Here is a 115343-nt window from a genome sequence, read left to right on the forward strand (position 1 = left end):
GAATTTTATACTTGCCAGAAAATGCGCTTTATACTTTAATTACACTCTATGTTACAACGAGAATCATTGATATGATTCATACAAGTCATGTAAAACTTACGGTAATGATAATTACGGAAAAAGCAGAAATACTGCAGAAAGCTATTCATGATAAATTTGTGCGTGGGATTACAATTCTTCCGGCCAAAGGTGCTTATACAAAAACAGAAAAAAACATGCTGTACCTTGTGCTTACGAGATATGAATTATATGATTTGGAAAAAATAATTACAGAAACTGATCCGAAAGCGTTCACGAATGTCGTGCAAACAAATAATGTATTTGGGTCATTTAGAAGGGATTAATTAGATTGCGATTTAAAATATTTTTGTTAGTTTTATTCACGTTCTTACTCGTTGCTTGTGGAGATACAAACGAAGTAGATGTACAAGATGAAGTTGAAAGTACGGTATCTTTCCGTAGCATGGATATTCAAGTGGAAGACAATACTTTCACTCTCGTTGGTGAAGTGAATACAGATGAAGATGAATTCTATTACGAAATAAAGCAAGGGGAAGAAGTAATCACTGAAGAAACAGCTGTAGAAGTTGTGAAAGAAGAGAGTCGCTGGGTAAGTTTTGAGATCAGCGAAGAAATTCCAGAAGATGCATTCGATGGGGAAGATGCCCCGATTATTACCTTATATGGAAAGAATGAATCTGGAGAAGTTGTAAATCCTAACTATATTCCAGTCGACATTGGGATTAGATAGGCGGAAGCTAGCGAAAAACTTTTTAATTTTTATCATATCTGATAAGATTAAAGATAGTATGAACAGAGGGAGTGTGTGTAAATGGCAATTCGTATGGAGGGTACTCCAAATCCAAATGCTAGAAAATTTACTACAGACAAATTAATTTTTGAAGGTACAGAAAGTCATTCACTAATGCCAGGAAATACAAGTGAACACGAAATTCTAAATGAGTTAATGAAGATTGAAGGCGTGGACAACGTTTTTGGTTATCAAAACTTTGTTACTGTTAATAAATTCTTTGACGTAGACTGGGACGTTCTAGCTCCTAAAGTCATCGAACTACTTGAGAAACAAGGATATTAATATACATATAAGCGTGGCACCTGATTTGTAGGATGCCACGCTTATTTTTTTGGGTTTGATGAGTGTTGTTTGCTTATCGGTCGATTAAACAGGGCAATCGATATTTGTCGACCGATAGATTGGATTTATCGGCTATCAAAATGCAGGAAGCGTAATTTGTCGACCGATAGATTGGGTTTATCGGCTATCAAAATGCAGGAAGCGTAATTTGTCGACCGATAGATTAGGTTTATCGGCCATCAAAATGCAGGAAGCGTAATTTGTCGACCGATAGATTGGGTTTATCGGCCATCAAAATGCGGGAAGTGCGATTTGTCGACCGATAAATTGGGTTTATCGGCTATCAAAATGCAGGAAGCGTAATTTGTCGACCGATAGATTGAGTTTATCGGCCATCAAAATACAGAAAGCAAAATTTGTTGACCGATAGACAGAGTTTATCGGTCAACAAAATGTAGAAAGTAAAATTTGTCGGCCAATAGAATGGGTTTATCGGTCATCAAACTGAAGAAAACTTAGCTTATTGACCGATTGAAACATTCTTCCTCCCAAACCCAGACCGACAACACACAATCATCAAAATTCAACCAACCAAAAACCTAAAACCCACCCAAACTATCCTTCTCTGCTTCTTCTTTTTTCCTTGCTTTATCAGTAAATGCTTTTCGCTTTTCTTGTAGTGGTGAGGCGTATGTCTCGTTTAATGCTTCTTTGACGGTCGGTTTTCTTGAAGTATTAGATTCCTTCAATTCTCACACCTCCTTAAAAATAAAAAAGAGTATACATCATAATGACGTATACCCTTAGTATGAGTTGTTATTTAATTTTTATCCGAATGATCTAGCGTTAAGCTTTAGGTAATCTTTTAAGAATAGGCCGATTCCATCCTCTTCGTTCGTGCCAGTTGTATACTTGGCAATCGACTTCAATTCATCGATTCCATTATCCATAGCAACACCAACACCAGCATAATCAATCATTTCAAGGTCGTTATCTTCATCACCAAATGCGATAACGCGATCTACAGGAATATCGAAATAATAAGCAATTTTATCGACCCCTACAGCCTTGTTCATCCCTTTTTTAATGATTTCAATGACATTCCATGGTGCTCCCCATTTACGATGCTCGATTACTTCAGCATGATAATCATCCAGATGGTCTCTTAATTGACCGACTTGATTTTCATCAGGATAAACCAGAATTGAAGTTGGATCTGTGTCTAATTTTTGTTTTAAATTACCGATTGTGTATACAGGTTCATCTTCCATTTGACCAAGAAAATTGATAATTTTCTCGTTATAAGAGTCAAGGTACAGATCATCCATCACTTCAGCTAAAATATTATTGACACTTAAATCATAACAAGCGTCGATAATTTTATGTGCTGTACGGATTGGCATTGGATTATGTAATGCATCCCAATTGCGATTTGTCGGGTGATGAATCAATGCTCCATTAAAGTTAACCATTGGAGTATCTAATCCTAGTTCATGATAATAATTAATACTTGCTCTGTGTGGACGCCCAGTAGAAATAATTAATATATGGCCTTCCTCTTTTGCTTGCATGAGAATATCCATCGTATAAGGGCTGATTTTCTTTTCATCTGTTAAAAGTGTACCATCTAAATCTAATGCTATTAAATGTCTTTCTTTTGTCATAATTTCACCTCATTACAGCTTAGTGTATAAGTAAAAGTGAGGAAAGTAAAGTATTTCACATGTAATTTAACGTATACTTAATATCTATGGAAAAGGGAAAAATGCATCTCAAATAAAAGTGTTCGTTGTGGAAAGATTTTCAAAAAATAGGTAGGATAACGATAGAGGTGATTGTGATGATAGGAGTTACAAAAGAAAAAGTCGGTAATATTCCGAGTCTTGTTGTCGTTGATGCAGAAAAGAAACAAGATGGGCTTCCAGTGGTTATCTTTTTCCACGGATTCACAAGTGCAAAAGAACATAACCTTCCCATTGCATTTTTGCTTGCTGAAAAAGGCTACCGCGTCGTTCTTCCAGATAGTGAACTACATGGTGAAAGGGAAAAGGACATATCTGAACTTAAAAAACAAATTTCATTCTGGGACATCGTTCTTAGAAATGTGAAAGAACTTGAAGAAATAAAAAATGACTTAGAAAAAAATGGACTTATTTTAAATAATCGTATAGGTGTTGCAGGTACAAGTATGGGCGGGATTACAACGACCGCTGCACTAACACAATATGAATGGATTAAATCTGCAGTAGTGTTGATGGGGTCACCGAAAATTACTACCTTCGCAAAAACACTTGTTGCTAGCTTTAAAAAAGAAGGAGATTTACCTGTAACAGATGAGCAAATTGAAGCGCTATACGATGAACTGAAGCGAAGTGACTTATCTTTACAACCGGAAAAACTGAATGAGCGTCCACTCTTATTTTGGCATGGACAAAAAGATTCTGTTGTTCCCTTCGATCATTCATTTACATTTTATGATGAAGTGAAAGAAAAATATAAGAACCAAGAAGATATCCAATTTATTAGTGAAAAAAATACCGACCACAAAGTAAGTAGACCGGCAATATTAGCGCTTGTGAACTGGTTTGAAAAGTATTTATAAATTGTGAGCGCGCAAGAGTTGTTAACATTTTGTTACTATATTTATGTATTGCAGAGAATATAAAGTTTGTCAGTTGAAATTACTTAATTTTTTCATGAATCTGTGGTTTAATGAAAGTAAGGATTAATAAGGAGGTAATAGTAATGGATGCAGCTACAAAGGATTATCTATTAGGGGCTTTAGAAAACGTAATTGACCCTGAATTAGGCATAGATATTGTAAACTTAGGTTTAATATATGATGTTGATCTTGATGATGAGGGTGTATGTGAAGTAACGATGACGCTTACTTCGATGGGGTGCCCACTTGCGGGTCACATTGAGCAAGATATTCGCTACGCACTTTCCGATATTCCAGAAGTAAAAGAAACGAAAACAACAATTGTTTGGGATCCACCATGGGGCAAAGATAAAATGTCTCGCTACGCAAAAATTGCATTAGGTATTCCAGATTGATATAGAACAAAGGCGTAAGCGCCCGTTCAGCGACGAACAAACTGGAGCACTTCGCAATGAGATAAAGGAAACACGGCGACGTAAGGAGCCGATGTTGACTTATCGATTGAAGGAGTGTGAAGTTTGAAAGTCGGTGGGCGCTGGAGCCGGACGTGGCTATCCCACGAATAATATTTACACGATAGAAATTTTATAATTTCCTTTTATAAAAAACAGGCAGCTCCTAATAAAGGTAGCTGCCTGTTTTCTATAAGAAGAAAATAACTAATAATCCAACTGTGAAACAATAGTATGCGAAATACTTTAAATTTCCTTTGGCCATGATATTCATAAACCATTTTAATGCAAAGTAAGTGGCAACGAATGCTGTAATGAATGCAATTAGATTTGGTATTAGAAATGCTTGGAAGTCCGGACTTGCTACTAAATCAGGAACTTCTAGTATCGTTGTGCCTAAACTTACAGGTATATACAATAGAAAAGCAAAGCGTAAAGCAGTATCCTGTCTCATTCCTACAGCCATCGATGCAATAAGCGTTGCCCCCGAACGACTAATTCCAGGTGTAACAGCAATTGCTTGTGCTAACCCAACAATAATAGCATCCTTGGTTGTTAGATTCCCTTCTAATTTACGCCCTCGAAGATTTCGAATCATCCAGATAGCAGCTCCTGTAATAAGTAAGGTAACTCCAACAACATATGTTTTGCTAAGTTTATCACCAAGATAATCACCAAATAAAACACCTACAACACCAACAGGAATTGTAGCAATGATTAAATAAATCACAAACATAAAGTCTTTTTTAGCTGTTTGATCTCTTTTGAAAAGAAAGAGATATGTGTTTTTAATTAAACGAATAATATCATCTTTATAAATAAGGAAAACTGCAAGTAAAGATGCAAAATTAACAAATATTTCAAAAGAAAGCCCATGTGCTTTAATTCCGAATAGATGTCTAAATATGATCAAATGCCCGCTTGATGAAATCGGTATTGGCTCGGTAATCCCTTGAACTAGTCCAAGTATAAAGTATTGAATAATAATTTTTAACTCTAAAAATAATTCCATGTTCTTTTCTCCTTCATCATCAATCAAGCTTTTTCCTAATTTACATAGACAAGTAACCATAAAAAGGTGTGTGAATAGTCTAGTAGGTGAGGAGGATGATTAAATGAATATGTATAACGATACTAATAAAATGTATGAACAATGTAAACAACATATGCACGCTTATGTACAGGCTGATTTAAATGATGGAACAAGTGTTGATGGGATTATTACTGGGCTAGATGATGAACATGTATATCTAGCTGTCCCAAATGTTGATGCTGGTTATGAGTCACACCAGATGGGTGATGATTCTCGTCAGTTCGGATACGGGTATGGCTATCCTGGTTATGGTTATGGTGGATATGGCTATGGAAGGCCGCGCCCGTTTAGACGCTTAATTTTGCCATTAGCAGCCTTAACCGCGATATCTTTGTTGCCATGGTATTAATTCATTAATAATTGCATAAAAGATGTAGAAACCCTTGCCATATTAGAGAGGCAAGGGTTTTTCATAGCTTTCTACTGTTTTTGTTCTTTTAGAAGTCCTTCTCCTAAAATGAATACGAATACCGCAATAATTGCCGCTAGAATTCCAGCTTCAGCAAGAACAAACGGATCACCAGCCATGCTCGCTAGTACATACGAAAGAGCAGCACCGAGAAGTAGTGACCATACTATTGTAATTATGTATCTCATATTTGGCACCCCACGTTTCTTTTAATAAATAAGTGGTTAAAATTTATAAGAATTTATCCTTATCTAGTTTAACAAAGAATTAGCTAAAATAAAAGTATTTCTGCGGAATATAATTTAATATCTATATTTTCTTAGGAGATGATTTTTTGGAAGTGCTCGTTATTAATTATACAGACTGGATTGGTTATCATATAGTAGATGATTTGTTGGAGAGAGGGTATAAGGTTTATGGGGTAGAAGATCAAAAAGGAAATCCAAATTTAAAAGACTTCTTTACAAGAAACAGCAATTTTAAGCATTTTGATTTAGAGAAAACAATTACCTGTGATTATGTCATTTGTATTGGGAACATAAATTCTATGCCGAATGTAACAGCGAACCATTATTTTCTTATAAACGGAAAAAATCATGCGGAATTAGAAAATATAATTTTGATAAGAAATACTTACCTTTTCGGAGAGTTTATGCCGATGGATGAAATAGGTTGGTATGTAGATGATAAACGAATCGACTTTGCCTCTGATTTATTAAAAAAAGAAGGTGTTTATATCGGAAGTTTTACCGCAAAACTCATCGATTTACTTGAACAATCTTCTAGAATTGTAAATTTAGTGTCAAAAAATGAAGAAAATCAGCAGAATGAAGTGCTATTACTTGATAAAAGTTTCTTTGTCGATGAAAATGTTCCTATAGGTAAAGAGATAGATAAGGTACGGAAGCATTATGAAAAGTTTAAAGCTTTATACCTAGATTATTCAAAATGAATCTCATGATGGATTAATTTAGAAACGAATGGAGGGCAGTATATGAGAAAATATCTATTTTTATTTCTTTTGTTAATGATAACGATACTGCCTGGCTGTAGTTATTTTGAAGCAGGAAATTTACAAAACGTCGGAATGTTATTAGACTCGACGATTGAAGAGGATATATGGACGGAAAAAGGTTATGACAGTCTCATGAAGATTGAAGAGGAATTTGATATCGATGTTTTTTATGAAGAGAATGTCACAACCGAAAGAGATGTACAACAAGCGGTTGCTGCTTTTGTAGAAGAAGGTGTTAATTTAATCATTGGCCATAGCAATATTTATGGAAGTTATTTTATTGATCTTTCTACTGCTTATCCTGATATTCATTTCATTTATACAAACGGGGCTATTTATAATGATTCAGTGACAAGTCTCAATTTTAATTCCCATGCGATGGGTTTCTTTGGTGGTATGGTTGCAGGGGAAATGACCAGATCAAATGAAATTGGTGTAATTGCGGTTTATTCTTGGCAACCAGAACTCGAAGGTTTTTATGAAGGTGTGAAATATCAAAATCCAGAGGCTCGATTACAAATCGACTTTGTAAACAATTGGTCGGATGTAACAATTGCAATGAACTTATATGAGAAGTTTAAAAATGAAGGTATTGATATTATTTATCCTGTGGGAAATTCTTTTACAGAGCCAATTATTGAGGCAGCTGCCGAAGATAGCATCTATTCGATTGGCTATATCGCTGACCAGCAAGATGTTGCTCCAGAGTATGTTTTGACAAGTACCATTCAAGATATTGATAAATTGTATGTTGAGGGTGTTGCAGCTTTTGAATCTGGAAAACTAGATGGCGGCGTTCAAACATTTGATTTTGATGATGGTTTTATTTCTCTTGGAACATTTAATGAGAAGGTTCCTAAAAACTTGGTAGAAGAAATTGAAGAAGCGATTGAAACCTACACGGAGACAGGACTTTTACCAAATGAATAAAGGTGACTCTAAATGATGCTCTTGTCAAAAGTCCTTTTTTACTTTAAAATTAGTACCAAGTCATAATGATTGATATTAAGAAGAGCATATATATGAATGTAATTGAAAATAAAGGAGATGTAAGAATGAGTGTAGGCATACTAGGAGTTGGAAGATATTTGCCGACAAAAGTTGTTACGAATAAAGAAATCGAGAAATTTGTGGATACGAACGATGAATGGATTAGAACAAGAACTGGAATAGAGGAAAGAAGATTTGCTGAAGATGATATTGATACGTCTGACATGTCTTATGTTGCAGCAGAACAAGCTTTGAAAAATGCACATGTAAGTGCAGAGGATATCGATTTAATTTTAGTTGCAACTGTAACACCAGATACACCATTTCCTTCAGTAGCTTGTAAGATTCAGGATAAACTAGGAGCGACAAATGCTGCTGCAATGGATTTAGGTGCTGCATGTGCGGGATTCATGTATGGGGTTATTACTGCAAAACAATTTGTCGAGACAGGTGCATATAAGAATGTTCTCGTTGTCGGAGCAGACAAACTTTCAAAAATTTTAGATTGGGAAGACCGTTCTACAGCTGTTCTTTTAGGAGATGGAGCAGGTGCTGTAGTTGTAGGTGAAGTAAGTGAAGGAAAAGGTATTCTTTCCTTTGAGTTGGGTGCAAAAGGCTCAGGTGGTAAAGATCTCTTCCAAAACAAAGAAGGTTATATGGAAATGAATGGGCGCGAAGTATTTAAATTTGCTGTTCGTCAAATGCCTGAATCGACTGTAAATGTTGTAGAGAAAATTGGCCTAGATAAAAGTGACGTTGATTATCTTGTCCCACATCAAGCAAATATTCGTATCATGGATGCAGCAAGGGAACGTTTAGGAATTTCAGAAGACAAAATGGCTACTACTATAAAAAAATATGGAAATAATTCTTCAGCTTCTATCCCAATGGCATTATTCGAGTCCGTTGAAAATGGCGAAATAAAAGACAATGATTTAATTGTCATGGTTGGATTTGGTGGCGGATTAGCATGGGGTGCTGTGGCTATTCGTTGGGGAAGGTAAGTACAGAATTGTGGAAGGAGTTTTACTATGAATGAAAGAAGAGTTGTAATAACAGGATTAGGTGCAGTTACTCCTGTAGGAAATGATGTTTCATCTATGTGGGAGAGTTTAATTACAGGGAAATCAGGAATCGATGTCACAACTCGTGTAAATACAGATGACTACCCAGCAAAGGTTGCTGCTGAGGTAAAAGATTTTGATCCCTTGAAATATATTGATAAAAAAGAACTTCGTCGGATGGACCCATTTACACAGTATGCTGTAGCAGCTTCTAAGATGGCTGTTGAAGATTCAGGTTTAGTAATTGATGATTCTAACAGAGAACGTGTAGGTGTATGGATAGGTTCAGGGATCGGTGGCATGCAAACTTGGGAAGAACAACATCGCAAACTACTTGAAAAAGGACCAAGAAGAGTAAGTCCATTCTTCGTACCGATGATGATTCCAGATATGGCAGCAGGCCAGGTTTCGATTCAGCTAGGTGCTAAGGGAATAAACTCATGTACAGTAACTGCATGTGCTTCAGGTGCTAACTCTATAGGAGATGCGTTTAAAGCAGTGCAGCGGGGTGATGTGGATTATATTATTGCGGGTGGTACAGAGGCTCCAATCACAGATATGGCATTTGCAGGCTTTTCATCTGCGAAAGCTTTATCAACAAATCCAGATCCTGCAACAGCATGTCGTCCGTTTGATAAAAATCGTGATGGCTTTGTTATGGGTGAGGGTTCTGGTATCTTAATTATGGAAACACTAGAAGCTGCACTTGAACGTGGCGCACATATTTACGGAGAAATCGTAGGCTATGGTTCAACAGGTGATGCGTATCATATTACTGCACCTGCTGAAAATGGAGAAGGAGCTGCACGTGCGATGCAACAAGCTCTAAATGATGCAGGACTTTCGCCAGAAGATATTGATTATATCAATGCTCACGGGACAAGCACGGAACTTAATGATAAATATGAAACAACAGCAATCAAAACTGTTTTCGGTGAACATGTAAGTAAATTAGCAATTTCTTCAACGAAGTCGATGACTGGTCACTTATTAGGCGCAGCAGGTGGAGTCGAAGCAGTAATTGCATTGAAAACGATAAAAGAAGGAATTATCCCTCCAACAATTAACTATGAAACACCAGACGAAGCACTTGATTTGGATTATGTACCAAACGAAGCTCGTAAAAAAGAAGTTAATGCCGTTGTAAGTAATTCACTTGGTTTTGGTGGTCATAACGTAGCACTTGTTTTCAAAAAATATGAAGCATAAGTAAATCATAAATTTAAAAGAGACAACTTTCATTTAATATGAAAACTGTCTCTTTTTATTTTGGCATGAATGGATAGGGACAAGCATATTGTAGGGTGAGGAGCCTCTCCTAAAAATAAGAAAATGGTGGTTTTATGTTCTTTATATTCTTTTTCCTAATCGGATTTGGCCTTAGTGTTATAGGTGGCGTAACAATTATTGGTTATATGAATTTTCTTCCAGCAGGTGTCTCTTACTTTGAATTATTTAGCTATATGTTAACACGAATTGAATGCTACTTTTTTCCAATCGGAATAATAATCATGATGATTGTTTTATATTTATATCCAAATAAATAGTTTCTTAATATTTATCTGAAGGTGTTTCAGATGAAATGGAATATTTTTACGCTGGATTGGTCATAATGAATTTTAGATTAATTTTCCAAGAGGTGAGGATGTATATGCAATATTTACATGATGTTTGGGTAAATTGGTTTGAAAGTGAAGAAAACGGCTATCAAGTCGCCCGTTATCATGAATGGCGCAAAGAAGATAAAATTGAGTTGCTGGATCAAACTCCCTTGCTATACATAAAGCATGACCTTTACGAGTATATTGAAAATGATTTGCAGGAGATCCCACAAGAGCTACTCGATACGATATACAAACGCTCCTATGTAAAGAAAGGACAGAAACGCACCGTTGTAGACTACTCCTGTGTGTTGACGAATGGCATCGAGATATTAGTGATAGACACAATCGGTTATACGGTACCAATTCGCAAAAGCAGACTAATTCCAAGGCAGGAGCAGCTCGTTTATGATTTGATAAAAACAATGAAACCTTCAAACTTTGGTTTCAGAGCAAGAAGATACAAACGCGAATATGAACTGCTTTCTCTTCGTCCTGAAGAAGTGCATGGATTAACAAGAAGAGAGCGGGAGATGAAACAAATTCTCATGATTGCGCTTGATCAATTGCGAAGTACAGCACATATTGATGAACTCAGGTACTGGCTAACAGAATGGGATCCGAAGCAATATGCCGAAATACGCTCCTTTGATTTAGACGAAGTTTGGCAAAAGTTATACGAAGGTGTAAAAGTAGGTTACAGTAAAAATCACGAAGAATTTTGTGAAAAAATTGTCAGAGGTCAACCATTCTTAGAAAAGTTAATTGAGAAAGAACGGATAGAAGATTGGGATGCAACAAAATTATAAATTGAAAAACCAATTTATATTTAATTATCGGGTTTACTAGTGACAAGATAATTCTTACTGTCTCCATAACTGTATGAACACTTAAAAGGCTTAGAGGGATACTTCACTAAGCCTTATTTGTTTTACAACGAACTTGCTTTTACACAGTTTAGCTTAGTAACACTACCTTATCTTGTAACTGCTAAAATCAACTCATCAATCGTTCCAATACATTTCTCAACTTGAGGTAAATGGTAGAAAGTACTCGTTGTTTCGAAGTTATTTAATTCATCATTTTGGGAATAAAGATAAATTCTTTTCTCTTGTGCAAGCGCAATACCAAATTCAATATGACTTCCTTTTCCTGCTGGCAATAAAACAATTATAAAATCTGCTTCCATCACAGCAGTCCTTTCTTGCTTTCCAATCTCTTTTAACTCTTCGACCGTTGAAGCTCTTGCATTTTTTGTCCAATCATATGTAAGAATATAACCCCGATTTATTAACTCATTACTAACATCGCGAACTGTTTCTATATTTTAAAACTAGATGAAATATAAAACTTTTTCATATTTATATATCTCCTTTTAAACTAATCCTACACTATAAATTCGCCAGAAAAGGTGCATCTCCTTCTTTAAGGATTACACCCGTTTAGCCTAATATGAAAGTGAGTAAATTCTGTCTGTATCAGTGTCAATAGCATACTCTACTTCAATATCATCGTTAAAAGGTAATTGCTCAAATTTGTGTAATTTCATAAATACATTAGACAAGTCCTTTATATCATTGGCTAATTTTTTTGCCTGTAAATATTTTTGTGTTAGTTGTTGTATGGAGCATTTTTTACCTGTTAGTAAGACTTGATGATAATATCCGTCAATTTCAATAATCATAAAATCACGACTGGTCGCTAATCAGTCTTATAGCTTTAATTTTTATAAAAGTACGCTTCATTCTTCTAGTGGAGAAATTATGCTATTATCATACTATCCAAATCTAATATATGTGTCAAAATCATATTGCTATTTTTGAATAGTCTATGAACAATTCTTTACTTGATGCTAAAAGTAAGAATTTGATGATAAGATATAAATTACCTGAGAAAATGGAGAGGTGTTTAAATGCAAAGTAAGAATTCACCATTTAAATTAATCGTGATCGCAACATTGGTTATTGTTGCAATCCTTGTCGCTGTAGTAGTTATCAGCAGTAATAATTCTGATTCAAATGAAGAAACGACATTTGAAAGACAGCCACCAATTGAAGGGCAACCTACACTAGGGGTTGGAAATGCGCCTGTAACTGTTGTCGAATTCGGAGATTTCAAGTGTCCAGGGTGTAAAGCTTGGGGAGATAGTATTTTTCTTCAATTAGTAAATGATTATGTTCATACTGACAAGGTGAAGTTTTCATATATTAATGTTTTATTCCATGGAGAAGAATCTGAATTGGCATCCCTAGCAGCCGAAACTGTATATAAACAAAACCCTGATGCCTACTGGAAGTTTCATATAACTTTATTCGATGAACAACCAAGTGATGATCATCATAGCGAATGGGTCACAATGGATAAAATAACCGAAATAGCGGATGGAATTCCTGAGATAGATACGGAAGAATTAATAGTAGAGATCGAGAACAAATCAGAAATGAATGAAGTAGATAAAGATGCTGAATTAGTGAACGAATTTGGTGTGCAATTAACACCTACTATTATGGTCAATGAAACAATGATAGAAGATCCTTTTGATTATGAAGAAATTAAAGAAGCAATAGAAAATGCACTAGAGGAAAATTAAAATGAGAAAAACAGACATTTCACAGTTTACTCTTTATGCAGCTTGGTTGGTGTCCATTGTAGCTACACTAGGAAGTCTCTATTTTAGTGAGATTCGAGGGTTTATTCCTTGTGAACTTTGTTGGTATCAACGTATCTTGATGTATCCATTAACATTGATTCTCGGGATAGCAACATTTCAAAATGATCGTTCTGTTAAAAAATATGTATTACCACTTGCTGCCTTTGGTTGGTTCATTTCGCTGTTTCATTATTTACAGCAAAAGGTTCCAGGGTTTGCAGCTATTAAACCATGCGCCAGTGGTGTACCCTGTAGTGCTGAATATATTAATTGGTTTGGTTTCGTTACCATCCCATTCCTAGCATTAATTGCTTTTACTTTAATTGTAGTATTCATGCTAATGACACGAAAAAGAATGTGATTGGAATATGAAATAATAAAAATATCGTAGTGAATTCTTTAATGAATATCACTGCGATATTTTTTCTAAATAGCTAGTTTGCATGTCTAAACTAAACGCGCCAGCTTTTTATATAAATTATTTTCTTACACGTCCAAGTCCCATCGCTTTTTTAGCTTTTGCAATTGTTTTGTTAGAGACAAGTCTTGCTTGTTCAGCACCTTCATCAAGGATTTGATCAAGTTCTTCAGAATCAATTAATTCCGCATATTTTTCCTGGATAGGCTGGAGGACTTTGACAACAGTATCAGCAACATCCTGTTTAAATTCTCCATAACCCTTGCCTTCGTATTTTTTTTCAAGATCTGCAATGGTTTCACCAGTACAGCTTGAATAGATAGTTAATAAATTCGAAATACCAGGTTTATTTTCTTTATCAAATTTTACAATTCCTTCAGAATCAGTTACTGCACTTTTGATTTTCTTCTCAATTGTTTTAGGGTTATCAAGCATAGAAACAAAACTACGAATATTTTCATCAGACTTACTCATTTTCTTTGTCGGTTCCTGTAAAGACATGATGCGCGCACCAACCTTAGGAATTCGAACTTCAGGTATCGTGAAAATATCGTTGAAACGATTATTAAAGCGTTGTGCTAAGTCTCTTGTTAACTCCATATGCTGTTTTTGGTCATCACCAACCGGTACGATATCAGCTTGGTAAAGTAGAATATCAGCTGCCATTAATGGTGGATAAGTTAGTAGTGCAGAAGATACTGCATCTTTTCCACTTGATTTATCTTTGTACTGTGTCATTCTTTCGAGTTCCCCAACATAACTAATGGTCTGTAACATCCAACCAAGCTGTGTATGCGCTGGAACCTCGGATTGGATGAATAGTGTTGCTTTCTTCGGATCAAGTCCAGAAGCTAGGTAAAGCGCCGCAAGTGAGCGGATATTTTTTCTTAGCTCCAGCCTGTCTTGAGGAACTGTAATAGCATGCTCATCAACTATACAGAAGTAACATTGATATTCATCTTGAAGCTCTACAAATTGTTTTATTGCGCCTAGATAATTCCCTAATGTCAACGTACCACTAGGTTGAATCCCAGAAAAAATGGTCTGCATTCAAATCACTCCTTTAATTTTTTCCATAAAAAAAGCCATTCATTCCCTATACAAAGGGACGAATGAACCGCGGTGCCACCCTAATTATTCTGCAGTTGATGCAGAATCACTTCGTTAAATAAGCTCGAAAGTCCAATTCCAGTTTACCTTGATGCTTGTTTTCACCAACCACAAGCTCTCTACAATCAGCGGGTAAAGCGTACTACGCCTTTTTCATAGCTTTTATTATTTGATATTGCTGTTATTATATAATGGTTTGGGATTGGAAATCAAGTTTCTTTGAAGATTTGGCTAGATTTGTGGGGTATAGCCACGTCCGGCTCCGTACGTCGCTGAACGGGCACTTACGCCTCCGTTTATAATAACGACAATATTGTTAACTCGGTTCTATTCATTTTACTTCGGAAACCTTCATCATATATAATTATGTGAAAGAATTCACTATATTATTCTTTAACTTGGAGGTCATTCAATGGCAGGACTTATGGCAATGGCGAAGCAGCAGAAAATGAAGTTACTAATGATTGCTATTTCTGCTGTGCTATCTGGATTAGCGATTATTGCACAGGGTTATTTGTTTGTCCTAATCGTTGACCAGATTTTTTTGAAAGGAAGTTCAGTTTCTGATATTCTCCCATATTTACTTTGGTTAATTGTTGCACTATTTGCTAGAACTTTATTTAATTACCTAAGTGGAAGAACCGGGATAATGATGGCGACGAAGGTAAAAAGTGACCTACGTAATGCCCTTTTAAATAAATTTTCGAGGAATCCAATGCAAGCATCACTGCAAGGACAATCCGGTCGAAAAGTAAGTGTTATTATGGACGCAGTGGATGAGGTCGATTCGTATTTCAGTGATTATATTCCACAAATGATTCAATCGTTGATTATTCCGATCATGCTTCTCATTGTAATTTTTATGGAGCATGCGGCAACAGGTTTTATTTTCATTTTTACTGCACCATTTATTCCGATATTTATGATGATTATTGGATTTAATACAAAAGACAAAGCTGAAGAACAATTAGAAAAGATGGCGGCTTTTTCTGGGAAATTCCTTGATACGTTACAAGGGCTAACGACATTAAAACTTTTCGGTCGTTCAGTAGATCAAAAAGAAGAAATAGGAAAAAGTAGTATTCAATTTCGCGAAGCAACAATGGTTGTATTAAAAACAGCTTTCTCAAACTCTTTAGCACTCGAATTTATTTCCATGTTAAGTATCGGACTTATCGCTTTAGAGGTTGCAATTAGACTTATTATTTTCCAGGACATTACATTCTTTACTGGATTCTTAATGCTCGTCCTAGCTCCAGAGTTATTAAATAAATTAAAGGAACTAGGAAATGCATTTCATACTGGGCGTGGGAGCATGGGTGCAGCGAAGAAACTCGAACAAGAACTTGAAGATACTAAAGCACAAATAGAATTTGGTGAGGAAAACTTAAGCAAAGAAGAACCCCCGCTAATTGAATTGGAGGCTGTAAGTTTTAACTATGGTGAAAATGCTTTCGCGTTAAAAAATATAACTGCTAAGATTCTTCCAAACCAAGAGATTGCTATCGTGGGTAAAACGGGAGCTGGAAAAACAACACTACTACATTTAATTGCTGGTCTCGTTCCACTTTCAGAAGGAAAAGTTATAGTTAATAAGAAAGAAAGGTCTTCTTATAGTGAAAGAAGTTGGTTTGACCAACTTATTTATATTTCCCAAGACCCATATTTATTTTCAGGAACATTTGCAGAAAACATCGCGATTGGTAAATCTACAGATACAACTCGTGAAGAAATTGAACAAGCTGCTGATAAGGCAGGACTTAGGGAGCTGGTTGATTCACTTGATCAAGGCTTTGATACCCTAATTGGTGAAGGAGGACGTGGATTATCTGGTGGAGAAAAACAGCGTGTTGCGCTTGCGCGTGCTTTTCTAAAACGCCCGTCCATCATTCTATTTGATGAACCGACGACAGGTCTTGACTTAGTAACAGAACGAATCCTACAAACCTCTATGATGGAGCTATCCAAAAATTCAACAGTCATAACTGTGGCTCACCGTCTTCATACGATACAAAATGCTGATCAGATACTTTTCCTTGATAAGGGAGAACTTATATCAATTGGTAAGCATGAAGAATTACTAAATTCTGTTGGAGCCTATCGAGAGATGATTACTGTACAGCAGGGAGGTGCAGCACAATGAAAGACTTGCGAATAGTAATTAGAATCTTACTAGTAGAGAAGAAAGACATTTATCTGTCGATTATATGTGGATTTATAGCGGGAATTACAGCTGTAGCTCTGTTTTCAGCAAGTGGTTACTTAATTTCACAGGCTGCCCTAGCTCCTCCTATTTACACATTAATGGTTATCGTTGCATCGGTAAAAATGCTAGGTATTATTTCTGCATTAAGTAGGTATGGGGAAAGATACTTTTCTCACCGTGGTACATTTACAATGCTAAGTAATTTACGTGTTTCTTTCTATGAAAAACTTGAACCACTAGCACCAGGGATTTTTGGAAGGTTCCGTAGTGGAGACCTGCTTGCTCGAATTGTTGGTGATGTAGAGACATTGCAAAATTTCTTTTTACGTGTATTTTATCCACCAATTGTTTTATTGCTGATTTTCTTTTTCACAATTTCATTTACAACATTCTTTTCAATTGAGATAGCGCTCATATTATTCCTTGGTCTCTTATTGACAATCGTGCTTGTCCCGTCATATTTTGCATTAAGACAGCGCAAGTTTGATCGAATTGTTAGAGACAGTCGAGCGGAATTATCAACGGAGGTTACTGAATTTTTATATGGATTTCGTGATTTGAAAATTTATCAACAATTAGAAGGAAAAGAGGAGCAACTGAAAAAGGCATCGGCAACTTATTTACAGGAGCAGAAACAGGAAAGTGTTCAAAATTTATTCAGCCAAGCTTCGAATACATTTTTATCCTTACTAGTTTCAGTCAGTGTATTAGCTGTAGGTTCTTATTTAGTTGTAAACCAAGAATTAGATGGTATTTATTTAGCGATGCTAGTGATGATTTCGCTTACCGTCTTTGAAAATACAACATCAATGGCAATCTTCCCGAGTCATTTGCAGGATAGTAAACAAGCATCCTCCCGACTTCATGCTGTTGTACGTAATGACTCAATCGAGAAGGATGGAGTGGAGTTGCAAGAATTCCGAGCAACCACCGCACCAACGATAGCGTTTCGTAACGTCCAATTTAACTATCCTAATGATTCACGACAAGTGATAAATGATGTTTCATTAAAACTTGAAAAAGGGTCCAAAACAGCAATTGTCGGCCCAAGTGGTTCAGGAAAATCAACCTTATTGCAGTTGTTACTCCACCTTTATCCTGTTAATGAAGGAGAAATTTTATTAAATGATATTCCTATTCATACGTTGACAGATGAGAGCATTTGGAAAAACACAAACGTTGTACTGCAAGCAAATCATTTCTTCTATGGAACGATCCGAGATAATTTACAACTTGCAAAAGATGGTTTCCATGATGATACATTACAGGAAGTATTAGAAAAAGTTGATTTAGAGCATATTTCGCTAGATGAGCCAGTTTTAGAGAAGGGTGAGAACCTATCTGGTGGAGAGAAACAACGTCTCGCAATTGCCAGAGCAATGCTGAAAAACGAATCTTTATGGTTATTGGATGAACCAACCTCTTCGATAGACGCATTGACTGAAGCGAAGATTTTTGGACATATATTCAACCAAGCAAAGGATGACACACTTGTACTTGTAAGTCATCGCTTAACTGGATTAGAAAAGATGGACCAAATTATCGTAATGGAAAATGGCAAAATTATCGAGAGTGGAAGTTTCGAATCGTTAATGGAAAGCAAAGGTTACTTTTATGAGATGAAAAAAATTGAACAGAGTGTATTTTTAGGAGAATAGAAAAATGGCAAGCGCCTTGATACGCTTGCCGTTTTTTAATAGGCTTAGAAGCGGTGCATTCATTTGCTTCTTTGACCAATTTATTTATCTGTATCATCTATTACCGCATCATCATTTTTTGCTACCCAAAATGAAAGAATAAAGGCAGCGATGATGACCAGGAAAGGTGCAACAAATATTAGAAAGTCATTAAACAATCAGCTCACTCCTTTTTCTTATTTTGTCCTTTGACATAATCCTTGTCGAAAAGAAATAGTCGTACCAATAAGTAAATCGAAGGAACTAGCAAAATGAAACCTAGAATGAACACGACGATGAGAGAAATTGCCATTGCTTCATTCGTAAACCCGTCCTGTATCGTTAAATGAGGATACAAGAGGTATGGGTAATGTGAGATTCCATATGCATAAAATGCAAGTGCAAACTGTCCGACCAAGAGCCAAACAGCCATTCCATAATTTTTTTGTTTCCATAGTAACCAGACGGTTGCCGCCCATAGTATTGCTGAAAGTGCGAACATCCACCATAAATCTAAAATGCGTTCGAAATGTGCTGGGTTATGAGAGCTTAATTCGAATATAATTCCACCTGCAGCGACTATCAATGGAATAGCCCATACAAGCGCATATTTTCGCATTAACTTCGTTGCGCCAATGTCACCAGCTTTATGTGCATACCAGGTGAGGAAAACTGCAGATATATATAATACAGCCGCAATCGCTAGGACAACAATCGACCATGATAAAGGACTTGTAAATAATGCCCAATAATCAAGAACAGGTTGACCGTCAACGATCGATACAAATCCTCCTTCTGTAATTGCAAGTACTACAGATAATGAGGCAGGTACGAGCAAGCCTGCGATTCCATACATAAAGGCGTAACCTTTATGTCCCCTCGTTCCATACGTTTCAAAGGCATAATAGGAGCCTCGAATTGCCATCAAGATAATCGCAAGACTACCTGGAACGAGGAGAATCGTACCAAAATAGAAAGCTGTCTTTGGAAAGAACCCAACGATTCCGACAAAGAAGAAAACGAAGAATACGTTCGTGACTTCCCATACTGGCGACAAGTAGCGTTGAATAATTTTCGATACAATATGTTGTTTGCCTGAAATAATACTGTAAGCATTAAAGAAACCAGCTCCGAAATCAATCGATCCGAGTATTACGTAACCAAACAGAAACGTCCATAAAACGGAAACACCTATAATTTCTAAACTCATTTCTCTTCACCCCCTAGTTTTGCTTCATAGCGTTCAAGCTCCAAATCTACAGGGTTATTTTTAAAGATTCTACGAAGAACTACTACCGTTCCAACTCCTAATATTAGATACAAGGTTGCAAATAAGATAAACATTAATCCTACATGATCACTTGAGGTCGCAGCTTCATCTACCGTCATTATTCCACGGAGAATCCATGGCTGTCTTCCAACCTCAGTCATCCACCAACCAGCTTGTATTGCAAGGAAGGATAGTGGTCCACCAAGAACGATGAGCCAGCGGAACCAATTTGTTTTTACAAAAGTCCATGAAAGTCTCGTTCCTAGCCAATATATAAGAGCTAGTAAGATCATAAACATACCAATTGTCACCATGGCATCAAAGAAATAATGGATAATAAGTGGTGGCGTTTCTTCTTCTGGAAACTGGTCTAACCCAATTACTTCTGCAGTAGGGTTTCCATGCGCCAAAATACTTAATGCAAACGGAACTTTAATTGCATATTTAACTTCTTTATCTTCATCTAAAAGTCCATATAATACGAGTGGCGCGCTTCCTTCTGTTTCAAAATGCCACTCAGCAGCAGCTAATTTTTCCGGTTGGTATTCTGCTAAATATTTACCAGAAAAGTCACCAATCACTGCTGTAGCAATAGCAAAGACAAGTCCAACCTTCATTGTCATATGCAATGCTTTTTTATGGTAAACGTGGTTTGAACCTTTAATTAATTTATACGCTGCAATTGCTGCAAGCATAAATGCTGCTGTCATGTATGCTGTTGCTAAAACGTGTGAAACTTTTGTAGGCATAGCCGCAGTAAACATAGCTAGTAACGGGTTAGCATTCACTAATTGACCGTTGATTAGGTCAAAGCCTTGTGGAGCATTCATGAACGCATTTACAATCGTAATAAATACTGCCGAAAATCCTGCACCGATGACCACTGGAATCAGTAACAAGAAATGCTTCCGTGGCGCAAATCGACCCCAAGTATACGAATAAATTCCTAAGAAGATTGCTTCAAAGAAGAATGCAAAAACTTCCATAAATAGTGGGAGTGCAATAATATTACCTGCAAGCTCCATAAAGTTAGGCCATAATAATGAAAGCTGCAATCCAATGATTGTACCAGTAACTACTCCAACAGCTACTGTAACAAGAAATCCTCGTGCCCAGCGTTTCGCCATTAAAATATAATGATAATCATTTTTCTTAATTCCCATCCAATGCGCAATCATAATAAATATCGGCACACCAACACCAATTGTTGCGTAAATGATGTGGAAAGAAAGAGTAAGTAATGTTAGTAATCTACTTGCGAATACTGGATCATCAAATAACAAGTTGCATCCGCCTCCTCAGTTTGTGGTTTATTTATGCTATAGGTATTACAATTAGGTTCTATTATATTGTGAATAGATACACATACATCTTTCTATTTTACCTTATAAGATAATCGAATACGTAATTAGATATGACAAAATTGCAAACACGTAGTGACTTATTTGTGAAGATGATTACAAAACTGTTATTGACTCGGAGGAATCATCCTTCTTTCTTGATGCATACGTTATGTATTAAGTTTTACCAATTATTCTATTTTTATTGATCATCCTAGCGGCTATTAATAACGATAACTAATGATTCATTCCCCTTTATGTAATAAAACTAACTATTGTTTTCATAAATTGTTTTTTTATTTGTGATGGAGGAGTTCTATCGGTCATCAATTTTGCTCCAGTCGATTTTGTTAGCCGATAGACTGGTTTTATCGGCCATCAATTTCGCCCCAGCCGATTTTGTTGACCGATAGATTGATTTTATCAGCCATCAATTTTGCTCAAGCCAATTTTGTTGGCCGATAGACTGGTTCCATCGGCCACCAATTTCTCTCCAGTCGATCTTGTTGACCGATAGATTGGTTTCATCGGTCATCAATTTCACTGCAGCCGATTTTGTTAGCCGATAGACTGGTTTCATCGGCCATCAATTTTACTCCAGTCGATTTTGTTGACCGATAAACTGGTTTTATCGGTCATCAATTTCACTGCAGCCGATTTTGTTAGCCGATAGACTGGTTTCATCGGCCATCAATTTTTATCCAGTCGATTTTGTTGACCGATAAACTGGTTTTACCGGCCACCAATTTCGCTCCAGCCAATTTTGTTGACCGATAGGCTGGTTTCATCGGCTATCAATTTCGCTCCAGTCGATTTTGTTGACCGATAGGCTGGTTTCATCGGCCATCAATTTCGCTCAAGCCAATTTTGTTGACCGATAGACTGGTTCTATCGGTCACTAATTTCGCTCAAGCTATTATTGTCGACCGATAGAATAATTTCACCAGATTCCATAACATAAAAAACTAAATAATCACGTGCTCATTCAAAGTACGTCATTCTATTATTGTCTTTTTTCAAGAAATTCCTTAAAAGAATCTCTCGGATTCTTCTTTCTCTAAGAACTGCACACCATTCATAAATATTCCTCGTGGTCACTTTACTTTCAGGAAAGAGTACCTTAAACTCCTCTACACAACGAAGTACTGCCGCATCTACAGGCTCACTAAAACTACATTCTTTACAAACGTAGTACATTCTCCCGACTACTCCTGAAAATGAATCACACTCCAAACACGGTATCCCCTTCCGTAATTCCTCAAAACTATACTCAGGAACTCGTGTATAAATCGACTCACTCACATGCAATCCAACCAAGCGATCGGCAATCCTTTTATGATGCTGCATAATTTTCCCGGGTGCTGAATTCAAATTTTCTATAAACCGATCAAGTTGATTACGAAAGATGATTGGTTTTTCAATTGGTGCTTGATATAAAACGAAACTGGGATTTATAAATACAACGTAGGAATTAATTTGTAGTTTAATGCCTTGAGTTCGGAGTAGTTGTTGGAGTAGAGATTCTGTGCGATTTAACTGATGCAGTGGATTAATCACTTCGAATCTAGGTCTACGGAAAAGTTTGTCTGTGCTCGATTCATAAATATAATCTCCTTCAAAGTTTTTAACTTCAAAAATATGGAGTTTATCCTGGGTAATAATTAGGGTATCAATTTGAAAGGTAGTGGAATTTACTTCAAATAATAAATCATTCAAAACGAGGTGTTCATGTGAGAGTTTTTCCAAGAAAGTATCAAAGACAGTTTCACCTGCATAGCCCTTAGTCAGGCTGGAATATTGCTTTGATAAAGTTGAGTCTAAAGTCATACGTTTTCTCAAATAATTTAGAGGTATCCATTCAGTGGGTTTCGTTCGAGGTTTGTAAATCATAAGCCACATCCTTACTAAAAGTTTACTAGTATTATAGCACGGCACCAAACTACAGTAAATTTTTTCCAAATCCACGAACAATTAAAAAATCAACATCAAAAACAGTCATAATTTCCAATTCCCAGGCGAATAAATCTACATAAAATGACAAAACATTACTTTTTAATCAAAATATGATTTTACCATTCATTTAAGTGGCGTTTTCCTTTATACTAGAGAAGGATTAAATTGAGTATAGGAGATTGATAGTTATGGAGAAGTTACAGCTAAGGATAACAACAGTTATTGGAATTCTCCTGTTGGGTATATCTTTACCATGGATAGTACAAGCAGAAGAAACAATCACAGTGAGTGATCACGCAGAAAGACAGACAAGTATCGAATTATTCGATTTAAATAAATCGATGAAGAGGTTTACATATGATTCAGGTTTTCACTTTGAATATCCAGATGCTGTAAGAGGGATTTATGTAACTGGAAATTCAGCTGGTGGAGCAAGATTTGAGAGCTTATTAAATTTAATCAACACAACAGACTTAAATTCAATGGTTATCGATATTAAAGAAGACCATGGATACTTAACCTATATTCCAGAAGAAGGTTCACCATTTGCAGACATTGCACAGAACTTTATTTCTGATCCAGAAGATCTGATGGGGACATTAGAAGAAAATGAGATTTATCCAATTGCTAGAATCGTAGTATTTAAAGATTCGGTTCTTGCAAAAGAAAGACCTGATTTATCCTTTACTGAAAATGGAGAGGTTTGGGTAAATAATCGCGGAGAAGCTTTCGTAAATCCATTTGAAAAAGAAGTATGGGAGTATAACGTAGAAATTGCAAAAGAAGCTGCGAAAATGGGCTTCAAGGAAATCCAATTTGACTATGTACGTTTCCCAGAAGGCTTTGAAAATAAAGATGAATCACTTGGTTATACACTTGGTGATTATGAAGATTTAGATATGAATAATATTAAAAAACGTGTCGAAGCAGTTACTGATTTTGTTGCATATGCACGTGAAGAGCTTTCACAGTATGATGTAGAAGTTTCTGTAGATATCTTTGGTTATGCTGCAACGCTTGAAGAGACACCAGGAATCGGACAAAACTTCTCACGTATTTCTGAAAACGTGGATGTCATTTCATCGATGATTTATCCAAGTCATTGGACAAGTTACTTTGGTATTGAAAAACCTGATACCGAGCCATATCGCTTGGTCGATGAATATGCAAAAGTAGAAAACGAAGTCCTTGGAAAATTGGACGATCCACCTGTTTCAAGACCATGGTTACAAGACTTTGAGGCACCTTGGTTATATAGTGGCCCGACATTCCAATATGGAAAAGCAGAAGTAGAGGCGCAGATTCGAGCACTCTATGAAAATGGAATTAATGAATTTTTACTTTGGAACGCTGGAAATGTCTATACAGAGAATGTTGATTACCTGATAGGTAAAGAATAAAAATAATCTCAATTAATTTAGTTTTACGGGTTTATTTGAGAAAAGACAGGGAAGTATAGAAGATAGATAACAACATGTTGATAAATGTTGAAGTTATGCTAATAAATGTTGAAAACACCTACTTTTTTATTGACATTTGTAGTATACTGTAATAAGAGTTTATTTAAACTTATTTTAATTTAATAGTTAAAGTAGGTTTGAAAAAATGCTACGTATCGGAAGAAAAATTATTGAGGAGTGAAGTACATGGTAACACTTTATACCTCACCAAGTTGTACATCCTGCAGAAAAGCCAAAGCATGGCTGGAAGAGCACGACATTCCGTTTCAAGAGCGTAATATTTTCTCAGAATCACTAACGATTGATGAGATTAAAGAGATTTTACGCATGACTGAGGATGGAACTGATGAGATTATCTCCACAAGATCGAAAGTTTTTCAGAAGCTAGATGTTAACATCGAGCAATTACCAATGCAGGATTTATTTGATCTTATACAAAAGAATCCTGGTTTATTAAGAAGACCAATCATCCTAGATGAGAAGCGACTACAGGTTGGTTATAATGAAGACGAAATTCGTCGTTTTCTACCGAGAACGGTTCGTACGTTCCAATTAAGAGAAGCTCAAAAGATGGTTAACTAGAAGATTTAATTGAATAAAACAATAAAGCACAGGACAATATGTCTTGTGCTTTCATTATTTTTAAAGTGTATAATAACCAAAACTTTCCCAACTTACTAAGAAAAGTAATCAATCATTTCTCGCCGAAACGTTGCAAATGAAATAAAATTATATTTATAGGCATAATCATTTCCAAATGACCATAATTTATCATACAATGGCTATAAGCAAGTAGTAGATGTTTCATAATCCAAATATGTGATAAAGGTATAGTAGATAAATATATAATCAACCTTCGTGATAAAATATATTTTAAGCACAAACATCTTTCTATTTGAAAGGAGAGGTAAAAAGATGGAAATCGAAAGAATTAATGAAAATACAATTAAATTCTATATTTCGTATATTGACATTGAAAATCTGGGATATGAACGTGAAGAAATCTGGTACAACCGAGAGCGCAGTGAACAGTTATTCTGGCATATGATGGACGAGGTAAATAATAAAGAGGATTTCACTCCTGATGGACCATTGTGGATTCAAGTGCAGGCAATGGAAAAGGGACTGGAAGTTATTGTTACCAAAGCCAAAGTTTCAAAACAAGGCGACCACTATGATTTAGATGAAGAGGACGAGAATGATCTGGAACTTTCAGGTGATGAAAAGATTGAGGATATCTTAGAAAACACTTTTGGTAAGAGTGTAGAAGAAGAATCTGAGCCTGAAGAAGATACTGGATTCCATGAAGAAAAACTATGGATGATGTTTAACTTTGATGATTTTGAACATCTCATTCAACTTAGCCACTACATGAAGAGTGATTACGAGATTCAAGAAGAGACATTGTATAATTACAGAGATAAATATTATCTATATGTCCAATTCAGTGCGGATGCACTAGATGATGATGACCTCTTAGATAATATAACAAGTAAAATACTAGAGTTTGCTAACAACTCGAATATTTCATTACATGTACTTGAAGAGTACGGCAAAAAGATTATTGAAGACAACACATTCTCTACTATAAGTAAACATTTCCCAATTCAAAAATAGACATCGTAAATTGATGTCTATTTTTTTACTTTTATTTGCAGGATTTTCACACATCCTGTCGAATAATAAGTTACATGGAGGTGTTTATAGTGTTACAAGCCATAACGATGGATGGTGAACGCATTACCCCTGCAAGGATGCCAAAAGAAATGCTGCGGCAATTAAAAAAAGAGAACGATCAATTCTATTGTCCAAGCTGCAAAGAAAAAGTGATTTTGCGAGCTGGCAACAAAGTCATTGCACATTTTGCTCATATGGCAAATACGAATTGCATTGCTTCAGGTGGCGAGGGACCTTATCATGAAAAAGGAAAACTTTTACTCTATGAATGGTTCTTAAGACAAAACTTATCAGTTGAGCTTGAAAAATATCTTCCAGAATTAAAACAACGACCAGATTTTTATATTCATCTAAATAACCGTAAGATTGTAATAGAATACCAATGTGCGAGAATTTCCTTACCTGAAATTATAAACAGAACGAATGGCTACAAAAAGCATGGTATTGATGTCATTTGGATTCTAGGTGCAAAGCTTTTCAAGCGACTAGGTAATCAAATCTTTAAATTAGATTCCTTTAGCCAATCAATGCTTCATCAATTTTCTCCCGAGTACCCACTAAGTATCTTCTACTTCTGTCCAGAAACAAACAAGTTAATTAAACTTCAAAACTTATCTTTTCTTAATAACACACATGTACTTGGTAAATTAACGATTCACTCATTAAATAATATTAACTTTATAGAGCTATTTACCCCACACTTTTTAACGGAAAGAGAACTCATATATGGCTGGGAGCGAGAGAAAAAACGATTTCGCTTTAGACGGCGAGGCAGGCTATACGGTGAAGAGCTACAATGGCATCAATGGCTTTATTTAAAAAAGCTCTATATCGAGCAATTACCTCCCATTATCCACTTACCAGTACCTTCAAGTTACCTTATAAAAGTTCCAACTTGGAATTGGCAAAGTAGATTGATCTATGACATTCTTCAACCTCTACACATTTACGGAAATTTATCTCTTACTTCATGCAGACATCTTTTAAGAAAATATCTCCTTCCAATCGAGAATTTTCCCTTGATAAATAATGAACAAGACCCAATTCTAGAATATCTCCGCCTACTCACTAAACTTGGCTATCTGGAAGAAATCTCTCTAACACATTTCAGAAAGCAAAAGGATTTAGATGATGACTCTCAATCAAAACTACCTCAACAAAGCGATGCAGCAATACTCAAAGAAATATTTCAAAAAAATGAGCCAAAATCCGAGCATAGTCGGGTGATATTTCGGTATACTAAATAATATCCCAATTCTTTATTAAAAATTATTAGATTACTTAAAGAATTGGAAGTTAAAAATTAATTATTTTAGAGGGATATTAAGATAAATCTAGAATAATGTTAGTAGGAGAATAGAGGAGGAATTTTAATATGTCAAAAGCTACAAAAGAATTAAAAGCAAGAAAAGATGTTCCAGAGGATTTAACATGGAGATTGGAAGATATCTTCGCTTCGGATGAGGCTTGGGAAGAAGAGTTAAAGCAACTTCAAGAAGATATTCCACAAGTAGCAGAATTCCAAGGGAAATTAGCGGAGTCAGCAGATACGTTATTTGCTTTACTAAAGAAGCAAGATGAAATTTCAGGTCGCTTAGGAAAACTATATACATACGCTCGTATGCGTTATGACCAGGATACAACAAATGGTTTCTATCAAGGATTAAATGCACAGGCTGACACAGTATTAACGAAAGCATCAAGTGCAATGAGTTATATCGTTCCCGAAATTCTAGCAATGGAAGAAGGGAAAGTAGAAGCATTTTTAAATGAAAATGAAGAATTACAGCTATATAAAAAGGTATTAACAGATATTACGAATAAACGCCCTCATATTTTAAGTGAAAAAGAAGAGGTTCTTCTAGCTGAAGCATCAGAAGCTTTATCTACTGGATCACAAGCATTCGGTATGTTGAATAATGCTGACCTTACTTTCCCTTCGATAAAAAATGAAGATGGGGAAGAGGTAGATGTTACTCATGGTCGTTATTCAACATTCTTAGAATCCAAAGATCGTCGTGTTCGAGAAGATGCGTTTAAGGCCGTTTATGAAACGTATGGTAAGTTCAAAAATACGTTCTCTGCTACATTAGGTGGAAATGTGAAGAAAGATAATTTCGTTGCTAAAGTACGTAAATATGATTCTGCACGCCAAGCAGCGCTTAGCAATAACCATATTCCAGAAGATGTTTATGACAATCTAGTTGAGGCAGTAAATGAAAGATTGCCATTACTTCACCGTTATACGGAATTACGTAAGAAAGTACTTGGAGTCGATGAGCTTCATATGTATGATTTATATACACCACTAGTTACAGATGTAGATATGAAGGTACCTTATGAAAAGGCGCAAGAATACCTTTTAGAGGGGCTTAAACCACTAGGTGATGATTACCAATCGATTCTAAAAGAAGGCTTTGCTAACCGTTGGGTCGATGTAGAGGAAAACAAAGGGAAACGCAGTGGAGCATACTCTTCTGGTACTTATGGAACAAACCCATATATCTTAATGAACTGGCAAGATAATATCAACAACACATTTACTTTAGCACATGAATTCGGTCATTCTGTGCATAGTTATTACACAAGAAAAAATCAGCCATATCGTTATGGTAACTACTCCATCTTTGTAGCTGAAGTTGCGTCAACAACAAACGAAGCATTATTGAATGATTATTTACTAGAAAACTTAGAGGATGAAAGAGAAAAGTTATATATTCTTAATCATTTCCTAGAAGGATTCCGTGGTACTGTTTTCCGTCAAACAATGTTTGCTGAATTTGAGCATGACATTCATGTGCGAGCTCAAAACGGTGAAGCTCTTACTGCTGAAAAACTCACAGAAATTTATTACGAACTAAATAAAAAATATTATGGTGATGCTGTAGTTAGTGATGAAGAGATTGGTCTCGAGTGGGCTAGAATTCCTCATTTCTATTACAACTACTATGTATATCAATACGCTACTGGTTATTCTGCTGCAACAGCGCTTGCGAAGCAGATCCTTGAAGAAGGGGAGCCAGCTGTTGAAAGGTATCTTGATTTCTTGAAAGCAGGTAGTAGTGATTACCCAATCGAAGTGCTTAAAAAAGCTGGAGTAGACATGAATTCTAAACAGCCAATTCTTGACGCACTTGATGTATTCGAAGAGAAATTAAATGAGATGGAAAAATTGTTATTAAAATAAGAAAAAAGGGAGTTGCATTTGATGCAGCTCCCTTATCGCATTCTATGGTAATATCTTTTTCGACCTCGCATGGAATGGAGCAATAAATAAATGGAAATGAATAATATTGGCAGCGTAATAAACAATGGGATAAGTTGCATTAAGCCAATGATATTTATAAAGATGGCAGCTAGTAACAATAAAAGCAATAAAAGAAACTGCACACATACTCACTCCTTCGCATAAATGGGATTAGTATAAGATATGCTTGTAATTTTAAATTATACGATATATGAACAATTTGTGAATTAACACACAAAGTTATTGCCTAATTTAGGAACACTTGCTAAGATAGAATCATAAGTTGAAACAAACAAAACCCCTTTTGTTTGATCATGAAACTTTCTCCCATCCCCTTTGTATTTATACAAAGTTGGACTTTAAGATATACACTGCCCTGTATATCTTATTTTTTTTGATTTTTTAATGTAGTCTTTTAACTGAAATGATATTTTCATTAAAAAAATAGAGGCAAGTTTAGTTCGTGAACATTTTGTGAAATATAGCACATAACTATTGTAATTCAGATTATCACTTGGTAAGATAGAATCATAAGTTGAAACAAACAAAACCCCTTTTGTTTGATCATGAAACTTTCTCCCATCCCCCTTTGTATTTATACAAAGTTGGACTTAAGATATACACTGCCCTGTATATCTTATTTTTTTTGAACTTTTTTAGAACCTCGCCAAATCTCTTAAGTTTATCAGTCGATAAAAGTTTGAAGAGAGAAAATGATAAGGGATATGAATTAGAATAAATAAAGATGACTATTTTGTGAACTAATGCACGAATGATTGAAATTTACTATTTCCACTGTTACTATAGTGTTATAAGTTAAACAAACAAAACCCCTTTGTTTGATTAGAAACTTTCTCCCATCCCCCTTTGTATTTATTACAAAGATCGGTAAGGATACACGCTGCCCCGTGTATCCTTATTTTTGTGTTTAAAACTCCATTAAAAAAAGACTGGAACAATAATCCAGTCTTTTTTACACTTTTGGCTTCCAATAGACTCCATAGTCACTTGAGATCATCTCTACCTTTTGTTTAAATTGTAACTTCTTCATTTCTCTTTTAATTCTTTCAATCGGCCAGTCATATATAATTGCTAATTCTTTTGAACTTACAATCGAATATTGGTTAACAAATACCTCAAGTGGAAGTTTTGTCGATGGAATTGGTTGGTATTGTAAAGCATCACTTAATACCTGTTCATAAATTTCATAAGGATATAGACCAGAAACTTTAATTCCATGTTCTTCTACCATTTGATTGAAAAAGACAATCGTTGGAAAATAATCGACATTCATTTCATTTGTTAAACGCATATCACATTCATATGCTCTTTTTGCAGAAGTAGAGAAAATATCCTTTTCAAATTCTTGCATATCTATATTTGCTTCAGATGCACATTCTAATAATGTGTCTAAGTTGCTTATATTTTTCTTTTCGAGAAATAGGCTTTCTTGAATTCGATTCAAAAAGTTTTTCCCTGCCCTTTTTCCTTGTAGTTCAGCCGCTTTAATCGCTAGCGAAGTTAACCAAGGCTCATCAATATCATAAGTTGCACTATTTTCAGCGATTGCTTCTAATGCCGACTTATTATTCAATTTTTCATTTTCTAAAACAGTCAATGGATTACTAACAATTGTTCTAAATGTAAAGAAACGACCATATTCCATCGTTAATTTCTTTAAGAAAGTTTGTAATGACCAACATACCTCTGAAAAAGGATCAATGAACACGTAAATTTCAACAGGTTTTTTTACATAATTCATATAGCTGTTGTAATTCTTTGGTGTGTTTGCGCGATTTAAACTTGATAGGTCGTGCTGCTGCCAAGTCACATCGAATTCTCCCTTCTCTTATTCTGGCGTATTCATCATATGATTTGCAGTTAATGTTAATCTTTCAAACATTGCACTTCGATAAGGTTCTTCTATACCAGCTTCTTCTATTGCTTCATCCATACAGCTTAACCAAGCATCTCTACGGCTAGGTGTGATGGGAAAGGGTAAATGCCTTCTCCTCATCATTGGATGCCCTCGTTCTTCTTCATAAAGGCGTGGGCCACCAAAGAATTGCGTTAAAAAAAGCGTTTGCTTTCTAGCTGTCTCTGTTAGGTCTTCTGGAAATATAGGAATCAATAATGGATGCTTTGCGACTTTACTATAAAAGTTATCGACAAGTTTCTCAATTGCTTCGTAACCGCCAATCGCATCGTATATTGATCGATGTTGTATATCCTTCATCATGTAACTCCTTATTTATTATATAGGAAACTATAAAATTTGACTTTTGTGGCTAACTCTATACTTGAGTGATAGCCACGTCCGGCTCCAGCGCCCAACGACTATCAAACTTCACACTTCTTCAATCGATAAGTCAACATCGACTCACTACGTTCGCCGTGTTTCCTTTATCTCAAAGAGAAGGGGAAGTTCAACTAAGAACGCCACATCACGTGGCAACGTTGAACCACCCCACGTCCTGTGGGGCGCAGTTTGTACGTCGCTGAACGGGCGCTTACGCCTTTGTTCTATTATTGTAGCAACAGATTTTTTTATCGGCAAGAAATCTGATTATATGAGACTACTTACTTGAACGATTGAAAAAACCTTGCAATTTTATTTGGCGTGTCTCTAACGGGAATTTGATATTCGCTTAAAAGCGCTTCAAATACGCGTTTACCAGTCGTAAAGTCATCTGCTTCCAACTCTAACTCATAATCATCTTGTTGATTATATTTGCTATAGTCTAGCACGAGTAACACATTTTGGAATTTGATTTCACGTCTTTCTGTTTCGAGACTACCAAAATATTTGAAATCCTCTACGGGAATTTGTAATTTTTCTAGTTGTTTACTAGTATGTGGTTTAACTACAGGAGTTCCTTCGATCCACTGTGTCGCTTCTTGTTTTGTCAAAGCATCATGTGTTTCGAGTAATCCTGTTTCATATGGTTCTTTTAAGGTTAGTGTATATTTGTTATTTTTCTCCCGGATTCTTAAGGCACTATGTTTTTCTTTTAAACGAAAGTCTTCTGTCTCAAAATAGAAGTTCGTTTGTTTATCAGCAGTCTTAGGAAAATTAAGCTCCGTAAGTAAGTGATTAAACTCTGAAACTGTTAATAAGTTTTTAAATTCAATTTCAATTTCTTGTGCCATAATTTCTCCTCCGTTGTAGTGATTATATATCAATATTTAATTTTCTCAAGAAATATGCAATAAATAGCCTTTTTCATATCATATGGTAAAATAAGATAGAAATAATTTTAAAATAAAAATGGAGTGATGTCTATGAATTGGGAATTATTTCTTGCTCCCTATGCTCAAGTAGTAGAGGAGTTAAAAGTTAAATTAAAAGGGATGCGGTCTCAATTCTCTCACGAGTCGATGCATTCACCAATTGAATTTATTACTGCTAGAGTAAAACCAATACCTAGCATTTTGGAGAAGGCCGAGCGAAGACAAATACCATTAGATAAAATAGAAGAAGAAATTCAAGATATTGCTGGAATCCGTGTGGTCTGCCAATTTGTAGACGATATTTACACGGTCGTAGAAATGTTACAGTCGAGAAGTGATTTTAAAATTATATCTGAAAAAGACTATATTGCAGAGAAAAAGAAAAGTGGCTATCGTTCCTATCATATGACGATACAATATCCTGTTGAAACGATTCATGGTAGAAAATTAGTTTTAGCTGAGTTACAAATTCGTACACTCGCAATGAACTTCTGGGCAACAAATGAACACTCGTTAAATTATAAATATGCTGACCAAATACCAGAAGAAATCGAAGAAAGATTAAAGCTAGCTGCAGAAGCTGCTTTTAACCTAGATGAAGAAATGTCAAAAATGAAAAAAGAAATTCAAGAAGCGAATAGAATTTTTCATCGTTTATAGAAAAAGGATTATATAGGTAGAGTAGAAGGGGAGGAGAACTATTTGAAGTTTGTTGTCGTATCAAGAGATGATGACCGATCTCGAACAATTAAATCAACGATCATCAATTACTTAACAGATTTTTCACTAGAATACGATGTAGACACACCTGATTTAGCTATATCAGTCGGGGGAGATGGAACATTCCTTGAGGCTTTTCATCGTTATCAGCATCGTTTAAAAGATACTTCTTTTATCGGGATCCATACAGGTCACCTTGGATTCTATGCAGATTACACGCCAGATGAAATTGAAAAATTAGTAATTGAAATTGCAAAAACCCCATACCAAAAAGTAGAATATCCATTATTAGAAGTAATTATTCGAACAAAATCTGGTGAAAAAGAAGAGCGTTTAATCGCATTAAATGAGGCAATGATTAAAACAGCTGACGGGTCTTCGGTAGTTTTAGATGTAGAGATTAAAGGAGAGCACTTCGAGACATTCCGAGGGGATGGTATTTGTTTATCAACTCCATCGGGAAGTACTGCTTATAATAAAGCATTGGGAGGCGCAATCCTTCATCCATCATTTGAAGCAATCCAGCTTACAGAAATGGCTTCCATCAATAATCGTGTGTTCCGAACGATTGGCTCGCCGTTAATTTTACCAAAACATCATACATGTATGCTTAGACCTGTGCGCGATAGTAACTATATGATTTCATTGGATCATACAACAATAAATTATTCAGATGTAAAATCCATTCAATGCCGTGTTGCGGATGAGAAGATTCAGTTTGCTCGCTTCCGTCAATTTCCTTTTTGGAACCGAGTGCGTGACTCCTTTGTATCAGATGGCAGAAGTTGATTTATTCTTAGAGAGGGTTGCTGGAAGATGAAGTGGATGATTGAAGCTGAACACGACGGGATGATCGTGCGTGATTATTTACAGAAAGTACGTGGATTGTCGCGACGAATTTTAATCGCTGCTAAGTCTGATAGAGGAAAAATTATCCTCAACGGAAACCCAGTAACTGTTCGTGCGTCTCTACATTCTGGAGATAAACTGGAAGTCACTCTTCCTGTAGAAAAGATTAGTGATTATTTATTTCCTGTAAACATGAATCTAGAAATCGTATATGAAGATGCTGCAGTGCTCGTCCTAAATAAACAAGCAGGAATAGCGACTTTACCATCACCCCTACATAAGTCTAGCACAGTAGCGAATGGGATTCTTTGGCATTATCAACAAATAGATAATCCAAACACTGTTCATGTTGTAACGAGGCTAGACCGAGACACATCAGGATTAATTTTGATTGCAAAAGAACGTTTAAGTCATAGTCTACTTTCAAGAAGTCAAAAGGAATTTGGGATTGAACGGAAATATCAAGCGATAGTAGAAGGTAGGCTTGAAAACAAAATCGGGACAATTAATGCACCAATTGGTAGAAAAGCGAATTCAATTGTGGAAAGAGAAGTTACAGAAACAGGGAAAGAAGCAATTACACATTATGAAGTACTTCAAGAATGGGAAAATTACGCGTTACTTTCAATTGAACTTGAAACGGGAAGAACACACCAAATTCGCGTTCATTTTTCTCATGTAGGCTGCTCGTTAGCTGGCGATGATTTATATGGGGGAACGAAAGCAGTAATTGATCGCCAAGCACTGCATTGTTCTGAAATTAAGTTTCGTCATCCATATACAAATGAATTATTGGAATTTAAAATTGAATTACCAAAAGATATAAAAATAGCGATAGAAAAAGTAAATTCAGGAAGCTACGATTAATCAAACTTCCTGAATTTTTCTATTTGGAACGGTTGCTTGGAAGGTACGGAAACGACTGTTTTTTCTGGTAAACGAAAAGCTGTTAAGGTATTACCAAAAACACAGCCAGTATCAATATTAATCGTGTTATTTACAATCCGAGCTTCTTTAACTGGAGTGTGCCCATAAACAACCCAGCGCTTTCCATGATAATGCTTTGCCCAGTCTCGTCGAATTGGTTTTCCATCTTCATCAAACTTTCCCGTGATATCACCATAGAAAACGAAAGTACGTACTTTAGCATCGGTTCGATTGAAAAACTCTTCTTTTATTCCTGCATGTGCAATAACTGCATTTACTTCGGGTACATGTAAATATAGTGGAGCTTGTTCATAGAGTTCGATAAATTGCTTGCGTACTATCTGTTTTTCTTTTTGATTTAACCCGTGATATTCTGCTACAGTAGTTTCCAGACCATGACGCTGTTGCACATTATTTCCTTGAAAGAATCGATAGAGCTTATTGCAATGATTCCCTGGAACATATTTCGCCGTATTCTCTTTAACCACCATTTGATGGACCAAACGGATGACTTCCAATGAATTAGGCCCGCGATCTGTTATATCACCTACAAAGACAGGAATTCTCCCATCTGGATGAAGGTAACTATTATTGGTTAAAGTGTAATCTAATTTTTGAAAAAGTGCATGGAGCTCATCAATGCAACCATGTACGTCACCAATCACATCAATTTTCACGATACCACCCCTTCTTGCTATTATTGTACACAAAAATGTATATAATATCACTTGATGAGGGTAGTGCTTGATTTTAATCGGTCGACAAAAATGGTTTCGTTAATTTTGTTAGCCGATAAAGTGATTCTATCGGTCGACAAAAATGGATGCGTTAATTTTGTTAGCCGATAAACCCGTTCTATCGGTCGACAAAAACGGTTGTGTTAATTTTGGTGGCTGATAAACCGATTCTATCGGTCGACAAAAATGGATTCGTTAATTTTGATAGCCGATAAACCCGTTCTATCGGTCGACAAAAATGGATTCATTAATTTTGATAGCCGATAAACCGAGTCTATCGGTCGATAAAAGTGGTTTCGTTAATTTTGTTAGCCGATACACCCACTCTATCGGTCGGTAAACTGTGCAGATAGAATTTAGTGACCGATAAGAACATTTTGTTGGTCGCTAAACATAGGTGATTGAATATAGTGACCGATAAAAGCATTTTGTCGGTCGCTAAAACCAGGTGAATGAATATAGTGACCGATAAAAGCATTTTGTTGGTCGCTAAAACCAGGTGATTGAATTTAGTGACCAATAAAAGCATTTAATCGGTCGCTAAATCAAATGAGCCAAAATAGTGACCGATAAAAAGAATTACCGCAAGCACTCCCCCAATAACCCTCAGATAAAGGTGGAGGTTTAGTCCGTTTTGTTTTATTATTTGATGAAGAGGTAAGTAAATGTAATGAGATGTCGTTGGCGAAGAGAGGATGACCTTAAATGACAAACACCGAAGAAAGATACGAAGAAAAATATAAAGAAAATATAAAAGCTGATTGGAATAAGTTAAAACAATCATTAATTGATGATGAACTAAGGGCATTTAGAAAATATTTCTTCACCATGCATACTTATGAACAAGCAAGCTTTTTTCTGGAGCAGGATAAAGACTTAAGAATGAGGATGTATGCCTTTTTATCTCCAGACGAATTTGCTGAAATTCTTGAAAGTATGGATATGGAAGGTACGATAGATTATATTACAGAAATGGATCCCCGCTATGCTGCAACAATTCTATCAGAGCTTCCAGCGGATGATGCGGCAGATATCTTAAATCTACTTGAAAAAGAAGAACTCGTCAGTTTCCTAACAATGATGGATCAAGAAACTGCAGATGAAATTAAAGGTTTAATGCATTACGAAGAAAAAACTGCCGGAAGTATCATGACAACGGAGTTTATTGTTCTTCATGAAAAACAAACCGTTGAAGAGACGATGCAATTTTTGAAAGAAAAAGCACCTGATGCCGAGACGATTTACTATTTATATGTCGTTAATGAAGCAAAGCATTTAGCCGGAGTGCTTTCGATTCGTGATTTGATTATCTCCGATCACGATGTAAGGATAGAAGAAATTATGAGTGAAAAAGTTATTGCTGTATCCGTTGCGAAAGACCAGGAAGAAATCGCTCAACTTTTCAGAGATTACGACTTCCTAGCTGTACCAGTTGTTGATTTTCAAAATCATTTATTAGGGATTATTACGGTCGATGATATTCTCGATGTTATGCAAGAAGAAGCATCTGAGGACTATTCTTTACTTGCTGGGGTATCAGAGGATGAGAAACATACAGACACAGCGTTTCAATCCGCAAAGAAACGTTTGCCATGGTTGATTATTTTATTATTCCTTGGAATATTTACCGCAAGCCTTATTTCTACATTTGAAGACACACTCAACCAAGTCGCAGTCCTAGCCATTTTCATTCCTTTAATTGCTGGGATGGCCGGAAACTCTGGTACACAGTCATTGGCTGTTGCAGTCCGTGGAATTGCTACAGGAGATTACCAAAAGCAAGGAAAAGGTAAAATGATTCTACGTGAAGCAGGTACAGGCCTCATCACAGGTTCTGTTTCAGGTGTAATTATTATGGGTGTTATCTACTTTTGGCAAAGTAATATATATTTAGGGATACTAGTAGGATTTTCAATCATGGCCTCACTTGTCGTTGCTACATTAGCTGGTTCGTTGATTCCGCTACTCATGGACCGATTAAATATTGATCCTGCCGTAGCTTCAGGACCATTTATTACGACAATCAATGATATTATTTCAATTCTTATTTACTTTGGAATGGCAACGACCTTTATGAGCTATCTTGTTTAATAGAAGTAAATAATTCATAACGCTTACTAAAGATTCGCATATACTGATTGGGAATCATTCTAACCTAAAAGGAGTGGGGATTTTGCCTAATGACAAGTATGCGAAAGCGCCAAAACTGTATATACACCAAAATAACTTAAAAGAAGTTAAGGCTAATATGCAGCACAACTATAGATCATCAAAAAGTAAGGAAGCTTCTGAAGAGAATGTGGGTAGTGAAGAGAGAAGTGAGCGGAGAATAATTACCAGACGACGCACACGTGCAGATTATGATGATGAACCTACGAATGACCAAACGGATGAGATTATAAAAGATAACATAGAAAAAGTGGAAGAACCACAAGAAGAAAAGGAAAGAAAATCATTTTCAGAAATGACCATTCAAGAAAAACTAATTCGCTTAACAAATAAATCCGAGTTTGCGCCTAAATTAAATTGTATGATTAAAACAGAAGACAAAACGTACCGCGGAATTATTTTAAGTTATGAGAATGAAGAAGTGATAATTCAAAGTGGAAGAAGAGGCATAAAGCTTCATGAAAATGATATAAAAACAATTCAAATCTTGAGCCTTTAAGAAATGGACAAGAAAAAGTGCAAGCGTCACAAAGTATGTAACTAATGGAGTCTACATACTTTAATAGTGACACTTGCATTTTTAATTCTTCAAGCAACATGATTAGTTGTTGAACACTCTAATAGCAGGCAAGCATGTAACATGACAGAAGCAATTTAAATCTACAGTGATACAGATTCCAGTAGCGGCTAAGTGTTTTGTTTTTTGGTCTGTTGGATCTTTTAACTCTCCATAACCGCAAAGCTGATCAGGAGCTAGTAATAATTCTAATACTGCACAACCTTCATCATCTATGCGTTTCACACGGAAGATAAAGCTTGCTTCGATTTTTCCGATTTTATCATCATTTTTACGATCTGCCCCAAATCCTTTAAACGGTTTGCAACCATCTTTACAGTATAAAATTACAGGTACTGTGTCTTTATTACTTCCATTATCCGTCTCGCCTAATAAATCATTGATTGACTGTTCACAACTTGTGCTACAACATATTTCTTGCACATCTCGTTGTGCAGCAACAATGTCCTTTAAGACATCAATTACGCAATTCCCGGTATTATGACCACTTCCACAACCACAGCTCATAAACAATATCTCCTTTCGAAATATAATGACTTTCTTTAATAACATATGTACAAATAAGTGGTTGGTGTGGGCAAATTTTGTTGATTATACGTGGTGAATTGTAAGTTCTAGCCATTTTAAAATTTAAATAAAATATAACGTAAATAAATGTTTAGAAATCTTTACAATCGGGTAAAGAGTAATATATAACCGACATACTTAGTAATAAAGAAACGAAATATTTCGTGAAGGGGGAGTTCATAATGGGCTATATTTTACCAGTGGAGCGATATCAATATAATGATTATCACATCAGAGATCTGAAGGGACCTACAGATATAGAAGCTGTTGAAAGACCTTTTAAAACATTCTTAGAAAAGCAACATGGTGAGATTGTACATGAATATAATCGCCTTAATCCAAGTGCTTATAAAATGACACCTTTACATCCCCAGGTTACGTCAGTGAATCCGATGATTTATGCTGAACTCACTGGAAAAGGACAAGAAATTAATGAAACAATATAAAGAAATGGGATAGATAATCTTCTAAAAGCAGAAGACTAACTATCCCATTTTTGATGATTTCGGTTTAGATAAGGGAAGACCAATATATCCCTATCTTTCTGGTATTCCACATGAAAAACTTCGGACACATCATTATAATCTTGCTTCTTCAATTCCTCAATTAACCATTCTTCCGTCAGATTTTTCTCTTTCAAATTATCGTATATAATCTCACCATCATTAACTAATGTTATTGGTAAATAATTTGTTTTAGCTGCTAGTTTCATGTCTTTTCTAGTTGGTGTTTGGAAATCAGATTTTTTCATTACAGAAATCGTCCCATTGGTTTCTAGAAAAGCAAACTCAACTTCTTCCAGAGAAAAGACATCCTTTGCTCGCAGCATATGTTGTAATTGATTAACATCCAATTTATTCTTTTTCATTTCATCCCTAATTAACTTACCATTATATATGACAATTGCTGGGTTTCCCTCAAGAAAATATCGAGTACGTTTAAATTTTTGAGTAATTAATTCTGTGAAATACATTAAACTACCCCAAACTACAACAACAAACCCAATCTGAGGGAGGCCGATATTTTCATCGAAAAGTGCATTTCCTATTAGCTCACCAAGAATTAATGCTGAAATAAAATCGAAGGCTGTAATTTGGGATATTTGGGTTTTCCCTAATATTTTTGTTAAAGCAAATAAACAAAGAAAACCAAAAATTAAATCTGTAAACATTCCAAGATATGAATTCAATCTATCCCCTCCAATCCAGCATATTTTAACCAGTTCTCGGAGGATTATGTAATAAAAAAGACTGAAACCCATTGATTGAGTTTCAGCCTTTTATATAAATATTCGTTTTATAATTGTTTAACCATTGTAACATGAGGAATCCCAGCATCCATAAATTCTTCTGAAACGGTTTCATATCCAAGCTTTTTATAAAATTCTTGGGCATGTGTTTGCGCATTTAACTTAGCTTTTTTATATCCGTTCTCACGAATTTTTGCTTCCATGTGCTGAATGATCTCTTTTCCAATGTTTTTACCACGGTATTCTTTAAGAACACAAATCCGTTCAAGCTTGCCGTATTCATCGACAAAACGGAGTCTACTAGCTGCAACAGCTTCGTCTTCATGATAAGAAATAAAATGAATTGCAGTTTCATCATGTGCATCAAGTTCTTCTTCAGGTGGAACTTTTTGTTCTTCCACAAATACAATCATTCGAACGCGGAAAGCATCTTCGCGTTCTTTATCTGTCATAACTTGTCTTACAGTCATAGGCGTCTAGTCTCTCTTAAAGACGAAAGTTTCATGTACCGTCCATGAACCATTCTCTAATTGATATAATAATTGGAAGCGATCCATCGTATCTTCATAATTATGACTTTCCATATTGAACCTACCAAGGATATCTGTAAATTCATTATGAGATAATTCCTGTGCTAAAGTAACATGTGGAACAAATGGATGCTTTCTTGTGTTTTCAAATACACCAGATTGAAGTTTTTCTTCTAGCTCAATAATTTCATCTGAAGGCTCGACTTTAAAATAAATTGCATTTGTCGTCGGTTCAAAAGAACTAACCTTGTTGATGTTGATTTTAAACGGTTCTGTATTTTGAGCTATATCTTTTAGTGCAGCAATTACTTCATTCATTTTACCTTCTGGGATTTTAAATTTATCCTTTAGTGTAATGTGTGGTGGAATCATTGCATAACGCGGGTCATATCTTTTTCTATAGGAATTTGCTACGTCTTGAATCTCTTTTGATGGAAAATAAGCGATACCGAAATTCATTTTAAAACCCTCCAGTATAGTTTTTTTAAACATTTACTATAATTGTAATTTTTATTATAGCAAATATCCTTGAATAAGCTAGGATAGTATCTAGAAATTATTGTTAAATTAAAGTATTCTTAATCAATCATCGTTGTCAAAGAGCGAACCATATCTTGTTGCCAGTACTTCCACGTGTGTTCGCCATCTTCAAGTTCATGATAAATATAATTAGGGCCTTTTTCTTCTAAAACTTTTTTTAACTCCCGATTTGGTGTTAATAAATCAGCAGTTTTGCCATCTGTAAGCGCAGCTTTATCTTCTTTTTCCCCAATTACATGATAAATATCAAGCGCTGTAATATCTTTTTTGTTTTTGACACGTTCAATAACTGTGTCATCAATGAATGGTGAATGTAAAATCACTTTGCCAAATGTATTTGGAAAGCGAGCTGCTGTGAGTAATGAAAATGTTCCAGCGAGTGAATCACCCATTAAGATTCTTGATTTGCCCATATGGTAGGTTGGGATAATATCATCTAACAATGGTACAACTTCATTAAAGATAAACTTTGTAAACGCTTCATATTGTTCGCCATTAGGATGATATTTTGCCCTACGATCCTCAGCATCTTTATAATGAATACCAGCAAAAATAGTGTTCGCTATTTCATAATCATCATGCAACTGGTCACTATATGTTGCGACTCTTCCCATTTGAAAATAATCATCTCCATCAAGCATAATGCAAATATTATACTTATATAGGTCGGAAAAAGTTTCTGGATAATAAATTTTGATGACTTTTGTTTCGTCTAGATATTTACTGTGAATCTCCTTATCAACCATTTTCCCTTTTCTCGCCACGTACTTACACCTCGATTGTAGTCTAGATTTTGAATAAACAAAAAGGAGATATTTCTTCTCCTTTTGTTTTTCTTAGTTATCGCTATTTTATCACTAATTGGTAAAAGATACTAATATGTTTAGTTAGCCTCTTCTAGAAGCTGCCCTTCATACAAATCATGATAGGCCCCACGTAGTTGAAGTAGTTCATCATGATTTCCTTTTTCAAGTATTTTTCCATTCTCTAGCATAATAATTGTATCTGCCTCTTGAACCGTATTTAAGCGGTGGGCGATTACAAAGCTCGTTCTTCCTTGCATCAAGCGCTGCAGTGCATCTTGAATTTTTAACTCCGTGATTGTATCAATATTACTTGTAGCTTCATCAAGAATTAAAATCGATGGGTTTGCAATTAGTGCGCGTGAAATCGTAAGCAATTGCTTTTGTCCTTGACTGATTCCACTACCCGTCTGGTCTAATTCTGTATCATAACCTTTAGGAAGCTTCATGATAAAGTCATGTGCATTTGCATTTTTCGCTGCATCCACGACTTCTTCATCTGTTGCATCAAGTTTACCATATCGAATATTTTCCCGAATCGTCCCTTGGAAAAGAAACGCATCCTGTAAAACGAAGGCCATATGCTTTCTAAGGCTCGAACGTTTTATGTCCTTGATATCTACACCATCTAAAGTGATACTTCCTTCATCATAATTATAGAACCGGGAAATGAGATTAATAATTGTTGTTTTTCCAGCACCCGTATGACCAACAAAAGCAACAGTCCTACCAGGTTTCGCTTCAAAACTAACATGATCAATAATGACATCATCCTCATAAGAGAAGACTACATCATCAAAAACAATATGACCATTCGTCTCTGTAATCTCTAATGCATCTTCCTCATCTCGTTCTTCCTGTTCTTCATCCATTACATTAAATACGCGCTCAGCACCAGCAATCGCTGATAGTAGCATGTTAAACTGGTTGGATAACTCATTTAATGGACGTGTAAACTGACGAGCATATTCAGTGAAAATCACGATGATCCCGACAGTAACAAGTTCTTGGTTCGTATAGATAGCAATTAAACCACCAACTAATGCAATCAAACCAAAACTAAGGAAGTTAAGTGTATTCATGATTTTTGGGATAAAACCTGCAATGGTCAGTGCCCAAAATCCTGTTTTCTTTAATTCATTGTTTCTTTCTTCAAAACCTGCAATTACTGTTTTTTCTTGAGAATAGGTTTTAACTACATGCTGACCAGAAACAATCTCTTCTACATAGCCATTCACTTCACCTAAATGTTTTTGCTGTAATTTATATAATGGACCAGTTCGCTTAGTAATCCATTTCATTGCAAAATACATAGCTGGAATGATGATTACTGTCACAGCTGTTAAAATCGGACTTAAGATCAACATAACAACTAGTGTCCCGACAAGTGTTAATACACTTGAAAAGATTTGAATAACAGATGAGTTAAGGACGTTATTCACGTTATCGATATCATTCGTTAATCGACTCATCAATTCGCCATGCTGTCTTTTGTCAAAGTAAGAGATAGGTAAACGGTGGAATTGTTTAAATAAATCCTTACGCAGATCAAATACCGTGTTTTGAGCAATCCCTATCATAAAGAAACTTTGTAAGAAAACCGCTAATGAAAAGAAAAGATAGACAAGGAGTAAACCAATCAAGAGTCTACCCAAACCAGCACTTTCCTGTGTAACGATGAAATTATCAATAGCCATCCCAATCATATAAGGACCAAGTAAGCCCAAGGCTGAACTGATGAGTACCATAAAGATAACGAGGAATAGCATTTTCTTTTGCCTTGCTAAATAATCCCAGACTCTTTTAATCGTTCCACGCATGTTCTTAGCACGTTTGTCTTTATCAACCTCAACCGTGTCTAATGGGATTTTTTCATATTGAAAGGGAGCTTTCCACTCATTATTGGACATATGCATACTCCTTTCCAAATTGTGATTCAACAATCTGCTGATATAAATCTGATTCCTTCAATAGCTCGTGATGTGTGCCAACTGAAAGGATCTCACCCTCATCCATTAAAAGAATGCGGTCAGCAGTTTTCGCCGTTGAAATCTTTTGTGTAATAATTAGCATTGTACAGTTATATTTTTCAATTGCTTTTAGTAATTTACCTTCTGTTGTTAAATCTAAAGCACTCGTACTATCATCCAACATAAGAAACTTAGGTTTACGGATTAATGCACGTGCAATGGAAACCCTTTGTTTTTGTCCACCAGAAAGGTTTACACCTTTTTGACCAACTCTTGTTTCATATTGATTTGGCAGACTCATAATTGTATCGTGAATTTGTGCATCTTTTGCTGCTTGAACAATTTCTTCATCTGTCGCATCATTTTTACCCCAAGCAATATTATCCCGGATGGTACCAGTAAATAATAGGGGAGTCTGTGGTACATAACCGATATTATTTCTGAGCTCAATAAATGAATAGTCAGATGCAAGTCGATCATCGATCCAGATTTCACCTTGTGTTGGTTCGTAAAGACGAGGCATCAATTGGAAGAGAGAAGTCTTTCCAGCTCCAGTCGCTCCAATTATCGCTAGTGTTTCACTTGGATTTAATTGGAATGAAATATCTTTTAGCGTCATTTCATCAGCCGTCGGATATTTGAAAGAAACATTGCGATATTCTACCTTTCCATGCTCAACCCTTAAATCACTATCTCCACTATATTCTTCAGAATCGCTTTCTTCTTCAAGAGCTAATACTTCACTTACACGTTCTGTAGAAGCTTTTGTTCGAGATAGGACCATAATAATGAAGGCAAACATAGAGATTGCCATTGCGACACGAAGTGCATAGTTTATAATTGCAACTACTTCACCAACTGCAGCTTCACCAGCAATTGACTGTGTATTACCAAACCAAATAATAAAGATAAGACTCGCGTTCATAATAAATAGAAGAACTGGCATCGATGCTTCTATAAAACGGAAAGTCTTTCTTGTTGAGGAAGCCAATGCATCGTTTGCATCCATGAAGCGATCTTCTTCATAGCTTCTTCTCGTAAATGCTTTGATTAATCGCATACCAGCAAGGTTCTCCTGCATTACTCGGTTAACAAAGTCGACGTTCCCCTGTACTTTAGCAAACATTTTACTCGCATACTTCATCACGAAGAATAAGAATAAAATAAGTAGTGGTACAGTAATAAGGAAAATCATAGCTAAGCGGGCGTTAACCACAAAGGCCATTGTTACACCACCAATAACGAGCAGTGGAGCTTTTGCCATAATTCGTAGTGCCATGAATATCATGTTTTGAATTTGGCGGATATCATTTGTAAAGCGAGTGACTAATCCAGAAGTGGGATAATGACTTAAGCTTTTAAATGAAAAGTATTGAATCTTAGAGAATAACTTTTGTCGTAAATCGTAGCCAAACGCGAAGCTAACATGTGAGGAATAAAAGGAATTAAATATCCCAACCACAAGTGCAAGTATCGACATACCAACCATGATACTGCCCCACATCACTATATTACCAACATCCTGACCAATTACTCCTTGATCAATCATAAGTCCCAAGAACAAGGGGAGTAGTAGTTCAATTACGAGCTCGAGCAACATCATGACATATGCCAACACGATGGATAATTTATACGGTTTTAAAAATGAAAATACGTTCTTCAATGATGTCCCTCCAAAAAAATAAGAATATTAATTTTACCAACTATCTCACTATTATAATCGGTTCAAATCTAATTTACCACTATTTACTTCGAGAAGCGAAGGAATTTTGTATACTTTCATATACATACGTAAAAGTAAGGAAAATATGTTATTATAGATGAAGAATAAAATTACCTACATACATATGAGGGGGGAAATCATGGATATTGCAGCATTATCAACCATCATGAGTCAAGTACAAGTGAAGCAACAAGCAAACCTGTCTGTCATGAAAATGACAATGGATACTGGAAACAACCAAGCAGTTGACATGCTCCAAATGTTAAACGCAAGCGCACCACAAGCAGACCAAGCAGTAGATCCAAACTTGGGAAGAACGATTGATATTAAATTATAATTTGGATGATTGCTTGTAAGTAGTAAAAGAATGATACTTGCAGGCTTTGGGTTTCTATTATATACTATTCTTGCTGTCAAAATTTAATAACGATTCCGTAGCTCAGCTGGGAGAGCGCATGCTTGACAGGCATGAGGTCGTTGGTTCGAGCCCAATCGGAATCACTAATTGTAACGCTTATCCTATAAATGGGTGAGCGTTATTTTTTGTTTGAAATTGTTAAAAAGTAAATCTAAGCTTGGTGATAAAGTTTTGGAAAATCTAACATGCTTACAGGTTGGCAAACCTTACAAATTTGTATTTAAATAAACACCACTCCATGCTATTATATAAAGCTAAGGGGGAGAAGTATTATGAGATTTATTAAGTATCTTACTATAATAATTATTGTTCTGATTTGTATCGGTTATGGCGTATATTATTTCGGAACAAATATTGCCTCTGCAAAGATAATTGAAGTAGTATCAACTGAGCTTGAAGAAAGCGGTGAAATGGAAAACATTATAAAAGTAATTGAAAGTGATCCACAGTTGAAGGCTTTTATAGATGACGCAAAAACAGTCGAGGAAGATGAATTACCCTTTACCACTAAAGAAGAAGCCACAAGAGTTGTGATTAAAAAGTTAGGGATTTCTGGAATCCAAGATATACAATCCAAAGTACAGCAAGGTGAAATGACGAAGGAGCAGCTTATGCTAGAGGTTGAAAAGAATTTTACCGAAGAGGAAATAGCAGCGCTAAAAGTCATTGCTTATAAAGAGATTTATAACAAGTAATATTCATATATAGGTACAAACGTAAAACTTACTCAAGAAAATACTTTCATAATTAATTTAACTTCATTCAAAAAAGATGACTTCATTATTGAGAGTCATCTTTTCTTTTATCAATATACAACGTTCCATCCTTCTGCACTTCCGCAAAAAAGACATCATCAATGGATAGAATATTAGCAGACTTTAACTGTCCGCTTAGCCATTCCTCACTTAAATGCAATTTTTTCAAATTATCTTTCTTAACCTTCCCATCAGAAATAATTGTTGTAGGAATCGGAATAATACTTTCTGCAACTGGAATATTCATATCATTTTTAGTCACCGGTTGCGCGATGACTTTTTTCATAACGGAAAGTGTTCCATCGGTTTCAAATATGGCATAGTCAACGTCTGTGAAGCTGAACACACTATTCTTACGTAACAGTTGGCTTAAAGCATCTATATCTAAACGTACCTTTCGAAGTTCACTCTCCATCACCTTACCATTTTTAATTAAAATTCGTGGTTGCCCTTCTACAGCCAATCTGGCTAAGGGTGATTTAATATCGAGAATCCCAACGATAACTGTAAACGCACTCCAGACAATGAGAGCTATTAAACCATTTAGAATACTTATGGAAGAATCAATTGCAAGTGAAGCCCCGATCGTCCCAAATGACAAAGCGGACACGAAATTAAAGAAGGTCATTTGAGATATTTCCTTTCTCCCCATGATCCTTGCTAACACGATGAGAGTGATGAACGTGATGGTTAGTCGAAGCAATAATTCTAAGATAGTCATGTTGAGACTCCTTTTTTAGCAATATTTCTATTTGTCACTAAAAAAATGATCTGTATAAAGTTCATTATATATTTTAGTATGGCTATATTATTTGGAACGATACATAGGTGCCGGCTAGAATACCTTCAAAATAATGAAGCGTTTAAAACTCATAAATGATGTCGTTTAATCTACGTATTCTATGGGTAACTACACAACGATGAGGATATAATATGTTTTAGCTTTACCAATAATATTTAGAAAAGAGGTTGAATAATGGGAAGATTAGATGGAAAAGTAGCAATCATTACAGGAGCTGCACAAGGTTTGGGCGAAGCTCTTGTTAAGCGTTTTACTGAAGAGGGCGCAAAAGTTGTCGGTGTGGATTTAAACGAAGAAAAGTTGAAAGAAACGATTGCTAAATATGGAGATGAACATCTTGCATTAAAATTAGATGTTACAGATGGAGCAGGTTGGGAGAGTGTCGTTAATACGACAGTTGAGAAATTTGGGAAACTTGATGTATTAGTTAATAACGCTGCAATGATGTCAAACAAAGGTGTACTTGAATTAAACCCTGAGGAGTATATGAAAGTCATGCAGGTGAATTCATTAGGAACAATGTTAGGCATTCAAAAAAGTATTCCTAAAATGCAAGAAAACGGTGGAGGATCTATTGTTAATATTGCATCGATTGGCGGTATGAAGTCTGGTACTGCTGATGGTGGAGACGCTGCCTATTCTGCTTCGAAAGGAAGTGTTCGTGCGCTGACTAAGCACGTTGCACATTACTTTGCGAAAGATAATATCCGTTGTAGTGCTGTGTATCCGGGTGGAATTATGACAGATATGTTGAAGAAAGTTTTCAATGATAATCCTGATTTGTGGGAACATGTAAAAGTTTCAAGTCCACTTCCAAATCATATTGCTGAACCAGAAGATATTGCGAATGGTGCTATTTACTTGGCAAGTGATGATGCAAAAGCTGTAACGGGTACGGAACTTGTTATCGATAATGGTACAATGACACATTAAAATGAAAAAAGAGACCAAAGCAAAAATGCTAAGGTCTCTTTTTTCTATTTAGCTTTAATCTTAAAGTAAGCAATCTTTTCTTCAAGATTCTCTGAAAGTGCTGCAAGTGCATGGGTTACTTCTACAATTTCATTAAACGAGTTATTTTGATCATTGATAGCGCTAGAAACGGTGTTGGTATTTTCAGTTGTATTACTTAGTAAAGCTACAACTTCCTTCATTTTAGCAACAATCTCTTCCAATTCTGTCGAAACTTCATTAACAGACTCAGAGGAAGCTATGAAGTCATTGTTTGCAGTTTTAACTTTATCAGAAATTAAGTGGAATATGGCTCCTGCTTCTTGCGTTTTTGCTAAACCAAGTTGTGTTTCTTCATTACCTTCTTTACTTTCGGTTAGAGCTTCTTCAATTTCACTTTGAATTTCATTTAGTAAGGAACGAATATTTTCTGTTGATTCGCCAGACATTTCTGCCAGATTACGTACTTCGTCGGCAACAACCGCAAATCCTTTACCCGATTCTCCAGCTCTTGCTGCTTCAATTGCTGCGTTTAGAGACAAGATATTTGTTTGGTTGGCGATATCATTAATAATATGAATAATATTATCAATTTGCTCTGACTTATGTTGCAGTGAAACCATCGTATCTGTTAAACTACCAATTTTATTCCCGATACTTTCCATTTGTAGATTAGTATCATTCATCGTGTTAATTCCTGAAATCGATTCTGCAACAGTTTCTTTTGAGATATTGGCAAAATCATTCAGTTGCTTAGAAATCGAATGAATATGATTAGATAAATTAACGATAATTTCATTTATTTGATCCGTATGAACCAGCTGCTCCGATGACATATTATTGATATTTTCTATATCTGAAGTATTTCTATTCGAAATATCTGATATGTATTGTGAGCTAGCTGACAACTCTTCAGAAGTAGCTGCTAGTGTTTTTGTATTCATTGCAACATCAGATAAAATATCTCTGAACTTATCAATTAACATATTTAGGTTTTCTGATAGAACTCCAATTTCATCATTTGATTTGTGGTCAAAGACAACTGTTAAATCACCATTACTTACTTCTTTAACGTTCTCTGTAACTTCTTCAATTGGTTTAATTAATCGGCGTGTGAAGAATGCTGAAATAGCTAATACAGCAAAGAGAGGAACTAAATTCCAAATTAATGATGAAAATAATATGTTGAGTGTTCGGTCTTGGACGATTTGTCCTGGAAAGTCGATCGCGCTTATTGCAATAACTTCATTTCGCGGATCTTGGTCCTTATATATCGGTGCAAAACCAGTTATTGTTTCGAGATTATTAAAATCATAGATATCACTATAATCTTCATGTTTTCCGTTCACAATGTTATCGATTGTTTCTTGGTCAATTGGATGTTTGTATCCTACGTCTACGCCTATTTCTTTCGTGTAATTGTCAGCTACGATCACATTACCTTCTAAATCAAGTATGTATTGATTTCTAAAGATATGTTTATGGTCTACTGTCCAATCCAATTCATTTCCTAAAATTTCTGCAGCTTCCGCATCACCATCTAAGATCAATTCCATTTCTTCTGTCGTAATTAAGGCTGTAGTGATACTCGCACATCCATAAGCCTCAACACCAACGGAATCCAATGTTTGATCGTATATATTGAGATACATAAACACATTTGTTGTTAAAAAACTAAAAAGTAAAGATAAAGAAAGGACACCTACAATTTTTCTTGATAAAGATTTCAACTTATCACCCATTCTATAAACTTATATACCTAGTTCATTATATCTTTTTGTGAATTATTATCAATGTATATAGCGATGAAATTTAATCTATTTGGTGACTTTTTACTAAAAAATTAGAATGCGTTGGAAATATATTTTATCAAATTGCTGAGCCTTTCTCCATCATAAGTTTTGTGACTATTTACGGTATGTAAAAAAATCTTAACCTTTGTAATGAGCCAAAAGACTTATAATAGGTGTGAGAGCTTTATACATAATGAAGGATTTTTTAAGAAGTAGACAGAAAATAATAGTTAGGAGTGCGGGGATGAAGAGATTAAGTAACATTTTTAAATTCAAGAAATTAAGGCAGAAAATATTGTTTAGTTTTTCAATTGTTTTATTTTTTGTTGTAGTACTTTGTGGTTTTATGATTTATTCAATTAAGACAGTAAATGATGATTTAAAAACAATACTAGATCAAGAGATGGAAGTTTTAATCACTAGTGAAAAATTAGTGATTAATTTATTGGATCGTACGAGATTGATCCAAGGTCATTTTTTATTTGGTGATATTGAATATAAACGATCGTATGATGAGGGATTAGAAGAGAGTACAGCTCTTGAACATCAAGCGATAGAAATTATTGAATCCGCGGATTTCATCACGTCTCTTGAAAAGATGTCTGCATGGGGTGAAGTTGCTGAAGAGATTTTTTCGGTGTATCAATTAGGAAGAATTCCAGAGGCAAGGGAAATTCTGAATGAAGAACTAGAGCCGTTTGGAATAGATTTGATCAATGAATTTCAACTTCATGCGAATCATGCAGAAGACCGTATTTCTACATTGAGCAATGAAATTCAATCAAATATTACGACCATGATGCTTGTAGGTGTGGTTATTTCTGTGATTGTTATTATTATAAGCATTTTTACTGCATTAACGACAGCTAGAATGATCACGAAACCTATTCGTACATTAATGAAACGTATGAAATCAATTGCTTCTGGTAACTTAGATAACGAACCTCTCAACGTAGCTACTCGAGATGAAATTGGTCAGTTAGTGACAGCTGCAAACGAGATGAATAAAAGTATGTCTGAAATCATTCTCAAGATTTCTGATGTGACAAATACGCTCACTTCCCACAGTGAAGAGCTTACAGAATCAACACATGAGGTTCGTCAAGGGACGAAGCAAATCTCTTCTACGATGGAGCAATTAGCATCTGGTTCAGAGACACAGGCAAATCAAGCAAATGCTTTGTCAGGAATGATAGCTAACTTTTCAGTGAAAATGGAAAAGGCAAACGACAATACACTTCTAATGCAGAAGGAATCTAACCAAGTTTTAGAAATGACAAATGAGGGATCGATTTATATGGATTCTTCAACGAAACAAATGGCGAGTATTGATACGATTGTGCAAGCTGTTGTGGAAAAAGTAAGAGGATTAGATGAGAAAACGCAGGATATATCTAAGCTAGTAACTGTTATCAAAGATGTTGCTGACCAAACAAATCTACTAGCCTTGAATGCTGCGATTGAAGCAGCTAGAGCCGGTGAACATGGACGAGGTTTTGCAGTAGTAGCTGATGAAGTTAGCAAGCTCGCGGAACAGGTTGGACACTCGGTTACTGATATATCAGAGATAGTATCTACAATACAACTCGCCTTTAGTGAAGTGACAAGTGAATTAGATAGTGGTTATCAAGAAGTAAAAGAAGGAACGTTGCAAATTCAAAAAACAGGAGAAAACTTCACGGGAATACGAGCTTCTGTAACGGATATGTTTGATAAAATCCAGCATATATCGGATTATCTTTCTGAATTTGCCATTAGCAGTCAGAAAATGAGTACATCTATCCAAGAAATATCAGCAGTTTCTGAACAATCTGCAGCTGGTGCACAACAAACATTTGCCTCAACGCAACAATCAAACAGTGCAATGGAAGAAGTAACAATGAATGCACAAGACCTATCCCAGCTAGCAGAAGATCTAAACGAATTAATCCGGCAATTTAAAGTATGAAACATGGGGACGGTTCTCGCGTTGCAATGAATGCAACAAGAGAACCGTCCCCATGTTTCAATTTATTCGGCTTGGTTTGCTTTTAGTTTTGCCATGTTTGCGGTAGTGCCGCCATCGACAAGTAAGTCTGTTCCAGTGATGTATGACGCTGCGTCACTTATTAGGAATTCAACTGCAGATGCAATTTCTCTAGCTTCACCTTCACGTTTAAGTGGAGTGTTATCTAGCATTACTTTCATTTGCGCCTGTTGTTCGGATTCCTGTCGACCCATTGGTGTGTTAATCGTTCCAGGGGATACAGACACAATTCGTGCTCCTTTTTCTCCCCATGCCCATGCTTGGTCTTCAACAATTAGCTGGACACCAAGTTTTGATAAACTATAAGCAGCTCCAGGGTCACCTTTAGCCATTTGCTCGATTGTTTGGATGATGTTTTCATCTAGAGGTTTCTTTAAAACTTCCACATGAGGTCCTTGTTTTGGAACAAAGTGTCCGCTCATGGAAGAAATACATACCGCTACTGTCCCAGGACTAGCTAATTTTATAAATTCATCTAAGATAATTCCTGTTCCAACTAAATTAACATCTGTAATACGTTCTGAAGTTGCCATTGTAGGCGATAACCCAGCTGTATGAATAATTGATTTAAATTTTCCTAATGAAGTTGATTTTTCTGCTAGAGCTTGGACATTTTCTCTGTTTGTAATATCAACTGTTTGATAATGAACATTTGAAACTCCCTTGGCTTCAAGCTCTTCTTTCGCTTGCACTAAGCGCTCTTCACTAATATCTGCTAGAAGTACCGAACCTTTCTTTCCAACTAATTCTGCAATCGCTTTCCCCATTCCACCTGATCCACCGGTAATTACATAAACATCTGACATTTCATTTCCCCCTTATATTGTTTCAATCATGATTCTTCTTTATCCTATGGTATAATTTAGCTGTATTCAACGGACAATCGAGGGTCGAATGTCCACTCACTGGCAGGGGGGATAGCCATCTATATTCATAAAGAAGAATTGTCAGCGAAAGATTATATTTTACAGGCTTTATTAGAGCTTCTTCATGAACAAAACTTTGAAGAAATAACAGTGAAACAAATTGTGAAGAAAGCGGGAATTAGTCGCTCAACTTTTTATCTCCATTTTGAAGATAAATATCAGCTGATGGATAATCTACGCAAGGACATTACTGCAATATTTTTAGCTAATTACGATATGAAAAATATAATAGATAAGCCACCAATACAAAAAATCACTCTCCAAATATGTCAACATACTTACGAATATAGAGATTTCTACAAGCAAGAATTAAATTCTCCAGCATATTCGAAATTACTATCTGAATTATTGAAGGAAAAATTCATCGAAAACTTTAAAGACAAGGGATATGCTACATTTGCTAGTTACGGAACGATCGGCTATTTAGCCAACTGGGTACAAGATGATTTCAAAATGACCCCAGAAGAGGCTGCCGAGGAGTTGGCGAGAATTGGTATGACAGATTGGTCAAGATAATTTTATGAAACATGGGGACGGTTCTCTTGTTTCAATGAATGCAACAAGAGAACCGTCCCCATGTTTCAAAGAATGCGCTTATTTGTTTTATCAATTTACTATAATTAGCGTATACTAAGTAAATATCATAAGTATTGAGGTAGATGAATTTGGCAAATACGCATATTTTTTCAAAAGGCGAGGAAATCGCAAACGCAATAACGCATGGTATTGGCGCGATATTTAGTATTGTTGGCTTGGTATTTTTGATAATCACAGCTTCTATTGAAGGAACGGCAATGCATGTTATAAGCTTTACAATCTTTGGTACCACGATGCTCTTACTCTATACATCTTCAACACTCGTGCATGCTCTACCACAAGGAAAAGCGAAGGACCTCTTTGAAATATTCGATCACTCATCGATTTATTTATTCATTGCTGGAACATACACACCTTTTACCTTTCATATTATTCAAGGGACGCTTGGTTGGACAATGTTTGGCATCATTTGGGGGCTAGCTATCTTTGGAATTATTTTCAAAGCATTCTTTACTAAAAAATTCCTAATTACCTCTACAATTCTTTATGTATTAATGGGATGGATGGTTGTCCTTGGTTGGAATCAAATTGTAGAAAATCTCCATCCAACAGGTTTACTTTTATTAATTATTGGTGGGTTAGCGTACACCTTTGGAGCTGTGTTTTATGTGTGGCGTGGTTTTCGCTATCATCATTTGGTTTGGCATATTTTCGTTTTAATTGGAACGGTGTGTCATTACTTTTGTATTTTACTTTTCTTTATACCTTAATCAAAAATAAGAACGAGTTCTATTGAATGAACCTGTTCTTATTTTCTTTACCTCTCAAGTACTCTTCTATCCAATCTAATGCTTCATCATATACTCCTACAATTTGTATAAAATGGCTATTGAACCCAAAAATATCAAAGTTTTCAAATCTATTAAACATTAAATAAAATAATGTTGATTATCTAGCAAAGATATTGTATATTATATGAAATAAGTTATAGGTCTTTTTTCTTATATAAAGAGTAATATTATTTATTAATGAAAGTAGAGTTCTAGGGGGATGTCAGATGAAGTGGAATAAAACCATTAGTTTTAAGTTAAGCATCATGATGGCGGTATTATTAATTGTTCCTATTGTAATTGTAGGTTATTTTTCCTATCAGAAGTCAAGTGCACTGGAATATGCTGTAATCCAAAAAGAAGAACTAGAAAATTTATCTGGGAACTTCGAGGATATTTTTAATGAATATGAGGAGACCTTAATTCAAGTAGGTAATTTACCGGAATTGGACCATGAAACCTATGAGGTTGGAGAACAAAGTGGAGACGGTTTTCCAAATATGCCATCTGTAAACGATCCCGAGAAAACAATATTTTATGAAGAATTTCTAGATGATATAGCAGAGGAACATGATTATACTTTAAATTTATACTTCGCCACAGTTGAGGGAGCTTTCTATTTATCTAACATTCCACCTGTAGAAGTGAATTTGAATGATTATAACCCAACGCAGACGGAATGGTATCAGCTTGCAACAGAAAGTAGTGGTCAAGTTATTTGGACGGAACCCTATTTAGATACGGGAACAGGAAAATCAACCATCACATTAGCGAAGACAATTGAAAATAACGCTGGAGAAATAACGGGTGTGGTTGGCTTGGATTTTGATATGCATAAGCTTTCCGTTTTATTAAGGCAAGACTTACTTAGAACAACAATTATAACTGCAGTTGTTTCAGTGATAATAGGTGGTATTGCAGTGTTTATCTTTGTCAGGAGATTTAGTGGCAACCTAGCTCTTATTCAAAATAGATTAGCTAACATTGCCAATGGGGAATTAGATAATGAAAGAGTAGTTGTTAATAGTAAAGATGAGATAAATGAATTAGCAAATACAATGAATTTAATGCAAGATAACTTAAAAGAAATCATTCAAAAAGTCGGTGAAGCTTCAAACCAACTTTCAGATAAGAGCGTGGAATTAACAGAATCTGCGATGGAAGTAAAAGAGGGGTCTGAGCAAGTAGCCACGACAATGCATGAACTGGCAGCTGGAGCAGATACGCAAGCGAGTAGTGCTAGTGATTTATCTATTTCTATGCAAGCTTTTATTCAGGAAGTAAATAGAGCGAATCATAGTAGCGATAATATTCATCAGTCTACAAATCAAGTTTTAAGTATTACGAAGGAAGGTAGCCAGTTAATGGAATCTTCTAAGGAACAAATGCTTAAAATTGATGCGATCGTGCAAGATGCGGTCGATAAAGTAAAAGGACTAGATACCCAATCACAGCAAATTTCTAAACTAGTTTCCGTTATTCAAGATATTGCTGGACAAACCAATCTATTGGCACTGAATGCATCGATTGAAGCGGCTAGAGCTGGCGAACATGGAAAAGGCTTTGCAGTAGTTGCATCTGAAGTTGGTAAGTTAGCTGAGCAGGTTTCAGAATCAGTAACAGATATTACTGATATCGTTTCAATGATTCAAAACGAATCAAGTGTTGTCGCTGCTTCTTTACAAGGTGGATATATAGAAGTAGAAAAAGGAACAAATCAAATTGAAGCGACGAGTGAAAAGTTCGATGGTATAAACCAAGCAGTATCGGATATGGTAAATGACGTAAAGGCTGCATCTCAAAGCTTAGCGGACATTGCTTCAAGTAGTATAAAAATGAGTAAATCAATCGAGGATGTAGCTGCTATATCAGAAGAATCAGCTGCAGGCATTGAAGAAACATCTGCATCATCTGAAGAGACGAGTGCATCAATGGAATTAGTTGCGAAGAGCTCCAATGATTTGAAAAAATTAGCAGATGACTTACATGATCTTGTTCATCAATTTAGAATTTAATGGAATGAAAAGTGAATCACTATTTAATAGTAGTGAGAGAATAAGTTAGACCATACTTAGGAGTACAATTCGCATAGCGTCTCGTACTCCTTTTTTAGTGATAGGATAGAGTAGTCGAGTTTCATACCTAAATTGTTTTGGTGAGACTTATGCACAAAGTGTGGCAGTATAGTTAATGAAGCAACTCAACTATAATAAATTCATTGGAAAATATAGGAGGAAGATAAAATGGGAAACATATCAACTTTTTTAATGTTTCAAGATGGCAACGCAGAAGAAGCGATGAATTTTTATACATCGATTATTGAGGACTCTGAAATTACGAGTGTTGTTAAATATGGGGCTAATGAAGATGGACCAGAAGGCACCGTGATTCAAGCTAGTTTTCGTTTGAAAGGTCAAGAGTTCATGTGCAGTGACAGTTATATCAAACATATATTCGATTTCACACCATCTATCTCAATTTTTATTACTTGTGATACGGAAGACGAACTTAATAATCTTTACGAGAAACTGAGCGAAGATGGACAAGAACTAATGCCTTTAAACGACTATGGTTTCAGTAAAAAATTCGGTTGGGTAAACGATCGCTTTGGAGTCTCGTGGCAATTAAATCTTCCTTCCTGAAGTCTTGAGGCACATGTAACAAGTTAACACTTCAGTATGAAAAACCATGCGCGTTTGTAGTTGAGCGAACGGATGCATATACACAACAAGGAGATCGTCAATAAGGCGGTCTTTTTTACTACCGTGAATCTTAGTGTTAGTGCAAATCAAACTCTATAAATATAAAATCACATAAATGCTACTGAAATTTACAAAAAAACAGGTGAGAGGAAAACCTTACCTAAAAGGAGAATGATTAAAATGATAAAACCCTTTTAATGTTTAATCGAGAATGTGAGAAAGCGTTCAACCTATATCAAAAAGCATTTAATGGAGAAATCATTACGATTCAAAAATATAGTGAAATGCCAGCAAATCCTGATTTCCCAGTGGCTGAAACGGATAAAGACCTCGTATTACATGCTGAGTGGAGGATATCTGAGTCCTCTACGATTTTAGGAGCGGATATGAAAAGGCAAACTTCAGATTCTGGGAAAGTTGCAATTAGTATCGAATTAAATTCTCAAGAGCAAGCAAAAAATGCTTGGACCATGCTTAGTGATGGAGGCAGCATTCAAATGGACTTACAACCGACTTTCTTTGCAAAACTTCACGGATCATTAAAGGATAAATTCGGTGTTACTTGGATTTTTACTATTGAATAAATAGAGTGCTATTTATACAGTTATTGCTGTTTTATTTCTCGTAACTAATACAATTCATTTATAATAATCACCAAGCAAAGAATCCACCTGTTTCACAAGAAATTCAATTATGTTAGAATATGAAATGACGCTTTGAAATGAAAATTAAATATAGAAGTAATAGATCGGGGGAGACGTAATGGCAGAGATACCTTTTATTGCTGTAGAAGGACCTATTGGGATTGGCAAAACATCTTTGGCAAAAAAGATATCCAGTCATTTTGAATTTCATTTATTAAAAGAAATTGTTGAGGAAAATCCTTTTCTCGGCAAATTTTATGATGATATCAGTGAGTGGAGTTTTCAAACAGAAATGTTCTTTTTGTGCAACCGTTATAAGCAGTTAGAAGATATTGAGAAAGAGTTTTTAACAAATAACAAGCCTGTTGTTGCAGATTATCATGTGATGAAGAATATGATATTCGCTAATCGTACGTTAAAAGACAACCAGCTTGATAAATATGAGCAAATTTTTGATATTCTTACAAAGGACATGCCTTTACCAAATATGGTTATTTATTTGAGTGGTGGTCTGGATACGATTCTAGAAAGAATTCAGAAACGCGGAAGAGAAATTGAACAAAATATAATGCCATCATACTTAGAACAATTAGCTGCAGATTATGACTTTTTCATGGATGAATTTGAAAAAAAGCATCCATCTATTCCAGTCATTCGAATTGATGGGGATAAATTTGATTTTATTAACCGTCAAGAAGACTTAGATAGTATTCTTGCGATTATTTCACAACATGTAGACAAACTTCTAATCAAAGAAAAGTCAGGAGAACCGAGATGAATGTAAGAGAGAAATATAACATACCAAATAATGCAGTGATCACAATTGCTGGTACAGTTGGCGTTGGGAAATCAACGATGACAAAGGCTTTGGCACAGGCTTTAAATTTTAAAACCTCTTTTGAAAAAGTCGATAATAATCCGTACTTAGAAAATTTTTATCAAGACTTTGAGCGATGGAGTTTCCATTTACAAGTCTATTTCTTGGCGGAGCGCTTCAAGGAACAAAAGAAGATTTTTGAATTCGGTGGTGGATTCGTACAGGATCGTTCGATTTATGAAGATACTGGGATCTTCTCGAAAATGCATTATGATAAAGGAACAATGTCACCTATAGATTATGAGACTTACCGTAACCTTTTCGATGCAATGGTCATGACACCATATTTCCCACATCCTAATTTATTAATTTATTTGGAAGGCTCGTTTGAAGAAGTCCTAGAAAGAATCCAAGAGCGCGGACGGGAAATGGAGAAGCAGACACCAATTAGTTATTGGAAAGAAATGCACGAACGCTATAGCAACTGGATTGATAGTTTTACAGCTTGTCCCGTTTTGCGCGTGAATATTTCTGATTACGATATTGTAAAAGAAGAAGAGTCAATCGATATTATTCTAGATAGAATTGGTCGTTCTTTAAATGTGATGGCACCAAGATAATATAGAAAAACAACCTTAACTTCTAGGTTCTTAATCGAAGTTAAGGTTGTTTTTATTTACATGAAAAACCTAGTAGTATCTTCATCTGTAAAAGGAAGACTAGCTTGATATTGTTCATTGTTAAATCTGTTCTCTAGCTGACTTAATTCTTCTTTCAATTTTACTTTCTCTTCTTCATTCATTTGAAACTGGACGCCATAGCGATTCAATTCATCCAATTCCGATTCATGAACAATTGCGCCATAGAAGATTCTCTCTTTTCCGAGAAGTGTTGTTTCAAATTTCAAGATTATAGATTCATTTGCTGGTATTTTTATATTAGAAATGAAACACAAACCTTCTGTTCCGATATTTGCGATCAATACATTGGTGTTTCCGATAGTAACTTCTTTTTTATTGATTTCTGAAACAGTCATTTTTCCTATAATGGGAACAGGGAATTCAATTCGGTAGTAATGCCTACGATTATTAATTAAGTCCACTTCTTGCTCAGTCGGTACTTCTTTAGTTAATAATTTTTCAATATCCTCACTAGGCACAGGTTTACTAAATAAAAAGCCTTGCAGTCTGTTGCAATTCATTTTTTCTAAGAATTCTTTTTGTTCCGTTGTTTCAACACCTTCAGCAATCACAGCTATATTTAAACGATGGGCAAGTTGAATGATGGAAGATACCATTTCCGTACTATCTGAATCAGTAGGAATATCTTTCACAATGGAACGGTCTATTTTAAGAAAATCTGGTTTTACATCTTTTAAATTTCTAAAGGAAGAGAACCCATCTCCAAAGTCATCAAGTGCGATTAGAACACCGATTTGACGAAGTTGATTTATTTTTTCTAAAATACTTCCTTTTTGCTCTAACATAACTGTTTCTGTGAGTTCTAACGTGAGCCACTTTGGTTCCAACTCATTTTCTTTTAATGTATTAGAAATCATATCAATTAAATCTACTTGTAAAAATTGAATAAGCGAAAGATTAACGGTTGATTTGATCATATAGCCATTATCATGCCACTGTTTGATTTGTTTTACGACCGTCTTTATAACCCATTCACCAAGTGGAATAATTAACCCTGATTCTTCCGCTAAGGGAATGAAATCATTCGGAGACACAATCCCCCAGTCTGGATGATTCCAACGTAATAATGCTTCTACTCCCACAATTTCATTTGAAACCCCATGAATGATAGGTTGATAGTAGATAAGAAATTGGTTGTTATGTATAGCCTGTCTTAATTCATTTCTTAAGGTGAATAATTTATACGTTTCGATATTGGCTGTAGGTGAGAAGATATGGTATTTTTGATAACCAGCTTTTTCAGAAAGGTATAATGCTAACCCAGCATTTCGCATGAGTGAACTACTGACCTTCCCAGACTCTGGATAGTTACTAATCCCAACACTTACTGTTAAGAAAAGTGTGTAATTATTTAATAAAAACGGCTTTTCAAAAATATCTAATATACTTTGAGCAATTCTCTCTACTTGTTCGTTTGTATGAATCTTTTTTGTTAAAATAGCAAATTCATCAGCACCTAGTCGAGCGAGCATTTCAATATCTTTATGAAGAACTGCATTTATTTTTTTAGCTACTTCTACTAATAATAAATCTCCAAAGTATTCCCCACGCATATCATTTAAAAACTTGAAGCCATCGATATTAAAAATGAGAACGGAAAATTTATATTGTTCAACGCTTGCTAGCTGTATTTCTAAAGCTAGTTTTTCTTTGAATGCTCTCCGGTTCGGTAAGCGGGTAAGATGATCATAAAAAGCCATATAACGAATTTCTTTTTCTTGTGTTTTTATTGTTGTTATATCATCAAAATTACAGACGATACCATTTATATTCGGATTATCTAATAAGTTAGTGTAGATGACTCTGAAGTCTCGCCAGTCCCCGTTTTTATGTTTCATTCTTATTTCCATTGTAAAAGAAGCGTTTGGTCGAAGTAAAATTTCATTAAAGAGTTCTTTAGCATGAAGTGCGTCCTCTGGATGGACAAAATCAAACGTATTTTTTCCAGTCATTTCCTCTGAAGTAAAGCCAAGAATAGCTTCGACAGAAAGACTATGGAATTTTATTATGCCTTTTGGATCGATGATACTGATAATTTCTGCTGCATGATGGGTCAGTGATTGCAGCTGATCATGTGATTCAATATTTTCATCAAATAATGGATCATCATCGGAGATCATATGCGTTAATCCATAAAATCCAAGAACTTCCTTCTCATCTATAATTGGAATCATCGTTACCCCAATAGGAATAGCAATTCCATTTCCATTTGAAAAACGAAAAGTTACTTGCTGTGTCTCACCATTTAAAATTCTAACCATTGATTGTTCTGCTTTAACGATGTCTTCCGCATAAATATAATCAAAAAAACTTTTTCCGATTAAATTCTTTTTATCCAAGGGGATATGCTTGCTTACGTTTCCTTGAACGTCTAAAATTATGCCACTAGAGTCTCCAATAATTAAAAAGATACTTGGAGAGTTTTTAACTAGGTTTGAGTAAGTATGTTGCACCCTTTCATTTAATAATTTCTTTAATTTATCTTGGGTCCTTGTGTTCGAAAACATAATGATCCCCCTCATTAATTTAGGATTTAAAAGTAAAGACTTCTTTATTAAGTACATTTTATCTATGTTTTTTCGATCACTCGTATTTTAAAATAAGTATAACAGCAAGTAATTTGTAAAAATATAAGTTGTTTTCAATATTAAGGGTAGAAAGTAATGGTTCTATCATATCATTATCTCATAATTTAGTCTATTACTGATATTAGAAATGTTATAATATCACTAATTTATTAAGTTGAATAATGTAAAGTAGCACGACGCACTGTAATTTTTTTCAAGTGTTAAATCTTCAGGAATGGTAATACTCCTTATAAATACGTATAATGCTAGCATAAGTCAAACTAACTAAAGGTGATCATATGGTAACCAACTCTTCTATGGAATGGAATTTAGAAAATAGCTATTTAAATTTACCAAGCAAATTTTATACAGCGACTAACCCTCAGAAAGCAGCCAACCCTGAAATTGTTCTCTTTAATAATGGGCTTCGTGAGGAATTAGGTTTGAGTGCAGAACTAAACAAGGAAAATGGAATTGCTATTCTTGCAGGCAATGAACTCCCACCTGGGACGACTCCTATAGCGCAAGCTTATGCTGGGCATCAGTTTGGCAACTTTACAATGCTTGGTGATGGGCGTGCGATTCTTCTCGGTGAACAAATGACACCAGATAATAAAAGAATTGATATTCAGCTAAAAGGTGGGGGAGAGACTCCTTTTTCACGTGGTGGTGATGGACGAGCAGCACTAGGACCAATGATTAGAGAATACATCATAAGTGAAGCAATGCATCATTTGGGTATTCCAACAACGAGAAGTCTAGCCGTCGTAAAAACTGGTGAAGACGTTCATCGCGAAATTACCCTAGATGGTGCAATTGTTGTACGAACAGCTGAAAGTCATTTGCGAGTCGGAACGTTTCAATACGCTGCGGCGTTCGGTGAGATTGAAGATGTAATCGCACTTGCGGACTATGCGATCGACAGGCACTATCCAGAAGTTAAGTCTGCAGAAAATCCTTACGAAGCATTTTTACTAAAAGTTATTGAAAGACAAGCAGCTTTGATTGCGAAGTGGCAGCTGGTTGGTTTTATTCATGGGGTAATGAATACAGACAATATGACGATTAGTGGAGAAACAATTGATTATGGACCATGTGCTTTTATGGATACTTATCATCAAAAAACAGTTTTTAGTTCGATAGACATCAATGGAAGATATGCGTATATGAATCAACCGAGCATTGGTGGATGGAATCTTGCACGATTTGCAGAAGCAATTTTGCCTTTGCTAGCTAACAATAAAGATGAGGCGATTCAGAAAGCACAAGAAGCAATCTCGTCTTATCAGATTGCATATAGAAAAAATTGGTATCAAGGAATGAGAGCAAAGCTAGGCTTATTTAATGAAGAAGCTAATGACGAAGCCTTAATAGAAAGTTTGTTAAGCATGATGCAACATTACCAAGTAGATTATACGAATACCTTCTTAGCCCTAACTTTTGATGATTACTCTGGTTTTCCAATGGCAAAAATGGATGATTTTCAAAAGTGGAAGCAAAGTTGGCAGGAGAGAATAGGGCGACAAAATGAATCTGAAAAAGAAGCGCATGTTTTAATGAAAAATCATAATCCTGCATTAATCCCAAGGAATGCATGGGTGGAAGAAGCGATAGAAGCTGCAGTAAATAAAGACAATTATGAAGTTACAAAGTCCTTAGTAAATAAGCTTGAAAATCCCTTTGCACACACGAAGGAACAGCAAGCGTTCGCTAGGAAAAAAATATCAGACGACCCATCGTATCAAACGTATTGTGGAACCTAATATAAAAGCTACTCCTTGTTATAAGTTTAGGAGTAGCTTTTATTATTGGGATAAACTATCGAATGCGGCTCTCACCATTTTTCGGCATCGAATCAAATCCTCTGCAGTAGGTTCTACATTTGAAATAATTTGATCGGGAACCATTGTCCCGCCAAGTTTTTCTAATTGTTCATAAAACATCGTTACCGCAGTCCCATAATCAGGATAGTTAGAATCCGCAGATCCGAAAATACCAAAAACTTTTCCAGTTAGGTCAATCTTATGTAATCGGTCAAAGAATTCTTCAGCATCAATTGGGACATCACCATCAACCCAAGTATAAATACCGAAAAAGATAATATCATACTTCAATAAATCTTTTGGTGAAACTATATTTTCATCAAATAACTTTGATTCCAGCTGGATATTTTCGATACTTTTTAATTCATCAAGCATTTCCTCTGCCATTATTTCTGTGTTTCCAGTTAAGCTTGTGTAGAGCATTAATACTTTTTTCATGTTTTTCATATTCATTAATTCTCCTTTCTTTCATCTTAATGGTAATAAAAGCGTTTACAAGTGAAAAATATTTCAAATTTAATATTAATTCTAATTCTGCCTATTGAATTTAAGTAATATATCTGTTAAAGTAACATCAATTGAACGTCTTGTGCAACTGACGAACGCGGATAACCGCAAGGGAGTACATGATCAGAAAAATTGTCGATCGTCTGGGCAGAGAGGTAAGGGGTTATTTTCCTTGCCTCTTTAACTTTAAATGGAGGCGATGACACAAAATGAATATTTAACGCGACGAATGTTATGGGTAAAACTATAGCAGGAGCAGCTTCTGGAGAGAATGCATTTATGCAACGCCGAAGGGTTCAAAATCTCAGGCAAAAGGACAGAAGAAATAACAAAGTCTATTTGTTATTTTCTTTTAACTTGAGATTGGGATATTCCAATCTTTTTTTGGTTTATAAAATTTATGAGCAAAAGTATGAAACTAAAGGAGAAAAAGAAAAATGACAACTTTAACATTAGACAGGGTTAAGACGATTAAGACTTTAAATAATATTGCTGAGAATGGACTCAAGGTCTTTAAAAATGACAATTATATAATAGATAATTCAAGTGAAACTCCAGATGCAATTGTTGTTCGCAGCTATAATATGCATGAATTAGAATTTGATCAAAATTTAAAAGCAATTGCCCGTGCTGGAGCAGGTGTCAATAATATACCTGTTGAGAAGCATTCTGAAAAAGGTGTAGTTGTATTCAATACACCAGGAGCAAATGCGAATGCTGTAAAAGAGATTGTCCTAACAAGCTTAATGGCTTCTTCACGAAATCTTTTCGATGGCATCGAATGGGCAAAAACCCTTACAGGTAAAGGAGAACAAGTACCTCAGTTAGTCGAAGCAGGCAAAAAGCAATTTGTAGGAAAAGAAATTAAAGGAAAGAAACTAGGCGTAATTGGGCTTGGTTCTGTAGGTGCACTAGTCGCTAATGATGCCCTAAGTTTAGATATGGATGTAATCGGCTTTGATCCATATATTTCTATTGATACAGCTTGGAAACTTTCAAGAAATATTGAGCGAGCAATGTCTGTAGAAGAAGTTTTTGAGGAAGCAGATTTTATTACCGTCCATGTTCCGCTTACAAAAGAAACAAAGGATTTATTTAATAAAAAAGCATTTCAAATCATGCAGCCAGGGGTACATATTCTGAACTTTTCTCGTGGTGGGCTTGTAAATGAAGATGACTTAGAAGAAGCAATAGAAGCTGGTATCGTAGGAAAGTATATTACCGATTTTCCAAACGATAAGATTTTACAGATGAGAAACGTTGTACCTTTACCACATCTAGGAGCGTCAACGAGAGAATCTGAGGAAAACTGTGCAATCATGGCTACGAAACAAGTTAAAGATTTTCTAGAGACAGGTAACATTGTGAATGCAGTTAACTTCCCAAATGCATCACTTCCATTCACAGGTAAAAAGCGTATAACAGTATTTCATCACAATGTACCTAATATGGTTGGTCAAATGAGTACCATTATATCAGGAAACAAACTAAACATCGCAGCAATGATCAACAAGAGCCGTGGTGGCTATGCATACACAATGATTGATATTGACGAAGAGATCACTGGAGATATCCTCACAAGGATTGAATCTGAAATAAATCAAATCGAAGACGTTATTCGTATAAGAGTAATCTAAGTGTTTGTTTATATATTATGGGGTGATTAAACTCCTCATAGTTAATAAAATATTGAAAAGCTTAAAAGTCATGTTGTCTAACATATTAAAGAAGACAACATGATTTTTATTTAATTTTAAGATTTGTTAAAGTTTAAATTTGAGATTTCAACATTGATGAAGTAGAAAACAGAATGAGCTTCGGAAATATACGAAGACTCCTGCGGGAGGAAAGGCTTAGGTGAGATCCCGCAGTACGCAAAGCGTACGAGGAAGCTCACCAGCCGCCCGCGGAAAGCGTAGTATATTTCCGAAGCGGGTTTCTCCACTTAACCATATTGAACTTTTACCATCACCCAATTTCTAAAGAGATAATCTAAAAAACAAACTCGAATCCAACAAAAAAATATCAAATAATGCAGACACACCAAAAGAAATATCTTCATAAAATGTATTAGTCTAACTACCTTTTCATGCTATAATAAGTAGGTGGATACATTGATTTAAAGGGGGGACAGTATGTATTTTATTAGTATTGCCTTAATTGGTTATTTATTTGGCTGTATGAATGGTTCCCAAATAATTGGTAAATATAAACAAATTAATATAAAGAATAATGGTTCAAAGAATGCTGGCGCAACAAATACTTTTGTATTACTAGGTTGGAAGTCAGCTGCATTCGTAGCATTCGTTGATATTTTTAAAGCGATTTTATCTCTTACGTTAGTTACAATTCTATTCTCACGTACAGAATTACTTGCAGAAACGCAAATTATTTTGTTATATATCAACGCTTTATTCGTCATTGTGGGACATAATTATCCGATAACCATGAATTTTAGTGGAGGAAAAGGAACAGCATCTTTCCTTGGGGTTCTTTTATTCTTTAACTGGAAGTTCGCATTGGTAGCATTCATTCTTTTTCTTATTTTTTCCTTTGTCACAAATTATTTTGTGATCGGAACGTTTATCGCTTATCTCTCATTTGTTACGTATACTTCATTCATTTATAATCAAGGAGCAACGTTTATTGCATTTATGTTTACCGTTTTATTTGTCATTAAACATTTGGATAACATTAAACGAATTATGAATAAAGAAGAAGTAAAACTTTCTAGTTTGCTCCAAAGAGAAGCAACTGGAGGTTAAAGATACTTTAAAAAACGGTACACAAGCCATCTATCATCTGCTTGTGTACCGTTTTTTCTTTATGTCTATATCCCCAATAAACGATGTATTTAAATTTAACTTGCCCCACCTAAATTAATCTCGATGTACTTGTAAACTTGATTATGTGTTTTCTTTAGTTAGGAAATCGCGTATCTGTTCTATTGTTAACCCGATATTCTTTGCTTCTTGTATTAAGGATACCCACTCCTGATCCAGCATCACTTCAGAAACGATTTGGTTAGCATACACGTAGATCCTTTCCCCTTCCTAATAGCAACAAGATTTGGACTATTCTTATTGTAGAAGATGAAGGTAAAAAATAGGTTAAAAAATAAAATAAATTTTAAAAATGTTTAGCTATTAAATTTGTAGCCATACCCACGTACAGTTTGAATATAAACAGGGTTTGCCGGGTCTTTTTCTATTTTCCTTCTTAAATTACTAATATGAACTTTAACCGTATTGAAGTCTCCAAATTTATCTTCGCCCCAAATATGATTGTAAAGTTGTTCAATGGAAAAAACTCTGTTTGGTTCTTGAATCAAAAATAAAAGGAGCTGTTTTTCTTTCGTGAATAATTTTACCTTTCTTCCATCAAGAAAAATGGAATAGTCATCTAAATTAATTTCTAAATCTCCTATTACCTTACTGTTTTTCGATTTCTTTTGAATACGCTTAGCGATATTCTTCCGCCTCAGATGTGCCTTCACACGAGCAAGAACTTCTCCAGGGTCAAATGGTTTAATGATATAGTCATCTGCACCAATTTCTAAGCCAAGAATTCGATCATCATATTCACTTTTTGAACTTAAAAAGATAATAGGTACATCTTTATTTTCTTTCCTGATTTTTTTACATACTTCAATTCCGTCTAAACCTGGCAGCATGATGTCCAAGATAATTAAGTCTGGTGACACAGCTGTGAAAGTTTCATATGCTTCAACTCCATCACTTGAAAAATGGAGTTTGAACTCTTTCTCAAAATAAAGTTGTAATAAATGTTGTATATCGTAATCATCTTCTACGATTAATATTTTTTCGCGCTTCATAAAGATTACACCCTTCCAAGGTCTATCGGGTTACTGGAATAGTAAAGTAAATACAAGTTCCAGTACCATACTCACTTTCTGCCCAAATACTTCCGTTATGGTAGGTAATAATTTCTTTAGCGATAGTTAAACCAAGCCCTGAATTCGCGTTTAAATTACTATTCTTTCCTTCATCTTTTTGATAAAAACGATTAAAAATATACTTGATTGATTCTTGATCAATCCCTATTCCATTATCACAAACACTTACTTGTAAAAATTTAGTTTCCTTTGCTTTTTTTTGTGTATCTTGATACGTTTGTTCAATTATTTTCACGTGAATAGAGAGCTCTCCACCACTTTTTGAAAAGCGAAAAGCATTAAAAATTAAGTTGTGCATGACTTGCTGTATGCGATCGATATCGACTATTAAAAGATATGCTTTTTCATCGTCTTGTAGTTCCTCGTTATATTTAAATGTAAGATTATTTTCTTGGACATCGATTTCATAGCGAAGGAGACAAGTCGTAATAAATGTTTCAATATCCACGCTTTCCCAGTTAAAACTTAATTGACCAGACTCCAAGCGAGCAAGTTCATATAGATCCTGTATCTGTCGTTCAATGAATAAAATCTTTTGGTAAACAAGTGAAATGTATTTCTCATTGTCTGGCTTAATCACACCATCGAGCATTGCTTTTACGTAGCCTTTAATCGATGTCATTGGAGTTCCAAGTTCATGTGAAATATTCGTCATTAATTGTTTTCTAGCCGTATTTATTTGCGAGAGTTCAGAAGTTCTTTCCTCGAGTGCAGCGGTTCGCAATTCGACTTGAGTCTCAAGAGAGTTATTTAATATCTGAAGTTCTCTATTCACCTCCGTTAATTCTTGCATCATGAGTTTGAGTGTCATTAGGGTATTCACACGTGCCAGTAGCTCCTCTTTCGCATACGGCTTAATCAAATAGTCATTAGCACCAGATTGAAATGCTGTGGTGATATCATCAATCTGTGACTTGGCGGTTAACATAAGGATTGGCAATTCTGAAAGTGTAAATGATTCTCTTATTATTTTTGCGACTTGATAGCCTGATAGTTTAGGGAGCATGACGTCCAGGATAACTAAATCAATCGGTTGATTTGAAAGGATAGAAATTGCTTCTTCTCCATCATAAGCAGTAATTGTCTCATAGCCTTCATAGGAAAGGTGATTAATTAAGACGTGTATATTGATAGATTCGTCATCGATAATTAATATTCTTCCTTGCTTCTTCGGTTGGCTATTTAATTTGGTGGAAGGCAGTAAATGAATACTAGCTCTATTTTCGATTTCATCTTGTTCATTAGGTACAGAAAGATTAGCTTGATTCCTATCAAATATTGGTACCGTAAAGCTTACGGTTGTTCCTTTACCCAATTCAGATTCAATGAAAATTTCACCCTGTTGAATGTTGACTAACTGTCGAGTAATGTATAATCCAATACCTGTTCCACCGATTTCTACTTCATCAATATTTTCTCCGCGTTTATAATTGTCAAAGATATCTTTGAGATCATTTCTAGAAATACCTATGCCAGTATCATGGATATGTACTTTGATAAAATGATCTTCTAGCTCAGCAGTAATCCATATTTCTCCACGTGGCGTATATTTAATAGCATTACTAATTAAGTTATATAAAATTTGCTGTAAGCGTATTTCATCTGCTGCTACCATCGGTAGATCTTGATCGATTTCATTTCTAATCGTTATTTGCTTATCATGTGTTGCAGCACTTACCTGACAAACAACTTCCGTAATTTGCCACAGATGAATTGGCCTTACATCTAGTGATATCTCTTGATATTTTAATTTAGACGCATCAAGTAAATCATTGATTAGATGCTTTAATTTTTTTCCGCTTTTGATAATGAGAGACAACTCATACTGTGTTTCCTTTGAAAAATTCTCCTGTGTAAGAATATTTTCCGTTAATCCGATAATCCCTTGAAGAGGTGTTCGAAGCTCATGAGATGTATTGGCAAGAAACTCATCTTTTATTTGATTTGCCTGCTGTAAATGTTGAACTGCGAGACTTTGACTTTGTAATGCTTGTTTTTCAAGAACTTCTTTCTCTAACCGAAGCCATTTTATTTTAGATCCCAATGCAAGTGAGAAGAGGACAATTTCAATACCCGAACCCATCTGTGATGCATAAGCGGTTATAAAGTTAGTTGGAATCAGCCCAATATCTGACATAGAGCTTAAGGTAATTCCAATGAAAAACATTATCCATCCAAAGAAAAAATACTTAGCTGGAGGATTGCCATTTTTCCAGCTAATAAGAGAAGTAATAATTAGAAGTACAACTTCAACAAACATCATGCCGATAATTAAATTTAAGGCTGTTTGATAATCTACAAATAAAACACCAATTAAAATAAATTGTATCGCGATTGCCCAGTTAAGGATTTTATTTATTCTTGGTGTATAAATTTTTGTATTTAAAAATGATTTAGTAAACATTAAAACGGTCGTATTGGATGCTGCCATGAAAAAGAGAATGGCACGGTTATTCCACCAGCTTGCATCAGGCCATAAATATTGATAAGAAAGTCCATTTAATGTGAAATGCGCAAAAAGAACGAAGATGACTAGGATGGCATACCATAAATAGCTTCTCATTTTTATTGAGAAATATATGAACAGATTATAAACAACCATAATTAAACCTAATCCATAATAAAGTCCAAGAATGAAATATTCGATTAAACTCTTACCATGAAATTTCTCAGCAGATAATAGTTTAATAGGCAGTTGTGAAGAGCCTTCCGTTTGAATTTCTAAATAGAAAGTTTCTATTGTATTTTCAGGCATGCTCAAATGGAATACAAAATCTCTATGAGGAATTGTTCTCGATGAAAAGGGAAGAAGGTCACCAGTTTCTATTGCAGTAAAATTACCGGTCTCGTCAGGAATGTATAAAGTTACATAATCTAATGGTGGATAAGAAACCTGCAGGATCCAGTTATGTAATTGGGATTTGTTTTGGAATGAAAACTTTGTCCAGTAAGTCGAGTTCGTATAACCAAAGTTAGGGACTTTCCCATCAAAGGAAAAAAAGTCATCATCGTATTTTCCGCTACTAATCTCATCAATGGTTAGTTCTTGATGTTTATCTTCTAGTATTTCAAGATGAGGACTTAAGTGTAGTTCAGAAGTATCTGGTTCTAAAATAAATGATGGTGAAGCATTAACTGTGAATACAAAAAATGATGAAATGAATAAGGTTATTAGGCATATACTTAATAGTTTTAATGTATTCACTAAAGATCACCTATCTATTATTTAATTTTAGTGCTTTTTTATAAATATAGTACATTCTATCTATTCTGTAAATAGGAAGTGGGAAAATTCTTGATATTTGGAGTGTTACTTAATATATAAACAAAAACCTCTAACGCTATAAGGATAGAGGTTTTTCGTTGTTTTGTTTTTCTTAAACTATATTTGGTTATTTTTCTCTAACTATTGTTTTTGCATAGGTGTCGTGAGGAAATACTTTTCCTTCGGCTTGTTCAAAGGCTTTGCGGTCTTTGAGATATTTTATTGAGCTCACTGTGTCGCGATAGGCTGCTCTTTTTAGTATTTGCTTACTTGTGAGTTCTTGTCCTGTCTCGTCTTGTAGTTCTAGTCCCATTACACGGTAACCAATTGTTTGGCCGCTCGTTTTTAATTGTGCGTATTCCAATAAGTATTGTGTAGCACCTGGGGTTACAAGCGCATGAAATGCTTCACTTTTGATTTTCTTTCTTAAGAAATATTCCAAAGTATACGTGACCGTAGAACTTACAAAGGTATCTATTAATATTGCTTTTAATCTTTTCTTCGTTATCTCTTCCATCTGTTACCCTCCATTCGTATAGTTACTATGATATACGATTTAGCAAAATAAAGGTTCCATTATAGTAATATTATTTATTTAAACATGTAGGAAGTACTATAGGATTTTTAATAGATTTTCCTCCCAGAAGAAAAATAGACCGCTTCTGTTTATTCTGGGAGTATTCTACTAAAAGATTCATGCTAAATTCTTCATTAAAAGACCTACACGGAAGATTTAGCCTATCTAATTTACTAAACACTAAATGGTTAAAGATTCCGATTTTTAATATTATTCAATCTGTTAAAGTTGAAGTAGAAATAATATAGATGTGAAGAGAGGGGGAGGTGATATGAAAAAAGCGATAAAAATAGTAGTTATTATTGTTTTGGTTTTACTATATTCAACAGCTTACACAGCTGCTTCTCCAGAGATTACACCACAGAAATTATATAACCACACGCTTTTGAATCACCATTCAAATTTTAAACAGTTCGTAACAGAAGTAGAGCAACTCTTGGATCTCCCAAGAGAGAAGAACGCAGTAGAAAAAGAAGTAGAGCAATTTATCGAAACAGAGAAGAAAACGACGCTTAGAAGCGTTGATCACTATTATGATGAGCTACTTACAGAAATAAAATTATTTAATAGTGATGACGGTCGAGAAAGTATAACCGCATATGAACAGCAAAAGTTACTAGAAGTGGATGAAGAAATAGATAAAGAGATCATCGAATATATAAACGAATTGATCAATGCAGAATAAAAATTGAAAAAGAGAGGGAGAAGAAATTGAAAAACTTTTTACGTACTTTTAAGGGGAAAGTAGTAGCACTTTTATTAACGGTAGGGGTTATTACAGGAGCAGGGGCAGCCTTAGCAAGTACAAATGCGGGAGATCAACTAAAGATATGGTATGACTCCATGTTTAATCAAACAGTAGATTCTATTGAATCAGATGTCGGGGCATATGCTGACGATATGGCGGTAGAATTAGCGGAGGAATATGAAGATTTGAAAGTAGCAGCGGGCATTGATATCGACTTAGGAAGAGAGCTTGCAACGGGTGAATCTCTAGAGTCAATCGTACAAGCTAAGTTAGAACATTTAGATGAACTAGAGGAAGGACAACAAGAAATATTAGAAAATATCGGGTTGCAGTTTTATAATGTGTTTCTTGATGGGTACTTTGAAATTCAAAGAAATACAAATGAAGGGCTTGAATATGCAACAAATGATTTAACAGAGTATGTGGGTGATTTAAGTGATTCAGCAATCGACCAAATGACAACAGATATTACTTCAGCACAGGATCAAGCAGTATCAGATCTTGAAGAAGCAATTCGACAAGCACAAGATCAATTAGCAAACGAACTTGCAAGTCAAGAAACAGTAACTACGAATAATCTTTATAGCCAAGTTAATTGGGCGGTAGAAGACTTAAGAACTGCTGTTACTGGATTATTAAACGATATGGTGAGTGAACAGCAAACGGTTATCGTAGAGAAAGCTTTAGAGCTTGAAACTGAAGCAAAAGCAGCTTTAGATGCAGTGATTTCAAATATTAATAATAATTAGCAGCGTCAATTTAACTTGGAGTGATTGGAGTGAAAAATCTTAAAAAGTTTCGTCTTATTCTATTCCTGTTTCTATTCGTTACATTTGGTAGTATGAGCATCGTCTATGCGAATGAGTCAATAGAAAATCTATTGGGCACATGGTTTAAAGATAAAACAGCGCAGTCTATTGAAAGAATAGATGTGGATATTAAATCTGAACAAGTACGACAAACAAGACGTTTAAAGGAGGAATTGGATGCTCATTTTAAACAGCTAGAAGAACAGCTCGATCGATTTGTCGAAGCAGAGTCTCAAAAAAGAGTCTTAGCAATACAGGCATACGCAAATCAAAAAATTGCTGCTATAGCTGAAATCGAAAATAACGAGGAATTAAAAAAGGATATTATTGCAGAATTAGATGCCATTTATCACGCTGCGATTCAGGCGATAGAAGCAGTCGGTAACTGATTGTTTTAAGGTATAATAAAAGTGCATTGGCCACCTAGGCTCATGCACTTTTATTTATTTTCTAGCTACGAGAAGAAAAATCTTCCTTCACACTATATAGTACCCACGCTGCTGGAATCTTAAATGGATGATTCGATGGTAAGTTTTCCACTTCAGCTTTTGTTAAATCAATCCAAACGAAAGCTTCTTCCTCTAGCTCTTCTTTTATTTTTTCAAAGTTCATTTGTACTGTTTCCCATAAACCCTCTTGCTTATGTAAATCATCCCAAGGATAAATAACATGACAATACATATGTTTCTTCCGATCGGTTTTTAGAATGAAAAACCTTGTTTTATCCTGATTCTCGAAAAAGTTCCATGAATCAAGCTCGCCACTGAATAATTCTTCTGAAGCAGGAAAAGGATAATAGCATTCATAAGGAAAAATGAATTGGTTTTTAATTAGAACTTCATTTACATAATTTTGCTTTTCGGATAGGTTTGTTACTTCCTTCCAAGCGGGTTTGTTTTTGAACATCTCTTTTAAGTCATTTGTCACAGCACCGTGTAACATTGCTTGTTCTTTCAAACCTAATCTTTCTAACAGCCTTCTTGCGGGAGTATTATCTTCTTCCGTATTCGCTCCAACCCATTTCACACCATCCATTCGCAATGCTTCTTTGATTACAAATTCATTTAAGGTTGTTGCCAAATTTTTACCGCGAAAACGTTTGTCACTTCTTAATCTTCCAAGCATGGCATATTTCTTTTTGAAAATGGTAAAGCCGCAAATTACTGCGAGCTCGCCATCTATAAACAATCCGAATAAATGATTATTTCCCTCAGTTAACCTAGGGAAAACCCGAAGAACATAATCATCTTCCATTCCTGTATCCATATTTTTAACTAGCAAAAAGTCACTAGCATCTAGTTTACGAATGTCCATTTTATCCCTACTTTCTGTTCGACTACATCATTCAGTATAAAAGCTTTCTTCATTTTTTGCATTAATAAGGAGGTTATTCAGTAATACAATCCTATAGAAATTGGTCTTCGTGGAAAACTCTTTGCATGAAGAATAGCCACGTCCGGCTCAAGCGCCCAGCGACTATCAAACTTCGTACTTCTTCAATCGATAAAGAAGACTTGCCGATTCGCTTGCGAGAGGCTTAGTCGCACTTATACCCTTGTGGTGAAAGTCAACATCGACTCGTACCTCGCCGTGTTTCCTTTATCTCATTGCGAGAAGGAAGTTCAACTAAGAACGCCACATCACGTGGCAACGTTGAACCACCCCACGTCCTGTGGGGCGCAGTTTGTTCGTCGCTGAACGGGCACTTTCGCCTTTGTTCTAAGCGTATTAATTGAATTAAAGCTAATCATTCTTTAAAATTGACAATGGACATTATACTTATCAATGGTAACCGACTTATCATAGAAAATAGCAGAAGAAAATTACATAGTGAAGGACACTAAAAGGTGGTTCAATGAATGGAAGCTTATCGGATTAATAAAGATAATGGATTGGAATTTGGTTTATATACACTTGGAGATCATATTACAAATCCACATACAGGAAAAAGAATACCTGCACAGCAACGTTTAAAGGAAATTATTGAAGCAGCAAAGCTAGCGGAACAAGCTGGTTTGGATTTCTTCAGTGTAGGTGAAAGTCATCAAGAGTATTTCACAACACAAGCGCATTCTGTTGTTCTAGCTGCAATTGCTCAAGCAACAGAAAAAATTAAAATTGCTAGTTCATCGACGATTGTAAGTACGTCTGATCCAGTACGTGTATATGAAGATTTTGCCACGATAGATTTAATATCGAATGGCAGAACAGAAATAGTTGCTGGAAGAGCTTCAAGGGTTGGACTTTTTGAATTACTTGGTTATGATGTACGTAACTATGAAGAGTTATATGAAGAAAAATTTGAATTGCTTTTAGAAATAAATGAAAATGAAGTTGTGAACTGGAACGGTGAATTCCGTGCACCTTTAAGAAATGCAGAAGTAATCCCGAGACCAAAAGAAGGGAAACTTCCCATTTGGCGTGCTGTCGGAGGCCCTCCTACTAGTGCGATTAAAGCTGGGAATCGTGGAGTACCAATGTTCTTAGCAACATTAGGTGGACCTGCAACTAGTTTTAAATATTCAATTGATGTTTATCGAGAAGCAGCGGCGAATAATGGTCATGATCCTGATAAGCTTCCTGTAGCAACTGCAGGTCTATTTTATACAGCAGAGACCACGCAGCAGGCACTGAGAGAATATTATCCGCATATTAATGAAGGGATGAAGCTGACGAATGGCAGAGGTTATCCTAAGCAACAGTTTGCCCAATCAGTTGATACCAGAGACGTGATGAATGTAGGTAGTCCGCAACAAATTATAGAAAAGATTCTACACCAATATGAATTGTTTGGTCACCAACGCTACATTGCACAAATGGATTTCGGTGGTGTTCCTTTTGAAAATGTCATGAAGAATATAGATTTAATCGGTAATGAAATTTTACCAGCTATTCGTAAGTATACAAAGAAAGATGAGGAGTGAAACAAAATGAACATTGTTTTATTGCAAGGTTCTATTGTAGGTTCAAAAACAAGAACCGCAATGAAATATGTGGAAGACGCAATAAATAGAGACTATCCTGATGCTAAAATTACCATGCTAGACTTAGCTGAATATGATATCCCATTTAGTGATGGAAGAAATTATTTGGATTATACTGGCGATGCAGGACATGTTACAAAAGCTTTGATGGCTGCTGATATTATTATGATTGGTACACCTATTTTTCAAGCGTCAATCCCAGCCACACTGAAAAATATTTTTGATTTATTACCTGAGCAAGCATTTATGGATAAGGTAATTAGTTTGATCGTAACTGCAGGTTCTTCAAAACATTTTCTCATTCCAGAAACACAAATTAAACCGATTATTTCATATATGAAAGGGCAGACAACACAGTCTTATGTTTTCATTGAGGAAAAAGATTTCCATATGAAAGCAATTATAAACGACGATGTTCTTTTTCGGCTTGATCGGTTAATAGAAGATACGGTGTTACTAACGAAAGCACTAACAGAACAACGGGAAGCAAAAGAAGCTGAATATGGTTTTTGATTGAAATTACGTGGGCTTTGAACGGATACATTCGTTTGAAGCTCTTTTTATATTGCAGTGTAGCGAGCACTTTTATATAAAAGGGTACGAGTTGAGTGCTATTCAACAAAGTTTAATACCTGGTCATAGGAGTTGATACTTGCTTTCTCTTTAAATGATGGTCTATCATATATCTATAAGGAAATTTTTCCACCAAAGGAGATAAACAAGTGAAGATTGGAATAGATAAGATAGGGTTTTACTCCCCACATTTATATGTAGATATGAATAACTTAGCTGTAGCAAGAAATGTAGAGCCAGCTAAATTTACAATAGGGATTGGTCAAGACGAAATGGCATTAGCACCAGTTACTCAAGATGCAGTAACATTGGCTGCAAATGCTGCTTTAAATATTCTTGATGATTCAGATCGCGAAAAGATTGACTTGGTTATTTTTGGTACAGAAACAGGAATTGATCACTCAAAATCAGCTGCTGTATATGTACATCAATTATTAGGACTCCAACCATATGCTCGTTCAGTAGAAATGAAGCAAGCTTGTTATGCTGCTACTGCTGGAATTCAGATGGCAAAAGGACATATCGCCTTGAATCCAGATAGCAAAGTACTTGTACTTGGATCTGATATTGCTAGATATGGTTTAAATACACCTGGTGAGTCGACACAGGGAGCAGGAGCGGTGGCTTTACTTCTAAGCAAAGATCCTAAAATACTTGCTTTAGAGGAAGATAGTTCGTATTTAACAGATGACATTATGGATTTCTGGCGACCAATCCACTCTGATACCGCATTTGTAGATGGTAAATATTCGAATGAACAATATATAGCTTTCTTCAATAAAGTTTGGGAGCAGTACAAAGAGAAAACAAGTCGTAGTTTAGATGATTTCGAAGCGATTTGTTATCATCTTCCATATACAAAAATGGGGCTAAAAGCATTGCGCACAGTTTTAGAAGAAGGTTCTGAGGCTACCCAAGAACGTTTACAAGAAAACTACCAAGTAAGTACAAGCTACAACCGAATAGTAGGTAATATTTATACAGGTTCACTATATCTAAGTTTACTATCATTACTGGAAAAACACCAAGGATTAAAAGCAGGTTCAAGAATTGGCTTGTATAGTTATGGTTCAGGAGCAGTAGGTGAATTCTTCTCAGGAATCATTCAGCCGAATTATAAAGAAGCTTTAGTTTTAAATAATCATACTGAAATGCTTGCTAATCGACAAGAAGTTAACGTAGAAACGTATGAAGAAGTATTTGAAGAAACATTGCCAGTAAATGGTGGGGATTATGAAGCAGATGCAACAAGTGATCCCGCGACAATTTATTTAGCTGGAGTTAAAGATAATCAGCGAGTTTATGTGAATAGAGCGTTGTAAGTAAGGGAAGCAGTTCGAAGTGAGCTGCTTCTTTTTTTATGGAGCTTTATTGAAAGTGAATAATGTTTATAATATCTTCAGAAAATTTATGTTAAAATAAATTAAAAGTTTCATATATAAGCAATTCATTCCATAAGAGAGGATACCTTTAGAATGAAATATTTTACGATAGACTGGTATGAACGAAGTCAGAAAACAAGTTATCATCTTTCCCTAGAGGAAGATGTGCAAGCAGAGACATTTTCTGAAGAATATTTTCAAAAGCTTTATAAAGACGAACTAACTGACTGGCTAGACATGGAAGAGGAAGTAGCTTCGATATTGTCGCAAGAAGAAAACATAGCGTATGAGCCTTTTAATAAAGATAGAGCTATTCAACAATTTGAGGAAGGCTTTGTTTACAACCAAGAGGATTTAAAGTACAACTTGCCAGAAGAGATATTACACCAGATAGCAGATATAAGAGTTTTTACTTTAAATAAAGCAAGCCGGAAAGTCATAGATGATGTGACGAGATATTGTGAGGAAAATGAGAAGTTAGTAATGGCTACAATTGAAAACTATGATAAATATTTAGAAGCAAACTCTAATAGAATTGAAAAAGAGATTGTTGAGAAATTTGGATTCCATGACTGTGTCATTAAGAAGTCTGTCTCTAATGGTAACTCGTTTACATTACTCCTTGATAATTCGGGTGGGTTTACGAATATTAACGAAGTTACGTTTGAGAATTTTAATATAGTAACGCAGGATGATTCAATAGAAGACACTTGGTGGCTATACGAGGAAGTATATAAGCTTGATGATTCATTTGAGTTCCATATTTTGCTTCAAAATAAAGATATGGATCTAATCGATTTTATTATTAATGCAGAGAGAGTGTCATTTAAAGTTAAAAATAAATTGTAAAAGACTTACTTGTCATCTGAACACTTCAAATATACTTAATAGCTTTACTTATTATACTTCATGCCATTCTAAGTTCATCCGACGTTAGCGGAAGATAGAATTAGGCCTAAATAAAAATAAACGCCTCTTTTTATAATAAAGAAGGCGTTGTCTTATTTTTTATAAATATCTCCACGGCTGCCAATTTTCAAAACAAGTACAATGAGTTGACCTTGATCGACTTCAAAAATGATACGGAAGTCACCAACCCGCTTTCGAAACGTGCTATTATATCCTTTCATCCTTTTCACGCTAGAATCAGCGCTAATTTCATTAAGGCACTTATTAATCACTTTTGAGTTGGTTTTTCCAACTCTTTAAGATACTTGGCAGCTTGCTTTTCAACCCTTAAATCATACATCCCCAAATTCCTCTAATAATTCATCCAATGAGACATATTCTCCACCTTTGACGCGCTCACGGGCTTCATCTATTTCCTTTTTTGTCTCATCATTCAATTCCAATTCTTCTTCCTCAAATAAATAACGGAAAAAGTCACCCATCAGAGGCAATTTTTCTTCTGGTAATTGGTCCACCAACCGGTGTAGTTCTTTCCTATCCATCATAGCTAATCACCGTCCTAAAATTATTATATCACGCTTAAAAAGAAGGGTGTTCAACAACTTTTGTAATTAAACAAAACCAGGAAGTCATTCAACTTTACAAGAATAGTACCCGCTCATAATCGATAAATTAATTAAAATGAAGGATAAAATTATTGTTTGTAGAATGTAATATTATAGATAATTAAACCATATTATTTTCGGCCGCTTATAAAACAAAGAAGCTTTTAGGGGGGATCAAGATTGGGGCTAGTGGAGATAAATCATTCAAGTAATAATTATTATGTTGAAAAAATAGGAGAAGGCGATCCTCTACTATTTCTACCGGCTGGTGGCTTCACAGGAATTGAAGGACTTAATATTGCAGAGTTTGTGAGTGACGAATTTGAAACTCACATGGTTGACCTTCCAGGTTATGGGAAAAGCAAAGGTATTGATGGGAAAATAACTTCTAAGAAATTAGCGAATTGGGTCAATGATTATATAGAATTACAGAATATAGAAAAGATAAACCTCATAGGGCATTCATTAGGTGCTGCAATATTACTAGCATTTGTTAATCATTATCCAGAGAAAGTAAAGAAATTAATTCTATTGGATCAAGGACATAAACCATTTCCGAGAATTCCAAAAACAGAATTTGGTTTGTTTGCGTATGCTTTTCCTTTATTAAATATGGGTGTAAAGTTATTTGGTAAACGTCTTCTGACTAAACTAGAACCCTTATTTATTCAAGATAATAGACAAGAAAGAGACGTTGACAAAGATGTAAAGCAATTTTGTAAACAATTATCCATTGAAGAAAATTTATACATAAAAAAAGCATTACGGCAGGAAGCTAAATTCTCAGTGGAAGGTCTAAATCTTATGTTTGGTTACTATAACCTTAACTTGCCGCGGATGTTAAGAAACGTTAAGGTTCCCACCTATTTAGTCTATGGTACATTCGAAAATGTAAGTGAAAAAGAATATAGAAACACTGAACGCTATATGCGAAAACTAAAAGATTATGATTTGCCAATAACATATTTTGCAGTAAAAGGTGGGCATTATGTTCATTGGAATAATAATTTTCCAATGGAAGATTTAAAGAGGTTTTTAATTGATACGAGAATAACAAAAGGTTCTAGAGTAAACGAGATGATGTCGACGGGGGAATAAGATGGGGAAATCTATAAGTATTTTTGTCTTATCAACTTTAATTAGCGTGCTTCTATTTTTTATTTTAGGTTTTATTTTCGGTGTTGGAGATTATCCTGAAACAGCTGTTTATATTTTCGGAACGATAATTGTCATTTTGCTCTCCTTTTTAATTTCATTAATCTTTTATATGATGGAACTTATAAAAAATAAGTATTAATATTACATCTCATCTAAAATATATATTTTAATAAGTAGTTATAATAATTATAAAAAGTAGGAATACATATCCTGTGCTTGAAACAGATAAATTAATCTAGGAGAACGGCTAAGAGCTGTATTTAGTCCTAAAAGAGCTCAAGTAAAAGGAGGGTTTAGTTGTTAAAAATAATACAAATTATTCTAACCACCGCAGTAATTTCATTATCACTATATGGGCTGTTCACTGAAGATTTTACTTTATTTCCACATCTATACTTTCTTGCAGGTATAACTTTTTTTGTGGTAGGTGTAAGAGATATTCGTAAAGGACAAAAAACTTTTGGCTGGGTAACGATAGCAATTTCTCTTTTTTTTGTTTTCATGTCTATTGATACGTTTCTCGCTTAGTAACGATTAGGAATAAATTTGAATAAGGTGTGATAAATATGAACGGATTACTTTGGTTTACACTAGCATTTATCATCATTGGTTTTGCAACTCTTGTTTCTATGAAAAAGACAATGGAAAGAAAGCTCGCTTTTATAAAAGAAGATACTACGTATGATATTGAAGCTTCTAAACCGATTCTTTGGTGGATAGCGGGGTGTACCCTTTGGGGAGTCGTTAGTATTTTTCTAGTTGTATGGAATTTTTCTGTGGGCGGGTAGATAAGCAGCTATAACTAAAAGCATCGAAAGCCAAGTTTACGGCTACGATGCTTTAAATATTAAAAGCTATTTTCTTCAGTTGAAGTTATCTACTTTCATTCACTTAAAAAATGATAACTCACTTCTTTTAATTCTTCATCATAATCTACTTTAAAATCATACTTCTCAAAAAACCAATCATCGCTCTTTTCAATAAAATAAGTAATCCCATCGATTTCTAAAGTCGCTAGAGGATCATTTGGCGTACCGACATTAATTGCTACAGAAAAGTTCTCATGTACTTCTGTGTTTCCATAGACTTTCCCGAAAAATCGGATGCCATCACCTTTTTTAAGTCCAATCTCTTCTATATACCATTCATGTGCTTTTTCAGTTACAGTAATATTCATGGCGTTTACAGATTATCTCTGTAACCTCCTCTCAGCTGAATTCATCTAACGTTAGTTTAGCATAACCTTTTTATATTACCTATAAAAGTGTTTATACGTTCTTGTATATTACCCTTGCTATTTGTATGATTAAACCACTGGAAAGTTTTATCTTTCATAGAAGAGGTGATCTCTTGAGTATTTGGTTATATATCAATATATTATTATTTCTTATTGTACTTTTATCTATTGATTATAGTTTTATTGATTTACCATTACATATTATTCTCGGGCTGGTTGGTCTTTTCTTAGTGCTTTTTAATTGGACAAGGCACGCAGTTTTTTCGACCATTCGTCAAACGGAGAAACGTTCAAAAAAGATAAGACTCGCAAAGATCTCGAAGAAAATTTACCCGTTTCATCGCTATGTCGGTACGATTTCTCTTCTTTTCATTATTGCTCATGCTTGGGTTATTTTTGATACATATGGTTTTCAGCCATCAAGCTGGAAAATGCTGAGTGGCATTGCTGCTAGCTTCGTTTTACTGACCATGGTAATAAGTGGCTGGCTCAGACTATACCTCCCAAGCGGTCGTAAAAGGCGTATACATCTCTATACTGGTTTCACCCTGTTTTTCTTTATCGTCATCCACACCGTTCTTTTCTAGAACATGCACTTGAATCCGTTTACATTAGGTCATAATTGTACTAAAATTAAGATAAATCAATTATTACCAATATAAAGCAAGTGTAGAGCAATTCGACACTCTAACATATATGAGGAGGGTTACGATTGGGGAAGACAAAGCATAGTGGACCAATGAAGTTACCGACGAAACCAGACACAAGCTTATGGGTCAGTAAAGTTCCTTTTGGCTTAGGAAAAGTAAAACCACATCATATTCGTGATATGGGTAAAGTTGTTTGGGAAAATAAAGATAATCTTCCATATGCAAAGCGAATTCTAACGCAGGGGGTTTGTGATGGCTGTGCGTTAGGTGTTTCTGGATTAAAGGATCAGACATTGCAAGGGGTTCATCTTTGTACGACACGTTTAAATGTCCTTCGATTAAACACGATGCCAGCGATTAAGGAATCAGATCTTTTTCAAGATATTGATGAACTTCAAAAATTATCGAGTACAGAGTTGCGAAAGCTGGGCAGAATTCCATATCCATTGATTCGTGAGCCTGGTGATCGAAAGTTTCGGAGATTGTCATGGGATGAGGCAATGGATAGAGTTGCAGGTAAAATGAAAAAGCTCGATCCTAAACGTTTTGCCTTTTATTCAACATCAAGAGGTATCACAAATGAAGTCTATTATACTTTAGGAAAAGTAGCGCGTTTTTTAGGAACCAATAATATCGATAACGCGTCAAGAATTTGTCATTCACCATCGAAAACAGCTTTAACTCGCTCAATCGGAGTTGGCGCATCTACTTGTAATTATAAAGATTGGATTGGTACAGATGTCTTACTGTTTTGGGGATCTGTTGCTGCGAATAATCAGCCTGTATCAACGAAATATATGTATGCAGCGAAAAGGAAAGGTACTAAAATTATTATTATCAATCCATATCATGAACCGGCAATGGATGAGTATTGGGTTCCTTCCATTCCAGAATCTGCATTGTTTGGTACGAAGATTGCCGACGATGTGTATCAAGTCAATATTGGTGGAGATATCGCATTTATGCACGGTATTATCAAACATTGGTTTGAGATGGAAGAAGTTAATCCAGGCTCAGCATTAAATCATGCATTTATTGCAGAACATGTCAATGGGTTGGATGAACTTAGGGAAAAGGTAAAAAGTTATAATTGGGAGCAGCTAGAAGACTCTTCAGGAATAACGAAAGAGCGCATGTTAGAGCTGGCAGAGCTTTTGGCAAAATCAGATTCTGCGGTATTTGTTTGGTCAATGGGTCTAACCCAACACCGCTTTGGTACAGATAATATCTCTCAAGTTGCTAATCTTGCATTATTACAAGGGTTTTTAGGAAAAGAACATAGTGGCTTAATGCCAATTAGAGGGCATTCTGGTGTGCAAGGTTCAGGTGAAATGGGTGCAGATCCGTTTGTGCTGCCAGGCGGTGGAATGGACACGATAAACCGTGAACGTGTAGAGAAAATATGGGGTTTTGAAATACCAAAATGGCAGGGTGATATTGTTGGTGTGTCTTTAGAAAACGCCTTGCTTCCAGAAGAGCACGAAAGAAAACTATCTTTATATTATCTTTCAGGTGGGAACTTTTTAGAAACAATGCCAAATCCCGAATTTGTGAAACGTTGCTTGGAAAATATAGATGTTCGTGTGCATCAAGATATCATATTGAATACATCAACCTTAGCGGATGCAAAAGAAGCAGTAATTGTATTACCAGCAATGACGAGATATGAACAAGTCGGTGGTGGAACTTCAACTTCGACAGAAAGAATGGTCTATTTTTCTCCGGAAATTAAAGGACCTCGAATTGAAGAAGCGAGATGTGAATGGGAAATCTATGTTGATCTTGCTAGGCGGGTAAAGCCAGAAGAATTTGAGAAAGTAAATTTCTCGACCGCTGAACAGATTCGAGAAGAGATCGCGATTGCTAATCCTAATTACGATGGAATTCAACATTTAAAAAATAGAGGTGATGTTTTCCAATGGGGCGGAGCATGGCTTTGTGAAGATGGAATTTGCCCTACACCAGATGGAAAAGGTAATTTAATCACTGTAGAAATACCTGAATTACGGAAACCAGAAGGACAATTCTATGTAACTACTAGACGTGGCAAACAATTTAATTCGATGATTTATGCGGAAACCGATCCATTTAATGAGGCTGAACGTGATGATGTATTAATGAACGCAGAGGATGCAAAGGTTCATGACATTAATGAAGGTGATCCCATTGTCGTTTACAATCAATTTGGGATGCATAAAGGGAATGCTAAGTTTGTAGATATTCGTAAAGGTAATGTGGAACTTCATTGGCCAGAGGGGAATGTCGTTTTACCACAGGGTGTTTATGAAGAGCATGCAGGAATACCGGAATATAATACATCAGTCATTATTGAAAAGGCAGAAAGTTTTTATGCTCATAAGGATACCAAATATGCCGAAAAGCGAGTGGAAGAGTTAGAACTCGAGCCAAGTTGAGGAGGAATCCCAATGCGTAAGTTAGAGAATATGAAACTAGATACGATTCGGATTAAAGGAGAACATCAAGAAACAATGACATCGGAAATCGCTGCTGAGTTTCCTTTGACGATAATGGTTGATGGCAATGAATTTGCAACGATTGTTTGTTCACCAAATCATTTACAAGATCTCACGGTAGGCTTTCTTGCTGCAGAAGGTGTCATACGTACCTTTAAGGAAGTAAAGAAGATTCATATCGATGAGTATACTGGTTTTGCCCATGTTGAATTAGTGAATCCAGTTGAGCCAACAGGCTATGATCACTCGAGTCGTTTCATTGGTTCATGCTGCGGAAAAAGCAGACAGTTTTATTTCAAGAGTGATGCTCGGACGGCAAGGACAATTACAAGTAGGCTACAAATTTCAACATCTGAATGCTTACACTTAATGAAGGAACTAATGAATAACTCCACCGAATTTTCTCGGACTGGCGGTGTTCATAACGCTGCACTTGCCAATACAAATGAATTATTAATGGTACGAACAGATATTGGAAGACATAATACACTTGATAAAATCTTCGGTGCTATGTTACAGGAAAGAATTTCACCGAAAGACAAACTACTTGTCTTTAGTGGTCGAGTATCTTCTGAAGTACTATTAAAAGCATCTAAAATGGGGATTGGACTCATTCTGTCAAAATCTGCTTTAACCGATTTGGCCGTTGAACTTGCACTCGATTTAGGAATCACCATTATCGGTTTTGCAAGAAAAGATCAAATGACAATCTACACCTATCCCGAAAGAATTAGTGATATTGAATCAAATACACCAAAAAGTAGTGTGTAATTTTCATATATTCATAGGAGGACAACGATGATTAAAGTATTATTATTTGCAGAACTACAAGAGAAGGTTGGACAGAATGCACTTGACCTTACATTAAATAAAACAAATGTCAGCAATCTAAAATCCATTCTGGAAAAAGATTATCCAAACTTAAATTTACAAAAAGTAATGACAGCTGTTAATGAAGAATACGCCAATGACGAAGACGTAATTCAAGCAGGAGATACCGTTGCTTTTATTCCTCCAGTAAGTGGTGGTTGAGCATTAAATATGAAAAAAATAGCTGGAATTTTACTTGCTGGTGGTTATTCTAGACGATTCGGGAAACCAAAGGCATTTGTAAAAAAAGATGGAAAGTATTTTTTTCAATATTCCTTGGATGTACTGAATAAAATTGCTGATCCAGTCGTTATCGTGACCAATGAAAAGTTAGAAAGCTTATTTCGTGAGAAGACGACAGTTCCTATTTATAATGATATAGATTCATATAAAGGGAAAGGTCCTTTGGCAGGGATTTATACTGCAATGTCTATGGTAGAAGCAGAATGGTATGCAGTTGCTCCAGTAGACACGCCTTTTATTACAGAAGATATTTATATAGAGTTAATGAAGGAAATCAACGACGAGAATAAAGCGATCATTGCTGTTACAGATGAACATGAACAACCATTAATTGCCTTATATCATTATTCACTTAAAGAAGTTATCGAACAGTTATTAAAAGAAAATCGTTTATCCATAAAAGCACTCCTTAACCAAACACAAACAGCTTATAAATCCTTTACAGAACTAGATTCATTTATTAATATAAATCTACAAAGTGAGTATGAACGATATATAAATGATGGGAGTTAATTCGCCATGCATGATGAAGAATGGGATTTAGGGATAAAAAAGGTGAAGTGCGCAGTTTTGATCATTAGTGATACGAGAGATAAAGGTACGGATAAAAGCGGGAAGCTAATAAAAACTTACTTGAGAGAAAAAGATTATGAAGTTACCGCATATGAAATTGTTCCTGATGAACATGAGATTATTAAAGCAGCAGTAAAATTACTAGTAAAAAATCCAGATGTAGATGCGTTAATCTTAAGTGGCGGTACAGGAATTGCTGCTCGGGATGTAACGATTGAAGCTGTGAAGCCTTTATTTTCTAAAGAGATACCAGGGTTTGGCGAAATCTTTCGCATGTTAAGCTATCAAGAGGATATCGGTAGCAAAAGCATTCTATCACGAGCGATTGCTGGGACAATTAATCATCGTCTCGTTTTTGTAATTCCTGGTTCAACAGGCGCGGTAAAGCTTGCAATGGAAAAGTTAATTTTACCTGAATTAACACATGGTGTAAGAGAATTACAAAAAGATATTTAAAGAAAACAGGAAAACATGATTCAATTAGTTTTCCTGTTTTCTTTTGAAGTCTCCACTCTTCCCACCAGTTTTTTCTAAGAGATATGTTTCACAAATAATCATGCCTTTATCTACTGCTTTACACATATCATAAACGGTTAATGCTGTAACAGAAGCAGCCGTTAATGCCTCCATTTCAACTCCAGTACTTCCAACTGTTTTTACTTCCGCACGTATTTCTAATTCGTAGGTATTTTCTTTCTCTGCAACCCAATCAAAATGAATAGTAACACCACTAATTGGAATTGGATGACACATTGGTATAAGGTTAGCTGTTTGTTTGGCGGCCATAATTCCAGCAATCTGTGCAACTTGAAGAACATCGCCTTTTTTGTTTTTCTGTTCGATAATACTTTTATAGATTTCTTCATTTACTTTAACACCTGATTTGGCAATAGCTACCCTTGCAGTTTCTTGTTTCTCTGAGATATCAACCATTCTCGCTCGGCCTTGCTCATCAAAATGTGTAAACTTCCCCATGTTTATCATTCCTTTGTTTCATATTGTTCTTGCTTTCGTTTCCAGTGTATTATTTTAAATCTAAGCTATCAAGATTTGTGTTCGTATAGAGATCAACTTTTAAGTCATTTTTCTATTTTTAAGACGATTTTTCCCATAATTCTGAAGAAAATAAGTGAAGAATAATTTTATAAGACTTTTTGAGCATTGACGGGTCAATTTCTCACTACAATCATAGTAAAAACTACCTGATAAATTTGTGAAACTCATCACAAATTAATAACTTGGGAAAAGGACAAGTAAACACTATAATCATAGTGTTTACAATGCCTCATTCAGACATACTTTGTTCATAAACTAACATAAATTAGTGATGTAAATCACACTTAGGATCTTGGTTAGGATTTATACTAGAACCATAGATAAGATATAACAAACCATTCAGTCAGGCAGATAACATCAAGAGACCAAGTTATTGATTGGATGGGAGAAAGATAAATCCCTTATCTAATGTAAAATAACAAAAATAAACTTATGAGGTGAGGAAAATGATGAAGAAGAAGATGAATTTAGTTGCTGTTGGTTTAGTCGCTGGCGCTCTGTTGTTATCTGCTTGTGGTGATACGGCTGAAAATGGAAAAGTAAATGAAGAAAATGCTTCTGCAAATGCTGCAGCACCGAATAGTAGTTATAGTTTTGAAGTAGATCCTGTGGATTACACGCCGATTGAGCCTCACAAAGATTTAAACCAAGAACCTGTTCCAGTGAAAATGGAAAGAGTTGGCGAGAACGAAGTAAACATTGAAATGACAACACAAATTACTGACATTGAAATTGCTCCTGGTATTGAGTATAAAACTTGGAACTTTAACGGTGAAGCTCCTGGACCACTTCTAGTAGTTCAAGAGGGAGACTGGATTAACTTTACTTTACACAACCTAGATCCAGCAATTCCACATAGTATGGACTTCCACGCAGTGCATACAGATCCGACAATTGGATTTGCTGACGTGAAGCCAAACGAAACTGGAACATTCCGTTTCCAAGCTAGCTCTCCTGGTGTATTCATGTACCACTGTGCGACAGACCCAGTTCTATCACACATTGCTAACGGAATGCATGGTGCAATTATCGTAATGCCTAAAGATGGCTACCCTACAGATAATGAAGTTGACCGCGAGTTTGTAATCTTGCAAAACGAATGGTACAAATATAACGACTTAACGAACATGATGAATATGCCCCCACGTCAAGTAGTATTCTCTGCTAAAACGCTTGAATATCTAGATGACAACGAATTTGATGGCTATACTTTTGATGGTACGAATAGTAATGGTACAGTTACAGCTCTAACAGAAAACGATCCAGACACAGTTCTTTATGCAAAACCAGGTGAGAAGATTCGTATGTATATCAACAACCTTGGTCCTAATGAAGTAAGTTCATTCCACGTAATTGGTTCTATCATGGAAGATGTTTATCTAGATGGAAACCCGTACAACCACTTAGAAGGTATGCAGACAGTAATGCTTCCAGCAAGTGGTGGAGCAGTAGTAGAGTTTACTCTTAAAGAAGCAGGTTCATACTCTTTCGTAACACACCAATTTGACCACGTATCGAAAGGTGCGGTAGGAACAATTGTTGTAAACGAATCAGGTGGCCCTGAAGGCGGATCAATGATGAGTCATTAATATGAATAAATAACTCAAATATCCCCTTCTTAATCTCAAGTATTAAGAAGGGGTTATCTATGAGGTGATGAGATGAAAATGAAGGTTGGATTGGTATGGATATTCTTTTTCTTATTCATTCCTAGTATGGTTTTGGCAGATGGCGATGCAATCACAGTTACAGATACTAACTCTTTACACACAGCATTAGAACAAGCGGAGGATGGAGATACAATCCTTTTAGAAGATGGAGAGTATCATGGAAACTTTATTATTAAAGATTCGATTACGTTAATAGGAATAGACGATGAAGCTCATGTTATCGGGCCAGAATCTGGATATACAATAACAATTGAAGCAGATGATGTAGTTATTGAAAACTTAAATGTTCAAGGTGGGGGAACGGATGCAGCAGGTATCTTCTCTCGCGGGGACAGAAATGAAATAAAGAATAATCGCATCCATGATGTTTTCCACGGAGTCCTTGTTCGAGAAGGATATGGAAATATCATCACAGGAAATATTATCTCAAGTTGGGATGAACTAACTGGTAGTAAACGTTATGGTTATGCAATTTATGTCATTGAGGGTGACGGAGCAATTGTCACACATAACCAAACGTATAACACGCAGGATGGTGCTTGGATTTCCCATTCATCACTTGCACAAGTAAGTTATAACCGGTTTATTAATGCAAGATATGGTGTCCATACGATGTACTCGGATAATGTCGTCATCACACATAACGAAGTAAGAGGTAGTTATAACGGTGGCATGATCATGCAAAGTGAAAATATTATTATCAAATATAATTATTTCCACTTGAATACAACATCAGATGGATCAGGGATCTTTGGATATGATTTATTTGATTCAACGATTACTGGAAATATTATTCGTGGAAATGCGCGAGGTATTCGGTTAGGTTATGCACAGCGTAACGAAGTTTTTCGAAATGAAATTACTGAAAACGTTAGAGGAATTGAGTTAGGTAAAGGTGCAATAAATAATAAGTTTTACATGAATAATATGACGAAAAATACGCAACAAGTAGTTACGATTCCAGAGAACAAAAATGAATTTAACTTCTTGGGTGCTGGTAATTATTGGGATGATCAAGAAATATTAGACTTAGAAGATGATGGTTTAAATGATTTTGCTTATAAAAGTGGGGATGTATTCTATCAAATGATCGAAAGAGAACCATTCTTACAGATTTTCTTCGATAGTCCGACAGTGCGACTGTGGAATACAATTGAGCAATATACACACATTGAATCAGATACACATGTTATCGATGAGTTTTCACTTTCTGAACCAGTAGTAATCGAACAACAAATCGAAGTAATTATACCTGAAAACAAACAAATGGGCTTTACAAATCCAGTAATACTAATTCCATTATTTACATCTGTCATTGCAATTAGTTTGTTCACAATCTACTTAACAAGGAGGACGTACTTATGAGAAAGTTATTTCTATCAATTTTACTCATTGGATTAATAGGTATATTAGCTGCCTGCGGGGGGACATCGCATGAACCGGTAGATATTTCTATAGACACGGATCAGTGTTATACCTGTCATATGGGAATTGAAGATTTAGATTCAGCAACACAAGTTATTTTAGAAGATGGAACACCAAGAGTTTTTGATGATATTGGCTGTATGTTGGTTTATTTCCAAGAAACAGACGATGAAATAGCTGTTTCCTATGTTGTAGATCGTGGCTCTGGCGAGTGGATTGATATGGCAGATGCATATTTCGTACATGATGAGACGATTCAGACGCCAATGAGTTATGGATTTATTGCTTTTGATTCAGAAGAAGCAGCAACGGCACATGGCAGCGGTGAAGTTATTTCAACAGATGCGTTAAAAGATATTAATGTAAGCGAATTAGAAGATTGGTACCGTGGACATTCTGACGGTCACCATTAAATTGTAAAAAAAGTGATATATTTGCTTAGGAGGGCTGACAATGAAGCTATCCATGTTTCAGTCGATGTTAAAAATGGAAATCCGAGTATTATTGCGAAGTAAGTGGTTATTGAGCTTGTTCGTCCTGTTTATTGGACTATCCTTTTTACTATACTTCTATGGGATTGAATCAGCTAAAAGTACAGCAATACCAGTAGTAGAAAATAAAGGAACAGTTGGTGGCTATGAGTTTTCAGTAGGTGAATTAGATCCAGCATACTTCGGTTTAGAAGAGATTGTCGATGATTCATCCGTCTATAATGCCGATGGAAGTTTATCAGAAATGACACTTACGAATGCATATAGTCGTTCCATTGCAATGTTAATTAACCTAGCACTCTGGATTGTTCCAATTATCTGTCTGATATTAGGGACGAACTCCATCGTTGCTGACAAAGAAGAAGGTCGATTCTCTTTATACCGAACATATAAAATGTCTAATGGATATTATTTAGTCAGTAAATATTTCTCTATTGTGATTACTTTAATGATTTCACTAGGAATGTCATACGGGATATTCGGTATTATCTTGTATTTCATGGGAGCCTTACAAGATGCCGCAATGTTTGGAGCTTTCCTTGCGCTAAACCTATTTATCATCTTCGTATTCTCTGGGCTAGCAATTATGATTGGTTCGTACGCAGTTACACGGATGCAAGGTTTATCACTCGCATTATTTGCTTGGAGTTTCCTCGTATTTATTTACGAGTTTGTTATCTTTTCGATTGTGGATTTCATTCCACATGGACAAAAGTTATCCACATTATTCATATTAATCTTGGCAAATCCTGTAGAGTCCATTCGTGTATGGGCAATTAACCAACTAGGTGCAAATTATATATTCGGATCACAATATTTAATTATTAATGAATGGGGAGCAAGTGGTCAACTAAATATTTATTTCTTCTTATCATTAGCACTTATTATGTTAATATCGCTAGTCGTCTCTGTTTTTGTACTAAAAAGGAGAGTGGCATAAATGGGAAACGAAACGATTGCTCTAAAAATAACTGGCGTATCGAAACGTTACGGTAAGAAAGAAGTATTGCAGCCAACTGACATTGGAATTAAGAAGGGAAAATGTGTCGTTATCTGTGGTGGTAACGGTGCTGGAAAAAGTACGTTAATCAAAATCGTAACTGGTATTGAAAAGGCCACAAGCGGTAAGGTTCAATTTAATACCGAATCCAAAAAAGAGTTTGCATATATGCCTGACCATATGAACTTTCATACGGAACTAACTCCAGTGGAGGTGCTTGATTATTATGCATCCTTCATAGGTGCTAAAAAAGAAAAGATTTCTGAAGTTTTAAAGGTTGTTGGGTTGTGGGAACATCGTAATCGTAAAGTAGGGTCCTTCTCTAAAGGGATGACTCAGCGAGTAAACTTAGCACAAACACTTTTAGCAGATGTGGATATTTACATTCTGGATGAACCAACAAATGGTCTTGATCCATATTGGGTAATCCAGTTTAAACTGATATTACAAGATTTAATAGCAAAAGGTAAAACAGTAATTCTATCTAGTCATATCATGCGAGACGTCGTGGAGATTTGTGATGAAATTGTTATTCTCTTTGCAGGAGAAATACGTACTGCCGGAACGCTAGAAGAAATCTATGCAGAGACAGGCTGCTCTACACTTGAAGAAGTTTTCCTATCTATGGTAGATGAGGATCTAGAATCTAAAGATGAATTGGAAGTAGCGAATTGATTTTATATAAGGATAGATCTAATCGATAAGCATAAGACCTTAATTTTAGTTAGAAGGTGTTATGCTTTTTAGTTTGGGTAAATATATAAATACAGTGCTATTCATTTTCAATTCTTTTAAGAGGAAAAACCCGCTTCGGAAATACACTACGCTTTCCGCGGACGGCTGGTGAGCTTCCTCGCACGCTATGCGCGCTCCGGGATCTCACCGTTGCCTTGCTTCCCGCAGGAGTCTTCGTATATTTCCGAAGCTGATTTAGTCTTCTCCATTATTAATGGGCAAATCTCTATAATAGCGTGTTTTTAAATAAACTATTAAAACGCCTGGTACGATTGACTTTGTTTAATTTTTTGTCACAATGGGCAAAATGAATATCGAATATGCGTTCGTTTTTCTTAAGTTATTTTTCTATATGTGTTAAAATAATAAAGAGTTATTTTAGTTAGGAACGGAGGCAATGCTTGTGGAAAATAAGTTTGAGTTAGTATCACATTATCAGCCAGCCGGTGATCAGCCCAAGGCAATTGATGAACTCGTCCAAAAGGTTCTAGATGGTCAACACCATCAGACATTGCTAGGTGCTACTGGGACGGGTAAAACGTTCACCGTATCGAATGTTATTCAAGAAATTAATCGACCGACACTTGTCATTGCTCATAATAAAACATTAGCAGGACAATTATATAGTGAGTTTAAAGAATTCTTTCCAAATAATGCAGTAGAGTATTTCGTCAGCTACTATGATTATTATCAACCAGAAGCTTATGTACCTTCTACAGATACATTCATTGAGAAAGATGCAAGTATAAATGATGAGATTGATAAATTAAGACATTCAGCAACATCTGCTTTATTTGAACGTAGAGATGTTCTTGTTGTTGCAAGTGTTTCTTGTATATATGGTTTAGGTAATCCCGAAGAATATCGAAGTCAGGTACTTTCGCTACGGATGGGAATGGAAAAGGATCGAGATCAACTTCTTCGTGACCTTGTTGATATTCAATATGCACGTAATGATATTGATTTTCAAAGAGGTACTTTTCGTGTGCGAGGAGATTCTATAGAAATTATTCCAGCATCAAGAGAAGAACGTTGTCTCCGAGTTGAATTTTTCGGCGATGAGATTGACAGAATTCGTGAAGTTGATGCGTTAACTGGAGAAATTATCGGTGACCGTGAGCATATAGCAATTTTCCCAGCTTCCCACTTCGTTACTGGGGAAGAAAAGATGAAAATTGCCATTAAAAATATCGAAAAAGAACTGGAAGAAAGATTAAAAGAATTTCAAGCAGAAAATAAATTATTAGAAGCACAACGTATCGAACAACGAACAAATTACGATTTAGAAATGATGCGTGAGATGGGCTTTTGTTCAGGGATTGAAAACTATTCACGCCATCTGACGCTAAGAGAATCAGGAGCAACACCTTACACACTATTGGACTTTTTCCCTGAAGATTATCTTATTGTTGTTGATGAGTCTCATGTTACATTACCGCAAATCCGTGGAATGTATAATGGAGATAAAGCTAGAAAACAAGTCCTAGTCGACCATGGTTTTCGTTTGCCATCTGCACTTGACAACCGTCCATTACAATTTGAAGAATTTGAAAAGAAATCAAATCAATTAATATATATTTCAGCTACGCCTGGTCCGTATGAACTTGAACATACGCCAGATATGACGGAGCAAATCATTCGACCAACAGGGTTACTTGACCCTGAAATAGAAATACGGCCAATTGAAGGACAAATCGATGATTTAATTGAAGAAATTAATAAACGTACAGAAAGAAATGAACGCGTGCTAGTAACCACGCTTACGAAAAAAATGTCTGAGGACCTCACAGATTATTTAAAAGAGTTAGGAATGAAGGTTTCTTATTTACACTCTGAAATTAAAACACTTGAACGAATTGAAATTATTCGAGACTTACGTTTAGGAAAATATGATGTACTAATTGGGATTAACCTTCTAAGGGAAGGTCTTGATCTTCCTGAAGTGTCGTTAGTAGTTATTTTAGACGCAGATAAAGAAGGCTTCTTACGTTCCGAACGATCACTCATCCAAACGATGGGGCGTGCAGCACGTAACGAACAAGGTAGAGTTATTATGTATGCTGATCGAATAACCGATTCCATGCAAAAAGCGATCGATGAAACAACTCGTCGTCGTAAAATACAAATGGAATACAATGAGAAACATAATATTACACCAACTACGATTAAGAAAGAAATTCGTGACATTATTCAAGCAACTGTTGCTGCCGAGGATTCGGAAGCTTATGAGAAGAAAATTACGAGCTTCTCACAAGTTACGAAGAAAAATCGCCCGCAAGTTATTGAACAGCTTGAAAAAGAAATGCGAGAAGCTGCGAAATCACTTGATTTTGAAAAAGCGGCAGAGTTACGAGATATTGTTTTCGAACTTAAAGCGGGAGGATGAACTTCTATATGAAATCAAAGGAAATAGTTGTACAAGGTGCTAGAGAGCATAATTTAAAAAGTGTAGATGTCACGATACCTAAAAATAAATTAGTCGTCGTAACTGGACTTTCCGGATCTGGAAAGTCTTCTCTAGCATTTGACACGATATATGCGGAAGGGCAGAGAAGATATGTTGAATCTCTATCAGCCTACGCAAGGCAATTTTTAGGACAAACAAATAAACCAGATGTTGATTTAATTGAAGGATTATCACCAGCAATTGCAATTGACCAAAAAACAACGAGTAATAACCCAAGATCAACGGTTGCAACAGTAACCGAAATATATGATTATTTACGCCTTTTATACGCAAGGGTCGGGCGTGCGATTTGCCCGATTCATGAAATAGAAATTAGTTCACAAACGGTTCAACAAATGGTTGACCGTGTGATGGAATATCCAGAAAGAACAAGAATGCAGATTTTAGCGCCAGTAGTTTCTGGGAAACGTGGCGAGCATGTTAAAGTTATTGAAAAGCTTCGTCAGGAAGGATATGTTCGTCTTCGTGTGGATGGTGAAATGCTTGAAATAAGTGATGATATTGAATTAGAAAAAAATAAAAAGCATTCGATAGAAGTAGTTATCGATCGAATTGTTGTTAAATCTAATATCGAATCAAGACTTGCAGACTCCTTAGAGTCAGGACTGAGATTAGGAGATGGCAGAGTTATCATTGATGTCATTGGAGATGAAGAAGTTATCTTTAGTGAAAACCATTCTTGTCCGATCTGTGGTTTCTCTATCGGTGAAATTGAACCGCGATTATTCTCTTTCAACAGTCCGTTCGGTGCTTGTCCTACATGTGATGGACTTGGTACAAAGCTTGAAGTAGATTATGATCTCGTCATTCCCGATTGGGATTTAACGTTAAATGAACATGCAATCCTTCCATGGAAACCAATTAGCTCACAATATTACCCGCAGCTCTTAAAGAGTGTTTGTGAGCATTTTGATATCGACATGGATATTCCGGTAAAAGATATACCGAAGAAACAAATGGATATCATTTTATATGGAAGTGGAAAAGAAAAAATTCGTTTTTATTTTAAGAATGACTTTGGAAAAGTTAGAGATGTCATGATTGCATTTGAAGGTGTAATCCCGAACATCGACCGTAGATATCATGAGACATCATCTGACTTTACAAGGGAAACACTAGAAAAATATATGGCAGTGAATAACTGTAAAACATGTAAAGGCCACCGTTTGAAAAAAGAAGCTTTATCTGTATTAGTTAACGGAAAACATTTGAGTTTAATTACAGAGCTATCAGTAACAGATGCACTTGTCTTCATCCGTAACTTAGAACTGACAGAAAAAGAACAGCAAATAGCAAGATTAGTATTAAGAGAAATCGATAACCGTTTAGAGTTTTTAAATAATGTGGGCCTTGATTATTTAACTCTCTCTAGAGTAGCTGGAACACTTTCTGGTGGAGAAGCACAAAGAATCCGTTTAGCAACCCAAATTGGTTCAGCACTAACAGGTGTTTTATACGTTTTAGATGAGCCGTCAATTGGACTTCATCAACGCGATAACGATAAATTGATTGCGTCTTTAAAAAACATGCGTGATATGGACAACACATTAATCGTTGTAGAACATGACGAAGATACAATGCTTGCAGCTGATTGGTTAATTGATATTGGCCCAGGAGCAGGCGAGCATGGTGGAGAAATTGTAGCAAGTGATACACCTGAAAATGTAATGAAAAACGATAAGTCACTTACAGGAAAGTATCTGTCAGGCAAGGAATTCATTCCAGTACCTACAAAAAGAAAAAAAGCTGATGGAAGATATATCGAAATCATCGGTGCAGAAGAAAACAACCTGAAAAAAGTAAATGCTAAAATTCCGATTGGTATTATGACAGCAGTAACAGGTGTTTCTGGTTCTGGAAAAAGTACACTGGTTAATGAAGTTTTATATAAAGCTTTAGCAGTAAAAATTAATCGAGCAAGACTACAAAAACCAGGAAAACATAAAGAAATTAAAGGAATCGAGCACATCGATAAGATTATTGAAATCGATCAATCACCAATTGGACGAACACCACGTTCAAACCCTGCGACGTATACAGGGGTCTTTGATGATGTTCGTGATGTGTTTGCTTCTACAAATGAAGCCAAAGTGCGTGGTTATCTAAAAGGAAGATTTAGTTTCAACGTTAAAGGTGGACGATGTGAAGCTTGTCGTGGAGATGGAATCATCAAAATAGAAATGCACTTTTTACCTGATGTTTATGTTCCATGTGAAGTATGTCATGGAAAACGTTATAACCGTGAGACATTAGAAGTAAAGTATAAAGGGAAGAGTATTGCAGATATTTTAGAAATGCGTATTGAAGAAGCATTAGAATTCTTCTCACCTATTCCAAAGATTAAGCGTAAAATTCAAACGTTAGCAGATGTTGGGTTGGGTTATGTAAAACTTGGCCAACCTGCTACAACATTATCTGGTGGAGAAGCACAGCGTGTAAAACTTGCAAGTGAACTGCATAAACGCTCAAATGGAAAATCTATTTATATTTTAGATGAACCAACAACTGGTTTACATTCACATGATATTCGCAGATTACTTGAAGTACTTCACCGTCTCGTTGAGAATGGTGATACGGTATTAGTTATTGAACATAATCTTGATGTCATTAAAACAGCAGACCATATTATTGATATGGGTCCTGAAAGTGGGACAGGTGGCGGAATGGTCGTTGCAACTGGAACACCAGAACAAATCGCAAAGAAAGCTGATATTTCCTACACAGGAAGTTATTTAAAACCAATCCTAGAACGTGATCGGAAACGTATGGAGAAAAGATTAAATGAAAAAGAAGTAGTAAAATAAACAGAAAGAGTAGCATTTAAATTAGAAATGCTACTCTTTTTAAAATTGTTATTCTTTGACGAGTGGCGGGGTCTTCGTTAAATTATAATTAATAGTAACGTGAGAGAGGAAGAAGAAAATGGAACCAATTATAATAGCTTCCGTACAGGAGAAATTAGATACATTTGTAAATAAGGACGTATACATACATCTAGAAACAACAACAGGCATGTACGCAGGTCTTATGAATAAAGATGCTTTTACGGTAGGGGCATTCATTCGAAATGCAGAAGTAAAATTCACGAACGCTAAGATTGTTAAAGCTGGAAATGTTTTTCGTGTTGGATTGAAAATGGACCTTGGCTGGATTTATGCAGAAGGACTAACAGAATGGACAATAAATAATGGGGAACAACTCCTGCTTGCTGGACATGACGGAGAAGGACGCCTTTTGGTTTCATTACAAATTAGTCAGCATCCATTTAAAAATTAATCATTAAGTTATATCATTTTAAAAATAGGGAATAGGTGATTTATATGGAGAAACATGTGGTTATAATCTATCCTCATCCAGATGATGAGTCATTCGGTGCAGCTGGTACTGCATTGAAGTTCCGATCGGAAGGTACCAAAGTAACTTATATGTGTGGAACGCTAGGGGAAATGGGAAGAAATATGGGGAAACCCAATCTCGCAAATCGAGAAACGTTACCAGAAATAAGAAAGCAAGAATTAATTCATGCCTGTGAAATACTCGATATTGATTTAGAAATGCTTGGTTATCGAGACAAAACCATCGAATTTGAAGATCGTAATGAGATGGCTCTAAATTTAAAAGGGTATCTAGATAAACTGAAACCAAGTCTTGTCATTACACATTATCCGGAGCATGCTGTTCATCCAGACCATAATGCGCTTGGAGCAGCAGCTATTGAAGCTGTTCGCCTGATGGATAAGGGAAGTCGTCCTGTAGTATGGGCACAAGCAATATCAAATGACTTTGAAGAAATACTAGGTGAGCCAGATATCGTAAATGATATTTCTATGTATTTTGATAAAAAAATCGAAGCAATCTATGCACATGCATCCCAAGCAAGCGGGGTACTTTCACAATTCAAAGAACCTGATCAATTAGATGAAGAGATCAAAGAAGAGATTAAAAAGCGTTTTAGCTATGAAAGGTTCTATACATGGAACTTTGAAAACTAAATTGAAACTTTTTAGCTAATAAATCGTAATAAAGATAAAGATATAAAAAGAGATGAACTTTTAAGGAGGAATTTTATGAAAAAACTTACTCGTTCGACAGAAGATAAATATGTAGCAGGTGTACTAGGTGGTCTAGGTGAGTATTTCAATGTTGATGCAACACTACTTCGATTAATTTTTGTCATTGTACTTATCCCTAGCTTTATGACAGTTGCGCTTATTTATCTAGTAGCGGCATTGATTATTCCAAAAGATATTGAGATATTCTAATGAAAAGATTTATAACATCTGTTGTTCTCAACACGATTGCTCTGTTACTAGTTGATCAAATTTTTGAGTCCTTTTATATTGCGGGTATCGGAACTGCAATTCTTGCTAGTATATTATTGGCTATTTTAAATGTGATATTAAAGCCGATATTAATTATTCTAACATTACCTGTTACAGTACTTACATTAGGACTTTTCCTTATTGTTATTAATGCGATTACTTTAATGACAGCACAAGCTTTAATAGGGGAGAGTTTCGTCATTGATGGTTTTGGAATGGGATTAATTGCTTCTATTATCATCTCGATTGTCACGCTTGTACTAGGTGGATTAATAAGAGATTAATCAAATTAATATTTCATTAAAAAATCGTAGGCAAAGTAGCCTACGATTTTTATTTTGCTGTTGCTATGCTAAGATAAAGTAGGAGTAGTAATAGAAAATGATGTATGACATAGATAAGTTATTTTTACTATAGTTGCTGCAATATATAAATTAAAAAACTTAGCTAATTACCTTACATATAAGTTTATAGACCAAAAGATAATCCACTGATTTCAATGATGGAGGGAAAGTTTGATGATAAGAGTCGTACGTACGAAGGATTTACTTGATAACTTTAATTTGACATTAGTTGCGGGAGCGAATGGAATTAATCGTGAAATCATAACAAGTGATATATCACGTCCAGGAATTGAAATAACTGGTTATTTTAAATATTATCCAAAAGAAAGATTACAATTAATCGGTAGGACAGAAATGGCATATTTTCTAGATTTAAAAGAGGAAGAACAAAAAGCTCGAGCGGAGAAATTGTGCACAAAAGATACGCCAGGAATCGTCGTATCTCGTGGGATGGATATCCCGCAGGTTCTCATAGATGCAGCTGATCAAGCAGATGTACCGATATTAAAGTCACCCCGCAAAACAACTCGAGTGATTAGTCGTTTAACGAATTACTTAGAAGATAACTTTGCGCCAAGAACTACCATGCATGGTGTTTTAGTAGAAATATATGGAATAGGTGTTTTAATAACTGGGCAAAGTGGAGTAGGGAAAAGTGAAACGGCTCTAGAACTTGTAAAACGAGGTCATCGATTAGTCGCGGATGACAGTGTTGAAATCAGACAACAGGATTATGAAATGTTATTAGGAAGATCTCCTGAAATCCTTGAACATATGCTTGAAATTCGCGGAGTTGGAATTATTGATGTCATGACATTATTTGGTGCAGGAGCTGTACGAACAGAGAAAAAGGTTTCGATCGTTATTAAACTTGATAATTGGGACGAAACAAAGCAATATGACAGACTTGGCTTGGATGAAGAAACCATTCAAATAATGGATGTTCAAATACCAAAGTTTACGATACCTGTTCGACCTGGAAGAAACTTAGCAGTTATAATCGAAGTAGCTGCAATGAATTGGCGTTTAAAAAGAATGGGAGTAAATGCTGCAGAAACATTTTCCGAAAAACTTACTAATTTAATTGAAAAAGAGAAAAATTATTTAGAATAGGGGTGTTGATTTGATTTTCACGGTGCAACCACTGGACCGGGTAATGTTCGAACTTGGTCCGTTCACAATTTATTGGTATGGAGTAATTATCGCTGTTGGAGCGATGCTAGGTATTTATTTAGCAATGAAAGAATCAGAGCGTCTTGGTTGGAAACAGGACATTATTATAGATTTCGTTGTATTCGCAATTCCAATCGCCATTATCTCAGCAAGAATCTTTTATGTAATCTTCGAGTGGGAAAACTATATTAATGGACCGCTTTGGAGAATTTTTGCGATATGGGAAGGCGGAATCGCCATACATGGTGCAGTATTTGGAGGAGTATTGACTGCTATTGTATTTTCTCGGGTGAAAAATATTTCCTTCTGGAAGCTGGCAGATATTATTGCTCCTAGCTTGATTTTAGGTCAAGCAATCGGTCGCTGGGGTAACTTTATGAACCAAGAAGCACATGGTGGCCCAGTCTCAGATGCGGTTTATAATAACTTCCTACAATATTTACCAGACTTTATTATGAATCAAATGACAATTGGTGGTGTGATGTATCACCCAACATTCCTCTATGAATCTGTTTGGAATATCATTGTCTTTACATTATTAATCATCATAAGAAATCAAAACCCATTACGGGGAGTCGTATTTTTAAATTACTTAATCCTTTATTCAATTGGTCGTTTCTTTATCGAAAGCTTACGGACAGATAGCCTTTACATTATCGAAGGTCTACGCACGGCACAAGTTGTATCTGTTACATTGATTGTAGTTGCGATTATCCTTATATTATACCGCCGCAATCATGAAACGGTTAGATATAAAGACTTGCCAATCGAAAAGAAATCGAAAAAGAAAGGGAAAAAGAAAGGGAAAAAGAAAGGAAAGAAAAAATGAGTATTCGTACCATTTTATTTGATTTGGATGGAACATTAATTGACTCTAATCAATTAATATTCACTTCCTTTAAACACACATTTGACTCTTATAATTTAAATTTTACAGATGAAGAAATATTGGAATTCAATGGTCCGCCATTAATTGAAACATTTACAAAAATTGATCCATTAAGGGTAGACGAGATGGTTGAAACATACCGGGAACATAACAAACTGGTACATGATGAATTTGTAAAAGTTTTTCCCGAGGTTATCGAGACATTAGAAATCTTACAACAAAAAAATATAAAAATGGGAGTTGTAACGACAAAGATGGCTCCAGGGGTAAAGCTAGCGATGGAGTTAACAGGGATCGAAAAATATTTTGGTTCGATTGTAACTTTGAGCGATGTGACGCATGCTAAACCACATCCTGAACCTGTTCTAAAAGCAATGCATGAACTTGGCGGGGTACCAGAAACCACTTTAATGGTCGGAGATAATTCCCATGATATTGAAGCAGGTAAAAATGCTGGGGTGAGAACGGCAGGTGTAGCTTGGGCCCAAAAGGGTAGAGAGCGTTTATTAAGCTATCAACCAAATTATATGCTGGAAAATATGAAAGATATTCTTCAGCTTGTGGAAGTGTAAGCGATGCGAAAAACGAAAAGATACTTTGTAAATGAATCTAATTCTTTATGGCAGATTTACAAAACAGTACCATTCCTTAAAGTCGCTAAAAACTTTATTGTCATTCAAATTGCACGTTATACACCAATTCTTAAAATGAAAAACTGGATGTATCGCAAGTTTTTACGTATGGAAGTTGGTAAAGAAACAGCATTTGCTTTGATGGTGATGCCAGATATTATGTTTCCAGAGAAAATAACAGTAGGCACAAATAGCGTTATCGGATATAACACAACAATTCTTGCCCATGAATACTTGATTAATGAATATCGTATTGGCGATGTTATTATTGGTGATGAAGTTTTAATTGGAGCGAATACAACGATTTTGCCAGGAGTAACGATCGGTGACGGTGCAATTGTTTCAGCAGCCACTTTAGTACATAAAGACGTTGCGCCAGGATCATTTGTTGGGGGTAACCCGATGAAAGTAATTTATACGAAAGAAGAACAAGAACAGCGCGAGAAGTACGGGACCAAAAAAGAAGATCACTAATCCTATCTAAAATGAGGTGTCAATGATGAGCGAAAAATTTATATTAGCTATAGATCAAGGAACGACAAGTTCTCGTGCAATTTTATACAATCATCAAGGTGATATTGTAATGACTGCACAACATGAATTTGAACAGTTTTTCCCTCAACCTGGTTGGGTGGAACATGATGCTAGTGAAATTTGGACTTCTGTATTAGCTTGTATTGCAAATTGCATACGAAAAGCTGATATTTCACCTACACAAATTGCAGGAATTGGCATCACGAACCAACGAGAAACAACTGTTGTTTGGGATAGAGAAACTGGTAAGCCGATTTATCGTGCAATTGTATGGCAATCACGACAAACGGAAACGATTTGTAAAGAATTGGCTGAAGCAGGTCATGAAGAGCTCATTCGTAAAAAAACTGGCTTGTTAATCGACCCTTATTTTTCTGGAACTAAGGTGAAGTGGATTCTTGATAATGTAGAAGGTGCTAGAGAGAAAGCTGAAAATGGGCAATTGCAATTTGGGACAATGGATAGCTGGTTGATTTATAAACTTTCGGGTCATAAAACGCATGTTACTGATTACTCCAATGCTTCCCGTACATTGATGTTTAATATTCATGACTTACAATGGGATGATGAGCTTCTAGAGATTTTACAAGTACCGAAAAACATGCTCCCTGAAGTACGTGAATCATCAGAAGTTTACACAAACACTGTTGGTTATCATTTCTTTGGCCATGAAATTCCAATTGCAGGAATTGCTGGTGATCAACAAGCAGCATTGTTCGGGCAAACATGTTTTGAAAAGGGAATGGCAAAAAATACGTATGGCACAGGTTGTTTTATGTTAATGAATACTGGAACGGAAGCAGTAACTTCAGAGCACGGGCTATTAACAACAATTGCTTGGTCAGTGGACGGGAAAGTAGAATATGCCCTTGAAGGTAGTGTCTTTGTTGCAGGTTCTGCCATCCAGTGGATACGTGACGGACTAGAAATTATTAAAAGTGCACCAGATAGTGAAAAACTTGCGACAAGCGTTGAATCAAGTGATGGGGTATATATGGTACCAGCATTTGTTGGTTTGGGAACTCCTTATTGGGATAGCGATGCCCGTGGTGCAATTTTTGGACTAACAAGGGGAACAAAAAAAGAACATTTAGTTCGTGCAACACTAGAATCACTCGCATATCAATCAAAAGATGTGTTAGACGCGATGATTAAAGATGCAGGAATAGATTTAAAAGCGCTAAGAGTTGATGGTGGGGCTGTGAAAAATGATTTTCTCATGCAGTTTCAAAGTGACTTAATGGATGTGCCAGTTGATCGTCCTGTTATTCAAGAAACAACTTCTCTTGGTGCCGCTTATTTGGCTGGTTTAGCGGTTGGCTTTTGGGAGCATAAAGATGAGCTTGTAAAACGTTGGGAAATTGACAAGCAATTCACAAGTAAGATGGTTGCTGAAGAGCGAGATAAACTATATGGCGGTTGGCAGAAAGCGATCGAAGCAACAAGAGTATTTAAATGATTATACATGTACTAAATGATATAATAACTGATAGATAATAGTTGTTAAACAGACATTCGCAAAAGTTTTAATCCTATAGATTAAGTACTTTTGCGATTTTTTATCTTTTGGTTTGTATCCTTGAAGAAAAGGAGTGGATATACTTGGGTTCTTTATCTAGTTTTGAACGTAAAACGACTTTAGAAAAAATGACTACCGATTTTTATGACCTTATTATTATTGGGGGAGGTATAACTGGTGCTGGCATAGCGCTAGATGCTGTAACGAGAGGAATGAAAGTGGCATTAGTTGAAATGCAAGATTTTGCTGGGGGGACATCCAGTAGATCAACAAAGCTTGTTCATGGTGGGCTCCGATATTTACAGCAGTTTGAAGTGAAAATGGTTGCTGAAGTTGGGAAAGAACGTGAAATAGTTTATGAAAACGGGCCACATGTAACAACTCCAGAGTGGATGCTCCTCCCATTCCACAAAGGAAGTAACCTTGGACCACTAACATCGAGTGTTGGTTTAAGGGCTTATGATTTCTTGGCAGGTGTAAGAAAAACGGAAAGACGAAAGATGCTAAATGTTGAGGAAACATTAGAGAAGGAACCGCTATTAAAGAGAAACGGAATCAAAGGTAGTGGCTACTATGTTGAATATAAGACAGATGATGGTAGGCTCACGCTCGAAGTAATAAAAAAAGCGATACAGCATGGAGCAGATGCAATAAACTATTTAAAAGCTGATTCGTTCCTATATAATAGTGAAAATAAAGTAACTGGATTATTGACTGTAGACCAAATCACTGGGTCGAAGCATGAAATACGCGGTAAAAAAATTATAAATGCTACAGGTCCCTGGGTTGATTTTATTCGTGATATAGATAAATCAAAGACTGGCAAGACTTTACTTCTCACCAAAGGAACACATCTTGTTTTTGATCAATCGGTATTTCCTTTACAACAAGCTGTTTACTTTGACACACCAGATAAGCGAATGATCTTTGCAATCCCGCGTGAGGGCAAAGCTTATGTAGGGACAACAGACACAGTCTATGACGGTGAAATGGAAAATCCAAAAGTAACAAATGAAGATAGAGATTATATTCTTGAAGCTATTCATTATATGTTTCCAGATGTAAATATTACTGCAAATGATGTGGAATCTAGTTGGGCTGGCCTTAGACCGCTCATTGCACAGCAAGGAAAAGATAATCCAAGTGAAATCTCTCGTAAAGATGAAATATTTATTTCACCTTCTGGATTAATCTCAATAGCTGGCGGTAAATTAACAGGCTACAGAAAAATGGCAGAAGATATTGTGAACCGAGTAGCAAAGCAATTCAAAGCAGAAGATGGAATCCTCTATTCAGAATCAATGACAAAACATCTACCAATCTCAGGTGGAGAAGTAAACGGATCAAAAGGGTTTATAAAGTTCAAAGAGGAAAAACTCAGTGAAGCATTGGAATTAGGAATAAATGAAATCCTAGCAAAACAAATGATCCAGAGATATGGCGCGAATGTAGATAAACTTTTCCAACTTTATCAGAAAAAACAAGCTGATAAGACCGATGAATTAGATACCCTACTACTTGCAGAATTACAGTATGCTATGGAATACGAAGCAGCTTATAAACCAACTGACTTCTTTATTCGTCGAACGGGAGCACTATTTTTCAATATCAACTTTATAAAAGAAAATAAACAAGCAGTAATTGATTACATGAATAAACAATTAGGATGGACCGAACAACAAAAAAATAGCTACACTACTGAATTAGACCAACAATTGACACTCGCGACTAGTTTTCCTTCTAAATAGTATTTTTAATATAAAAGCATTGCAATCTTATGCAGTGCTTTTTTCATGCTGAAAATTGATGAATAAATTTTTAAAATATTGCTTCAATAGATTGAATATTATGTCACAGTTTAAGATAGCACGATTGAAAGCTCATCAGGTGTAAGCGATTACTAGTGAATAAATTTCTCAGCTCACACAGATAATTTCTTTAAAAAGGATGAAAAAATTGGCAAAGTTTGAACGGAAAATTACTGGTATATTTGAAGAGGTAGTTAGTCATTTGGAAAATGAAGTACGTAATAGCGGATTAAGTATGAATTTAGTTGATGAGAGTGACTTTACGATTGAAGAAACTAAAATAGCGGTCCGTGTTTATGATAAGTACTTTATGAGAAATAGTAGTAGAGCAAGTCTGAGTCTAACGATTGTTGGGAATAGTGATGAAATATATATTTCTGCAATAGGCGCTGGTGGCGGGCATGGAGCTATATTTAACTTTAGTCTTGGTGCAGAAAGTGATATGGTCGCGATCGTAGAGCAAAGCTTGAAAAAACTAAACGCATAGAAGATTTTGTTAAAAAATTGTTATAAAAGTGCGTTTAGGTTGTACAAGGTTAGGGAATAAGTCTAAATGGACTTTTAAATTGGAAAAGAGGGATTAAATAGTGATAGCTGTTCGCGAGATTGAAGCTTTTATTCAAAATAACACGGAAGAATTTCAGTCAATACTTTTATCAGCAGCAGGCAATAAAAATGCCGAAATAAAAAGGATCTTAGAAGCCGGTAATATCGATTTATTAAAGAATGCAGAACAGATTGCATTTTATGTTCTTGGTGATCGTCGTGAGGAGCTTATTTCTTTTGCAGAAGTAGAAGGTATAGCTTGGGCAAAGCATTCATTGACCCTAGCATTCAAATTAGAATGGATTCATGCTATCAGACGCACGTTATGGACTCTCTTAAGTAACCATCGTCTTACAAATATAGATGATTCTACAGTTGAACAATTTTATCAGTTAGAAAAGAAAATAAATGATGGTATTGATGAATTTTTAAATAGCTTTTTTATTAGCTACTCTAAATATAAAGATGAATTACTAATGACGGAAAGAAAGTTAGTTGAGCATTTAACTGTTCCCATCATGCCAGTAACTTCATCAGTTGTAGTTTTACCATTAATTGGAGAATTTGATACGTATCGAATGTCCATTATAGAAGAGAAGATATTTAATGAGATTTCAAGGCTCAAGATTGAATTATTATTTATTGATTTATCTGGTATGCCAGATATAGATGAATTTATTATATCGAACTTTGAAAAGGTATTAGTCGGTATTAAAATGATGGGGTCCAAAGCAGTTTTAACTGGATTACGTCCAAAACTGGCGAAAAGAATAGCAGCTTTAGGGATGCAAGAAATGGTACATATAGAGACGAAAGCAACATTACAACAAGCTCTTAGAGAGTATCTCATTATCGATAGTTAAATGTGTTATAGAAATAGACATAGTAAATCATACAGTAGAACTCATACATTTCTTAAGCAAAAAGCACATTATCTACTTACTCTGAATAAAGCCTTCTTTTTTTATTTCTAAAAAAATGTTTTATCTGTGTAAATAAGGGAATTTAACAGATATCAATACAAAATAGGAAGGAAGATTTCAGTGACTACGACAATGAGTAAACAAAAGAAAGCCAAAACGGGGTGGATTGTTTCTGGAGTAATTGCAGGCGCTTCCTCACTGGTACTGCTTAATAGCAATGCACGTACAAAGGTTAAGGATACTTCCAAGAATGTGAAGGATTCAGTAAATAAATATACTACAGCAATTAAAGAAGACCCAGATGGAGCAAAGAATGCAATTATCACACGCGTTCAAAATGCGACAGAAATCTCGAAAGAAGCAATTAATAAGATTCAAGCAATATTAGATACACAAGTAAAAGACATTAAAGATACGACTCAAAATGTAGTTCAAGAGTCAAAAGATGTTATGTCTAACGTAAAAGACGTAAAATCTGATTTAATGGATGTAAAAGATAGTGCTATAGAAGCGAAAGACGAGTTACTATCTGCAAAAGATGATGTAAAATCGAATAATTGATTTTGATTCGTCTAGCGTAAAATGATATTTGTCATATCAAACTCCCTATATTTAAAGTATAGGGAGTTTTTGATTGTGTTAATCTTCTTTACATATATAAATTAGCAAGCATGATTCCAAGCGTTTCTTCATAAATCTCATCAAATTGAGAAATAGGAAGTGGGTTAACTCCAGTACCAAGTTCGACTGTAAAGCCAGGTCTACGATATTCTTGAATAAACCAATCTTTAAAACCTGCATGACTGTCAACAAATTGAATGGGATCATATCCACTAACCCGCGCATATTCATTTACGATTATTTCCGCTTCTGGTGGCTCGAGCCCTTCATATCCCCAGAAAATTACTTCTCCCTGCGTATGCAGCGCATTTACGCGTTGAAAATTTCTATTATGGGTTAATTCCTCCATTGCAATTGCTTCAGGCTCTGTAAGAGGAGCGAATCCAGGGAAATCTCGTGGCCGAGGAGATGTGGGTTTTCTTTCCGCTTCCAATTCCCAATTTGCCGGATATTGATTATTTAAGTCCACCCCTCGAATATTTGCTTTCCATGTTGAAAAATCAGAGCTGTTATTATTTATCGATAGTACCTCTTCCTCAAACATTTCAGCAGCTCCAGAACCTTCGATAACAAGATCAACTCCATCTGGGTTAACCATCGGTACAGCAGAGAGGTTAGTTTGTATGAAATAAGGCAACATATATAATCCTCTGATCGGCTGATTATTAGTTAGTGATAGAGCATATTGGTTTATAAAACCCATAATTACTGGTGTGGTAATCCATTCATTTGCATGAAAAGAACCATTAACATGTACTTGCTTGTTCCCTGTGCCTATTTGTAATTCAACAAGCTCTTTCCCTAAAACGGAGGTTCCGATATTACTTCTTCTTATAAAAGGATAAACATTAACCAAGCGATTAATATCACGAATCATTTTTTCATAAGTGTAGTTGGAGGGGTCGTTCAATAACATGTTCGTTACTCGTCTAGGAAGTATTAACGTTTGCCCTACTTGTAAGTAATTAGGCTGGATTCTGTCATTAACCCTTATGATGGCTTCCACACTTAGTTGATGTTCTGAAGCAATTTTCCAAAGTGAATCATTTTGCTTTACCTGATAATTTATTGTTTCAAAGCCTGGTAATTGTATACGTTGTCCAATTGTTAACTGTGTTGGTGAAATAGAAGGATTCGATTGGAAAATTAAATCGATGGGGATGTTAAATAATTGGCTATAAAACCAAAAAGAGTCTCCTCGTTGAACATAAACTTCCATATAATCTCTCCTTTAATTAACTAATTAATCGTATGAAATAAGAATTAATTTATTACAGTAAACATAAAATAAAAAATTCATGAATTCGCGAATATTTATACATGAATGGGCCACAAAAACACTTGTAATACACATAATAAAAGGAGGGATATTATGGACAAGAACAACAATCGTAATAACAACCGCAATAACGAGCAAAACAGAAACAAAAATAATCAAAATAATAACGAAGAAGTAGTTAATGTAGAATTCGCGGACGAAAACGAATTCAATGTTGAAAATAACAATCGTAACAATAGAAACAACAACGATAGACAGAATAACAACAGACAGAACAACAATAACAACAACAATCGATAATAATAAAACCAGTCTCAATTTCACTTGAGACTGGTTTTATTATTATTGGATGATTTCTACAAGCGGTACTGTGAAAAAATGATTAAATTTATACCTCTCTAATGAAGTTCAACCACTTTAGAATAAGAAAAGTATATTTCCGAAGCGGATTTATTCACAAAAAATAAATTAGTTTACACAACGCTAATATTTTAATATAAATTGTCTTATATCTTTCATAAACTCATTTGTCGCATTTGAGCGATTCATGTTGTATTATGTTATACTTAAGCATATGTATATTTTAGGAGTAGACAAATGAATAAACTTATGAAAGAAACGAAACAAAAAAATAAAGTATTGCCGTTTATTCCTGATGGAGACTTCTATTTTTCTAAAGGCGTAGAAGCATTTCAAAAGAAAAAGTTCGATTATTCATTGAAATGGTTAAAGAAAGCCGTAGAAGCCAAACCTGACAACCCACTTTATAATTGTCAGATGTCAATTGTTTATACAGAAATCGGCTCTTACCACTCCGCTAATCAGTTATTAAATAATGTCCTGCAGACGAGTAACTATGTCGACTGCTATTATTTGCTTGCAAACAATTATGCCCATCTTGGACTTCTAGCTGATGCAAATAAATTTGCTCAACTATATTTAGAAAAAGAACCTGACGGCGATTTTAGTGAAGAAGCATACACATTGCTTGATTTGATTGATTTTGAAATGGAAGAATATGAAGACGATGACTGGTTACTTGAGGAAGAAGATGACCTTCTAAAATACCAGGAAACCGTTTTTTACTATATGGAAAATGGTGAGTGGGATAAAGCGATGCCACTCATAGAAGAAATGCTTCTTTTATTCCCAGACTATTTAGTTGTAAAGCATGATTATGCTCAAGCACTTTTTTATACTGGTGAGAAGGAAAAAGCAATTCAACTTGAACAAAAAATACTTGATGAAGTAGAACATTCTTTACAGAGTAATTTAAACCTAGCACTATTTTATTATGAAACAGATCAAATGGATGTGTATGAGAAGATAATTAAAAAAGTAATGAATATATATCCACTTCATACAGACCAACAAATAAAATTGGCAGGGATCCTTTCTAAAACAGGAAAGTACAAAGCTGCATATGACCGTTTTAAAACCATTAACAAAAGCTATGCGAGAGGGCATCTGTCTTATTATAAATGGTATAGCCTTGCAGCATATCATATTGGTAAGGAAGAAACTGCAATTGACTTGTGGGAGGAAGGATGTTTGAAGCATAGAGCTTTATTAAATCATGACTTTCCATGGACAGATTAACAAGGCAGATTAATAGACAATTCGACCCTTAAATAATAAGCTATAGATACAGAATATAATTAAAATGAGGCGATATAAATGAGCGAAGAACGTATATATGACGTAATCATAGCTGGTGCTGGACCAGCAGGAATGACTGCAGCGGTTTATGCATCTAGAGCTAACTTAGACACTTTAATGATTGAACGTGGAATCCCTGGTGGTCAAATGGCTAATACGGAAGATGTTGAAAACTATCCTGGCTATGATCATATATTAGGCCCTGATTTATCGAATAAAATGTTTGAACATGCGAAGAAATTCGGTGCAGAATATGCATATGGAGATATTAAAGAAGTTACCGATAACGGTGATTTAAAAACAATAGTTGCTGGAGATAAAGAATATAAAACAAAAACTTTAATTATTGCAACTGGTGCACAGTACAAAAAGCTTGGAATTCCTGGAGAAGAAGAATTAGCTGGACGTGGAGTTTCTTATTGTGCAGTTTGTGATGGTGCATTCTTTAAACAAAGAAACCTTGTTGTAGTTGGTGGGGGAGACTCTGCAGTAGAAGAGGGCGGATATTTAACGCGTTTTGCTGATAAAGTTACCGTCATTCACCGACGTGATGAGCTACGTGCTCAGAAAATCTTACAAGATCGTGCATTTGCGAATGAGAAAATGGATTTCATCTGGGATACAACCGTTACTGCAATTAACGGACCAGAAGGAAAAGTAAGTAGTGTAACATTAAAGAACACGAAAACAGGCGAAGAAACAGAATTACAAACAGATGGAGTCTTCCCATATATCGGAATGGATCCATTGAGTGAGCCTTTCACATCATTAGGAATTACAAATGGTGAAGGATATATTGAGACAGACGAAAACATGGCAACAAAGATTCCTGGCATCTTTGCAGCTGGTGACATTCGAGCGAAAAAGCTAAGACAGATCGTAACAGCAACTGGCGATGGTAGTATTGCTGCTGAAGAAGCGATCGGTTATATAGAGAAATTACCTAAAACTGCGAAGAATGTTTAATAAAAGTGGAAATTTACGAAAAAGTCATTACTTTTTAACCCTACTGTAATGGATTCGAAACAAAGTTGGGGTACACTATATATAACTAATTGACCCCCTTTTAATAGATAAATTAGTTTTTCGCACAGGTTGCTATGACCTGTGCATTTTTTTTGAGCAAAAATGCTTCATAAAATTGGATGATTGTCGTTAGCGAATGATTCATAGTATACTTAAAGAGAAAGCATTTTAAAACTTACATTACGAAAAGCTATATACAAAAAATGAATCCTTATAAGGGGAGCGATAATTATGACAGAGATAGATAAAACGCAAGAATCGGAAACAAGATTGGTTATTATTACGGGAATGTCTGGTGCAGGTAAAACGGTTGCCGTACAAAGCTTTGAAGATTTAGGCTATTATTGCGTAGATAATTTACCTCCTACTTTATTACCGAAGTTTTTAGAACTAATGAAGGATTCAACAAATAACGTAACCAAAGTCGCACTTGTAATGGATTTGCGAGGCCGTGAATTTTTTGATAGTTTATTTGAAGCACTTGATAAACTTAATGAAGAAAATTGGTTAAAAGAACATATATTATTCTTAGATGCAAAAGATACAGCATTAGTAAGTCGTTACAAAGAGACGAGACGTTCTCACCCATTAGCAGTAGGCGGATCGCCACTTAAAGGTATTAGTCAAGAGCGTGAAATTCTTGATGAACTTAGAGGTAGAGCGCAACGAATTATTGATACAACTGATTTAAAACCACGTGAGTTACGAGATAAAATTTTAAAAAAATATGCTCAGGAAGATCAAGAAATCTTTTCAATAAATATGGTTTCATTTGGATTTAAATATGGACTGCCAATTGATGCAGATCTTGTTTTTGATGTACGCTTCTTACCAAACCCACATTATGTCGGTCATCTACAGCCCTTAACAGGATTAAATCCAGAAGTAAGTACGTATATTTTTAAGTGGTCAGATACACAAAAATTTGTGGAAAAAATATTGGATCTTTTAGTATTTACACTGCCACAATATAAGAAAGAAGGAAAGTCACAGCTGGTAATTGCAATTGGTTGTACTGGCGGTCAACATCGTTCTGTAGCACTTGCAGAACACTTCTCTACACTATTATCGCCAAATTACATCACGCATGTCAGTCACCGCGATATTGACAAGAGAAAGGGAAGTTAATATGAACGACAAAAAGAAACAGAAGGTTGTCGTTGTTGGCGGGGGAACTGGCATGCCAGTACTTCTCCGTGGATTAAAAAACTACCCAATTGACCTAGTTGCTATTGTTACAGTTGCTGATGATGGTGGGAGTACTGGGAGACTAAGAACGGAATTTGAAATCCCAGCTCCAGGAGATATTCGAAACGTCATTGCAGCACTTTCCGATGCAGAACCAATGTTAATTAAATTATTTCAACATCGCTTTGACGGTGGAAACGGACTAACTGGCCATTCTTTAGGCAATTTATTACTAGCAGCTATGACATCGGTAACTGGTGGATTCTACGATGGGATAAAAGAA

General features: G+C 35.5%; 120 protein-coding genes, 1 tRNA gene, 2 riboswitches and 1 other annotated feature (2 of these 124 running past the window's edge). Of the genes, 84 read left to right on the forward strand and 37 right to left on the reverse strand.

The annotated features are described in order from the left end of the window. The 3 genes from ACXYMZ_RS06960 to ACXYMZ_RS06970 form a co-directional block, all read left to right on the forward strand. Positions 1-344, forward strand: the 3' end of a protein-coding gene (locus ACXYMZ_RS06960; RefSeq protein ID WP_458947661.1) for a YitT family protein. 499 nt of this gene lie to the left of the window's left edge; 344 of the gene's 843 nt are visible here — the last part of the coding sequence; its start codon lies off the left edge, out of view; it ends in the stop codon at positions 342-344. A gap of 23 nt (positions 345-367) precedes the next feature. Then, the gene (locus ACXYMZ_RS06965) at positions 368-751 is read left to right on the forward strand and encodes a hypothetical protein (RefSeq protein ID WP_458947662.1); all 384 of its coding nucleotides are present in this window, start codon (positions 368-370) and stop codon (positions 749-751) included. An 81-nt stretch (positions 752-832) separates the two neighbouring features. Then, positions 833-1096 (forward strand): NifU N-terminal domain-containing protein, encoded by a 264-nt coding sequence (locus ACXYMZ_RS06970; RefSeq protein ID WP_458947663.1) that lies wholly within the window; start codon positions 833-835, stop codon positions 1094-1096. Positions 1097-1695: 599 nt separating this feature from the next. Here the strand turns inward: ACXYMZ_RS06970 and ACXYMZ_RS06975 are convergent. Continuing rightward, positions 1696-1845 carry a hypothetical protein gene (locus tag ACXYMZ_RS06975; RefSeq protein ID WP_458947664.1) on the reverse strand — a complete coding sequence of 50 codons (150 nt, stop codon included), beginning with the start codon at positions 1843-1845 and terminating at the stop codon, positions 1696-1698. Positions 1846-1923: 78 nt separating this feature from the next. Then, positions 1924-2760: a Cof-type HAD-IIB family hydrolase gene (locus ACXYMZ_RS06980; RefSeq protein ID WP_458947665.1), complete on the reverse strand. Its 837-nt coding sequence runs from the start codon at positions 2758-2760 to the stop codon at positions 1924-1926. 176 nt (positions 2761-2936) lie between these two features. Between ACXYMZ_RS06980 and ACXYMZ_RS06985 the strand changes: the two genes are divergently transcribed. Both ACXYMZ_RS06985 and ACXYMZ_RS06990 read left to right on the forward strand, forming a co-directional pair. Then, positions 2937-3698, forward strand: coding sequence for an alpha/beta fold hydrolase (locus tag ACXYMZ_RS06985; RefSeq protein WP_458947831.1), 762 nt, complete (start codon positions 2937-2939; stop codon positions 3696-3698). 143 nt (positions 3699-3841) lie between these two features. Next, positions 3842-4153 (forward strand): metal-sulfur cluster assembly factor, encoded by a 312-nt coding sequence (locus tag ACXYMZ_RS06990; RefSeq protein WP_458947666.1) that lies wholly within the window; start codon positions 3842-3844, stop codon positions 4151-4153. Between the two features lie 247 nt (positions 4154-4400). On the opposite strand, the gene ACXYMZ_RS06995 is transcribed toward ACXYMZ_RS06990, so the two are convergent. Further along, on the reverse strand, positions 4401-5222 hold the full coding sequence (locus ACXYMZ_RS06995; protein WP_458947667.1) for an undecaprenyl-diphosphate phosphatase: 822 nt from the start codon (positions 5220-5222) through the stop codon (positions 4401-4403). A 103-nt stretch (positions 5223-5325) separates the two neighbouring features. Here ACXYMZ_RS06995 and ACXYMZ_RS07000 point away from each other — a divergent pair, with 103 nt between their 5' ends. After that, the gene (locus tag ACXYMZ_RS07000) at positions 5326-5652 is read left to right on the forward strand and encodes a hypothetical protein (RefSeq protein WP_458947668.1); all 327 of its coding nucleotides are present in this window, start codon (positions 5326-5328) and stop codon (positions 5650-5652) included. Between the two features lie 71 nt (positions 5653-5723). Here the strand turns inward: ACXYMZ_RS07000 and ACXYMZ_RS07005 are convergent, their stop codons facing one another. Then, entirely contained in the window at positions 5724-5900 is a 177-nt protein-coding gene (locus ACXYMZ_RS07005) for a YjzD family protein (RefSeq protein ID WP_458947669.1), read from the reverse strand. 146 nt (positions 5901-6046) lie between these two features. On the opposite strand from ACXYMZ_RS07005, the gene ACXYMZ_RS07010 reads away from it, so the two are divergent. The 6 genes from ACXYMZ_RS07010 (at position 6047) to ACXYMZ_RS07035 (ending at position 11191) form a co-directional block, all read left to right on the forward strand. Beyond that, entirely contained in the window at positions 6047-6664 is a 618-nt protein-coding gene (locus tag ACXYMZ_RS07010; RefSeq protein ID WP_458947670.1) for a hypothetical protein, read from the forward strand. Between the two features lie 42 nt (positions 6665-6706). Further along, entirely contained in the window at positions 6707-7657 is a 951-nt protein-coding gene (locus tag ACXYMZ_RS07015; RefSeq protein ID WP_458947671.1) for a BMP family ABC transporter substrate-binding protein, read from the forward strand. A gap of 125 nt (positions 7658-7782) precedes the next feature. Beyond that, positions 7783-8721 (forward strand): beta-ketoacyl-ACP synthase III, encoded by a 939-nt coding sequence (locus ACXYMZ_RS07020; RefSeq protein WP_458947672.1) that lies wholly within the window; start codon positions 7783-7785, stop codon positions 8719-8721. 27 nt (positions 8722-8748) lie between these two features. Then, positions 8749-9990, forward strand: coding sequence for a beta-ketoacyl-ACP synthase II (gene fabF, locus ACXYMZ_RS07025; protein ID WP_458947673.1), 1242 nt, complete (start codon positions 8749-8751; stop codon positions 9988-9990). A gap of 134 nt (positions 9991-10124) precedes the next feature. Beyond that, entirely contained in the window at positions 10125-10328 is a 204-nt protein-coding gene (locus ACXYMZ_RS07030) for a hypothetical protein (RefSeq protein ID WP_458947674.1), read from the forward strand. Between the two features lie 104 nt (positions 10329-10432). Further along, the gene (locus tag ACXYMZ_RS07035; protein ID WP_458947675.1) at positions 10433-11191 is read left to right on the forward strand and encodes a DUF3603 family protein; all 759 of its coding nucleotides are present in this window, start codon (positions 10433-10435) and stop codon (positions 11189-11191) included. Positions 11192-11358: 167 nt separating this feature from the next. On the opposite strand, the gene ACXYMZ_RS07040 is transcribed toward ACXYMZ_RS07035, so the two are convergent. Together ACXYMZ_RS07040 and ACXYMZ_RS07045 are read right to left on the reverse strand one after the other, a co-directional pair. Beyond that, on the reverse strand, positions 11359-11571 hold the full coding sequence (locus tag ACXYMZ_RS07040) for a hypothetical protein (protein ID WP_458947676.1): 213 nt from the start codon (positions 11569-11571) through the stop codon (positions 11359-11361). Positions 11572-11829: 258 nt separating this feature from the next. Next, positions 11830-12066: a hypothetical protein gene (locus tag ACXYMZ_RS07045; RefSeq protein ID WP_458947677.1), complete on the reverse strand. Its 237-nt coding sequence runs from the start codon at positions 12064-12066 to the stop codon at positions 11830-11832. Between the two features lie 228 nt (positions 12067-12294). Between ACXYMZ_RS07045 and ACXYMZ_RS07050 the strand changes: the two genes are divergently transcribed. Together ACXYMZ_RS07050 and ACXYMZ_RS07055 are read left to right on the forward strand one after the other, a co-directional pair. Further along, positions 12295-12972 (forward strand): DsbA family protein, encoded by a 678-nt coding sequence (locus ACXYMZ_RS07050; RefSeq protein WP_458947678.1) that lies wholly within the window; start codon positions 12295-12297, stop codon positions 12970-12972. Between the two features lies 1 nt (position 12973). After that, positions 12974-13393 (forward strand): disulfide oxidoreductase, encoded by a 420-nt coding sequence (locus tag ACXYMZ_RS07055; RefSeq protein WP_458947679.1) that lies wholly within the window; start codon positions 12974-12976, stop codon positions 13391-13393. Between the two features lie 117 nt (positions 13394-13510). Here ACXYMZ_RS07055 and trpS read toward each other — a convergent pair whose 3' ends face one another. Beyond that, positions 13511-14500: a tryptophan--tRNA ligase gene (gene trpS, locus ACXYMZ_RS07060; RefSeq protein ID WP_458947680.1), complete on the reverse strand. Its 990-nt coding sequence runs from the start codon at positions 14498-14500 to the stop codon at positions 13511-13513. Between the two features lie 51 nt (positions 14501-14551). Continuing rightward, positions 14552-14726, reverse strand: a binding site (T-box leader). A 246-nt stretch (positions 14727-14972) separates the two neighbouring features. Here trpS and cydD point away from each other — a divergent pair. Beyond that, positions 14973-16703 (forward strand): thiol reductant ABC exporter subunit CydD, encoded by a 1731-nt coding sequence (cydD, locus tag ACXYMZ_RS07065; protein ID WP_458947681.1) that lies wholly within the window; start codon positions 14973-14975, stop codon positions 16701-16703. Further along, on the forward strand, positions 16700-18424 hold the full coding sequence (gene cydC / locus ACXYMZ_RS07070; RefSeq protein WP_458947682.1) for a thiol reductant ABC exporter subunit CydC: 1725 nt from the start codon (positions 16700-16702) through the stop codon (positions 18422-18424). The genes cydD and cydC overlap by 4 nt, the downstream gene beginning before the upstream one ends. An 80-nt stretch (positions 18425-18504) precedes the next feature. Here cydC and cydS read toward each other — a convergent pair whose 3' ends face one another. From cydS to ACXYMZ_RS07090, 4 genes are all read right to left on the reverse strand, one after another. After that, positions 18505-18621 carry a cytochrome bd oxidase small subunit CydS gene (cydS, locus tag ACXYMZ_RS07075; RefSeq protein ID WP_458947683.1) on the reverse strand — a complete coding sequence of 39 codons (117 nt, stop codon included), beginning with the start codon at positions 18619-18621 and terminating at the stop codon, positions 18505-18507. Between the two features lie 5 nt (positions 18622-18626). Continuing rightward, positions 18627-19652 carry a cytochrome d ubiquinol oxidase subunit II gene (locus ACXYMZ_RS07080; protein ID WP_458947684.1) on the reverse strand — a complete coding sequence of 342 codons (1026 nt, stop codon included), beginning with the start codon at positions 19650-19652 and terminating at the stop codon, positions 18627-18629. Beyond that, positions 19649-20995 carry a cytochrome ubiquinol oxidase subunit I gene (locus ACXYMZ_RS07085; protein WP_458947685.1) on the reverse strand — a complete coding sequence of 449 codons (1347 nt, stop codon included), beginning with the start codon at positions 20993-20995 and terminating at the stop codon, positions 19649-19651. Before ACXYMZ_RS07085 ends, ACXYMZ_RS07080 begins: the two co-directional genes overlap by 4 nt. 1038 nt (positions 20996-22033) lie before the next feature. Next, positions 22034-22942, reverse strand: a complete 909-nt coding sequence (locus ACXYMZ_RS07090; protein WP_458947686.1) for a nuclease-related domain-containing protein — start codon at positions 22940-22942, stop codon at positions 22034-22036. Positions 22943-23193: 251 nt separating this feature from the next. Between ACXYMZ_RS07090 and ACXYMZ_RS07095 the strand changes: the two genes are divergently transcribed. From ACXYMZ_RS07095 to pepF, 5 genes are all read left to right on the forward strand, one after another. Further along, positions 23194-24405 carry a putative glycoside hydrolase gene (locus ACXYMZ_RS07095; protein ID WP_458947687.1) on the forward strand — a complete coding sequence of 404 codons (1212 nt, stop codon included), beginning with the start codon at positions 23194-23196 and terminating at the stop codon, positions 24403-24405. A 246-nt stretch (positions 24406-24651) separates the two neighbouring features. Next, positions 24652-25047 (forward strand): transcriptional regulator SpxA, encoded by a 396-nt coding sequence (gene spxA / locus ACXYMZ_RS07100; RefSeq protein ID WP_458947688.1) that lies wholly within the window; start codon positions 24652-24654, stop codon positions 25045-25047. A gap of 333 nt (positions 25048-25380) precedes the next feature. Continuing rightward, a complete protein-coding gene (gene mecA / locus ACXYMZ_RS07105; protein WP_458947689.1) occupies positions 25381-26082 on the forward strand; it encodes an adaptor protein MecA in 702 nt (233 codons plus the stop codon). Positions 26083-26171: 89 nt separating this feature from the next. After that, the gene (locus ACXYMZ_RS07110) at positions 26172-27389 is read left to right on the forward strand and encodes a competence protein CoiA (protein ID WP_458947690.1); all 1218 of its coding nucleotides are present in this window, start codon (positions 26172-26174) and stop codon (positions 27387-27389) included. Between the two features lie 128 nt (positions 27390-27517). Beyond that, on the forward strand, positions 27518-29329 hold the full coding sequence (pepF, locus tag ACXYMZ_RS07115; RefSeq protein WP_458947691.1) for an oligoendopeptidase F: 1812 nt from the start codon (positions 27518-27520) through the stop codon (positions 29327-29329). A 1033-nt stretch (positions 29330-30362) separates the two neighbouring features. Here pepF and ACXYMZ_RS07120 read toward each other — a convergent pair. The 3 genes from ACXYMZ_RS07120 to ACXYMZ_RS07130 form a co-directional block, all read right to left on the reverse strand. Continuing rightward, positions 30363-31220: a ClpXP adapter SpxH family protein gene (locus tag ACXYMZ_RS07120; RefSeq protein ID WP_458947692.1), complete on the reverse strand. Its 858-nt coding sequence runs from the start codon at positions 31218-31220 to the stop codon at positions 30363-30365. An 18-nt stretch (positions 31221-31238) separates the two neighbouring features. Then, on the reverse strand, positions 31239-31625 hold the full coding sequence (locus ACXYMZ_RS07125; protein WP_458947693.1) for a globin domain-containing protein: 387 nt from the start codon (positions 31623-31625) through the stop codon (positions 31239-31241). Between the two features lie 344 nt (positions 31626-31969). Beyond that, positions 31970-32539: a CYTH domain-containing protein gene (locus ACXYMZ_RS07130; protein WP_458947694.1), complete on the reverse strand. Its 570-nt coding sequence runs from the start codon at positions 32537-32539 to the stop codon at positions 31970-31972. 132 nt (positions 32540-32671) lie between these two features. Here ACXYMZ_RS07130 and ACXYMZ_RS07135 point away from each other — a divergent pair, with 132 nt between their 5' ends. Genes ACXYMZ_RS07135 through ACXYMZ_RS07145 form a run of 3 tightly spaced genes read left to right on the forward strand, consistent with a single transcriptional unit; the run spans position 32672 to position 35056 of the window. Then, on the forward strand, positions 32672-33280 hold the full coding sequence (locus tag ACXYMZ_RS07135) for a GTP pyrophosphokinase (protein WP_458947695.1): 609 nt from the start codon (positions 32672-32674) through the stop codon (positions 33278-33280). A 42-nt stretch (positions 33281-33322) separates the two neighbouring features. Then, entirely contained in the window at positions 33323-34129 is an 807-nt protein-coding gene (locus ACXYMZ_RS07140; protein WP_458947696.1) for an NAD kinase, read from the forward strand. Between the two features lie 27 nt (positions 34130-34156). Next, a complete protein-coding gene (locus ACXYMZ_RS07145; RefSeq protein ID WP_458947697.1) occupies positions 34157-35056 on the forward strand; it encodes an RluA family pseudouridine synthase in 900 nt (299 codons plus the stop codon). Here the strand turns inward: ACXYMZ_RS07145 and prpE are convergent. Further along, a complete protein-coding gene (gene prpE / locus ACXYMZ_RS07150) occupies positions 35053-35793 on the reverse strand; it encodes a bis(5'-nucleosyl)-tetraphosphatase PrpE (RefSeq protein ID WP_458947698.1) in 741 nt (246 codons plus the stop codon). The genes ACXYMZ_RS07145 and prpE overlap by 4 nt on opposite strands. Before the next feature lie 765 nt (positions 35794-36558). On the opposite strand from prpE, the gene mgtE reads away from it, so the two are divergent. Together mgtE and ACXYMZ_RS07160 are read left to right on the forward strand one after the other, a co-directional pair. After that, positions 36559-37944 (forward strand): magnesium transporter, encoded by a 1386-nt coding sequence (mgtE, locus tag ACXYMZ_RS07155; RefSeq protein ID WP_458947699.1) that lies wholly within the window; start codon positions 36559-36561, stop codon positions 37942-37944. 82 nt (positions 37945-38026) lie between these two features. Further along, positions 38027-38521: a CotO family spore coat protein gene (locus tag ACXYMZ_RS07160; protein ID WP_458947700.1), complete on the forward strand. Its 495-nt coding sequence runs from the start codon at positions 38027-38029 to the stop codon at positions 38519-38521. A 102-nt stretch (positions 38522-38623) separates the two neighbouring features. Here the strand turns inward: ACXYMZ_RS07160 and ACXYMZ_RS07165 are convergent, their stop codons facing one another. Beyond that, complete coding sequence (locus tag ACXYMZ_RS07165) at positions 38624-39106, reverse strand: CotY/CotZ family spore coat protein (RefSeq protein WP_458947701.1); 483 nt, start codon at positions 39104-39106, stop codon at positions 38624-38626. A gap of 242 nt (positions 39107-39348) precedes the next feature. On the opposite strand from ACXYMZ_RS07165, the gene ACXYMZ_RS07170 reads away from it, so the two are divergent. Continuing rightward, positions 39349-39612 carry a hypothetical protein gene (locus tag ACXYMZ_RS07170; protein ID WP_458947702.1) on the forward strand — a complete coding sequence of 88 codons (264 nt, stop codon included), beginning with the start codon at positions 39349-39351 and terminating at the stop codon, positions 39610-39612. A gap of 35 nt (positions 39613-39647) precedes the next feature. Here ACXYMZ_RS07170 and ACXYMZ_RS07175 read toward each other — a convergent pair whose 3' ends face one another. From ACXYMZ_RS07175 to ACXYMZ_RS07200, 6 genes are all read right to left on the reverse strand, one after another. Further along, positions 39648-40355, reverse strand: a complete 708-nt coding sequence (locus tag ACXYMZ_RS07175) for a DUF421 domain-containing protein (RefSeq protein WP_458947703.1) — start codon at positions 40353-40355, stop codon at positions 39648-39650. A gap of 107 nt (positions 40356-40462) precedes the next feature. Then, entirely contained in the window at positions 40463-40885 is a 423-nt protein-coding gene (locus ACXYMZ_RS07180; protein ID WP_458947704.1) for a GNAT family N-acetyltransferase, read from the reverse strand. A 6-nt stretch (positions 40886-40891) separates the two neighbouring features. Next, complete coding sequence (locus tag ACXYMZ_RS07185) at positions 40892-41404, reverse strand: YjcG family protein (protein WP_458947705.1); 513 nt, start codon at positions 41402-41404, stop codon at positions 40892-40894. 119 nt (positions 41405-41523) lie between these two features. Further along, complete coding sequence (locus ACXYMZ_RS07190) at positions 41524-42249, reverse strand: alpha/beta hydrolase (RefSeq protein ID WP_458947706.1); 726 nt, start codon at positions 42247-42249, stop codon at positions 41524-41526. 119 nt (positions 42250-42368) lie between these two features. Further along, complete coding sequence (locus tag ACXYMZ_RS07195) at positions 42369-44198, reverse strand: ABC transporter ATP-binding protein (RefSeq protein ID WP_458947707.1); 1830 nt, start codon at positions 44196-44198, stop codon at positions 42369-42371. Continuing rightward, positions 44188-45921: an ABC transporter ATP-binding protein gene (locus ACXYMZ_RS07200; RefSeq protein WP_458947708.1), complete on the reverse strand. Its 1734-nt coding sequence runs from the start codon at positions 45919-45921 to the stop codon at positions 44188-44190. Before ACXYMZ_RS07200 ends, ACXYMZ_RS07195 begins: the two co-directional genes overlap by 11 nt. Positions 45922-46120: 199 nt before the next feature. Between ACXYMZ_RS07200 and ACXYMZ_RS07205 the strand changes: the two genes are divergently transcribed. The 3 genes from ACXYMZ_RS07205 to ACXYMZ_RS07215 all read left to right on the forward strand — a co-directional run bounded on the left by ACXYMZ_RS07205 (position 46121) and on the right by ACXYMZ_RS07215 (position 47094). Beyond that, positions 46121-46318, forward strand: a complete 198-nt coding sequence (locus ACXYMZ_RS07205; protein ID WP_458947709.1) for a YjfB family protein — start codon at positions 46121-46123, stop codon at positions 46316-46318. 91 nt (positions 46319-46409) lie between these two features. Next, positions 46410-46482 (forward strand) — tRNA-Val (locus tag ACXYMZ_RS07210). Between the two features lie 189 nt (positions 46483-46671). Then, on the forward strand, positions 46672-47094 hold the full coding sequence (locus tag ACXYMZ_RS07215; protein WP_458947710.1) for a hypothetical protein: 423 nt from the start codon (positions 46672-46674) through the stop codon (positions 47092-47094). An 85-nt stretch (positions 47095-47179) separates the two neighbouring features. Here ACXYMZ_RS07215 and ACXYMZ_RS07220 read toward each other — a convergent pair whose 3' ends face one another. Then, positions 47180-47875: a YetF domain-containing protein gene (locus ACXYMZ_RS07220; RefSeq protein ID WP_458947711.1), complete on the reverse strand. Its 696-nt coding sequence runs from the start codon at positions 47873-47875 to the stop codon at positions 47180-47182. A 255-nt stretch (positions 47876-48130) separates the two neighbouring features. On the opposite strand from ACXYMZ_RS07220, the gene ACXYMZ_RS07225 reads away from it, so the two are divergent. Continuing rightward, on the forward strand, positions 48131-48889 hold the full coding sequence (locus tag ACXYMZ_RS07225; protein ID WP_458947712.1) for an SDR family NAD(P)-dependent oxidoreductase: 759 nt from the start codon (positions 48131-48133) through the stop codon (positions 48887-48889). Between the two features lie 44 nt (positions 48890-48933). Here the strand turns inward: ACXYMZ_RS07225 and ACXYMZ_RS07230 are convergent, their stop codons facing one another. Then, entirely contained in the window at positions 48934-50649 is a 1716-nt protein-coding gene (locus ACXYMZ_RS07230; protein ID WP_458947713.1) for a methyl-accepting chemotaxis protein, read from the reverse strand. Positions 50650-50944: 295 nt separating this feature from the next. Here ACXYMZ_RS07230 and ACXYMZ_RS07235 point away from each other — a divergent pair, with 295 nt between their 5' ends. Continuing rightward, on the forward strand, positions 50945-52648 hold the full coding sequence (locus ACXYMZ_RS07235; RefSeq protein WP_458947714.1) for a methyl-accepting chemotaxis protein: 1704 nt from the start codon (positions 50945-50947) through the stop codon (positions 52646-52648). A gap of 62 nt (positions 52649-52710) precedes the next feature. Here the strand turns inward: ACXYMZ_RS07235 and ACXYMZ_RS07240 are convergent, their stop codons facing one another. Next, a complete protein-coding gene (locus ACXYMZ_RS07240) occupies positions 52711-53532 on the reverse strand; it encodes an SDR family oxidoreductase (RefSeq protein WP_458947715.1) in 822 nt (273 codons plus the stop codon). A gap of 138 nt (positions 53533-53670) precedes the next feature. On the opposite strand from ACXYMZ_RS07240, the gene ACXYMZ_RS07245 reads away from it, so the two are divergent. From ACXYMZ_RS07245 to ACXYMZ_RS07275, 7 genes are all read left to right on the forward strand, one after another. Further along, a complete protein-coding gene (locus ACXYMZ_RS07245; RefSeq protein WP_458947716.1) occupies positions 53671-54168 on the forward strand; it encodes a TetR/AcrR family transcriptional regulator in 498 nt (165 codons plus the stop codon). A gap of 149 nt (positions 54169-54317) precedes the next feature. Then, positions 54318-54959 carry a PAQR family membrane homeostasis protein TrhA gene (gene trhA, locus ACXYMZ_RS07250; RefSeq protein ID WP_458947717.1) on the forward strand — a complete coding sequence of 214 codons (642 nt, stop codon included), beginning with the start codon at positions 54318-54320 and terminating at the stop codon, positions 54957-54959. 287 nt (positions 54960-55246) lie between these two features. Next, positions 55247-57034: a methyl-accepting chemotaxis protein gene (locus ACXYMZ_RS07255; protein ID WP_458947718.1), complete on the forward strand. Its 1788-nt coding sequence runs from the start codon at positions 55247-55249 to the stop codon at positions 57032-57034. Between the two features lie 228 nt (positions 57035-57262). After that, positions 57263-57661 carry a VOC family protein gene (locus tag ACXYMZ_RS07260; RefSeq protein ID WP_458947719.1) on the forward strand — a complete coding sequence of 133 codons (399 nt, stop codon included), beginning with the start codon at positions 57263-57265 and terminating at the stop codon, positions 57659-57661. A 257-nt stretch (positions 57662-57918) separates the two neighbouring features. Then, on the forward strand, positions 57919-58305 hold the full coding sequence (locus tag ACXYMZ_RS07265; protein WP_458947720.1) for a VOC family protein: 387 nt from the start codon (positions 57919-57921) through the stop codon (positions 58303-58305). A gap of 178 nt (positions 58306-58483) precedes the next feature. Continuing rightward, complete coding sequence (locus tag ACXYMZ_RS07270; protein WP_458947721.1) at positions 58484-59143, forward strand: deoxynucleoside kinase; 660 nt, start codon at positions 58484-58486, stop codon at positions 59141-59143. Next, entirely contained in the window at positions 59140-59802 is a 663-nt protein-coding gene (locus tag ACXYMZ_RS07275; protein WP_458947722.1) for a deoxynucleoside kinase, read from the forward strand. Before ACXYMZ_RS07270 ends, ACXYMZ_RS07275 begins: the two co-directional genes overlap by 4 nt. Before the next feature lie 56 nt (positions 59803-59858). Here ACXYMZ_RS07275 and ACXYMZ_RS07280 read toward each other — a convergent pair whose 3' ends face one another. Beyond that, entirely contained in the window at positions 59859-62390 is a 2532-nt protein-coding gene (locus tag ACXYMZ_RS07280; protein WP_458947723.1) for an EAL domain-containing protein, read from the reverse strand. 377 nt (positions 62391-62767) lie between these two features. Here ACXYMZ_RS07280 and ACXYMZ_RS07285 point away from each other — a divergent pair, with 377 nt between their 5' ends. Next, positions 62768-64213 (forward strand): protein adenylyltransferase SelO, encoded by a 1446-nt coding sequence (locus ACXYMZ_RS07285; RefSeq protein WP_458947724.1) that lies wholly within the window; start codon positions 62768-62770, stop codon positions 64211-64213. A gap of 42 nt (positions 64214-64255) precedes the next feature. Here the strand turns inward: ACXYMZ_RS07285 and ACXYMZ_RS07290 are convergent, their stop codons facing one another. Continuing rightward, positions 64256-64720 (reverse strand): flavodoxin domain-containing protein, encoded by a 465-nt coding sequence (locus ACXYMZ_RS07290; RefSeq protein ID WP_458947725.1) that lies wholly within the window; start codon positions 64718-64720, stop codon positions 64256-64258. 134 nt (positions 64721-64854) lie between these two features. Next, a riboswitch (ZMP/ZTP riboswitch) is annotated at positions 64855-64936 on the forward strand. 96 nt (positions 64937-65032) lie between these two features. Then, positions 65033-65110: riboswitch (glycine riboswitch) on the forward strand. 107 nt (positions 65111-65217) lie between these two features. On the opposite strand from ACXYMZ_RS07290, the gene ACXYMZ_RS07295 reads away from it, so the two are divergent. Continuing rightward, the gene (locus ACXYMZ_RS07295) at positions 65218-66417 is read left to right on the forward strand and encodes a phosphoglycerate dehydrogenase (protein WP_458947726.1); all 1200 of its coding nucleotides are present in this window, start codon (positions 65218-65220) and stop codon (positions 66415-66417) included. A 498-nt stretch (positions 66418-66915) separates the two neighbouring features. Beyond that, entirely contained in the window at positions 66916-67545 is a 630-nt protein-coding gene (locus tag ACXYMZ_RS07300) for a glycerol-3-phosphate acyltransferase (RefSeq protein WP_458947727.1), read from the forward strand. Between the two features lie 141 nt (positions 67546-67686). Here ACXYMZ_RS07300 and ACXYMZ_RS07305 read toward each other — a convergent pair whose 3' ends face one another. The 4 genes from ACXYMZ_RS07305 to ACXYMZ_RS07320 form a co-directional block, all read right to left on the reverse strand. Continuing rightward, positions 67687-67815 carry an anti-repressor SinI family protein gene (locus tag ACXYMZ_RS07305; protein WP_458947728.1) on the reverse strand — a complete coding sequence of 43 codons (129 nt, stop codon included), beginning with the start codon at positions 67813-67815 and terminating at the stop codon, positions 67687-67689. A gap of 104 nt (positions 67816-67919) precedes the next feature. Further along, positions 67920-68615: a response regulator transcription factor gene (locus tag ACXYMZ_RS07310; RefSeq protein WP_458947729.1), complete on the reverse strand. Its 696-nt coding sequence runs from the start codon at positions 68613-68615 to the stop codon at positions 67920-67922. 22 nt (positions 68616-68637) lie between these two features. Next, complete coding sequence (locus tag ACXYMZ_RS07315) at positions 68638-71901, reverse strand: 7TM diverse intracellular signaling domain-containing protein (protein WP_458947730.1); 3264 nt, start codon at positions 71899-71901, stop codon at positions 68638-68640. A gap of 187 nt (positions 71902-72088) precedes the next feature. Further along, positions 72089-72478, reverse strand: a complete 390-nt coding sequence (locus ACXYMZ_RS07320; RefSeq protein WP_458947731.1) for an RDD family protein — start codon at positions 72476-72478, stop codon at positions 72089-72091. A 331-nt stretch (positions 72479-72809) separates the two neighbouring features. On the opposite strand from ACXYMZ_RS07320, the gene ACXYMZ_RS07325 reads away from it, so the two are divergent. The 3 genes from ACXYMZ_RS07325 to ACXYMZ_RS07335 are packed head-to-tail and all read left to right on the forward strand — an operon-like array spanning position 72810 to position 74484. Next, the gene (locus ACXYMZ_RS07325) at positions 72810-73223 is read left to right on the forward strand and encodes a hypothetical protein (protein ID WP_458947732.1); all 414 of its coding nucleotides are present in this window, start codon (positions 72810-72812) and stop codon (positions 73221-73223) included. A 26-nt stretch (positions 73224-73249) separates the two neighbouring features. Beyond that, positions 73250-74035, forward strand: coding sequence for a hypothetical protein (locus tag ACXYMZ_RS07330; RefSeq protein WP_458947733.1), 786 nt, complete (start codon positions 73250-73252; stop codon positions 74033-74035). Between the two features lie 29 nt (positions 74036-74064). Beyond that, the gene (locus tag ACXYMZ_RS07335) at positions 74065-74484 is read left to right on the forward strand and encodes a hypothetical protein (protein ID WP_458947734.1); all 420 of its coding nucleotides are present in this window, start codon (positions 74065-74067) and stop codon (positions 74482-74484) included. Between the two features lie 61 nt (positions 74485-74545). On the opposite strand, the gene ACXYMZ_RS07340 is transcribed toward ACXYMZ_RS07335, so the two are convergent. Continuing rightward, positions 74546-75409 carry a GNAT family N-acetyltransferase gene (locus ACXYMZ_RS07340; RefSeq protein ID WP_458947735.1) on the reverse strand — a complete coding sequence of 288 codons (864 nt, stop codon included), beginning with the start codon at positions 75407-75409 and terminating at the stop codon, positions 74546-74548. Positions 75410-75954: 545 nt separating this feature from the next. Between ACXYMZ_RS07340 and ACXYMZ_RS07345 the strand changes: the two genes are divergently transcribed. The 4 genes from ACXYMZ_RS07345 to ACXYMZ_RS07360 all read left to right on the forward strand — a co-directional run bounded on the left by ACXYMZ_RS07345 (position 75955) and on the right by ACXYMZ_RS07360 (position 79883). Beyond that, positions 75955-77019 (forward strand): LLM class flavin-dependent oxidoreductase, encoded by a 1065-nt coding sequence (locus ACXYMZ_RS07345; RefSeq protein ID WP_458947736.1) that lies wholly within the window; start codon positions 75955-75957, stop codon positions 77017-77019. A 6-nt stretch (positions 77020-77025) separates the two neighbouring features. Next, positions 77026-77592, forward strand: a complete 567-nt coding sequence (locus ACXYMZ_RS07350) for an NADPH-dependent FMN reductase (protein WP_458947737.1) — start codon at positions 77026-77028, stop codon at positions 77590-77592. A 209-nt stretch (positions 77593-77801) separates the two neighbouring features. After that, the gene (locus tag ACXYMZ_RS07355; RefSeq protein WP_458947738.1) at positions 77802-78974 is read left to right on the forward strand and encodes a hydroxymethylglutaryl-CoA synthase; all 1173 of its coding nucleotides are present in this window, start codon (positions 77802-77804) and stop codon (positions 78972-78974) included. Positions 78975-79127: 153 nt separating this feature from the next. Further along, positions 79128-79883: a DUF4085 family protein gene (locus ACXYMZ_RS07360; protein ID WP_458947739.1), complete on the forward strand. Its 756-nt coding sequence runs from the start codon at positions 79128-79130 to the stop codon at positions 79881-79883. A 152-nt stretch (positions 79884-80035) separates the two neighbouring features. Here ACXYMZ_RS07360 and ACXYMZ_RS07365 read toward each other — a convergent pair whose 3' ends face one another. Both ACXYMZ_RS07365 and ACXYMZ_RS07370 read right to left on the reverse strand, forming a co-directional pair. Then, on the reverse strand, positions 80036-80215 hold the full coding sequence (locus ACXYMZ_RS07365) for a type II toxin-antitoxin system RelE family toxin (protein WP_458947740.1): 180 nt from the start codon (positions 80213-80215) through the stop codon (positions 80036-80038). A gap of 60 nt (positions 80216-80275) precedes the next feature. Continuing rightward, a complete protein-coding gene (locus ACXYMZ_RS07370; protein WP_458947741.1) occupies positions 80276-80485 on the reverse strand; it encodes a hypothetical protein in 210 nt (69 codons plus the stop codon). Between the two features lie 252 nt (positions 80486-80737). Here ACXYMZ_RS07370 and ACXYMZ_RS07375 point away from each other — a divergent pair, with 252 nt between their 5' ends. The 4 genes from ACXYMZ_RS07375 to ACXYMZ_RS07390 all read left to right on the forward strand — a co-directional run bounded on the left by ACXYMZ_RS07375 (position 80738) and on the right by ACXYMZ_RS07390 (position 82494). Then, complete coding sequence (locus tag ACXYMZ_RS07375; RefSeq protein ID WP_458947832.1) at positions 80738-81646, forward strand: alpha/beta hydrolase; 909 nt, start codon at positions 80738-80740, stop codon at positions 81644-81646. A 1-nt stretch (position 81647) separates the two neighbouring features. Further along, on the forward strand, positions 81648-81845 hold the full coding sequence (locus ACXYMZ_RS07380) for a hypothetical protein (RefSeq protein WP_458947742.1): 198 nt from the start codon (positions 81648-81650) through the stop codon (positions 81843-81845). 158 nt (positions 81846-82003) lie between these two features. After that, positions 82004-82234: a hypothetical protein gene (locus ACXYMZ_RS07385; protein ID WP_458947743.1), complete on the forward strand. Its 231-nt coding sequence runs from the start codon at positions 82004-82006 to the stop codon at positions 82232-82234. 38 nt (positions 82235-82272) lie between these two features. Then, positions 82273-82494, forward strand: coding sequence for a hypothetical protein (locus ACXYMZ_RS07390; protein WP_458947744.1), 222 nt, complete (start codon positions 82273-82275; stop codon positions 82492-82494). A 95-nt stretch (positions 82495-82589) separates the two neighbouring features. Here the strand turns inward: ACXYMZ_RS07390 and ACXYMZ_RS07395 are convergent, their stop codons facing one another. Next, entirely contained in the window at positions 82590-82883 is a 294-nt protein-coding gene (locus ACXYMZ_RS07395; RefSeq protein WP_458947745.1) for a HesB/YadR/YfhF family protein, read from the reverse strand. A 173-nt stretch (positions 82884-83056) separates the two neighbouring features. Here ACXYMZ_RS07395 and ACXYMZ_RS07400 point away from each other — a divergent pair, with 173 nt between their 5' ends. The 6 genes from ACXYMZ_RS07400 to ACXYMZ_RS07425 all read left to right on the forward strand — a co-directional run bounded on the left by ACXYMZ_RS07400 (position 83057) and on the right by ACXYMZ_RS07425 (position 88209). Beyond that, a complete protein-coding gene (locus ACXYMZ_RS07400) occupies positions 83057-83530 on the forward strand; it encodes a hypothetical protein (RefSeq protein ID WP_458947746.1) in 474 nt (157 codons plus the stop codon). Between the two features lie 125 nt (positions 83531-83655). Beyond that, the gene (locus ACXYMZ_RS07405; protein WP_458947747.1) at positions 83656-86007 is read left to right on the forward strand and encodes an FdhF/YdeP family oxidoreductase; all 2352 of its coding nucleotides are present in this window, start codon (positions 83656-83658) and stop codon (positions 86005-86007) included. A 12-nt stretch (positions 86008-86019) separates the two neighbouring features. After that, a complete protein-coding gene (fdhD, locus tag ACXYMZ_RS07410) occupies positions 86020-86838 on the forward strand; it encodes a formate dehydrogenase accessory sulfurtransferase FdhD (protein ID WP_458947748.1) in 819 nt (272 codons plus the stop codon). A gap of 27 nt (positions 86839-86865) precedes the next feature. After that, positions 86866-87099 (forward strand): molybdopterin converting factor subunit 1, encoded by a 234-nt coding sequence (gene moaD, locus ACXYMZ_RS07415; RefSeq protein ID WP_458947749.1) that lies wholly within the window; start codon positions 86866-86868, stop codon positions 87097-87099. 9 nt (positions 87100-87108) lie between these two features. Then, the gene (locus tag ACXYMZ_RS07420) at positions 87109-87693 is read left to right on the forward strand and encodes a molybdenum cofactor guanylyltransferase (protein WP_458947750.1); all 585 of its coding nucleotides are present in this window, start codon (positions 87109-87111) and stop codon (positions 87691-87693) included. A gap of 6 nt (positions 87694-87699) precedes the next feature. Next, the gene (locus tag ACXYMZ_RS07425) at positions 87700-88209 is read left to right on the forward strand and encodes a MogA/MoaB family molybdenum cofactor biosynthesis protein (protein WP_458947751.1); all 510 of its coding nucleotides are present in this window, start codon (positions 87700-87702) and stop codon (positions 88207-88209) included. A gap of 24 nt (positions 88210-88233) precedes the next feature. Here the strand turns inward: ACXYMZ_RS07425 and moaC are convergent, their stop codons facing one another. Beyond that, on the reverse strand, positions 88234-88728 hold the full coding sequence (moaC, locus tag ACXYMZ_RS07430; RefSeq protein WP_458947752.1) for a cyclic pyranopterin monophosphate synthase MoaC: 495 nt from the start codon (positions 88726-88728) through the stop codon (positions 88234-88236). Between the two features lie 530 nt (positions 88729-89258). Between moaC and ACXYMZ_RS07435 the strand changes: the two genes are divergently transcribed. The 20 genes from ACXYMZ_RS07435 to ACXYMZ_RS07530 all read left to right on the forward strand — a co-directional run bounded on the left by ACXYMZ_RS07435 (position 89259) and on the right by ACXYMZ_RS07530 (position 109848). Then, positions 89259-90398 (forward strand): multicopper oxidase domain-containing protein, encoded by a 1140-nt coding sequence (locus tag ACXYMZ_RS07435; protein WP_458947833.1) that lies wholly within the window; start codon positions 89259-89261, stop codon positions 90396-90398. Positions 90399-90470: 72 nt separating this feature from the next. Continuing rightward, positions 90471-91844 (forward strand): right-handed parallel beta-helix repeat-containing protein, encoded by a 1374-nt coding sequence (locus ACXYMZ_RS07440; protein WP_458947753.1) that lies wholly within the window; start codon positions 90471-90473, stop codon positions 91842-91844. Further along, positions 91841-92317 carry a nitrous oxide reductase accessory protein NosL gene (locus ACXYMZ_RS07445; protein ID WP_458947754.1) on the forward strand — a complete coding sequence of 159 codons (477 nt, stop codon included), beginning with the start codon at positions 91841-91843 and terminating at the stop codon, positions 92315-92317. Before ACXYMZ_RS07440 ends, ACXYMZ_RS07445 begins: the two co-directional genes overlap by 4 nt. Positions 92318-92357: 40 nt before the next feature. Next, the gene (locus ACXYMZ_RS07450) at positions 92358-93335 is read left to right on the forward strand and encodes an ABC transporter permease subunit (RefSeq protein WP_458947755.1); all 978 of its coding nucleotides are present in this window, start codon (positions 92358-92360) and stop codon (positions 93333-93335) included. Then, positions 93336-94070 carry an ABC transporter ATP-binding protein gene (locus ACXYMZ_RS07455; RefSeq protein ID WP_458947756.1) on the forward strand — a complete coding sequence of 245 codons (735 nt, stop codon included), beginning with the start codon at positions 93336-93338 and terminating at the stop codon, positions 94068-94070. A 463-nt stretch (positions 94071-94533) separates the two neighbouring features. After that, positions 94534-96516 (forward strand): excinuclease ABC subunit UvrB, encoded by a 1983-nt coding sequence (gene uvrB, locus ACXYMZ_RS07460; RefSeq protein ID WP_458947757.1) that lies wholly within the window; start codon positions 94534-94536, stop codon positions 96514-96516. A gap of 8 nt (positions 96517-96524) precedes the next feature. Further along, positions 96525-99401 carry an excinuclease ABC subunit UvrA gene (gene uvrA, locus ACXYMZ_RS07465; protein ID WP_458947758.1) on the forward strand — a complete coding sequence of 959 codons (2877 nt, stop codon included), beginning with the start codon at positions 96525-96527 and terminating at the stop codon, positions 99399-99401. A gap of 118 nt (positions 99402-99519) precedes the next feature. After that, positions 99520-99873: a YojF family protein gene (locus ACXYMZ_RS07470; RefSeq protein ID WP_458947759.1), complete on the forward strand. Its 354-nt coding sequence runs from the start codon at positions 99520-99522 to the stop codon at positions 99871-99873. A 44-nt stretch (positions 99874-99917) separates the two neighbouring features. Beyond that, positions 99918-100589 (forward strand): bacillithiol biosynthesis deacetylase BshB2, encoded by a 672-nt coding sequence (gene bshB2 / locus ACXYMZ_RS07475; protein ID WP_458947760.1) that lies wholly within the window; start codon positions 99918-99920, stop codon positions 100587-100589. Between the two features lie 75 nt (positions 100590-100664). Continuing rightward, complete coding sequence (locus ACXYMZ_RS07480; RefSeq protein WP_458947761.1) at positions 100665-100859, forward strand: PspC domain-containing protein; 195 nt, start codon at positions 100665-100667, stop codon at positions 100857-100859. Further along, positions 100859-101203 (forward strand): phage holin family protein, encoded by a 345-nt coding sequence (locus ACXYMZ_RS07485; protein ID WP_458947762.1) that lies wholly within the window; start codon positions 100859-100861, stop codon positions 101201-101203. Before ACXYMZ_RS07480 ends, ACXYMZ_RS07485 begins: the two co-directional genes overlap by 1 nt. A 234-nt stretch (positions 101204-101437) precedes the next feature. Further along, positions 101438-102376 carry an HPr(Ser) kinase/phosphatase gene (gene hprK / locus ACXYMZ_RS07490; protein ID WP_458947763.1) on the forward strand — a complete coding sequence of 313 codons (939 nt, stop codon included), beginning with the start codon at positions 101438-101440 and terminating at the stop codon, positions 102374-102376. A 10-nt stretch (positions 102377-102386) separates the two neighbouring features. Then, complete coding sequence (gene lgt, locus ACXYMZ_RS07495; protein WP_458947764.1) at positions 102387-103265, forward strand: prolipoprotein diacylglyceryl transferase; 879 nt, start codon at positions 102387-102389, stop codon at positions 103263-103265. After that, positions 103262-103897: a pyrophosphatase PpaX gene (ppaX, locus tag ACXYMZ_RS07500; protein WP_458947765.1), complete on the forward strand. Its 636-nt coding sequence runs from the start codon at positions 103262-103264 to the stop codon at positions 103895-103897. The genes lgt and ppaX overlap by 4 nt, the downstream gene beginning before the upstream one ends. A gap of 3 nt (positions 103898-103900) precedes the next feature. Beyond that, a complete protein-coding gene (locus ACXYMZ_RS07505) occupies positions 103901-104431 on the forward strand; it encodes an acyltransferase (protein WP_458947766.1) in 531 nt (176 codons plus the stop codon). A 25-nt stretch (positions 104432-104456) separates the two neighbouring features. Next, positions 104457-105950 (forward strand): glycerol kinase GlpK, encoded by a 1494-nt coding sequence (gene glpK, locus ACXYMZ_RS07510; RefSeq protein ID WP_458947767.1) that lies wholly within the window; start codon positions 104457-104459, stop codon positions 105948-105950. Between the two features lie 143 nt (positions 105951-106093). Continuing rightward, on the forward strand, positions 106094-107758 hold the full coding sequence (locus ACXYMZ_RS07515; protein WP_458947768.1) for a glycerol-3-phosphate dehydrogenase/oxidase: 1665 nt from the start codon (positions 106094-106096) through the stop codon (positions 107756-107758). Between the two features lie 208 nt (positions 107759-107966). Next, positions 107967-108305 (forward strand): DUF6054 family protein, encoded by a 339-nt coding sequence (locus ACXYMZ_RS07520; RefSeq protein ID WP_458947769.1) that lies wholly within the window; start codon positions 107967-107969, stop codon positions 108303-108305. A 100-nt stretch (positions 108306-108405) separates the two neighbouring features. Next, the gene (locus ACXYMZ_RS07525) at positions 108406-109227 is read left to right on the forward strand and encodes an STAS domain-containing protein (protein ID WP_458947770.1); all 822 of its coding nucleotides are present in this window, start codon (positions 108406-108408) and stop codon (positions 109225-109227) included. 180 nt (positions 109228-109407) lie between these two features. Continuing rightward, entirely contained in the window at positions 109408-109848 is a 441-nt protein-coding gene (locus tag ACXYMZ_RS07530; protein WP_458947771.1) for a hypothetical protein, read from the forward strand. 88 nt (positions 109849-109936) lie between these two features. Here ACXYMZ_RS07530 and ACXYMZ_RS07535 read toward each other — a convergent pair whose 3' ends face one another. After that, the gene (locus tag ACXYMZ_RS07535) at positions 109937-111127 is read right to left on the reverse strand and encodes a M14 family metallopeptidase (RefSeq protein ID WP_458947772.1); all 1191 of its coding nucleotides are present in this window, start codon (positions 111125-111127) and stop codon (positions 109937-109939) included. A 153-nt stretch (positions 111128-111280) separates the two neighbouring features. Here ACXYMZ_RS07535 and ACXYMZ_RS07540 point away from each other — a divergent pair, with 153 nt between their 5' ends. The 5 genes from ACXYMZ_RS07540 to ACXYMZ_RS07560 form a co-directional block, all read left to right on the forward strand. Continuing rightward, positions 111281-111487, forward strand: a complete 207-nt coding sequence (locus ACXYMZ_RS07540; RefSeq protein WP_458947773.1) for a hypothetical protein — start codon at positions 111281-111283, stop codon at positions 111485-111487. Between the two features lie 297 nt (positions 111488-111784). Next, positions 111785-112786: a tetratricopeptide repeat protein gene (locus tag ACXYMZ_RS07545; RefSeq protein WP_458947774.1), complete on the forward strand. Its 1002-nt coding sequence runs from the start codon at positions 111785-111787 to the stop codon at positions 112784-112786. Between the two features lie 78 nt (positions 112787-112864). Next, positions 112865-113812, forward strand: a complete 948-nt coding sequence (gene trxB / locus ACXYMZ_RS07550) for a thioredoxin-disulfide reductase (RefSeq protein ID WP_458947775.1) — start codon at positions 112865-112867, stop codon at positions 113810-113812. Between the two features lie 291 nt (positions 113813-114103). Then, a complete protein-coding gene (gene rapZ / locus ACXYMZ_RS07555; RefSeq protein WP_458947776.1) occupies positions 114104-115000 on the forward strand; it encodes an RNase adapter RapZ in 897 nt (298 codons plus the stop codon). Between the two features lies 1 nt (position 115001). Beyond that, positions 115002-115343, forward strand: the 5' portion of a protein-coding gene (locus tag ACXYMZ_RS07560; protein WP_458947777.1) for a gluconeogenesis factor YvcK family protein. Its footprint extends 618 nt past the window's final position; the window shows 342 of its 960 coding nt (coding positions 1-342); its start codon is at positions 115002-115004; its stop codon lies beyond the right edge, outside the window.

The sequence above is a fragment of the Oceanobacillus sp. CAU 1775 genome (assembly GCF_054482815.1).

What these genes read in the sequence shown, in the direction of transcription:
- ACXYMZ_RS06970 (WP_458947663.1), top strand. Translation starts at nt 833, where the DNA reads ATGGCAATTCGTATGGAGGGTACTCCAAATCCAAATGCTAGAAAATTT.
- ACXYMZ_RS06980 (WP_458947665.1), bottom strand. Translation starts at nt 2,760, where the DNA reads ATGACAAAAGAAAGACATTTAATAGCATTAGATTTAGATGGTACACTT.
- ACXYMZ_RS06985 (WP_458947831.1), top strand. Translation starts at nt 2,937, where the DNA reads ATGATAGGAGTTACAAAAGAAAAAGTCGGTAATATTCCGAGTCTTGTT.
- ACXYMZ_RS06990 (WP_458947666.1), top strand. Translation starts at nt 3,842, where the DNA reads ATGGATGCAGCTACAAAGGATTATCTATTAGGGGCTTTAGAAAACGTA.
- ACXYMZ_RS06995 (WP_458947667.1), bottom strand. Translation starts at nt 5,222, where the DNA reads ATGGAATTATTTTTAGAGTTAAAAATTATTATTCAATACTTTATACTT.
- ACXYMZ_RS07000 (WP_458947668.1), top strand. Translation starts at nt 5,326, where the DNA reads ATGAATATGTATAACGATACTAATAAAATGTATGAACAATGTAAACAA.
- ACXYMZ_RS07005 (WP_458947669.1), bottom strand. Translation starts at nt 5,900, where the DNA reads ATGAGATACATAATTACAATAGTATGGTCACTACTTCTCGGTGCTGCT.
- ACXYMZ_RS07015 (WP_458947671.1), top strand. Translation starts at nt 6,707, where the DNA reads ATGAGAAAATATCTATTTTTATTTCTTTTGTTAATGATAACGATACTG.
- ACXYMZ_RS07020 (WP_458947672.1), top strand. Translation starts at nt 7,783, where the DNA reads ATGAGTGTAGGCATACTAGGAGTTGGAAGATATTTGCCGACAAAAGTT.
- fabF (WP_458947673.1), top strand. Translation starts at nt 8,749, where the DNA reads ATGAATGAAAGAAGAGTTGTAATAACAGGATTAGGTGCAGTTACTCCT.
- ACXYMZ_RS07030 (WP_458947674.1), top strand. Translation starts at nt 10,125, where the DNA reads ATGTTCTTTATATTCTTTTTCCTAATCGGATTTGGCCTTAGTGTTATA.
- ACXYMZ_RS07035 (WP_458947675.1), top strand. Translation starts at nt 10,433, where the DNA reads ATGCAATATTTACATGATGTTTGGGTAAATTGGTTTGAAAGTGAAGAA.
- ACXYMZ_RS07040 (WP_458947676.1), bottom strand. Translation starts at nt 11,571, where the DNA reads ATGGAAGCAGATTTTATAATTGTTTTATTGCCAGCAGGAAAAGGAAGT.
- ACXYMZ_RS07045 (WP_458947677.1), bottom strand. Translation starts at nt 12,066, where the DNA reads ATGATTATTGAAATTGACGGATATTATCATCAAGTCTTACTAACAGGT.
- ACXYMZ_RS07050 (WP_458947678.1), top strand. Translation starts at nt 12,295, where the DNA reads ATGCAAAGTAAGAATTCACCATTTAAATTAATCGTGATCGCAACATTG.
- ACXYMZ_RS07055 (WP_458947679.1), top strand. Translation starts at nt 12,974, where the DNA reads ATGAGAAAAACAGACATTTCACAGTTTACTCTTTATGCAGCTTGGTTG.
- trpS (WP_458947680.1), bottom strand. Translation starts at nt 14,500, where the DNA reads ATGCAGACCATTTTTTCTGGGATTCAACCTAGTGGTACGTTGACATTA.
- cydD (WP_458947681.1), top strand. Translation starts at nt 14,973, where the DNA reads ATGGCAGGACTTATGGCAATGGCGAAGCAGCAGAAAATGAAGTTACTA.
- cydC (WP_458947682.1), top strand. Translation starts at nt 16,700, where the DNA reads ATGAAAGACTTGCGAATAGTAATTAGAATCTTACTAGTAGAGAAGAAA.
- ACXYMZ_RS07080 (WP_458947684.1), bottom strand. Translation starts at nt 19,652, where the DNA reads ATGAGTTTAGAAATTATAGGTGTTTCCGTTTTATGGACGTTTCTGTTT.
- ACXYMZ_RS07090 (WP_458947686.1), bottom strand. Translation starts at nt 22,942, where the DNA reads ATGATTTACAAACCTCGAACGAAACCCACTGAATGGATACCTCTAAAT.
- ACXYMZ_RS07095 (WP_458947687.1), top strand. Translation starts at nt 23,194, where the DNA reads ATGGAGAAGTTACAGCTAAGGATAACAACAGTTATTGGAATTCTCCTG.
- spxA (WP_458947688.1), top strand. Translation starts at nt 24,652, where the DNA reads ATGGTAACACTTTATACCTCACCAAGTTGTACATCCTGCAGAAAAGCC.
- mecA (WP_458947689.1), top strand. Translation starts at nt 25,381, where the DNA reads ATGGAAATCGAAAGAATTAATGAAAATACAATTAAATTCTATATTTCG.
- pepF (WP_458947691.1), top strand. Translation starts at nt 27,518, where the DNA reads ATGTCAAAAGCTACAAAAGAATTAAAAGCAAGAAAAGATGTTCCAGAG.
- ACXYMZ_RS07125 (WP_458947693.1), bottom strand. Translation starts at nt 31,625, where the DNA reads ATGAAGGATATACAACATCGATCAATATACGATGCGATTGGCGGTTAC.
- ACXYMZ_RS07130 (WP_458947694.1), bottom strand. Translation starts at nt 32,539, where the DNA reads ATGGCACAAGAAATTGAAATTGAATTTAAAAACTTATTAACAGTTTCA.
- ACXYMZ_RS07135 (WP_458947695.1), top strand. Translation starts at nt 32,672, where the DNA reads ATGAATTGGGAATTATTTCTTGCTCCCTATGCTCAAGTAGTAGAGGAG.
- ACXYMZ_RS07145 (WP_458947697.1), top strand. Translation starts at nt 34,157, where the DNA reads ATGAAGTGGATGATTGAAGCTGAACACGACGGGATGATCGTGCGTGAT.
- mgtE (WP_458947699.1), top strand. Translation starts at nt 36,559, where the DNA reads ATGACAAACACCGAAGAAAGATACGAAGAAAAATATAAAGAAAATATA.
- ACXYMZ_RS07165 (WP_458947701.1), bottom strand. Translation starts at nt 39,106, where the DNA reads ATGAGCTGTGGTTGTGGAAGTGGTCATAATACCGGGAATTGCGTAATT.
- ACXYMZ_RS07170 (WP_458947702.1), top strand. Translation starts at nt 39,349, where the DNA reads ATGGGCTATATTTTACCAGTGGAGCGATATCAATATAATGATTATCAC.
- ACXYMZ_RS07180 (WP_458947704.1), bottom strand. Translation starts at nt 40,885, where the DNA reads ATGACTGTAAGACAAGTTATGACAGATAAAGAACGCGAAGATGCTTTC.
- ACXYMZ_RS07185 (WP_458947705.1), bottom strand. Translation starts at nt 41,404, where the DNA reads ATGAATTTCGGTATCGCTTATTTTCCATCAAAAGAGATTCAAGACGTA.
- ACXYMZ_RS07195 (WP_458947707.1), bottom strand. Translation starts at nt 44,198, where the DNA reads ATGTCCAATAATGAGTGGAAAGCTCCCTTTCAATATGAAAAAATCCCA.
- ACXYMZ_RS07205 (WP_458947709.1), top strand. Translation starts at nt 46,121, where the DNA reads ATGGATATTGCAGCATTATCAACCATCATGAGTCAAGTACAAGTGAAG.
- ACXYMZ_RS07215 (WP_458947710.1), top strand. Translation starts at nt 46,672, where the DNA reads ATGAGATTTATTAAGTATCTTACTATAATAATTATTGTTCTGATTTGT.
- ACXYMZ_RS07220 (WP_458947711.1), bottom strand. Translation starts at nt 47,875, where the DNA reads ATGACTATCTTAGAATTATTGCTTCGACTAACCATCACGTTCATCACT.
- ACXYMZ_RS07225 (WP_458947712.1), top strand. Translation starts at nt 48,131, where the DNA reads ATGGGAAGATTAGATGGAAAAGTAGCAATCATTACAGGAGCTGCACAA.
- ACXYMZ_RS07230 (WP_458947713.1), bottom strand. Translation starts at nt 50,649, where the DNA reads ATGGGTGATAAGTTGAAATCTTTATCAAGAAAAATTGTAGGTGTCCTT.
- ACXYMZ_RS07235 (WP_458947714.1), top strand. Translation starts at nt 50,945, where the DNA reads ATGAAGAGATTAAGTAACATTTTTAAATTCAAGAAATTAAGGCAGAAA.
- ACXYMZ_RS07240 (WP_458947715.1), bottom strand. Translation starts at nt 53,532, where the DNA reads ATGTCAGATGTTTATGTAATTACCGGTGGATCAGGTGGAATGGGGAAA.
- ACXYMZ_RS07255 (WP_458947718.1), top strand. Translation starts at nt 55,247, where the DNA reads ATGAAGTGGAATAAAACCATTAGTTTTAAGTTAAGCATCATGATGGCG.
- ACXYMZ_RS07260 (WP_458947719.1), top strand. Translation starts at nt 57,263, where the DNA reads ATGGGAAACATATCAACTTTTTTAATGTTTCAAGATGGCAACGCAGAA.
- ACXYMZ_RS07265 (WP_458947720.1), top strand. Translation starts at nt 57,919, where the DNA reads ATGTTTAATCGAGAATGTGAGAAAGCGTTCAACCTATATCAAAAAGCA.
- ACXYMZ_RS07270 (WP_458947721.1), top strand. Translation starts at nt 58,484, where the DNA reads ATGGCAGAGATACCTTTTATTGCTGTAGAAGGACCTATTGGGATTGGC.
- ACXYMZ_RS07275 (WP_458947722.1), top strand. Translation starts at nt 59,140, where the DNA reads ATGAATGTAAGAGAGAAATATAACATACCAAATAATGCAGTGATCACA.
- ACXYMZ_RS07280 (WP_458947723.1), bottom strand. Translation starts at nt 62,390, where the DNA reads ATGTTTTCGAACACAAGGACCCAAGATAAATTAAAGAAATTATTAAAT.
- ACXYMZ_RS07285 (WP_458947724.1), top strand. Translation starts at nt 62,768, where the DNA reads ATGGAATGGAATTTAGAAAATAGCTATTTAAATTTACCAAGCAAATTT.
- ACXYMZ_RS07290 (WP_458947725.1), bottom strand. Translation starts at nt 64,720, where the DNA reads ATGAAAAACATGAAAAAAGTATTAATGCTCTACACAAGCTTAACTGGA.
- ACXYMZ_RS07295 (WP_458947726.1), top strand. Translation starts at nt 65,218, where the DNA reads ATGACAACTTTAACATTAGACAGGGTTAAGACGATTAAGACTTTAAAT.
- ACXYMZ_RS07300 (WP_458947727.1), top strand. Translation starts at nt 66,916, where the DNA reads ATGTATTTTATTAGTATTGCCTTAATTGGTTATTTATTTGGCTGTATG.
- ACXYMZ_RS07310 (WP_458947729.1), bottom strand. Translation starts at nt 68,615, where the DNA reads ATGAAGCGCGAAAAAATATTAATCGTAGAAGATGATTACGATATACAA.
- ACXYMZ_RS07320 (WP_458947731.1), bottom strand. Translation starts at nt 72,478, where the DNA reads ATGGAAGAGATAACGAAGAAAAGATTAAAAGCAATATTAATAGATACC.
- ACXYMZ_RS07325 (WP_458947732.1), top strand. Translation starts at nt 72,810, where the DNA reads ATGAAAAAAGCGATAAAAATAGTAGTTATTATTGTTTTGGTTTTACTA.
- ACXYMZ_RS07340 (WP_458947735.1), bottom strand. Translation starts at nt 75,409, where the DNA reads ATGGACATTCGTAAACTAGATGCTAGTGACTTTTTGCTAGTTAAAAAT.
- ACXYMZ_RS07345 (WP_458947736.1), top strand. Translation starts at nt 75,955, where the DNA reads ATGGAAGCTTATCGGATTAATAAAGATAATGGATTGGAATTTGGTTTA.
- ACXYMZ_RS07350 (WP_458947737.1), top strand. Translation starts at nt 77,026, where the DNA reads ATGAACATTGTTTTATTGCAAGGTTCTATTGTAGGTTCAAAAACAAGA.
- ACXYMZ_RS07360 (WP_458947739.1), top strand. Translation starts at nt 79,128, where the DNA reads ATGAAATATTTTACGATAGACTGGTATGAACGAAGTCAGAAAACAAGT.
- ACXYMZ_RS07370 (WP_458947741.1), bottom strand. Translation starts at nt 80,485, where the DNA reads ATGGATAGGAAAGAACTACACCGGTTGGTGGACCAATTACCAGAAGAA.
- ACXYMZ_RS07380 (WP_458947742.1), top strand. Translation starts at nt 81,648, where the DNA reads ATGGGGAAATCTATAAGTATTTTTGTCTTATCAACTTTAATTAGCGTG.
- ACXYMZ_RS07390 (WP_458947744.1), top strand. Translation starts at nt 82,273, where the DNA reads ATGAACGGATTACTTTGGTTTACACTAGCATTTATCATCATTGGTTTT.
- ACXYMZ_RS07395 (WP_458947745.1), bottom strand. Translation starts at nt 82,883, where the DNA reads ATGAATATTACTGTAACTGAAAAAGCACATGAATGGTATATAGAAGAG.
- fdhD (WP_458947748.1), top strand. Translation starts at nt 86,020, where the DNA reads ATGCGTAAGTTAGAGAATATGAAACTAGATACGATTCGGATTAAAGGA.
- moaD (WP_458947749.1), top strand. Translation starts at nt 86,866, where the DNA reads ATGATTAAAGTATTATTATTTGCAGAACTACAAGAGAAGGTTGGACAG.
- ACXYMZ_RS07420 (WP_458947750.1), top strand. Translation starts at nt 87,109, where the DNA reads ATGAAAAAAATAGCTGGAATTTTACTTGCTGGTGGTTATTCTAGACGA.
- ACXYMZ_RS07425 (WP_458947751.1), top strand. Translation starts at nt 87,700, where the DNA reads ATGCATGATGAAGAATGGGATTTAGGGATAAAAAAGGTGAAGTGCGCA.
- moaC (WP_458947752.1), bottom strand. Translation starts at nt 88,728, where the DNA reads ATGGGGAAGTTTACACATTTTGATGAGCAAGGCCGAGCGAGAATGGTT.
- ACXYMZ_RS07435 (WP_458947833.1), top strand. Translation starts at nt 89,259, where the DNA reads ATGAAGAAGAAGATGAATTTAGTTGCTGTTGGTTTAGTCGCTGGCGCT.
- ACXYMZ_RS07440 (WP_458947753.1), top strand. Translation starts at nt 90,471, where the DNA reads ATGAAAATGAAGGTTGGATTGGTATGGATATTCTTTTTCTTATTCATT.
- ACXYMZ_RS07445 (WP_458947754.1), top strand. Translation starts at nt 91,841, where the DNA reads ATGAGAAAGTTATTTCTATCAATTTTACTCATTGGATTAATAGGTATA.
- ACXYMZ_RS07450 (WP_458947755.1), top strand. Translation starts at nt 92,358, where the DNA reads ATGAAGCTATCCATGTTTCAGTCGATGTTAAAAATGGAAATCCGAGTA.
- ACXYMZ_RS07455 (WP_458947756.1), top strand. Translation starts at nt 93,336, where the DNA reads ATGGGAAACGAAACGATTGCTCTAAAAATAACTGGCGTATCGAAACGT.
- uvrA (WP_458947758.1), top strand. Translation starts at nt 96,525, where the DNA reads ATGAAATCAAAGGAAATAGTTGTACAAGGTGCTAGAGAGCATAATTTA.
- ACXYMZ_RS07470 (WP_458947759.1), top strand. Translation starts at nt 99,520, where the DNA reads ATGGAACCAATTATAATAGCTTCCGTACAGGAGAAATTAGATACATTT.
- bshB2 (WP_458947760.1), top strand. Translation starts at nt 99,918, where the DNA reads ATGGAGAAACATGTGGTTATAATCTATCCTCATCCAGATGATGAGTCA.
- ACXYMZ_RS07480 (WP_458947761.1), top strand. Translation starts at nt 100,665, where the DNA reads ATGAAAAAACTTACTCGTTCGACAGAAGATAAATATGTAGCAGGTGTA.
- ACXYMZ_RS07485 (WP_458947762.1), top strand. Translation starts at nt 100,859, where the DNA reads ATGAAAAGATTTATAACATCTGTTGTTCTCAACACGATTGCTCTGTTA.
- hprK (WP_458947763.1), top strand. Translation starts at nt 101,438, where the DNA reads ATGATAAGAGTCGTACGTACGAAGGATTTACTTGATAACTTTAATTTG.
- ppaX (WP_458947765.1), top strand. Translation starts at nt 103,262, where the DNA reads ATGAGTATTCGTACCATTTTATTTGATTTGGATGGAACATTAATTGAC.
- ACXYMZ_RS07505 (WP_458947766.1), top strand. Translation starts at nt 103,901, where the DNA reads ATGCGAAAAACGAAAAGATACTTTGTAAATGAATCTAATTCTTTATGG.
- glpK (WP_458947767.1), top strand. Translation starts at nt 104,457, where the DNA reads ATGAGCGAAAAATTTATATTAGCTATAGATCAAGGAACGACAAGTTCT.
- ACXYMZ_RS07535 (WP_458947772.1), bottom strand. Translation starts at nt 111,127, where the DNA reads ATGGAAGTTTATGTTCAACGAGGAGACTCTTTTTGGTTTTATAGCCAA.
- ACXYMZ_RS07540 (WP_458947773.1), top strand. Translation starts at nt 111,281, where the DNA reads ATGGACAAGAACAACAATCGTAATAACAACCGCAATAACGAGCAAAAC.
- ACXYMZ_RS07545 (WP_458947774.1), top strand. Translation starts at nt 111,785, where the DNA reads ATGAATAAACTTATGAAAGAAACGAAACAAAAAAATAAAGTATTGCCG.
- trxB (WP_458947775.1), top strand. Translation starts at nt 112,865, where the DNA reads ATGAGCGAAGAACGTATATATGACGTAATCATAGCTGGTGCTGGACCA.
- rapZ (WP_458947776.1), top strand. Translation starts at nt 114,104, where the DNA reads ATGACAGAGATAGATAAAACGCAAGAATCGGAAACAAGATTGGTTATT.